Genomic DNA, 111,492 nt, shown 5'->3' with positions numbered 1-111,492 from the left:
GCGACCGACGACATCGCCAGCGACGTGCCGCTGTTCGTGCCGCCGATCACCGCTATCGCCTTGTCCTGCTCGACGAGCTTCTGCATGTTCTGCTGCGCCGACTGCGGATTCGGTTCGTCGTACCAGACGAGATCGACGCGCCGGCCGCGCGCCTGGTTGCCCGCGTCGTCGAGCGCGAGCTTGACGCCGTTCGCGATCACCTCGCCCTGTTCGGTCCACACGCCCTGCTTGGCCATCAGCAGGCCCAGCTTCAGCGGCTGCTCGCCCTGCGCGCGCACGATCGCCGGCGCGGCGAGCGCCGCCGCACCGCCCGCGAGCGCCTTGCCCGCGGTGACGAGCCACGCGCGGCGCGGCAACGCCGGGCTGTCGGGCGCGTCCGCCGGGTGGCTGGAAAGGGTGTCGTTCTGCTCGTGCTGGTCAGTCATGTGTCTGGCCTCCTGTTTCCTGGTCAAGGTCGATTCCGCGCGGTCCTTGGGCAGGCCGCGCGACACGTGTCGAATTTTTTCGTGAATTCTGGTTTGAAGTGGAATAGCATTCAACAATTAAAGGAGATTTCAATAAATCGGGGTATTCACCCGGTCGGTCCGGAATGCGAACGACTCGACGCGATGCGGACGCCCCGAACAACGGAGATGAAGCGATGGGAAGAAGACGGCTGGCAGTGATCGGTGCGGGCGCAATCGGGCGGATGCACGTGGAGCGCGCGCGCATGCACGCGCAGGTGGAAGTGGTGGCGATCGCCGATCCATCGCCGGCGGCCGAACAGTTCGCGCGTGCCGAGGGGGTACGCGGGTTCGCCGATTACGCGACGATGCTCGACGCGGTGCGCCCGGACGGCGCGATCGTCGCGACGCCGAATGCGACACATGTGGAGGTCGGCCTTGCGTGCATCGCGCGCGGCGTGCCGGCGTTGATCGAGAAGCCGGTATCGGACAGCGTCGCGGCGGCAGCCGAGCTGGGACGCGCCGCACGCGAAGCCGGCGTGCCGCTGTTGGTCGGCCACCATCGCCGCCACAATCCGATCCTGAGGCGCGCGCGAGAGATCGTGCAGTCGGGGCGGCTCGGCAAGCCGGTCGCGGCCAATGCGCTCGCGACCTTCTACAAACCCGACGCGTATTTCGAGGTCGAGTGGCGCCGTCGCGCGGGCGGCGGCCCCGTGCTGATCAACCTGATCCACGACATCGACATCATGCGGTTCCTGCTCGGCGAGATCGTCGAGGTGCAGGCCCAGGCGTCCAATCGCGTGCGCGGCTTCGACGTGGAAGACACGGCCGCCGTGCTCCTTCGCTTCGACAGCGGCGCGCTCGGCACGCTGGCCGTGTCCGATTGCGCGGCGTCGCCCTGGAACTGGGATCTCGCGGCGGGCGAGGCCTCGCACTATCCACGCCAGCAGGTGAACACGCATTTCCTCATCGGCACAGATGCCTCGCTCACGCTGCCGCAACTCGATCTGTGGGAATACCGCAGCGGGAAGGGCTGGCACGATCCGTTGACGGTCGAGCGCTGCACGCCGCATGGCGCCGATCCGTATCACGAGCAGTTGCGCCACTTCGCGGCGGTGATCGCGGGCGACGAGGCGCCGCTTTGTTCGGCCGACGACGCCGCGCGCACGCTCGCGGCGACGCTCGCCGTGCATCGTGCGGCCGCGACGCGCACGGGCGTTGTGCCCGCGGACGTCGCGGCATAGCCGCGGGGGCGTGCGCCGGCCTAGCGCTGGCGCCGGTAGAACGCCACCGTCTGCCGCAGGCCGTCGTCGAGCGCGGTCCGCGGCAGGCCGGGCAGCAGGCGCCCGAGCGCGGGGTCGTCGGGGAACGCCGTCGCGATCGGCAGCGGCGGCCCGCCGGCATCGAGGTGCGCACCCGGCACGATGGCCGCGATCCGCTCGATCAGCGTGTTCACCGGGGTGATCTCGCCCGCGAGCGTGAACGCGTGCGCGCCGTCGATCTCGGCCAGCAGCGCGGCCTCGTAGGCGGCGGCGACGTCGTCGGCGAACACGAGGCCCGTCGTGCCGGTAAACGGAATCGTGTAGCGCTCGCCGCGCGCGGCCGCCCGGCACGCCAGGCTCGGCCCCGCGCTCGATCCGGTCTCGCGCCCGGCGCCATAGACGACGAGCGGACGGAAGCCCACGCTCGCGATCCCGTGGTCGTGCCAGTACGCGCGCGCCGATCCTTCGCACGCCAGCTTGAACGCACCGTAGTGGGTTTGCGGTAGCGGCACGGCGCCGTCGTCGGGGCCGAATACGCCGGCGCTGCTCGCATAGAGCACGCGTCGCAGCCCGGACGCGCGGGCGGCCTCGAATACGTTCAGCGTGCCGACCAGGTTGACTCGCGCGCCGCGCACGGGATCGGCCGCGCAGTCCGTCGTAAGGATGCCCGCGAGATGGATCGCCGCGTCGCAGCCGTCGAATGCGCGTGCCGTGGCGGCCGCGTCGGCGATGTCGCCGGTGCGCCACTGCACGGCCGCGGCCCGCTCTGGCGCGAGCGCCTCGACGAGGCGTGGGTTCGTGCGCACGTCGAAACTCACGCATTCCATGCCGCGCGCGAGCAGCCTCCTGATGATCCATGCGCCGAGAAAACCGCTGCCACCCGTTACCAGTACTCGCATTGCGCTGCCTCCCTTTCGTTAAAGTCTTTGCTAAACCCGATTTAGTGGAATAGTATTCCACTTCGAAAGTATATTCCATAGACGTCGCGATCGGGTCGCATCCGGCGTCGGAGACACTGAACGGGCAGATTGAACATGAAGCGTGAACCGATACTCGATTGCGACGTGCTGGTACTGGGCTCCGGTGCGGGCGGCCTCGCGGCGGCGGTCACGGCGGCGGCGCAGGGCCTGCGCGTGATCGTCGCCGAGAAGGAGGCCGTGTTTGGCGGCACGACCGCGTGGTCGGGCGGATGGATGTGGATTCCACGCAATCCGCTCGCGGCGCGGGCCGGCATTCGCGAGGACATCGAGGTGCCGCGCACGTATCTGAAGAACGAACTGGGCGCGCAGTTCGATGCGGCGAAGGCCGATGCGCTGCTTGAACGCGGCCCGGAGATGGTCGAATTCTTCGAGCGGAACACGGCCGTGCGCTTCGTCGACGGCAACCGCATTCCCGATTTCCACACCACGCCGGGTGCCGGCACGGGCGGGCGCTCGGTCTGCGCGATGCCGTTCGACGGTCGCGAGCTGGGCCCGCTGATCGACCGGTTGCGCGAGCCGCTGTCGGTGACGACGCTCAAGGGGATGGCGCTCGCGTCCGGCCAGGATCTCGCGCATTTCTATCGCGCCACGCGCTCGCTGAAGTCGGCGCTGCACGTCGGCCGCCGGCTGGCCGCGTTCGGGTGGCACAAGTTGCGCTACGGGCGCTCGATGCATCTGGTGAACGGCAATGCGCTCGTCGCGCGCCTGCTGAAATCGGCGGCCGATCGCGGGGTCGACCTGCGCACGAATGCGAAGGCGATCGGCCTGGTGCGCGACGACGCACGCGTGACCGGCGCACGCGTGGCGATCGACGGCATCGTGCACGAGGTGCGCGCGGCGCGCGGCGTCGTGCTGGCTTGCGGCGGTTTCCCGCACGATCAGGCGCGGCGCGCGCAGACGTTCGCCTATACGCCGTCGGGCCGCGAACACTGGTCGGCGGCGCCGCGTTGCAATACCGGCGACGGGATCCGGCTCGGCGAATCGATCGGCGCGCATTTCGACCGGTCGCTCGATGCGCCGGCGGCGTGGGCGCCCGTCTCGCTGGTGCCGCAGCCGGGCGGCGATGCGGTCGCGTTTCCGCATCTGATCGAGCGCGCGAAGCCGGGCGTGATCGCGGTGACGTGCGCGGGCAAGCGCTTCGTGAACGAGGCGTCGTCGTATCACGACTTCATTTCCGCGCTGCTCGACACGACGCCGGCCGGTGAAGAAGTGTGCGCGTGGCTCGTTTGCGACCATCGCTTTCAGCGGCGCTACGGGCTCGGTTTCTCGAAGCCGTTTCCGTTCCCGACCGGCCCGTACCGGCGCTCCGGCTATCTCAAGCGCGGCGCGACGCTCGATGCGCTCGCGCGCGAATGCGGAATCGACGCAGCCTCGCTGGCGGACACGGTATCGGCCTACAACCAGTACGCGAAGCAAGGCTGCGATCCGGCGTTTCACAAGGGCTCGACACCGTACAACCGCGTGCAGGGCGACGCCGACCGGCAGCCGAACCCGTGTCTCGCGCCGATCGAAGCGGGGCCGTTCTATGCGGTGAAGCTGTTGCCCGGCAGCCTTGGCACGTTCGCGGGCCTGGCCACCGATCGCGATGCACGCGCGCTCGACTCAGCCGGCCGCGCCATCGCCGGCCTCTACGCGGTCGGCAACGATTCGGCCAGCATGATGGGCGGCTGCTATCCCAGCGGCGGCATCACACTCGGTCCGGCGATGACGTTCGGTTATCTCGCCGGCCTTTCTCTCGCCGACGCCGCGCCCGAACCCGCGCGTGCCGGCATCGATTCATCCTCGAGGACAATGCAATGACACTGTATGACGTAGTGACGCTCACGGTGAAGATCGGCGCGAACGCGCAGGTCTTCGAAGGGATTCAGGCCAGCGGCGATCCGCAGGGCGGCAAGCTGCTCGGCGCGTGGTATTCGGACATCGGCACGCTCGGCCAGGTGCTGGTGCTGCGCGGCTATGAATCGGAGGCCGCGCTCGTCGGCGAGCGCAAGCGGATGCTGCTCGAAGGCAACCCCTTCGGCTGCGGCGAATCCATCATCGACGTGAAGACGGCCAGCTATGCGCTGTTCCCGTTCCTGCCGCCGATCGAACCGGCCGTGCACGGCGGCATCTACGAGATGCGCGTGTACGGCACGAAGCTCGGCAGCCTGCAGCACACGATCGATGTGTGGGAACAGGCGGTGCCGGAGCGCACCCGGCGCTCGCCGCTGGTCGGCGCGATGTATGCGCTCGACGGCGATACGCCGCGCTTCCTGAACATCTGGCCGTATGCGAGCGTGGACGAGCGTTCGCGCATTCGCGCCGAGGCGGTCAAGGACGGCATCTGGCCGCCGAAGGGCGGCCCGGCCCATCTCACGACCATGGAGTCGACGATCTGCGTGCCCGCGCCGTTCTCGCCGTTGCGCTGAACCTGCCGCGTGTTACGCCATGACGCTCAAGGAGACGATATGACCCAGCCTCAATCCCGCGCGCTGTCGCTGTCGGCGCTGACCGTGCTCGAACTGAGTCCGCCGCGGATGGTGCAATGCGCCGTCGACGCGGGCTACGACTACGTCGGCCTGCGACTGCTGCCGGCCACCGACACCGAGGTTCGCCACGAGATCATCGGCGATACGCGGCTCAAGCGCGAAACGCTCGCGGTCCTGCGCGATACCGGCATGCGTGTGCTCGACGTCGAGATCGTGCGGCTGAAGCCCGATACCGACGTGACGCACTACCTGCCGATGCTCGAAACGGCGGCGGAACTCGGCGCGCGCTACGTCCTCGTGGCCGGCAACGATCCCGACGAAGCGCGCACCATCGACCGGCTCGGCCGGCTGTGCGACCTGGCCGCGCCGCTCGGCCTGTTGCCGTCGCTGGAGCCGATGCCGTGGACCGACGTGAAGGACATCGGCGCCGGGGCGCGCATCGTCGACGCGTGCGGCCGACGCAACACCGGGCTGATCGTCGACCCGATCCACTTCGATCGTGCCGGTTCGTCGCCCGACGCGTTGCGGGCGTTGCCGCACGCGTACTTCGGCTACGTGCAGTTCTGCGATGCGCCGGCCGAGCGGCCGACCGACGTCGACACGCTGCTGTTCCAGGCACGCTGCGCGCGGATGGTGCCGGGCGAGGGCGGGCTCGATCTCGCGGGCATCCTGCGCGCGCTGCCCGCTCACTTGCCAGTGAGCGTCGAGGTGCCGAACGAAGCGTGGGCGAAGACGACGCCGGCCGTCGAGCGGGCGCGCCGCTTGCGCGAGGCCACCGTTGCCGTGATCGACGCGGCGGCCGTGCCGGCCTGAGCACACGCCGGCCGCCTTCGCGACCCAACGGGCCCGATCGGCGCCAGGCATCGTGCCGGCGCGCGGATCGGGCATTCGACACGACGACAAGAACAACATTTCCGGAGACATCAGCATGACTTCCTCGCAGACGGCCCGAAAGCCGAAGCAGACTATTCAGGATCGCGAATCGAAAGACGCGCGCTCGCTCGACGTTCAACAGTTTCTCGATACGCGGCCGGTGGGCGCGTTCCAGTGGCTCGTGCTGTTGTTGTGCATGCTGATCGTGATGCTCGACGGGCTCGACACGGTGATGATCGGCTTCATCGCGCCGTCGATTTCCAGCGCGTGGTCGATTCCGCGCGACGCGCTGGGGCCGGTAATGAGCGGCGGCCTGCTCGGTCTCGCGTTCGGCGCGCTCACGGCCGGCCCGATGTCCGACCGCTTCGGCCGCAAGACGGTGATGGTCAGCGCGGTGGCGTTCTTTGGCCTCTGGAGCATTGCGTCGGCGTTTGCGACGGGCGTGGTGTCGCTGACGGTGCTGCGCTTTTTGACCGGCATCGGCCTGGGCGCGTCGATGCCGAACGCGGCCACGCTGATGGCCGAATATGCGCCGCCGCGGCGGCGCGCGCTGATGGTGACGGCCGTGTTCTGCGGCTTCACCTTCGGTGCGGCAGGCGGCGGCTTCGTGAGCGCGTGGCTGATCGAAACGTGGGGCTGGCATTCGGTTCTGCTGCTCGGCGGCGTGCTGCCGATTGCGTACGTGCCCATCCTCGTCAAATGGCTGCCGGAATCCGCGCGCTATCTCGCGCTGTCGGAGCAGCGCCGCGCACGGCTCATCGGCGTGCTGAACCGCGTGCAGCCCGGCGTTGCCGACGCGCGCACGCGCTTCGTGTCGGCCGAGCCGGTGCGCGATGCGCGCAGCCCCGTCCGCGCGATTCTGTCGCGCGAACATGCGTTCGGCACGGTGATGCTGTGGATCTGCTACTTCGCGGGCTTGCTGACCGTGTATCTGCTCGGCAACTGGTTGCCGACGCTGATCCGCGGGCTCGGGTTTTCGCTGGCCGAGGCCGCGATCGTCGGCGCGCTGTTCCAGGCGGGCGGCACGGTCGGCTCGCTGCTGATCGGGTGGCAGATGGACCGTTTCAATCCGCACGCGGCGCTTGGCGCGACCGTGCTCGCCGGCGGCGCGCTTGCCTGGTACATGGGCGTGTCGGCCCATCCGTTCACGGTGATCTGCGTACTGGCGTTCGGCATCGGCTACTGCATGAACGGTTCGAATACGGGCTTCTGCGCGCTGGCGGCCGGCTCCTATCCGACCGAGATGCGGGCCACCGGGACCAGCTGGATGCTCGGCGTCGGCCGTTTCGGCGGCATTGCGGGCGCGATGCTGGGCGCGGCCATGCTCCATGCGAACTGGAGCTTCGGCCAGGTCTTCGCGGCGCTTGCGGTGCCGGCGGCCGTGGGCGGCGCAGCGGTGCTGCTCAAGGGCGCGCGCCATCGCGGCACGTTCGTGGCCGTGAGCGGGGCGGCCGGCCATTGATGGCGGGCGCGGCGCCGCGGCCACGGTCTCGGCGCCGCGCAAATTCGCTTGAATTCCAGTATGGAATTATGTTCTTATTTGACATTCACCATACGGACGAGAAGGCGCCATGGCAGGAAATCTCGAGCGTGCGCTCGCAGTGCTGGAATTGCTGGCAAAGAACGGCGGCCGCATGCCGCTGGCCACCATTGCAGATACGCTGAACATTCCCCGCAGCGGCACGCATCGCCTGCTGTCGATGCTGATCGATGAAGGGTTCGTGCGTCAGGATGAAGAGCACGGCGAGTACATGCTGGCGCTGAAGCTGGTGTCGCTCGCGCTGATCTACCTGTCGACGAGCGGGGTGTTCGACATTTCCCAGCCGGTGCTCGATCGCCTGGCCGAGTCGTCCGGCGAACTGGCGCGGCTCGGTGTGGTCGAGGACGATCACATCACGTTCGTCGGCAAGGCGCAGGGTGCGAAATCCGGCCTGCGTTACGACCCGGACATGGGCAGCCAGCCGCCGCTGCATTGCACCGCGAGCGGCCAGGCATGGCTCGCGACGCTGCCCGACGAGCGCGCGATCGAGCTGGTGTCGAAGCAGGGCGGGCTCAGCGCGAAGACGCAGAACGTGCCGCGCGCGCCGAAGACCATCCAGCAATTCCTGAAGGACCTGAAGGGTGCGCGCGAGCGCGGCTACGGCGTGGCGATCGAGACGTACGAGATCGGTATGACGTCGATCGCGGCAGCGGTGCGTAATCCCGTGACGAACGAAGTAGTCGGCATCGTGAGCCTCGCCGGCCCGACAAGCCGCTTGCCGGAATCCCGGCTGAAAGAGCTCGCACCGCTGTTGCTCGCCTCTGCGGCTGACATGAGCGCGGCCACGCTTGGTTCGCCCTGGTTCAAGCATACGGCACTGGCGTCGACGCAAGCCTCACCGATTGCGACTGCGAAGGCGGCACCGCGCGGGCGCTCGTCGAAGCGTTAGGGGGCTTCGCAAAGCGGCGTTGCACCGGCTGCGCGCTGGTGCATGGCCGCCGCATTCGAATGTTGACCATCATCGATATGTGGAACCGGGCGTGCCGGCACATCGAGGTCGACTTCTCGCTGACGGGTGTTCGCGTGACGCGTGTGCTCGAGCAGTCGCGGCAGCGAGGACGGCGCCCCAATCTGATTCAGGTGGATAACGGCCCGGAGTTCGTCAGCAAGGCGCTCGACGCCTGGGCACACGAGCACGGCGTAAAACCGCAGGTCATTCGGCCCGGCAAACCGGTGGAGAACGCTCACATCGAGAGCTTCAACGGCCGACTGCGTGAAGAGTGTTTGAATCAGCATGCGTTCGTCAGTCTCGACGATGTACGCAGGCGAATCGAAGCGTGGCGCGCGACTACAACTCGGTGCGTCCGCATAGTGCGTTGGGGCAATTGGCGCCGGACCAATTCGGGCAATTGCATCAACCGAAAGCCGCCGAGACCATTAACTTACGAACGGTGTACTCGGCGGGGTAAGGTCACCTCGGACTCCAGGGTCACGTCGGATTTCCTCAGACTTCATTCTCCCGCTTGCCCTCGTGAAATTGTCGTGCTAATTTTTCATGAAATTTGGCGATGAAAATTTCACGGGAATCCGCATGTTCGTGCAGTCCGACCGTCACGTCGCAAGCTACTACGCCGGGACTTATCCGGCGCCGATTTCGCGGCGGCCCGAACTGGACGAACGCGTCGACGCCGACGTACTGGTGGTCGGCGCGGGCTTCAGCGGGCTGCATACGGCATTGCGCCTCGCGCTCGCGGGCAAGCGCGTGGTCGTGCTCGAAGCGAGTCGCGTCGCGTGGGCCGCATCGGGCCGCAACGGCGGACAGGCGCTGCTCGGCTGGTCGTGCGACATGCAGCCGCTCGAGGATTCGCTCGGCCGCGACGGCGCGCGCGTGCTCTGGGACAGCATGCGCTGGGCCGCGGCCGAAGTGCGCGAACTGCCCGCGCGGCACGGCTTCGACATCGACTACCGGCCCGGCAGTCTGTGGGCCGCGGTGCGGCCGCGTCGCGTCGCGATGCTCGCGCAGGCCCGCGACGAGGCAGCGCAGCGCTGGGGCTACGACCGCCTGCGCGTGATCGGGCAGGACGAGATGCCCGAGTGGATCGGCAGCGCGCGCTATCTCGCCGCGCTCCACGATCCCGAGGCCGGCCATCTGGATCCACTGAAGCTCGCCCTCGGTCTCGCGCAGACGATCGAACGGGCCGGCGGCCGCATCTTCGAGCAGAGCCGCGTGCTCGAGTATCGCGAGACCGAGGGCGGTCACGTTGCCCGCACCGCGCACGGCGAGGTGCGCGCGGACGTGCTGGTGCTCGCGTGCAACGCGTATGTCGACCGGCTCGATCCCGAACTGTCGCGCCGGTTGCTGCCGGTCGGCACCTACCAGGTCGCGACCGCGCCGCTCGCGCCGGACGTCGCACGCTCGCTGCTGCCGCGCAACAGTTGCGTGATCGACAACCAGTTCGTGCCCGACTACTTCCGCCTGAGCCCCGACAATCGCCTGCTGTTCGGCGGGGGCTGCACGTATCTCGGCGGGATTCCGGCCGACATCGCGGCTGCGACGCGCCCACACCTTGAACGCGTGTTCCCGCAACTGGCCGGCGTGTCGCTCGACTACGCGTGGGGTGGCCACATCGACATCAGCATGCGACGCACGCCGGACATCGGCCGTCGCGGCCAGCGTTTCTGGCTGCAGGGCTTCTCGGGGCACGGTGTGTTGCCGACGCTCGCCGGCGCGCGCGCGGTCGCAGACGCCGTGCTCGGCGACGATCGCCTGCTCGCGCTGTACCAGCGCATCCGCAACCCGCGCTTCCCTGGCGGCGACCGCCTCGCCGCGCCGCTGGAAGCGATCGGCAAGGCCTGGTACCGCTTGCGCGATACCGTCTGACGCACCGGAATCCATCATGAACGAGCAGGAAGAGATAGAAAGTCTGGCAATCCTGATCCGCGATCTGCGCAAGCATCGCAAGGTCACGCTCAACGATCTCGCGGAACGGATCGGCCGCTCCGTCGGCTTTCTATCGCAGGTCGAGCGCGGGCTGTCGCGCCCGACGGTCGCGGATCTCACCGCGATCGGCGAGGCGCTCGGCGTGCCGACCACGTATTTCTACAGCCTCAGCAAACCGCGCAGCGTGCCGTGGGTCACACGGCCGGACGAGCGGCGCACCGTGTATTACGCGGCCGGCATCACGGACATCCTCGTGTCGCCGAACATGCGTTCGCGCTTCTCGATCCTGGAGAGTCATCTCGCGCCCGGGGCGAGCAGCGGCGAGCGCTCCGTCGACGACAGCGACGAGCAGGGCGGCTTCGTGCTCGAAGGCGAGCTGACGATCTGGATCGACGGCGACGACACACCCATCACGCTCGGCCCGAACGACGCATTCCAGCTTCCCGCGCACAAGCGGTTCCGTTACGCGAACCTGGGCGATGCCCCGGCGCGCGTGATCTGGGTGTTCACCTGAGTTTGTCGGCCGGCGGCCCGAGGGGCCGTTTCGCCGTGTTGCCGGTTTGCAGTACTGACCGATATCGGGCATGTGACGTGCCGCATGCCGGTGAGTCCGGTTCGCCGCGTAGCGGCACCGCCATACAAGACATGGAAAGGATGAGACATGGCTGACGTCGTTCCCGTGCTGGTCGATGAAATCCGCGCATTCCGGCAGGCGCATCCCGAGATCGGTTATGTCGACCTGATCTGTCTCGACCTGCCGGGCCATTTCTACGGCAAGCGCTATCCGATCGATGCGCTCGAGAAGGTCGCGTCGGGTTCGCTGCTGAAGCTGCCGCAGAACTGCGTGCTGCTCGGCACGCAGGGCGGCCTCTACAAGATCGGCGATTACTGCTTCAACGACGGCGACCCGGACGCGCCGCGTCGCCTGATTCCCGGCACGCTGAAGCCGGTGCGCTGGGAGCGGAAGCCGCTCGCGCAGATGCTGATCAGCTCCGATGGCACGGATGCGCCGATCGAGTTCGAGCCGCGCGAAGTGCTGGCGCGCGTGCTGCGGCGGTTCGCGGCACGCGGCATCCGGCCGGTCGTCGCGTTCGAGCTCGAGTTCTATCTGTTCGCCGCGCAGCTCGCGGACGGGATGCCGCAGTATCCGCGCGATCGCTTGAGCGACGACCGCGACGACCAGCCGAACATGCACATCGAACGCCTGTCGCGGTTTTCCGACGTGCTGCACGAGATGGTCGAGGCCGCGTGCGAGCAGGGCGTCGACGCGACGGTCATCACGGCCGAGCTCGGGCCCGGCCAGTTCGAGATCAACTTCGGCCATACCGACGACGCGTTGCGCGCGGCCGACTGGTCGGCGCTGTTCTGCCGCAGCACGCGCGGCGTCGCGTTGCAGCACGGCTATCGCGCGAGCTTCATGGGCAAGCCGTATCTGCATGCGCCGGGCAGCGGGATGCATGTGCACGTGAGCCTGTACGACGACGCGGGCCGCAACCTGCTCGCCGCGGATGGGCAGCGGCCGCTACGGCATGCGGTGGCCGGCTGCCTCGAGCTGCTGCCGCACTGCATGCCGGTGTTCGCGCCGAATCACAATGCGTTCCGGCGCTATGGATCGATGGTGAACGCGGCGAGCCGTGCAAGCTGGGGCTTCGAGGATCGCGACGCGTGCATCCGGATTCCGGAATCGGATGCGCGCAATCTGCGGATCGAGCATCGGCTCGCGAGCGCGGACGCGAATCCGTACCTCGTGCTCGCGGCGATCCTCAGCGGGATGGAGCACGGGCTCGACGCACGGATCGAGCCGATCGCGCCGCTGAACGACGATCGCGGCAGCGGGATCGATTTTCCGAAGGAGATGCTGTCGGCCGTCGCGGCGATGCAGGATCACGCGGCCGTGCGTGAAGGGCTCGGCAGTGAATTCGTGATGGTGTATTGCGAGAACAAGCGGCAGGAGGAGCTGGATTTTCGCAACGAGATCGGGGCGCGGGAGTATCGGTGGTTTCTGTAGGACGCACGGGGGCAGGAATGTCCGCGTGACGATGTGTTTGATGTCGACGACGATCATGCGCGCATGACTGCCGCCGTCGAGTGACGTGTCAGGCTCTTATCGATCTCGCCCCTGCATCATCGGCAGGCCCGCTCCCCACGCGTTCGCGAGCGCTTCGATTTCGGCGATCGGATCGGCCTGTCGCGCGGCTTCGTGCATGTCGTTGCCGAACAACCGGTGAGCGAACTCGCGTGCGCGCAGCGTGATCGTCGCGGTTTTACGGCTGCGGCGCAGCGTGAACGCCACGAGTGCGGCGTCGAGGCCGCGACCGTTGCCTTTGCCATGCTCGTCGAGACATTGGGCGAGATGCCACGCGTCTTCGAGTGCCTGGCATGCGCCCTGTCCGGAGGTGGGGAGTGGCGCGTGCGCGGCATCGCCGATCAGCAGCACATTGCCGCGATGCCATACATCGACCGGATCGAGATCGTGCACGTGGATCTTCGCGATCGTGTTGGGTGGCGTTGCGCGCATCACCTCCGCGATGGGTGCCGGCCAGCCATCGAACAGACGTTCCAGTAGCGGGCCGGGATCATCCGGCGCTGCATCGTCGCCGTAGCGGCTGTCGTCGAATTCGGCCTCGGCCCGGGCCGCCGCCCAGTACATGCGATGCCGGTCCAGCGCGACGATGCCGAATCGTTCGCGCTGGCCCCAGTAGTCGAATATCGACACGTCGTCGACCAGCGGCACGTCGCCGTGCGCCACGCCGATCCAGTTGACGAATCCCTGATAGACGGGTGTGGCGTCCCCGGCCACATGGCGTCGCGCGACGGAGTTCATGCGGCCGTCCGCGCCGATCACGAGATCGGGGGCGATCGTCGCGCTGTTGTCGAAATGAACGACGGCGCGGCCGTCGGGGCCGGCGTCGATGGCTGTTGCACAGTGGCCGAAGCGGACGTCGATGTCGTGTGCCGCGACGTGTCGGGCCAGCACGGCCTGCAGGTCGCGCCGCAGTATCGCGCGCGTCGGAAAACCCATGTGTCGGTCGAGTTCGCCGATATCGACGTGCTTGAACGGAGTGCCATGCCGGTCCATGCACCGCATCGCGCGCAGGTGGCCGCTGACTTCGACGATGTCGGGCAGGAGGCCGAGCTGCTCGAGCACGAAGCAGGCATTCGGCCATAGGACGACGCCGGCGCCCATCGTCGTTTCGGACGGCCTGCGTTCGTAGACCCGTATCCGATGTCCGTGCCCGGCAAGCGCAAGCGCGGTGCTCATGCCGGCCACGCCGGCGCCGAGAATGGCGATATCCATATTGATGCTCCGGTAGGTGCGTGCGCGTGCTCGCGTCGGCGCGGATTCGTGCCGGCGGCCGCGCCTTGACTGGATCCACATCGTAATTTACGGTCACGAACGGGATAAGCCGCGAAAAACGGCGAGCTTTGATACCTGAAACGGGATAATGATGCGCAGCAAGCTGGATCTGAACGCGGTGCGCGTGTTCGTGTCGGTCGTCGACGAAGGCAGCTTTGCCGGCGCCGCACGCGTGCTGTCGATACCCGGTTCCAACGTGAGCCGCCATGTGGCGCAGCTGGAATCGAGGCTCGGCGTGCGGCTGCTGGAGCGCAGCACGCGGCACTTGCGCATGACGGAGGCCGGACGCCTGTTGCACGAGCGCGCAAAGCCGATGCTCGATGCGCTGACGCATGCTGAATTCGAACTGACCTCGCAGCAGACGGAATTACGCGGCGTGCTGAAGCTATGCGTGCCCGGCGAAATCGGGCCGCGTATGCTCGGGCCGATCGTCGCGGAATTCGCGAGCCGCCACCCGCGTGTCGAAATCGATTGCGACACGCGCCTCGCGGGCGTCCCGACGCTGCGCGACGATATCGACCTGTCGATCATCGTCAATCGCGGAAGGCTGGACGACAGCGCGTTCGTCGTCAGGCCGCTCGTCAGCTTGCCGAGCGTCGTCGTGGCTGCGCCGTCGCTGATCGAACGCACGGGCATGCCGACGCGGACGGAGCAGCTCAGGCAGTTGCCGTGCATCACGACGCTGAGCACGCTGAAAGGGCAGCCGTGGCAGTTCGCCGACGGCGACAGGCGGATTCACAAGATTCCGGTCACCAGCCGGTATCGCGTCAATAGCGGGGAAATGGCGGGTCTGGCGGCGGTGAACGGGATCGGCTTCGCGATTCTCGTCGAACGCGGATGCGCGGCCGAGCTGGCTGCCGGGCGGCTGGTGCGCGTGCCGCTGGAGATGGCGCCGGCGCCGCTCGAACTGCTGGCGGCCTATTCGAGCCGCAATTCCGTCAACGCGAAGATTCGCGCGTTGCTGCAGTTGATGCAGGCGCGGCTTGCGGTGGCGGAAGCGATGCCGTCATGACGATCGCTTCAGCAGTGCGCGCCAGTAGCGCACTTCGTCGATCGGCGCACCGTCGATCTCGAACGTCTTGATGTCGTCTTCGGCGACGAAACCCTCGCGTTCGTAGAACGCGCGGGCGCGATGGTTCTTGACCAGCACCCACAGCGACACCCATTCATGGCCCATGTCGTGCAGCGCCCGGCAGGCATGGTCGACGAGTGCCGCGCCGACGCGTTGCCCGCAATGCGACGGATGCAGGTAGATCGCTTCGATTTCACCCCAGGTGCGATCCTTGTCGGTGTCGCGCGTCGGCCCGTAGGCGATCCAGCCCGTCGGCCGATTTTGCGCGACGGCGAGCGCGACACGCGGCCGTCCTGCGCCGAGCGCGTGGCACCACGAAGCGGTACGCTTTTCGACCGACAGGCCGGCGAGGAACGACGCCGGCATGATGCCCGGGTAGGTGGCCAGCCACGATGCGACGTGAATGGCGGCGATGGCCGGGGCATCGTCGGGCGTGGCGGCGCGGATGTCGATCTTCATCGTGTTCAGATCATTGAGGACTTCAGAGCATTTAAGTCGCATCGCCGCTCCTTTCGCGGCGCCGAAGTGGCGAAACCGCAAGGGCACGACACGCCGCGCCGCAAAGCGCTTCGCGGCGCGGCATGCGAAAAAGCCCTTACTCCCCGAGCTTCGCCGTCACACACCCCGTGCTCGAGCACTCGCGCTCGCGTTCGCGCAGGAACGACAGGCGCGATTGCGTGAAGTCGATCGCGCATTGCAGGTTCACGAGATAGCCGTCGTCGCGCGTTTCGCTGCAGCGGTCGTCGCGCTGCTTCATCCACGCGAGCTGGCCCGTCTTCAGCTTGGCCTGCTGGTCGCCGCTCAACTGCTTGCGCACGCGGCCGTACTCGTCGTTCAGTTCGCGGTCGAGCTGCGAGAACTCGTTGCTGCTGCAGTACACCTGGTCGAACGCGCTGCGCGGTTTACCGCAGCCGGCCGCATGCGCGGCGAACGGCACGGCGAGCGCAAGCAGCGCGCAGGAAACGAGCAGATTCTTCTTCTTCATGGGACTCCTCCTCACTGGGTGAAAACCGTTGAAACCAACGGGCGTTACCTTTACCTGGTCGCCGTACAGACGTCGATCCCGCTCGCGATCGCGGTGGCGAGGCGCTGGATCGTTTCGCGCTGCGCGAGGCGCTTTTCCTCGTCGGGATTGACGATCACGCCGGCCTCGACCAGCACGGCCGGAACCGGCGCGGTGCGCAGCACGACGAGATCATCGAAGCGGTGGATGCCGAGTTGCGGATCGATCAGCGGACGGTTCTCGCCCTTGATCGGCTGCGCGTGATACAGCGACGGACGTTCGCCGGCCGCGACCAGCCGCTCGGCGATCGCCTTTGCGCAACGCAGGCTTTCCGCGTAGTGCGGATTGCGCTCCGACACGAACACGGCGAAACCGCGGAATTCGCGTTGCCGCCCCGCGTCGATGAACTGCTGCTGCATCGAATCGTGATGGATCGACACGAACAGGTTCGCGTCGGGCGCCTGCGTCGAGCGCTGGTCGAGCGCGATCTCGCGGCCGTCGGCCGACGTGCGCAGCACGCGATCGCCGTGCGCGGCGAGCTTCTCCGCGACGGCGGTGGACAGGTCGAGGTTGTACCGGTATTCGACGCGGCCGCTGGCGCCGGTGGCACCCGGGTGGGCCGGCGTATGGCCGGTGTCGACGACGACGTAGCGGCCGGAGGCCGGCTGCGCATCCGGGCTTGCGGCATCGGCCGCATGCAGCGCCGGCGGCACGCCCAGCAGCGGGGCGCACGCGAGCAGGCGCGCGGCGGCGCGCACGAACGGGCGAAGGCGTCGAACGGTTCGGTTTGTCATTATTGTTGTCGAGGAGGACATGCGGTGCGTCGCATGGCGCGCACCGTCGGCCTGCTCAATGCAGTCGGAATGTCGCGCGATTATAGCGGTTGCCGGCGGCGCCGCAATGACGAAATGACCACTGCCGCAGGGAGTTGCGAGCCGGCAATCAGGCGAGCATGCGCCGGGCGGCGAGCATGCCCCAGTACGACGCTTCCTCGAACAGCGACAGCCCGGACAGGTCCGCATGCGCGAACACGACGGGGCCGTCTGCCTCGCGCAGCGCGAGCAGCCCCGGCCGGCTCAGGAAACCGACGTCGGGCGTCGCCATCGCGTGGCCGCGCACGGTGATCTCGAGCGCGGTCGCATGTTTCCACAGCTCGCGTCCGTACACGGCCTGCAGGTCGATCGCCGCCTGCTCGCGCAGCGCGTCGGGTTTCGCCTGCGCGAGCCAGCGACGCGTGTCGTCCGGCGAGCGCGCGCTCAGCGCCTGATAGGCGGAGAACACCGAACGCGTCGGCGGCGACATCCGGATCAGCTGGTGCGTCGACACGACATAGCCGAGCCCCGCGCCGTCGTAGACGACGTTGTCCCATGCGAGCGGCACGCCGGCTTCCTCGGCCGGCATCCCGTCGAGCAGGAAATTGGACACGAGCCACGGCGCGCGCGGCGGCAGGTCGCGCACGGGATCGAAGCCGTATGCGTGAAGCTGCGGAAACACGCGCGCCGCGACGAACAGCGGCATCGCGCTGACGACCCGCCGCGCCTTCAGCGTGAACGTCGTCAGCGTTCCGTCGTCGGCGACGCGCGCGCACAGCACGTCGACGCCGCCGTTGCGTTCGGTCGCGCGAACGGCGAAGCCGTCCCGCGACCACGTGTTCGAGCCGGTGCGCGCGGTGATCGAGTCGCCCAGCTTCGTCGCCATCGTGTGCAGTCCGTCGGGCCAGGTCAGCACCGCGCCGTCGCCCGCATCGCTCGCGTGAGCGCCGCGCGACGAGAAGTAGTGCAGGCCGGCCCACGCGGACACGTGCTCGTAGCCCGCGCCGTAATCGTCGCGGCAGCAGTAGTTCAGGTACCAGTGCAGCGCGCTCGCGGTGTAGCGCTCGTCGAGCAGCCACTGTTTGAACGAACGCCGGTCGAGCGCGCGCCAGCGCGGGTCGCGCGACGATTCAGCGATGGGGATGCAGAACACCTTGCGGCCGTCCGCGCCGCGCGCGGTGCGCAAACTGTCGGTGTATGCGAAGAAGCGTGTTTGCTGCGCGAGCGCGGCGTCGTCGAGGCCGGTCGTCGGCACGATGCCGTCCTGCCACTGGCCGGCGATGAACAGCCGTTCGTCGGGCGCGTGCACGAGCGCGCGTTCGTCGTACGCGGGGTGCGCGGAGAACGGCGCCGATTCGATCACGCCGAGATCGGCGAGCATGTCGCGCAGATGCGCGGATTCGAGCGACGGCAGCGGCAGGTAGTGTGCGCCCTTCGGATAGCCGAGCTCGCCGAAGCGGCCGCCGGCCATATTGCCGCCGAATTCGGGGCCGGCGAGCACGACGAAGCGCGTGTGACCGGCGCGCGCAAGCTGCCACGCACACGACAGGCCGGCCGCGCCCGCGCCGAGGATCGCGACGTCGGTCTCGATCGTGCCGGACGGCGGTGGCAGCGCTGCGTGATCTCGCAGCGCGTGACCTTCGCGCATGCCGGGGTAGCCGACGCGCGGCGTCGTCTCGATCCAGCCGGTGCGGCCGCACGCGGCGAGCGACGCGGCCGCGGACGCGAGGAGGAACGTGCGGCGATCCATCAGCGCAGCACGTGCTTCCAGTCGTCGTCGAAGCGGCGCACGAGCGGCTGGTCGTTGAGTTCGTTCGGCGACATCGGCAGCGCCGGCATGTCGGCCGGGAAATGGAACATCTCGGCGGCCGTCTGCGCGTCGAGCCAGCGCGTCGGCACCGAATAGCGCGTCGGCACAGTGAAGTCGCGGCGCTTGCCCGCGATCACGAAGCCCCAGTCGCCGAACGACGGCACGTAGCAATGGTACGGCCACGTGTTGAGCCCGGCTTCGTGCAGCGTCGCGATGATCGTCCAGTACGCGTGCGGCGCGAAGTACGGCGACGTCGACTGAATCACCGCATAGCCGTTTTCCGACAGGTGGCGGGCGAGCAGCCGGAACACCGGCACCGAATACAGCCGGCCGAGCCCGAAGTTGGTCGGATCGGGGAAGTCGACGACGATCGCGTCGTAGACGTCGGCATTCGATTCGAGCCAGCGCACCGCGTCGTCGTTGATCACCTGCACGCGCGGGTCCTTCAATGCGCCCTGGTTCAGTTTCACGAGCGGCGCGGAGGTCGAGAACAGCTTCGTCATCGCGGGGTCGAGATCGACGAGCGTGATCCGTTCGAGGTTGCGGTGCTTGAGCAGTTCGCGCACCGCGAGGCCGTCGCCGCCGCCGAGCACGAGCACGCGTTTCGCCCACGGCAGCGCCTCGATCGTCGGATGGATCAGCGCCTCGTGATAGCGATGCTCGTCACGCGACGAGAACTGCAGGTTGCCGTTCAGGTACAGCCGCATGTCGTCGTGCCATTGCGTGAGCACGATGCGCTGGTATGGCGTCGTTTCGGAATAGATCGTCTCGTCGCCGTATACGCCGTGCTCGGCCCAGTGTGTGATGCGGTCCGACAGCGCGAAGCCGGCGACGAGCAGTCCGATCACGAGCGACGCGCGCATCAGCTTGCCGCGCACGTTGCGGATCTCGTCGCGGAACAGGTGCGTGGTCCACAGCGCGACGAATGCGTTCAGTAGCCCGAACAGAAAGCTCGTGCGCAACAGGCCGAGACGCGGCGCGAGCACGAGCGGGAAGATCAGCGACACGGCGAGCGAGCCGAGATAGTCGAAGGTCAGCACCTCGCTGACGGTATGGCGAAACGCCTGGCGGCGCTGCTGGAACGCGCGCATCACGAGCGGGATCTCCATCCCGATCAGCAGGCCGAGCGCGAGCACGAGCGCGTAGAGCGCCGCGCGGAACGGCGCGGCCAGCCACGCGAACACCGCGAAAAGGAGTGCTGCCGACACGCCGCCGAGCAGGCCGACGAGCAGCTCGATGTCGACGAAGCGGTCGAGCACGTCGTCGTCCTCGACGAACTTCGCGAGCCACGAGCCGATCCCCATCGCGAACAGGTAGCAGCCGATCACCGACGAGAACTGCAGGATCGAATCGCCGAGCAGGTAGCTCGACAGCGCGCTGCTGATCAGTTCGTAGCCGAGCCCGCACGACGCGAGCACGAGGATCGACAGGACGAGCGCGCGCTTATGCAGCATGGCGCGTCCGTTGTGCAGGGCTCGTCAATGTGGCTATACTGGCGCGGATTTCCGTAGGGCGGCCCGCCATGGGCCGGCCGGCGAGGGGGCGGCGAACCGAGCACAAAATCCGAGGAAAAGAATGAATAGTGCCTATCTTTATGCGGTTCATTTGCTGTCGGCGTTCGTGCTGCTTTTCGTGTTCGCGGCAGTGTACCTGAAGGTCACTCCGTTCGACGAACTGGCACTGATCCGCGACGGCAACGCGGCCGCGACGCTGTCGTTCGGCGGTGCGCTGATCGGCTTCTGTCTGACGCTCGCCTCCAGCATCGCGCACAACTCGACGCTCGGCGAAGTCATGCTGTGGGCCGTTGGCGCGATGGCCGTGCAGCTCGTCACCTATGCGATGCTGACCCGCCTGATTCCCGGCATGAACCATGCGATCGAGGATCGCAACGTCGCGATGGGCGGCCTGATGGGCACCGCGTCGCTCGTCGTCGGCATCATCAATGCCGCCTGCCTGACCTGACGCGCCCGCGCGCGAGGAGACCGACATGAGTCTGGGTTCGTTTATCCGCAAGCAGTTCATCGACGTCCTGCAATGGACGGAAGACACCGACGGCGTGCTCGCCTGGCGCTATCCGATGGAAGACCAGGAGATCCAGTACGGCGGCCAGCTGACCGTGCGCGAAACGCAGGTCGCGATCTTCGTCAATGAAGGCAAGGTCGCCGACGTGTTCCAGCCGGGCCTGTACAAGCTGGAAACGCGCACGCTGCCGGTGCTTACGTATCTGAAGAACTGGGACAAGTTCTTTCAGTCGCCTTTCAAGTCGGATGTCTACTTCTTCAGCACGCGGCTGCAGCTCGGGCGGCGCTGGGGCACCGCGCAGCCGGTGACGATCCGCGATCGCGAATTCGGCTTCGTGCAGGTGCGCGCGTTCGGCATCTACTCATACCGGATCGTCGACGCGGCCGCGTTCCACCGCGAGGTGAGCGGCACGCGCGCGCAGTACACGGTCGACGATCTCGAACAGCAGCTGCGCAACCTGGTCGTCACCGCGATGAGCACGACGTTCGGCTCGGCCGACGTGCCATTCGTCGACATGGCCGCGAACCAGACGCTGCTGTCGCAACGCGTCGCCGAGGCGCTGGTCCCGGTGTTCACGCGCTACGGCCTCGCGCTCGATGCGTTCGCGGTCGAAAGCGTATCGCTGCCGGCCGAGCTGCAGAAGGCGCTCGACCTGCGGATCGGCGCGGGGATGGCCGGCGATCTCGCCCGCGCGACGCAATACCAGACGGCACAGGCGATCCCGCTGGCCGCGCAGAACCCGGGCGGCATCGCGGGCGTCGGCGCGGGGCTCGCGGCCGGCGCGGCGATCGGGCAGGCGATGGCCGGCCAGATCGCGGGCGCCGCGCAACCGGCGCAGGCCGCACCGCCCGCGCCCGTTGCGGCACCGGTCGCCGCCGCGCAGCCGGCCGCACCGGCCGAAGGAACCGATTACGTGCAGCGTCTCGAACAACTGAAGGCGTTGCTCGACAAGGGCCTCGTGACCGAAGAGGACTATTCGCGCGCGAAGGCGGAAATCCTCGCGAAGCTCACCCGTTAAGCGTCGCGCATGTTCAGCACTTCGTGCCCCCAGTGCGGCGCGCCGGTCGAGTTTCGCTCGGCGGCGGCGGTGATGGCCGTCTGCGCGTTCTGTCGCAGCACGCTGCTCAAGCGCGGCACCGACGTCGAACGCATCGGCGAGCTGGCCACGGTGCTCGACGACGCGTCGCCGATCCAGATCGGCACGGCCGGACGCTACGGCAAGCGCGCGTTCACGGTGCTCGGCCGCCTCCAGATGACCTACGACGCCGGCGCGTGGAGCGAGTGGTACGTCGTATTCGACGACGGCGCGTTCGGCTGGCTGTCGGATGCGTCGGGCCAGTATGCGGTCACGGTGCGTGAGCCCGACGACGCATCCGGCGGCGCGTGGCCGGCGTTCGGCACGCTGGAACCGGGTATGCGGATCGACCACGGCGGCCGCGCGTTTCTCGTGTCCGACGTGCGCACCGCGCGCTGCACGGGCGGCGACGGCGAGTTGCCGTTCCGCGTCGACGCGGGCTGGGAAGCGCGCGTCGTCGACCTGCGCACCGGCAACGCGTTCGCGACCTTCGACTATTCCGACGCCGATGTGAACGGCGGGAGCCCCGCCGTCTATACGGGCGAGGCACTGGAGTTCGACGCGCTCGCGTTCACCGGGTTGCGCGATACCGAGACCGATACGCGCGAGAAGCGCGGCGCGGAGATGGTGCCGTTCGCGTGCCCGAGCTGCGGCGCGCCGCTGTCTTATGCGCCGAACGTGGCCGATTACGTCGTGTGCGGCAGTTGTCATGCTGGCGTGAAGTGTACGGCCGAGCAGCAGACCGTGTTCGCGGCGCAGCGCAAGCTCGAATCGGTGAAGGGTGCGCTGGAGCTCGGTGCAATCGGCACGTTCGACGGCGTGAAGTACACGGTGATCGGCATGATGCGATGCCGCGTGCCGGGCGACGAAGAGACGTGGGACGAATACCTGCTGCTGAACCCGAAGCGCGGCTTCCTGTGGCTCGTGCAGAGCGAAGGGCGCTGGGAACGCGTGCAGGTGCTCGACCATTGGCCGACGATCGGCGGCGAGTCCGACGTGACCGACGGCGGCAAGACCTACCGCCTGCGCGAGGCGTATGAATCGGAGGTCGTCTACGTGGTGGGCGCGTTCAACTGGCGTGTGCAGGTGGGCGATCGCACGTCGATCATCGATTACGGCTGGCAGAAGGACAAGCTGACGCGCGAGCGCAGCGCCGCGGAGATCGTGTGGTCGCGCGCGCGGCCGCTGTCGGGCAGCGCGCTGGCCGAGCGCTTCGGCACGCCGGCGCTCGCGACGGCGGCTGCGACGGGCGCCACCGCGTCGACGGGCCTGTTCGGCGGGAAACACCCGCACAGTTTCGCGCCGCTGCCGTGGGTGTTCAGCGCGCTGCTCGTGATTTTCAACATGGGCTCGCTGTTCTCGTTCAGCGGCCGCACCGTCTACGTGCTGGTCGGCCTGCTGGTGCTGTGGCTGCCTGAATGGCTGTGGAAGGGTTTCGCGTCGGACGGGGGCAACGCGTAATGCGCTACATCCTCTACGGACTTTACGGACTGGTCGTCGTCACGTTGTTCAGCTGCGCGTCGCTCGGCGGCAGCGGGTCGGGTGGCAGCGGCTGGGGCAGTTCGTCGGCGCGCAGCGGCTACTCGTCGTACGGGTCTCACAAATGACCGCGCGCGACGGTCTCGCCGCACCGCGTGCGATGCTCGGCTCGCACGTGCTGGCCGACCTGGCCGGCATCGACGCGGCGCTGCTGCGCGATGCCGCACGGCTTGAAACGATCCTGACGGAAGCGGCGCAACGGGCAGGCGCGCGCGTGATCGGTGCGCACTTTCATCATTTCGGCGGCGAGCATGGCGTGACGGGTGTCGTGCTGCTCGCCGAATCTCACATCACGATCCATACGTGGCCCGAGCATTGCTTCGCGGCCGTCGATGCGTTCATGTGCGGCGCGGCACGCGCGGCCGATGCGGTCGACGCGATCGCCGCTGCGCTCGGTACGCAGGCGCAGGTCCGGCGGCAGGTGACGCGCGGCATCGCGTGAGCGACACTCAGTGCGGCAACGCCTCCGCTTCGGCCCAGCGCTTGAACGAATCGAGACGCCGGCGCGTATGCACGAGATAGAACGCGCCGATCAGCGGTTCGAGCAGCCAGCGCAGCCAGGACGGCTGCGCGCGGAAGTGGTACGTGAATTTCACTTCGGTCGAACCCGGCGTGTGTTCGGTGAAGTTCCAGCTGCCGCTGAAGCGTTCGAGCACCTTCGGCCCTTCGACCATTTCGACGGCGGCGACCTGCGGCGGGCGGTACGAGATGTAGCGCGACACCATCGTCGCGCCCGACTGACTGCGGCAGAACGCGTCGACGCCGACGTCGGCCGTCGTTTCGTCGAGCAGATAGGCGTCGGTGAGGAAGCTGTCCCATACGAGCCGCCGCGCGTAGTCCTGCGACCACGTGAAGAGGCGTCTGCGATCGACGCCGACGGTCCGGCTGACTGAGATCCTCATGATGGATGGCGGGCGCCAGGGCGCGGATTAGGATGAAATCGAGTGTACCGCGCCGGTGCCGCGCATTTCGTCAGACTTCGTCAAGTCGAGCGCGTGCTCGATTGACCTTCTGCGGGAATTCCCCTACGATCGATTCCATGCCTTCGGGACAGACCCGAAGCGTTTCAATCTCTTGAGGGAGCCTCATGAGTACGCAACAGAACCGGCGCTTCGACGCGCTCGTTTTCATTGGTCGTTTCCAGCCCCCGCATCGTGGTCACCTGAACGTGCTGAAGTCGGCACTGAGCCGGGCCGAGCGCGTGTGCGTGCTGATCGGTTCGACCGACAAGCCCCGCACCATCAAGGATCCGTTCTCGTTCGACGAGCGCTGCCAGATGCTGGCCTCGCTGCTCGAGCCGTCAGAGCGCGAGCGCGTGACGGTCGCGCCCGTGCAGGATTCGACGTACAACGACGGCGACTGGGTGCGCTGGGTGCAGGATGCGGTGGCCGCCGCGCTCGGCGACGTCGCGCAGCGCAAGGTCGGGCTGATCGGCCACGAAAAGGACGCCACGTCGTATTACCTGCGGATGTTCCCGCAATGGGAACTCGTCGACGTCGATGCGACCGAAGATATCTCCGCCACCGAAATCCGCGACCAGTATTTCGCAGAACGCACCAACAGCTTCGTGCAATGGGCCGTGCCGGAACCCGTGTTCGGCTGGCTCGAGCATTTCCGCACGCAGCCGCAATTCGCGCAGCTGAAGGCCGAGGCCGAATTCATCGCCGCGTATCGCAAGGCATGGTCGGCCGCACCGTATCCGGTCACGTTCGTGACGGTCGACGCGGTGGTCGTGCACTCGGGCCATATCCTGCTCGTGCGCCGGCGCAGCGAACCGGGCCGCGGCCTGTGGGCGCTGCCGGGCGGGTTCGTGAACCAGGACGAACGGCTCGACGCGGCGTGTATCCGCGAATTGCGCGAGGAAACCGGCCTGAAGCTGCCGGAGCCCGTGCTGCGCGGCTCGATCAAGGATCGCCAGGTGTTCGATCATCCGGCCCGCTCGCTGCGCGGCCGCACGATCACGCACGCGTGCCTGTTCAACTTCCCGACCGGCGAGCTGCCGCGCGTGAAGGGCAGCGACGACGCCGACAAGGCGCGCTGGGTGCCGCTCAACGAATTCGCGCAGATGCGCAACGTGATGTTCGAGGATCACTTCGAGATCGCGTATCACTTCCTGGGGAAGCTGTGACGCGCTGATTCCCCGGATTCCGGTCCGTCGCGACAGACGCGGCGGCACTTCAACGGCCTAGAGGAGCTCTAGCCATGCAAAACGATCCCGGCGGCTTTGCCGCGGTTCTCGCCAATCCGATCCTCAACACGGATTCGTACAAGGCTTCCCACTTCCTGCAATATCCGCCCGACGCGCAGGCGATGTTCTCGTACGTCGAGTCGCGCGGCGGCCGCTACGACCGCACGCTGTTCTTCGGCCTGCAGATGTTGCTGAAGGAATATCTGTGCCGGCCCGTCACGCACGCGATGATCGACCAAGCCCGCGATTTCTTCGCGGTGCATGGCGAGCCGTTCAACGAGGACGGCTGGCGCCATATCGTCGAGCACTACGACGGCTACCTGCCCGTGAAGATTCGCGCGGTGCCCGAGGGTTCGATCGTGCCGGTGCACAACGTGCTGATGACCGTCGAATGCGACGACCCGAAGGTGTTCTGGCTCGCGTCGTATCTGGAGACGATGCTGCTGCGCGTGTGGTACCCGGTTACGGTCGCGACGCGCAGCTGGCACCTGCGGCAGACGATCCGACGCTTTCTCGAGAAGACCGACGACGATCTCGCGCAACTGCCGTTCAAGCTGCACGACTTCGGCGCGCGTGGCGTATCGAGCGCGGAATCGGCCGCGATCGGCGGCGCCGCGCATCTCGTGAGCTTCATGGGTTCGGACACGGTGCTCGGCGTGCTGGCCGCGAACCGCTTTTATCGCGAGCCGATGGCCGCGTATTCGGTGCCGGCGGCCGAGCACAGCACGATCACGTCCTGGGGGCGCGAGCACGAAGCCGATGCGTATCGCAACATGATCGCCCGCTTCGGTCTGCCCGGCGCGATCGTGTCAGTCGTGTCGGACTCCTACGATCTGTTCGCCGCACTCGAGATGTGGGGCGGCGAGCTTCGGCAAGCCGTGATCGATTCGGGCGCGACGCTGGTCGTGCGTCCCGATTCGGGCGACCCCGTCGCGATCGTGCTGCAGACCGTGCGCGCGCTCGACGCATCGTTCGGTTCGTCCGTGAACGGCAAGGGACGGCGCGTGTTGAACCATGTCCGCGTGATCCAGGGTGACGGCGTCGACGAGCTGTCGATCGACGTGATTCTCTCCGCGCTCGACGACGCAGGCTATGCGGCCGGCAACGTCGTGTTTGGCATGGGCGGCGCGCTGCTGCAGCAGGTGAACCGCGATACGCAGCGCTTCGCGATGAAGTGTTCGGCGATCCGTCGTGGCGACGTATGGCACGACGTCCGCAAGGATCCGGTCACCGATCAGGGCAAGCGCTCGAAGAAGGGGCGGCTCACGTTGCTGCGCAATCGGCGCACGGGCGAATACCGGACGGTGACGCTGCCGGTCGCATGGGACGATCGCGCGCTGGAAGGCGAATGGGACGAGGCGCTCGAAACGGTGTTCGATACGGGGAGAATGCTGGTCGATACGACGTTCGCCGAGGTGCGGGCGAGGGCGCACGCGGCGCAAATGTGAGGGCGGCGGCGGGGCGTTCGTGCGCTCCGCCGCCGTGGATGTTCATCGGTCGCCAGCCAGTGTGCGACCGCTGCGCTCCGCCGCACGCGTTGCCTCCATCGCCCGCGCCAGCGCATCGAACACCGCCGGCCCCTTGCAGCGCGACACGTTGAAGCGCATGAACGATGTCGCGCCGTGCGACGCACTGAACACGTTGCCGGGCGCGAGCACCACATCGTGGTCGAGTGCATGACGCGCCACGCGCGCGGCATCGAGCCCGTCGGGCAGTTCCGCCCATACGAACAGGCCGCCGCGCGGTTCGGTCCAGATCCCGAGCCCGGCGCGCGCGAGCCGCCGCATCGTTTCGCCCATCGCATCGGCCAGCTGCGCACGCAGGCCGTCGAGATGGCGCCGGTAGGTGCCGTCGATCAGCAGCCGGTGCACGATGTTCGCGCCGATCTGCGCATTGCCGAACGACGTCGCGAGCTTCAGGTCGACGAGCGCGTCGATCCATTCGGGGCGCGCCGCGACATAGCCGCAGCGGATTGCGGCCGACAGCGTCTTCGAGAAGCTGCCGATCGACACGACGCGCGACAGCCCGTCGAATGCCGCGAGGCGCGGCGCGGGCGTGCTCTCGAAATCCGCGAAGATGTCGTCCTCGACGATCAGCAGGCCGTGCTCGGCCGCCAGCGTCAGCAGGCGGTGCGCGACCGGCGGCGCGAGCGTCGCGCCGGTCGGGTTGTGCAGCGCCGCGTTGGTGATGTACAGGCGCGGCCGATGCTCGGCAAGCACCTGCTCGAAGCGTGCGAGATCGGGGCCGCTCGGCGTGTACGGCACGCTGACGATGCGCGCGCGATGCGCGCGCAGCAGCGCCTGGAAGTTGAAGTAGCACGGATCGTCGAGCACGACGGTGTCGCCCGGCTCGAGCAGCAGCCGGCACACGAGATCGAGCGCGTGCGTGCCGCCGTCGGTCAGCATGATCTGCGTGGGTTCCGCATGGACGCCGTGCTGCGCGAGCCGCCACGCCAACTGCTGGCGCAACGCGGGCAGCCCGAGCGGCGTCGCGTAGTCAGTCAGCGCGTCGGTTTCGTCGCGTGACACCGCGCGCAGCGCACGTCGCAGGCTTTCGTCCGGCAGCCACGACGACGGCAGCCAGCCGCAGCCCGGCTTCACCGAGCTCGGCGCCGCCTCGAGCGCCTGGCGCGACAGCCACAGCGGATCGAGTTCGCGATCGAGGCGCGGGCCGAGTTCGGCGAGCGCGAGCGGCGGCGCGTGCCCCGACACGTAGAAGCCGGAGCCGCGCCGCGCGACGAGCACGCCTTCGCTCGCGAGCCGCTCGTATGCGTCGACGACGGTCGATTTCGACACGTGCAGCGAGTCGGCCATCATCCGGATCGACGGCACGCGCGCGCCGGGCATCAGCGCGCGGCTCGCGATCCGTGCGCGCAGCGTGTCCATCACGGTTTCCACGCGGGTGCGCGACGGCGCGGGCGGAGCAGGGGCTTGCATGGAACGGCTCATGGCGAGAGGGAACTGTACGGACGGTTGTCCAGTACAGTTTGTCCGAATTGTATTGGGCTGTAGCTTACGCGCTTTTCACGGGCGGCGGATCATCGGTCATTCACCTTTTTCCGATCAGGATTTCCCGTGCAAAAGACGACCGACGGATGGCTCAGCGGCCTGCTGGGCGTGATCATCTTCAGTGGCTCGCTGCCCGCGACGCGCGTCGCGGTTCAGGGGCTCGATCCGCTGTTCCTCACGTTCGCGCGCGCGACGATCGCCGGCGTGCTCGGCCTGATCCTGCTCGTCGCGCTGAAACAGAAGCGGCCGACGCGGACCGAGACCGCGTCGCTCGTCGTCGTCGCGCTCGGGGTCGTGGTCGGTTTCCCGTTGCTGACGGCGCTCGCGCTCAAGCACGTGACGTCCGCGCATGCGATCGTGTTCGTCGGGTTGTTGCCGCTCGCGACCGCGCTGTTCGGTGTCTGGCGTGGCGGCGAACGGCCGCGGCTGCCATTCTGGATCTTCTCGCTGGTCGGCAGCGGGGCGGTGGCCGCGTTCGCGCTGCGCAACGGCGGAAGTGCGTCGGTGGTGGGCGATGCGCTGATGCTGGCCGCGATCGTCGCATGCGGGCTCGGTTATGCGGAAGGCGCGCGCCTGTCGCGCCAGCTCGGCGGCTGGCAGGTGATCTCGTGGGCGCTCGTGCTGTCGCTGCCGGTGATGCTGCCGCTCGCGTGGTTCACGTGGCCCGCGACGTTCGACGGCGTCGACGCTGCCGCGCTGTGGGGGCTCGCGTACGTGTCGCTGTTCAGCATGCTGATCGGCTTCGTGTTCTGGTATCGCGGCCTCGCGCTCGGCGGGATCGCGGGCGTCGGCCAGCTTCAGTTGCTGCAGCCGTTCTTCGGTTTCCTGCTCGCGGCCGGGCTGCTGCACGAGACGGTGCCGCCGTCGATGCTCGCCGTGACGGCCGTGGTTGTCGGCTGCGTCGCGGGGGCGAAGTACTTCTCGAAGATGGCGCCCGCGCAGCGCGCGGGCTGACGCGCCGGCGCGCGACGACGTGACGGGTGCCACCCGTTCGCCGTCGCGCGGGCGCGGCTTGCGGCTTACCCCATCACCACGTTCGCGAGCCGGAACTGGTACGCGGTCGCGGTGGTGCCGCCGCCGCCGCCCGTCATCACGATGTCCGCGCTCTTGATCCCCAGCAGCGACAGTTCGGTGTTGATGTCGGACAGCACGGCCGAATTCATCACCGCGCCCTGTTCGATCTGCGACGCCGTGCCGATCCACAGCGTCGGCTTGAACTCGAACACGGCCTTCTGCCCCGGCACGATGCCCGTCTTGTGCGCGAGCAGCCGGTTGTCCTTGAAGACCGACGCGGTGATCGCCCCCTGGCTCAGGTCGTTGCGCAGCTGGATCTCGCGCGACGTCGGCGCCGGGCCGGCCAACGCGAGCACGTTGCCCGACGTCGAGCGCGACACGTTGAAGACCTGTCCGTTGTCCGCGCGCTTCTGCGGCATGTAGTTGCCGTCGGCATCGCTCGCGGAGACGGTCGTCAGCATCGGGAACACGAACGGATGGTTGTCGCCGCGCCCGCAGTTGGTGATGACCTTCCACGCGATCGCGAGCTCGTCGAAGTCAGTCGACACGTTCTTCTGGAAGATCACGATCTGGCTGTTGTTGACGTCGTTCGACAGGTTGACGAAGTTGAGATTGATGTCCATGAGTCACCTTGGTTCGATTTGGATAACTGATTGAATGGGCGCCGGCCGTGCATCGCCGGCGCACGAACCGTTACGCCATCACCACGTTTTCAAGCCGGAACGTGAACGGCATCGAGCGCGGGCCGGGGCCGCCGCCGGTCATCACGATGTCGGCGCTCGCGATGCCGAGCAGCGACAGTTCCGTGTTGATGTCGGAAATCACCGCGGAATTCATCAGCGCACCCTGTTCGATCTGCGATGCGACGCCGATCCAGATCGTCGGCTTGAACTGGAACACGGCCTTCTGGCCCGGCGCGACGGACGTCTTGCGCGCAAGCGCGCTGCCGTCCTTGTAGATCGTCGCGTTGATCGCGCCGGCCGGCAGGTCGTTGCGCACCTGCACCTCGGAGCTCGCGCCCGGGTCCCCGCCGAGTTGCAGCACGTCGCCCGAGCTCGAGCGCACGACCTGGAACACCTGGCCGTTCGAGGCGACCTGCTGCGGCATGTAGTTGCCCCAGCTGTCGCTCGCGCTCACGCTCATCGTCATCGGGAACTTGAACGGATGGTTGTCGCCCTGGCCGCAATTGCGGATCACCTTCCACGCGATCGCGAGTTCGTCGAAGTCGGTCGCCACGTTCTTCTGGAAGATCACGACGCTCGAGTTGTTGGCGTCGTTCGAGCGGTTGATCAGGTTCAGTTGGATATCCACGTCGTTGCTCCTTGAGTTTGAAAAGACGGCAGTCGGTCTGCCGCACACCTTTCCCGCCGGCCCGGCCGCGAAGCCGTGCCGTCAAGCCGGTTCAATCCGTGTCTGGCGGCGCTACGCGCGCACGATGTGTTCGAGCGCGAATGCAAACGGCTGCGCGTCGGTGCCGGTGCCGCCGCCCGTCATCACGATGTCGGCCGCGGCGACGCCCGCCAGCGGCAGAAGCGTGTTCGCGCTCGATAGCACCGCCGCGTGCAGCGCGCGGCTTTCCTGTATCTGCGACGCCACGCCGATCCACAGCGTCGGCGTGAAGCGAAACACGGCCTTCTGCCCGGGTGCGACCGCTTCCTTCACCGCGATCAGCCGGCCTGCGCTGAACGCGTTGACGTTCACGGCGCCGCGCCGCAGCCGGTTGACGACCTCGATGTCGCCGCCCGGTGCGTCGGCCGGGTCGGGCACGAGCCGGCCGCGTCCCGTCGGCTGCGCGTCGACCACGAAGCGCACGCCGGCGGGCGCCGTGACGCGTGGCGAGAAGTTGCCGTGCTCGTCGCCGAGCGCGACGTCGATGTCGGTCGAGTAGTCGAACGGATGGAAGCAGTCGCGTCCGCAATAACGGATCACCTTCCACGCGATCGCGAATGCGTCGAGATCGGGGATCACGTCGCGCTGGAACAGCACGACCTCGCTGTTGCCGCAGTCGTTCGAGCGATTGACGAAGCGGAGCTTGATGTTCATGACGCCTGCTCCTGATCGGACGTGCCGCGATCGTCGCGCAGCGTGCGGTCGGCCCACTGCGCAAGCGCGGGCGCGACGCCATTCGCGAGCGACGCGACGTGCAGCGCATGTGCACGCGCCTGGGCCTGAAGATCGCCCGCGAAGCGGCCGAGCGCCATCAAGGCATCGGCGGGGCCGCGCGTGCGGCCGAGATCGTCGAGATATTGCGCGGCCGCGTCGGCCATCGCGCCCGCATGCTGCAGATGGCTCTGTGTGACGCGTGTCGCGAGATCGGCGTTCAGTGCCGCCAGCTCCTTGACCGCGGCGGCCGAACTGCCGGGCGCGAACCGTTCGAGCTGGCCGCGCCACAACGCGTCGGTCGCGGCCTGGCAGGCATCCGTGTAGCGGTGGCCGGCGAGCAGCGCGGTGTGCGCGAACGCGCGCCACGCGGGGCCGCCGGGCGTGCAGCCGGTGCCGGTCGCCTGCGCGGCGACCTTGCCGAACTGCTGGAGCGCGTCGGCGTGCGCGCGTTCCCATTGGGCGATGAACGTGGAGAACATGGCGATTCCTCGTGATGAAGGGGCGGTGACGGCGCGATGGCGGCCGATACGTGGATTACTGACGCGCGGCGCCGAGGCGCTGCACCATCCGCATCACGGCGGCCATCTGCGGCGCGTCGCGGCGGTAGAAGCCGGGGTGGAGCGGATCGGTGCTCGTATAGCCCCAGAAATCCCAGCAGCCGAGCGGATTGACGGCCGATTTTTCGACCTGTGGATAGAGCACGATCAACCGGTTCGTATCGGCGATCTCGTTGTAGCCGACGCCGCGAATCATCTTCTCGCCGACGGCAGCGACGTTCTGCACGCAGCCGTGGAACACCACGTGCACCGCGCAGGCCACGCGCTCGCAGTCGGCCGGTACGTATGCGTAGCCCGTGTCGCCGAGCGACGCGCCGCGCTGCGGATCGAACGTGCGCTGATCGAACTTCAGCAGCTTGCCGCCTGCCTGAGCGGCCGGCGGATTGAGCGGCTTGTCAGGTGTGCCGTAGATCCAGCGCACGATGTCGTGCGCCTGCTGGAAGCCGCAGTTGTCGATATACGGGCTCGCGTTCGCGCTGCATGTGTTGTCTTCGGGGCGGTTCGTGATGAACGCATGCCCGGCGTCCGGCGATTCGCGGTACTGGAGGTTCGCGGCCGGGACCTGCGCGAGCGTGTAGAAGCGCGCGGTCTGGTCGACGACGCGCGTCGACACCACCGTATCCTTCGCGCCGCTGAACACGTAGATGCGCTGGCCGCGCAGCGCGGCCGGATCGTCGATCTCGCCGCGCTGCGCGAACATGCGCGCGGCGCGCCATGCATCGGCCGCGGATGGCGCGGGGCCGATCGGCTGCATGCACAGCGTGGTGGCGGCCACCGCCGGCGGGATCAACTCGTTCACGCCCGCACAGTAGAACGGCCCGCCCGCCACGATGCCCGCGCCGATCAGCCGGCTCGAGAACGCGACGTCGAACTGCGCGGCCATGAAGCCGCCGGACGACAGCCCCGACACCGACGTGCGCTTGAGGTCGGCGCCGTATGCGGGCAGCGGATCGGCGGGGGCGGCGACGGCGTGCGGCGCGACCGTCGCCACTGCGGCAACGGCGACGCATGCGGCGCCGAGCACGCGGCGCAGCGTGCGCGAAACGGTGGAACGGGGCGGCGTCGTGCGGCCGGGCGAGCGAGTGACCTTCATGCGGGACTCCTGTCGTGACGAGTAACGAGTGGCGAATGACGGACGGCTGGAACGGATGCGGCAAGACTTCAGCGACGGTTTCAGCTTACGTGCCGCCGACTACGTGCGAAATGGCGCGAACGACATGCGCGGCGACCCGTGACGTTCGGCCGGTGCGGTGCCGCGGCGCTCACGACATGAACAGCGCGCGCTCGACCTGGCGGCGCTTGGTGAGCCCCGCGAGCGGCTTGCCGCCGGCCTTGTTCCAGACGAGGAACTGGTCGGCCGCACGCGTGCACGCGCCGGCGTTCAGGTAGCGCAGCAGCGTGGACGAACGCAGCCGTCCCGCGCCGAGATTGAAGACGAACGACATCAGCGCATCGAACTGCTGCTGCGTGACCGGCACGCGCAGCAGCTTGCGCAGGTTCAGCTCGGCGCCGCGCAGGTCGCGCCGCAACAGCGCCTCGGCTTCGGCCGGCGTGAGCGGTCGTGTGAAGCGCTCGTGCGGCAGGATCAGGTGCCCGTAGCCGATCGTCGGCTTGCCGACCGCGTCGAGATAGCGCGCGAGCCGCAGCCCCTCGAACTGCTTGATCAGCGCGATGCCTTGCTCACCGGTGTGTTCAGGCTGGTTCGCCATCGTCGTTCTCCTTGCTGCCCGGCCGTGCGCGCGGCACCAGGCGATGCGTGTATTCGTCGATCACGCGCATGATCGCTTCGGGCGGCGGCAGCGCCGCGAACTGCATTTCGATGTCGATGTGCTCGGTGTCGCGCTGTCGCGCGTTGCCCTGCGCGTCCTTCTTCCCGGAGCGCGGCGCGAACGTCACGTAGAAGCGGCCGCGCTGGTCGTCGTCGCCCGCGACACCGCCGGCCGGCAACGCCTCGGTGAAGTCGCCGCGCACCGTCAGGTGCACGATCATCCGGTCGAGCGCGAGTCCGCGCGGCGTGGCGAGCGCGACGAGCGGCACCGGCATCGTGTGCTCCGCGTCGAGCGCGACCGTGACCTCGCGTGGCGCGAGCAGGCCGTCGTCGCGCAGGTCGAAGAACTGATCGAGCACGGCCGTGTACTGGTGCGCGAGCAGTTGGTTCGCGGCGGCCGCGGCGTGCTGCATCCCGCGCGCGATTTCGTCGAGCGCGATGCCGCGTGGCGGCGGGCGCTCGTCGTCGGCCGGCGTGCCCGGCGGCGCCGGTGGGGCGGGCGGAGCGGGGGGCAGGCCGCCGGCGGACGCGCCGGGCGCCGCGGTGCCCGGTGCGTCGTGCGTGCCCGGCGCGGCCCCGGCCGGCGAGCCGGAGGCCTCGGGCGGCACGTGGGGCACCGGATCGGCGGTTACCGCCGCCGAGGCACCGGTGCCCGCGACCGTCCCGGTATTGCCGGCCGCCGCACCGGCCGGCGGCGGGTCCGTCGCGTCCGGTTCCGGTCGGGCTGTGCTGCCGCCCGGACGCGTATCCCCATCGTCGTGCCCGCCGTCCGCGCGGCGAGACCGTCTGAAGAGCCTGAACATGGCCGGCCCGCGCGCTTACGCGTGCGCCGGCTGCTGGGCATCCGAACCGGCTCCGGCAGGCGCGGCCGTGCCGCCGCCCGCCGCCGACGCATCGCCGACCAGCTTGCCGTCGGTCGGCGTCGCCGGCAGCGGCTTCACGGCCTTCGCGTTGCCTTCCGTGACGACCGGCTTGGTCGCGGCTTCGGTCAGGAAGTCGATCACGCGCATCAGCGCTTCGGGCGGCGACTGGCGCTTCACCTGCGTATGGATCGAATATTTCGCGCGCGTGTCGGTGCTGCGCGTCTGCTCCGCCTTGTGCGAGACACGCCCGGACACGCTGACGCTGATCGGCCCCCAGCCGAACTTCGCCTGGAATTCGCCGCCGGCCTCGGTCGACGACGACGACTTCTCCGATTGCGTAATTTCCATTTCGAAGTCGATCGTGCCTTCCTCGATCGCGATGATCGGATGGACGATCGCCGCGAGCAGCGGGATGCGCATCGTCTTCTGCACGACGCCCTTCGACACGCCGGCTTCGTCCACCAGCGTCTCGTCGTAGTCGAACTGGACGGCCACGGCCTTGCCGCCCTGGATGCAGACCTGCATCAGGAAATCCGCGTAGCTCTTCGCGGCCTGCGTCTGCGCGCTGATCATCGCCTTTAACGGGCCGGCGATCATTTGGTCCATGGGTAAAGCGTTAATCACTGAGCCGATGAAATTCGCGTCCATGAATAAACCCCTCTTCGTGTTGAAGACAACGGAAATTCGTTGTCTTTATTTACATTAGGAAATTGAAGACGTTTACAAAATATGACGTCGGTCACGTCCGGCGGCCATGGCCGGCCCTCGGCGGGCATCGGTACGCGCGGCGTGGATGAATTAGGCCATTCGTCACGGAGCGACGGGCCTAGTGCGCGGCGGGTAAAAGAGCGGTAAAAAAACGCCGGGTAGGGAAGCAAAAAAACCTAAACCGAGCATCCCGATTTCGAGGAAACCGCGCAATGAACGTTCTGATGATCGATAGCCCGCCGTTATTCGTCGCGGGCGTGGCGGACGTACTGTGTAAACGCGATGTCGACTGGCATGTGTGGTCGGCCCGCCGTCCCGAGGACGTCTTGCGCTTGCGCGACGCGTTGCTGCCCGGGACGGTCGAGGCGATCACGATCGAATGCGACGAGCACGCCGCGCGGCCGAGCTGGCCGAGCGTGCTGAACGAGACGTTCGCTGGCGCGCCGTGGCTGTGCGTGGTGGCCACCGTGTGCCGCCGCACGATTGCCGATGCGCTGCTGGCGGGGGCGGCCGGCATCATCGACCGGCACGCGAGCGCCGACGAGTTCGCGGACGCGCTCGGCCGGGTCGCGGCCGGTGCGATCTACGTGCCGCCGAGCGACGGCGGCGCGACGCAGGCGCGCCCGGGCGGCGTGCCGGCCGGGGACGATCGCGCATTCGAGCGCCTCACGCCGCGCCAGCGCGACGTGCTGCGGCTGCTGGCCGAAGGCAAGTCGAACAAGCAGATCTGCCGCGTGCTCAACGTCGCGGAAGGCACGATCAAGAATCACCTGTATGCGCTGTTCCGTCAGATCGGCGTGAGCAACCGGACCGAGGCCGCATTGTGGCTCGCACGCCACGTGCCGTCCGAGCCGGCGGCATTCGCGTTCGCGCCCGTCTGCAGTTCGCCCGGCTGAGGCTGGTCGCGGCGGGCCCCGGTGTGTGCCAGCATCCGGTGTCGCGTTGCATTGAAGTCCATCGGGCCGGAGGCGGGGTGCCCGGCCGGTCATCGGTAGCGGCGAGCCGCGAGGCCGAGTACGTCGCGCGCGCACGGCGACGTGCGTGCCGGAAACGGCGAACGGGCCGCGCCGGCCGCGCGCCCCGTTCGGCGGCGCCCGTCGACACCGGGCGCCGGCGTGCTTACGCGACGTGCGCGACGCCGTATTGCGAGGACAGGTAGCGCCGGATATCGGCCGGCGAATCGATGAAGCGGCGGCCGTTGTGTTCGCGAATCCCGACCGCGTCGTCCTTCGGCGCCTGCCCGTCGCCCAGGACGAGCACCGGCGCGGACTGGTTGTCCTCGCCGATCAGCGCGACGATCGGCCGGCGCGGCCGCGGCGCGTCGACGTACTCGACCGAGACGGCGTCGCGCAACTGCGGATAGAAGCTCAGCAGCCCTTCGACGGCAACCGAGTCGCCGCAGTAGAACGGACCTTCGGAGTCCTTGAAGAAACCCGGGCGGAGAATGAACAGCGTGTCTTTCATGATGGCCTCGCTATCAGTGGTAGTCGAACGTTGAAAAAAACGGGAGTGCGGGGAGATGCGTGCGACGCGCCCGATGTCAGGTTTCCGCGAGCGCGGCCGCGGCGGCACGCATTCTCGCGAAACCGGCGTCGAGGTCGGCGATCATGTCGTCGGGATGCTCGAGCCCTGCGTGGATGCGCAGCAGCGGGCCGGCTGCCAGCCATGGCGTCGCGGTACGGTGGCGCGACGGATTCGACGGGATGATCAGGCTTTCGAAGCCGCCCCAGCTGTAGCCCATGCCGAAGCACGTCATGCCGTCGAGCAGCGCGCGCACGGCATCGTCGGGCTGCGGATGCAGCACCAGGCCGAACAAGCCGCACGCGCCCGTGAAGTCGCGCTGCCACAGCGCATGGCCGGCATCGCCCGGCCGGGCCGGATACAGGATCTGCGCGACTTCCGGCTGCCGTGCGAGCCATTCGGTCAGCACGTGCGCGTTGCGCTGGTGGCGTTCGAGGCGCACCGACAACGTGCGCAGCCCGCGCAGCGCGAGATACGCATCGTCGCCGCTGACGGTCATCCCGAGCTGCCGGTAGCAGCGCGTGACCTTCTGCGCGAGCGCCTCGGTTGTCAGGATCACGCCCATCAGCACGTCGGAGTGTCCGGCGATGTACTTGGTCGCCGCGTGAATCGACACGTCTACGCCGTGCGAGAAAGAGCGGAAATTCAGCGGCGTGCCCCACGTATTGTCGAGCAGCACGACTGCATCGTGCTGGTGCGCGACGCGGCAGATCGCGGGAATGTCCTGCACCTCGAAGGTCAGCGAGCCCGGCGATTCGGTAAAGACCGCGCGCGTGTTCGGCCGCATCAGCGACGCGATGCCGGCGCCGATCGACGGATCGTAATAGGTCGTCTCGATACCGAGGCGCGCGAGCGTCTCGTCGCAGAACGAGCGGGTCGGGTCGTACACCGAGTCGGCCATCAGCAGATGGTCGCCGGGGTTCAGTACCGCGAGCAGCGCGGTCGTGATCGCGCTGAGCCCGCTCGGCGTGAGCAGCGCGGCGTGCGCGCCTTCGAGGCGTGCGAGCGCCTTTTCGAGCGCACGCGTGGTCGGGCTGCCGTGGCGTCCGTACGCGAGCGGCGTGCCGCGCACCGCGTCGAGCGCGTCGGTGCCGTGAAAGAGCAGCGTCGACTGGCGATACACGGGCGGGTTCACCGGCGAGCCGGGCTGGCCGTGCGCGCGGCCTTCGTGAGCGAGCAGGGTGTCGGTCGAGTGCGGTTGGTTCAAGATGTCGTCCTTTGAAAGTCGGTCAAATCGGAGCGAAGCCGTCGCGCGGTCAGTGCAGGATCTTGTCGAGGAAGTCGCGCGCGCGTTCGGAGCGCGGCGCGGCGAAGAATGCTTCGCTCGCCGCATCCTCGACCACCGCGCCCTGGTCCATGAAGATCACGCGATGCGCGACCTTTCTCGCGAAGCCCATCTCGTGCGTGACGCACACCATCGTCATGCCGTCGCGCGCGAGCTCGACCATCACGTCGAGCACTTCGTTGATCATCTCGGGATCGAGCGCGGAGGTCGGTTCGTCGAACAGCATCGCGACGGGGTTCATCGACAACGCGCGTGCAATCGCGACGCGTTGCTGCTGCCCGCCCGACAACTGCCCCGGATACTTGTGCGCGTGCGCCCTCAGGCCGACGCGATCGAGCAGCTTCATCGCGTTCTCGATCGCTTCGTCCTTGCGACGGCCGAGCACCTTGACCTGCGCGAGCGTCAGGTTGTCGGTGATCGACAAGTGCGGGAACAGCTCGAAATGCTGGAACACCATGCCGACGCGTGCGCGCAGTTGCGCGAGTTTCGCGGCGGGATCGCCGAGCCGCATGCCGTCGACGACGATGCTGCCTTTCTGGAACGGCTCGAGGCCGTTGATCGTCTTGATCAGCGTCGACTTGCCGGAGCCCGACGGCCCGCAGACGACGACCACTTCGCCTTTCGATACCGCCGCGCTGCATTCGGAAAGGACCTGATGCTTGCCATACCACTTGGAAACGTTGTCGAGCGTAATCATGGTTGTCCGTGATTGAGGTTCGGGTTGAACGAGGTGCGCATGCTCAATGCGTGGACGGCAGCGAGAGGCGCGTCTCGACGCGGCCCTGCAGCCGCGTGAGCAGCGTGCTCAGCACCCAGTAGATCGCGGCGGCCGCGAGGTAGAGCGGCAGCGGTTGAAACGTCGCGGCGATCACTTCCTGCGTCGAGCGCAGCAGCTCGGTGACGGTGATGACGGACACGAGCGACGTGTCCTTGATCAGGCTGATCAGCGTATTGCCGAGGCTCGGCACCGCGAGACGGAGCGCCTGAGGGCAGACGATGTAGCGCAGCGTCTGCACGTGCGTGAGGCCGAGGCTGTGCGCGGCCGCCCATTGTCCGCGGCCGATGCCGAGGATCGCGCCGCGCATGCTTTCCGACAGGTAAGCGCCGGCGTTGAGCGTCAGCGTGAAGATGCCGGCCGTCGTCGGATCGAGCGTGATGCCGAGATCGGGCAGCCCGTAGTAGACGACGAACATCTGCACGAGCAGCGGCGTGCCGCGCATCAGGCTGACGTAGCCCTGCGCGAGACCGGACGCGAGCCGGTTGCTGCCGATCCGCATGATCGCGACCACGAGCCCGACGACGAGGCCGAGGGCCATCGACGCCACCGCGAACTTCAGCGTGAGCAGCGCGCCCTTTACCATCACGGGCAGGGTTTGAATGACCAGATCGAGTGCTTCCATCGCGTGTCTCCTGATTGTGTGTCGTGTGCGCCGAGGTGGCGGCCGGCCCGCGCGCGCGTGTGCGCGGCCGCGTGACGGCTGCGTTATTGCGCGATCGGTTTCGTCGTGTCCGAGCCGAACCACTGCATCGAGATTTTCTTCAGCGTGCCGTCCTGCTGCAGCGACGCGACCGCATCGTCGATCGCCTTCGCGAACTTCGGGTTGCCCTTGCGGAACGGGATCCCCATGCGGTCCTCGCCGCCGGCGAGCACGGAGCCGGGGCGCAGCGGCAAGTGCGAGTTCTTGATCAGATAGCTCAGCATCAGGCGGTCGTTGACCGCCGCGTCGATACGCCCCGCCGCGAGGTCGCGCAGGTTTTCCGGTGTACCCGGATAGACCTGCAGATCGATCGCGGGCACGGTCTTCACGAGATCGACGTAGTTGCTGCCCATCGTCACGCCGACCTTCTTGCCCTTCAGCTCGTCGAGCGACTTGAACGCACGCGTGTCGTTCTGGCGCTGCAGCAGCTGCGCGGAGGAATACACGTACGGCATGCTGAAGTCGAGCGCCTGCTGGCGCGACGGCGTGATCGCGACCTGGTTGACGATCACGTCGAACTTGCCGGCCTGCAGCCCGGCGAGAATTCCGCTCCATTCGGTCGTGACGAACTGCGGCTTCACGCCGAGCCGTGCGGCGACGGCCTTCGCGACGTCGACGTCGAACCCTTCGAGTTGTCCTTCGGCGTTGCGGTAGTCGAACGGCGGGTAGGTGCCTTCGAGTGCGATCTTCAGCACGCCGGCCTGCTTGACGGTGTCGAGCAGGTCCGCCGCGTGCGATGCGGTGGCCGCCACGCAGAGGAGGGCGGCGGCGAGGCCTTGCTTGAGCGTCGGGGTGAAGGGCTTCATGGTTGTCTCCGGGGTGGTTGTCGAAACGTCGTTGTCGAAAATTCAGGGTGAGCGCGTCCGCGGCGACGGGCGGCGTCGCCGTGGGCGGGAAGCGGGAAACAGTGCGGCGAGAGACGGCGCGAGCCGTGTGCCGCGAGGCGTTACGGCATGCGTTCGCGCACGGTGGCGTAGCGTTGCGCGGCGAAGAATTCAAGCATCGTGTTCATGAGTGCCCGTGCGGCTTGCGAGTGGGGTAGACCGGCTGCATCGTCGATGCGTGTCCGGTGACGCAAATGCTGAACGACTGAGGGCAATCTTAGTTTTGTCAAAAAGGAAAGTGCTTCCAAAAATGCAGGGACTTTCCACGCGGCGTGGAAAGTTTTTCTCCATGCGTGAAGCACGGTGCATGCGATCTGCTGCGGTTGTACGGGGTGCGCAGCATCGGGTGCTACGGCGTGGTCGAGCGGTTGCGCCCGAAACGATTGCTGAAAAGCAGAACGGCCAGGCATGCCGGTAGTGGCAAGCCTGGCCGTTGGCGTCCGCCGCGTCGAACGCGGCGCGAAGGCGCGTTTTACTCGAACGTTTCGAGCGCAAGCAGTTCGTCGATCGTCTGCCGGCGGCGGATCAGCCGCGGCGTGCCGCGATCGACGAGCACTTCCGGCGCGAGCGGCCGGCTGTTGTAGTTCGAGGACATCGATGCGCCGTATGCGCCTGCATCGTGCAGGAACAGCAGGTCGCCGATCTGCGGCTGCGCGAGCTTGCGGTGCGTGACCACGCCGCCCGCGTCCTGCGTGAACACGTCGCCCGACTCGCACAGCGGCCCTGCGATCGCGATGTCGACGAGCGGCCGGCCGGCAGGCAGCGCGCCGTCGTGCGTGTGCACGGACACCGCGTGGTAGCTGCCGTACATCGACGGACGCATCAGGTCGTTGAAGCCCGCGTCGATCAGCACGAAGTCGTGCTTCGGCCGGTGGTTCACGGCCTGCACTTCGGTGACGAGCGTGCCGGCTTCCGCGACGAGGAAGCGGCCCGGTTCGATCTCGATGCGCACCGCGTGGCCGAGATGCCGTTCGATCCGCTTGCGCGCGGCGTCCCACTGGCTGAAGTAGTGACCGACGTCGACGCGCGGCTCGCCGTCTCGATACGGAATCGACAGCCCGCCGCCGGCGGAGATGGCTTCGATGTCGTGGCCGAGCGACGTGACGAGGTCGACCATCGCGTCGCACACCTGCGACAGATGGCCGTAGTCGACGCCCGAGCCGATATGCATGTGGATGCCGACCAGCTTCAGCCCGTACTGGCGCACGATCTCGATCGCGCGCGGCACGTCGTCGATCCAGATGCCGTGCTTGCTCTGCGGGCCGCCGGTGTTGGTCTTGTTGCTGTGGCCGTGGCCGAAGCCCGGGTTCACGCGCAGCCATACGCGGTGGCCGGGCGCATGCTCGCCGACGCGCGCGAGCATGTCGAGCGAGCCGGCGTTCACGGTCACGCCGTGCTTCAGCACGGCCGCGAGCGTCGGGCGGTCGATCAGGTCGGCCGTGAACACGACGCCTTCCGGTTCGCCCGCAGGACTGAACCCGGCCGCGAGGCTGCGCTCGATTTCGCCGAGCGACACGGCGTCGACGCACGCACCTTCGTCGCGCATCAACTTCAGGATATGCAGGTTCGAGTTCGCCTTCTGCGCATAGCGGATCACGTCGAACTGGCGCAGTTGGGCGATGCGGTCGCGGATGACGTCGGCGTCGTACACCCACAGCGGGGTGCCGTATTGCTGCGCGAGCGCCGCGAGCTGGCGGGAATCGAGGGACATGGCGGAAGAATCGGATCGAATGAACGGATAGCGTGAATGATGCGCCTGAACGTCTATACAGTAAAATGCCTGTTTTTCGAGATTCTATTCATTTTAGATATAGGCGCTCATGCTCACACACCGGCACATCGAGGTCTTCCGCGCGCTGATGGTCACCGGCAGCACGACGCGTGCGGCCGAGATGCTCTATACGTCGCAGCCGACGATCAGCCGCGAGCTCGCACGCATGGAGCAGGTGATCGGCTTCGCGCTGTTCGAGCGCTCGCACGGGCGGCTGCGGCCGACGATGGCCGCGCTCACGCTGTTCGACGACGTGCGGCTCGCGTATGTGGGGCTCGAGCGCGTCGCGGCGACGGCCGCGCGGCTGCGCGAGTTTCGCGACGGGCAGTTGTCGGTGATCGCGCTGCCGGCGTTTTCGCACGCGATCCTGCCCGGCGCCTGCCGGCGTTTCCATGACGCGCATGCGGGCGTCAGCGTGTCGGTCGCGACGCAGGAGTCACCCGTGCTCGAGGAGTGGCTGACCGCGCAGCGCTACGATCTCGGGCTGACCGAACACGACATCGCGCCGGCCGGCACGGTCCTCACGCCGTTGCTCGAAGTCGACGAGGTATGCGTGCTGCCCGACGGCCATCCGCTGCTCGCGCAACGCGCGATCGATCTCGCGGATCTCGCCGATCGCCCGTTCGTGAGCCTGTCGCTGAACGACCCGTACCGGATCCTGATCGACGAGGCGTTCGCGCAGCTCGGCGTCGCGCCGCGTTCGATCGTCGAGACGCCGTCGGCCGTGTCGGTGTGCGCATTCGTGCGGCAGGGGCTCGGCGCCGCGATCGTCAACCCGCTGACCGCGCTCGATTTCGTCGGGCGCGACCTGCACGTGCGGCCGCTCACGCGCTCGTTTCCGTACCGCGTCAGCGTGATCGTGCCCGAGCACCGGCCGAAGAGCCTGCTCGTCGACGCATTCGCCGACGCGCTGCGCGGCGAAGCGCACGCGATTCGCCAGCGGCTCGCCGCGCTGCCCGGCTGACGCCGGCCGTATGATGGGCGTTTCGCTGCGCGGCGGGTCATCCTCCGCGTCATCTTCATGGAAACGGAACCGGACATGACGGACGCATCATCTTCCCTCGAACAACCGACGCTCACCGGCGAGTGCATCGTACTGCGGCCGCTCGAGGCATCCGACCGGCAAGCGTTGCTCGATGCGGCGGCGGACGGTCGGTTGTGGAACCTGAAGGTCACGGTCGTGCCGGGCGAGGACACGGTCGACGCCTATATCGACACGGCGCTGCAAGGCCGCGCGGCCGGCACCGTGATGCCGTTCGTAATCGTCGATCGCGCGTCGGGCCGCGTGATCGGCAGCACGCGTTTCTGGAAGATCGACCGCAAGAATCGCAAGCTCGAGATCGGTCATACGTGGCTGAGCGAATCGGCGCAGCGCACGCGTGCGAATACCGAGGCGAAATGGCTGCTGCTCTCGTACGCGTTCGACACGCTGCACTGCGTGCGCGTGCAGTTCACGACCGATGAACTGAACGAGAAGTCACGCGCGGCGATTCTGCGGCTCGGCGCGAAGCAGGAAGGGATCGTGCGTCACGAGCGGATCATGCCCGACGGCCGCAAGCGCAATTCGGTGCGCTTCAGCATCATCGACGACGAATGGCCGGACGTGAGCGAGCGGTTGCGCGCGAAGCTGGCGACGTAACGCGAACCGGGGAGGCGCTGGCGTCGCGCCGCCGAAAGGGGGACGGCGACGCGACGAGCGGGGAATCGGGGAAGAGGAGCACCGCGCGCGATGCGCGGTGGGGCATCGCGTTACTGTGCCGATGCGAGGTGGTGACGCTGGGCGAGCTTCTGCGCGTCCGCGTAGTGCGCCTGCAGGATCGGCAGCGCCTGGCGTGCGACTTCCTTCAGCTTCGTGTCGCGGCCCGAAGCGATTTCGGCCTGGAATGCCGAGATCGTCTTTTGCTGGCCGGCGAGCGCGACCTGCTCGATGTATGCCTTGTCGAATTCCGCGCCGCGCAGGTTCTTGATGCCGTCCAGCACGGCCGTGTCGGGATCGTTGGCCGGCACGTCGACGCCGCGCGGGCTGGCCGCGCGCATCGCCTGGATGATCTTCTCGTCGTCGGTCGACACGCGCTGCGCGAACGCCTTCACCTGGCTGTCCGACGTGCGCGAATTGGCGATGCGTGCGGCATCGTGCTGCGTCGACACGGTTTTCGTGCCGTCGGTGATGAAAGTCTGGTCGGCTTCGTGGATGCGCGTTTGCGTGGCGGCGGCCGGTGCGGCCGGCGCCGGTTGCGCGGTTTGCGCGGTCGCCGTCACGGCGACGAGAAGCAGGCCAGCGGCAGACAATGCAAGGCGCGAGACTTGGGGAAAGCGGTTCATGGGACCTCCTTTCAATCGGGGCTCTGATTAACGGGCGGATCGGGTGATCCGCAGCTGTGCGAGAGACCGGGCGCGCCCGGGCCGGACTCGGTGGCCGCTCTGCCGCGGCGGCGTTCGAAGTGTTTCCCGGCCCGACTGATTCTAGGAGACCGCTCAGGTAGCAGGTGCAACCGCGCTGTGGTTTGTGTAACGGTTGGTAAGACGAATCGATGTGTGTGCGCGCGGGCAGGTAGAGCGTACCTGTCGCGCGCATCGTGGCGGAAATTTTTGCGTGCGCGGCGTGCATGCAATGGCTGCGATGTGTGCGCGTGTCATCGGCGTTTCATCGTCTTGCGGGCGGAGCGCGTTGGTTGCTTCGCGATCCGCCGAATCGAACGCGCGATCCGCGCTGCGTCCTCACACGCGGTCGAGCAATGCCTCGAGATGCGGCAGCAATGGCGTCGCGCAATGCGCCTGCAACGCATCGGCGGCCGTGTAACCCCACGAGACGCCCTGGAACGCGATCCGCGCGCGGCGTGCCGCTTCGGCGTCGCGGATTTCGTCGCCGACGTACAGCACGTCGGCGGGCTGCATGCCCGCTTCGCGCACGAGCGCGCGCAGCCGGCGTGCCTTGCCGAACAGCGGAATGCCGCACGCGAACGTATCGACGCATCGGCTCGCATGCGGGCCGAGCCGGTCGCGCACGATGTCCTCGCTGTTCGACGTCGCGATCGCGATGCGGATGCCGCGCGCGGCGAGCGCGTCGAAGGTCGTGTCGACACCCGGGAACAGCTTCACGTGCGCGATGCGTGGCCGCATCAGCCGTCGCATGTCGAGCGTCACGCGCGGCACTTTCCACATCGGCACCTCGAGCGCGCGGATGATCTCGCGCGCCGACATGCCGCGTAGCGCCGGGCGCAGGTCGGCCGTCGCGTCGCGAAAGCCGTGCATGCGCGACGCTTCGGTCAGCGCCGCGAGAAAGCAGTCGAGCGAATCGGCGAGCGTGCCGTCGAAGTCGAACGCGATGAGTCGATAGGGCATGAAGCGATGCTGCGAGTTCATTGAGCCGGTGACGATATCACCGAATCGAGCCGCGTGGCCCGTGCGATCGGTTGTGCCCGCGGCGAGGCGAGACGAGATGGAAGAGCAGACGCCGGAGTGCGTCGCGCGGCGTTCGGTTGCCTCGGCTGGTCGAGTCGCGCTATCGTTGCTGCTCCGCCCCCGACCCGACCGGAGAGCCGACGTGCCCGCAGCCACTCCCGCCACGCTGAGATTTTCCACCGACAAGCGCGAACTCGACATCGACGCGATCTTCGATTTCCTGCACCGGGACGCGTACTGGTCGCAGGGCATTCCGCGCGACGTCGTGGAGCGTGCGATCGACGGATCGCTGTGCTTCGGCGCGTACGTGGGCGACCGGCTCGTCGGGTTCGCGCGGCTCGTGACCGACCACGCGACGTTCGCGTACCTGTGCGACGTCTTCGTCTTGCCGGCCGACCGCGGCAACGGCTATGGCCGCGCGCTGATCGACCACGTATTCGCGCAGCCGATGGTGCGCAGCCTGCGCCGCATCATGCTCGTGACCACCGACGCGCACGAACTGTACCGGCCGGTCGGCTTCGGGCCGTCCGCGAATCCGGAGCGGCTGATGGAGATTCGCCGCCCCGACATCTACGCGAAACGCTGACGCGCGGCGAGCGCATACAATACGCGCTTTCGTTTTGCCGAAGGGAAGTAGATCATGACCGAACAGGAAGCCGAACAACTCGCCACGCATCGTCACTACAAGGGCGGGCTGTATCGCTACATCGGCGTCGCCCGTCATTCCGAAACCGAGGAATCGGTGGTGGTGTACGAGCATCTGTGGCCGCATGCACGCGGCCTGTGGGTGCGGCCTGAAGCGATGTTCAACGAGAACCTGCCGGACGGCACCCCGCGCTTTCGCAAACTGCGCGACTGAGCCGTGGCAGGTGGCGGCAGACGGGCGCGCCGCCGCGCAATCGCAAGCGGCGCGCGCGTCGCTGTTGCCCGTCGCGCGGCGCGGCTCCGCCGGCCTTACGCGCCGGCCAGCGCCTTCGACAATTCGGGCGGCGCGTGCGTGGCCGTCACCTCCGGCGTCCCGTGCCACGCCGCCAGCCGTTTCACGGCCTTCGCGACGTCGGCCGCGAGCCCCGTGCCGAACCGCACGCCCGGCTCGACATGCACCGCCTTCAATTCGAACGTGCCGAGCGCGCGATGCGCTTTCGCGTCGACACGCCCGATCAGCCGGCCGCGATGCAGCACCGGCAGGCAGAAATAGCCGTAGCGCCGCTTGTGCGCGGGCGTATAGCACTCGATCGTGTAGTCGAACCCGAATAGCGTCGACGCGCGCCGCCGGTCCCACACCACCGGATCGAACGGCGACAGCAGTGTCGTGACGGTCGAGCGCAGCGTATCGGCCGCGGCGGCCGGCAGCAGCGCTTCGAGCGAGCGATGCACGTAGGCCGGCTCCTTCCAGTCCGCGATCTCCACCGGAATCAGTTCGCCCGCATCCGCGAGCCGCTCGAGCTCCGCGCGGTACGAACGGCGCGGCAGCCGGTAGTAATCGGCCACCCAGTCCGCGCGCACGACGCCGAGCGCGCGGCACGTGTAGTCGAGCAGCGCGGGCAGCACCGCGTCGCGCGGCGGCAGGTCGCGTGCATCGTCCCAGCCGGGCAGCACGCGCTCGCGCACGTCGTAGATCCGCTGAAAGTTGCGGCGTTCGGACACCATCAGGTCGCCGGTCGTGAACAGCACCTCAAGGTGCTTTTTCTCGGGCTTGCGGTCCCACCACCCGTTGCCCTTCGCGCCGTCTTCGCGAATGAAATCCGCCGATCGCACCGGGCCTTCGTCGCGAATTCGCGCGAGCATGCGGTCGATGTCCGCGCGATTCTGCTCGTGCCATTCGGCCGCGTATTTCCAGCCCATTCCCGACGGATCGAGCATCTTGTAGCGCATCAGCCCGAATTGCTCCACCGGCAGGAAGCACGCCTCGTGCGACCAGTATTCGAACAGGCGCGCCTCGGCGAGATGTTCGTCGAGCCACTGCGGGGCGAAGTCGCCGAGGCGGCTGAACAGCACGAGATACGGGCTGCGCGCGACGACGTGAATGGTATCGATCTGCAACTGCGCCATCCGGCGGATCGTGTCGAGCACGTCGGCCTTGGTGGCCTTGCGGCGGGGCGGGGTCAGCAGGCCCTGCGCGGCAAGATGCAGCGCGCGGGCGGCGGCGGGCGAGAGCGTAAGCATCGGAACGGCGGCTGAGGGTGGCAGTCGGGCACCACTTTAGCGCGAAAGCGGCGCACGTGTGCGACGCATGCACGCGACGCTTCTGACAATGCTTGACAGATGCGCGGCGCGACTTTCCCTATAGTGCAGTCATGGCGCGACGAAATGTGCGCGCAACGATTCGGCTTCCGACGCACATATGTCCATGGCACGCAGGAAGCAGATCAGGGAATCTCAACCCCCAATGAGAGACCCGGAGCCCTGAGCGGACATCCATGCGGCTGTGCACCGGCCCCGTGTGGATGTCCGCTGATTTTTTTGTTTTCCGGTTGCTCCGCTGCCAGCCTTTTCCCGGACAGCCTGTTTATTGCCGCTTGCCGCGCGCGACTTCATCGCCGGCGCCGGGCGGCAGCCGTCGCGTGATCGGAATCGACGCGAACGAACACAGCCCGACCACGACGAACGCGGGCCAGAAATCCGACCATACCATCGTCTGATGCCCCTGCAGCCAGTGCGACACGTGCAGCACGAGGCCGGCGACCGTCACGCCGAGCCCGAGCGACATCTGCTGCACGACACTGCCCAGGCTCGTCGCGCGGCCTGCATCGGCCTGCGAAATATCCGCGTAGATCATCGAATTCAGGCTCGTGAACTGCAGCGCGGGGAAGATGCCGCCGACCAGCACGATCGTCCAGATCGCCCAGGTCGCCATGCCCGGATGGAACACGCCGTAGGCGGCGATCGCGAGCCCGGCGAATGCGGCGTTGTAGATCAGCACCGTGCGAAAACCGAAGCGGCGCAGCGTATGCGTGGCCGTCGAGCGGCTCACCGCGCCGCCGAGCGCGGATGCGCAGGTGATCAGCCCGGAGTGGAACGCGCTCATCCCGAGGCCTTCCTGGAGCGCGAGCGGCAGCAGGAACGGCACCGCGCCGAGGCCGATGCGGAACAGCGACCCGCCGACCACGCTTGCGTGATAGGTCGGGATCTTCAGGAAACTGAGGTCGAGCACCGGACGCGCCTTGCGGCGCGCGTACGGCACGTAGAGCGCGAGCATCACCGCGCCGGCCACGCACATCAGGAGCGCGTTGCCGCGCGACGTGAGCGAGCCGTCGATCAGCGTGAGGCCCATTAGCAGCAGCGCGGCGCCGCTTGCCGACAGCAGGAAGCCGAACCAGTCGAGCGGGCCGGGATCGGGCTCGTGCGTGTTCGCGATGTGCTTGCTGGCGAGGTAGATCCCGTAGATGCCGATCGGCACGTTGATGAAGAAGATCATCCGCCAGTGCAGGTAGGTCGTGATGAAGCCGCCGACGAGCGGCCCGAGCGTCGGCCCGAACAGCGCGGGAATCGCGAGGTAGTTCATCGCGCGCACGAGATCGGAGCGCGGCACCGCGCGGAAGATGATGATCCGGCCGACCGGCACCATCATCGCGCCGCCGACGCCCTGCACGAAGCGCGCGAACGTCAGCACGCCGAGCGAGTTGGAGGCCGCGCACATCAGCGAGCCGGCGACGAAGATGCCGATCGCGGTGCGGAAGACGGCGCGCGCGCTGAAGCGGTCGGCAAGCCATCCGCAGATCGGGATGAATACGCCGAGGCCGACCACGTAGGCCGTGATCGCAATGTTCAGTGTGACGGGATTGTGCCCGAAGTCCCTCGCCATCGCGGGCAGTGCGGTGACGATGATGTTCGCGTCGACGCTTTCCATGAACAACGCACAGGCAACGATGAGCGGTGCTAGAAAGACGGGCGACATGGGCAGGGCGCGCGGTAAAGACGCCATTATGCCCACAATGTGGTCGTTGCGTCACGCGAGACAATGGTTGTTCCGCATGTTGCAACAGTCGTTCCTGTTACCGCGCGTGAAAGAAGGAACGACTGCGGTGCCGGGTGCGGTTCGTGACACGGCACATGACGTGCGCTCGCGGTGGCCGCCGCGAAACTTGCGTGCGATGCGCGTTTCGTGCGACAGTCGGCACTCATCTGCGTAATACAACGACGCGCATCGATCGACGGCCATCGAGACGAGCGCACGCGCGAACGAGACCCCTGCCGAACCATTCATCATCGAAAGGAGGGGACACGTCATGACGTCACGTCGTGCCGCATCGACCGCATCGCATCCTGCCTCGCATCCGTCCGTTCCCGCGCCGCGTCTGCGCTGGGCCGCCGTCCTTGCCGTTGCTTACCTCGCCGTCACCGGTTGCGCGGCGCAGGCCGACAGCGCAAATCAAGCCTCGATGCAGGCGGCCAGCCAGTCCGCCGCACCTGCCGCGCCCGCCACGGCTACGCTCGCGAGCCCGGCTTCCGGCACGCTGCTGCCGCCACCGAGCCAGCTCTACGGCGACTTGTTCGTCGCGGTGCAGACGGCTCAAATCTATCCCGATCAGAAGACCTTCGTCGACGCGACGCCCAACACCGATCCGGCGACGATCGTACAGTTGTATCAGCAACAGAAGTCGCAGCCGGGCTTCTCGCTGAAGGCGTTCGTCGACCAGCACTTCACGCCGCCGCCGGAAGGCGGGGTCACGCCACCCGCGAACCAGACGCTGCGCCAGCACATCGACTGGCTGTGGCCGCAGCTCACGCGCACCAGCATGACGGTACCGCCGTACAGCTCGCTGATCGCGATGCCGAAGCCGTACGTGGTGCCGGGCGGCCGCTTCCGCGAAGGCTATTACTGGGATACCTATTTCACGATGCTCGGGCTGCAGGTGTCGGGGCGCGAGGATCTCGTCGACGACATGCTCGACAACTTCGCGTATCTGATCGACACGATCGGCCACATCCCGAACGGCAACCGCACGTACTACGCGAGCCGATCGCAGCCGCCGTTCTTCGCCTACATGGTCACGCTCGCCGCGCAAGCGGAAGGTGACAAGGTCTACCAGAAATACCTGCCGGCGCTGCGCAAGGAGCATGCGTACTGGATGCAGGGCGAAACCACGACGCCGCGCGGGCAGGCGGCGCGCAACGTGGTCGCGATGCCGGACGGCGCGGTGCTGAACCGCTACTGGGACGCGAGCGACACACCGCGCGACGAGTCGTATCTCGAGGACGTGACGACCGCGAAGGCGGTGCCGAATCGCCCCGCGAACGAGGTGTACCGCGACCTGCGCGCGGGCGCCGAAAGCGGCTGGGACTACAGCTCGCGCTGGTTCGGCGACGGCAAGACGCTCGCGACGATCCGCACGACGTCGATCGTGCCGGTCGACCTGAACAGCCTGATGTTCCATCTCGAGACGACGATCGTGAAGGGCTGCGCGGTCACGCGCGACATCGCGTGCGTGGCGGATTTTTCGGGACGGGCGGCGCGGCGCGCGGCGGCGATCAACCACTATCTGTGGAATCGCCGCGGTTATTACGGCGACTACGACTGGCAGTTGCGCAAGCCGCGCGACGGCGTGACGGCGGCCGCGCTGTATCCGCTGTTCGCGGGTGTCGCATGGCCCGAACGCGCGAAGGCGACCGCGCGCGAGGTGCGCAAGACGCTGCTGCAACCGGGCGGCCTCGCGACGACGACCGAGAACACCGGCCAGCAATGGGACGCGCCGAACGGCTGGGCGCCGTTGCAGTGGATCGCGATCGACGGGCTGCGCCGCTATGGCGAACCGGCGCTCGCGAAGGACATCGGCACGCGCTTCCTGGCCGACGTGAAGCATGTGTATGCGACCGAAGGCAAGCTCGTCGAGAAGTACGTGGTCGAGGGGGCCGGCGCGGGCGGTGGCGGTGGCGGCGAATATCCGTTGCAGGACGGCTTCGGCTGGACCAACGGCGTCACGCTGAAACTGCTCGGCCTGTATGGCGAGTGACGGGCCGCGTGCGTTGCACGCAGGCACGCAGGCACGTAAACGGACACGGGCCGGATCGCCGCGCGAGCGGCAGTCCGGCCCGTGTCGCATGCGCGCGTGTCAGAACGTGATCGTCGTGCGTACGCCGACCACCGTTTCGTCGCCGATGCGCGCGCCGGCCTGGTTCGGGTTCGGGATGCCGCCGCCAGGCCGGAAGAAGTGCTGCAGGTCGGCCTGCAGTTGCCACCACGGTGCGACCTGGTACTGATAGGTCGCCTCGATCACCGTTTCCGCGCGGCGCACCGGATAGCCGGGCGTCGTATACGTGCCCGTGTCGCCGTCGAGCGCACGTGCGTGCGAGCCGATCTTCGCGTAGCCGATCGCGATGCCGGCCGTATCGTCGTCGCGGCCCTTGAACGGCGCCTTGAGCGTCACGCCCGCATTCGCCGCGAAATCGACGACGTTGCGATCGCCCGGCGCGCCCATCACGCGTGCGAACACGCCGACCGAACGCGGGCTGTCCGCCGACGGCCGCCACACCATCTGATCCGCGACCGCATAGAAACCGTAGTTGCCGCGATGCGTGGCGGGGATTCCGTTGCTGGCCGGATTCGCGAGCGACAGCCCGTCGGTGCCGACGCGCGGATCGTTCGCGTGCTGCGACTGATACCAGAAGCCGACCTTGTACGTGCCCGGCAGGCCGAGTGGTTGCGGCGCCTTCGGATCGGCCGGCGGCGCGTTCAGCGCGTACTGGAGTTCGCCGATCACGAACGCGCCGCTGCGCAGGTTGAAGTTGGTGCCGTGCGCGTTCAGCACCTGTGCGTCGCCGTCGCTGCGGCCGGCCGGGTTGCCGTCGAACACGCCGACCATCGCGGTCCACGCGTCGGCCGGCTTCAAGCGCAGCCGCACGCCGAGCGACGACAGCGGATACGCGGGGCCGCCGGACGGCAGGTCGGTCGACGGCAGCACGGGCCAGCCGAACGTCGCGTTCATGAACGTCGCCGCGTACTGGCTCACCATGAATTCCTGGTCGACGCTCTGCTGGCCGACCCTCACGTCGGCCTTGCCGGCGAGGAACGCCTGCTGGTACCAGAGCTCCCACAGCCGCGTGGTCGAATTCGCTTCGATGCCGGTCGCGGTCTGCAGCGTCTGCAAATAGCGCTGCGTGAGGTTGGTGCCGTGGATCTGCAGCGCCGACACGTTGAACGTGCCGCCCGGCAATCCGATCGCCTTTTCCGTATCGACGTTGAAGCCGAATTGCGTGAGGCCCTGATAGGCACCGCCGCGTTGCGTGCCGCCTGCGGCGTTGTACAGGTATTCGCTGGTTTCCTGCAGGTTCAGCGTGATGCCGTGATCGCCGAGCACGTCGCGCAGGCCGCCCATGTTGCCGAGCAGGTTCGAGCGCTCCCAGAAACCGGTGGGCGCTGGCGCGGCAGCATCGGCAGCGGGTGCGGGGGCGGCGTCGCTGACGTCGGCCGCCGGCTCGGCCGCGGCGGACGCTGCAGCCGGCGACGACGATTGCGCGAACGCGGGCGCGGCGGCGAGCGACAGCAGCAACGCGGCGAGCGCATCGAGGCGCGGTGTACGCGGTGCGGATTCGAAGCGATTTTTCATGCGGGCTCCGTTGTTTGATTGATTAGCTTGACTGAAGAAATGGGAACGCGAAGCGATGGAGCAGGTGGGGGCAGCGACACGCAGGCATGCCGCGCGTTGCGCACCGCCGGTTACGGCAGCCAGCCGCCGATCCGCCATACGTATGCGAAGCCGAGGCGCGATGCGGCCGTGCAGAGCAGCGCGACGAGCGCGACGGCGGCGGCCATCGCACCGATCAGCACGCAGTCGAGCGTGCGCGGTGCCGCCGGCAGGTGCGCGAGGGCGCTGCCGCGCCAGTCGCCGAACGCGTGGGCGAGCGGCGAAAGGCCCGAAACCAGCAAGCGGTCGGACGCGACGTGTATGAGTCGCTTGAGTCTGGCCGCGAACGATTGAAAGAACATGACGATCCTCCGTCCGGTCCGGCGCATGCCGGACGACGTGATCGAGCGCGGGTGCATGACGCGACCTGCGATCGGCGGTTGGAACGTAAAGGAGCGTGCGACGGACGAGCCGGCTATGCCGGCATCGGGGGGAAGCGCGCTAACCCGACGAATGCGAGCTAGCGGCGAATGACATGCGTCTGGCTGCTATCTCGCGATGGCTTGGCCGGCCTGGACCGGCATCGAACTGCAACTGGAGCATGTGTCCACGAAGGGACTCCCTTGATGAATTGGGGCGGATTGTAGTCGCGAGCTTTGCTGCGGTGCAAGCAAAAAAGCAGCGGCGTTGCGCATGTTGCATCGGCAGCGCCGCAGGCAGGCCGATGCCCGGCACGCCCGCCCACCGGCGGTGGCGGCGACTGTTGCTCGCACGCATCGGCGGCGCGCGCCCTGCAACGCGTTGAAAGGTTGCGGCGCGCCATTCCGGGCGCGAATCTTTCAGTGTGTAGGGGACGGAAAAAAAATTCCCCGCGGCGCATGCCAGAGGGTTGACTTCCGTTTCGGCCGGTCCATAGAATCCGGCATCTTCACTCTTGGGGCCGCCGCCTTGGACGCCTGCAGTAGTCGATCTTCGAACGAAATTTCCGCCTGAGCGACCGACGTCCGCGCCTCATCGAAGCCGCCGTTTGTCGTCTAGGCAAACGGTGCGCGCAGCAGTATTCCGCAGCAACTCCCTACGTGCACCCTGATTCGCGCCGGTTAGCGTGATGCGTTTTCGCATGCGCCATCCGGTTTTGCCGCCGCCCGGCGCGCGGCCGCGTTCGCGCATGCGTTTCGCATGCACCCGAACGGCGGAGCGCGCCTGATGGCGGTCAACCGTGTTCTCCGGAACACCGCACAGGAGCCGCCGTGAACGACAGTGACAGTTGTCCCTTATGCCCGTTGCATCAACAGACCCTTTTGAACCCGGGTCGCAGGGACATGCCGGCCGACTAGCCTGATACGTCGTTCAGGCCCCGGACTGGCCCCGCGCCCACCAAGCGGCCGGCACGCATGCCGTTGCCGCCAGGAGCCAGACCATGAACTTCGGCCTTCTGCTGTCGAACCTCCCGCACGTCACGGAATCGCGTCCGCATTACGACGCGATGCTGACGCTCGACGCCCGTCCGCGGGTGTTCTCCCGTTTGCTGAACCAGCTGAAATCGTTGATCCGCTGAAGAAGCGCCGAGCGCGTCTCGGCATGCGCGCGCGGACCCATTCCGCGCGCGGATTCCAAGGCCACACGCTTGCCGTATAAAAAAACCAGCCGTACGGAATTCATCATGTCCACGCCATCGAACGTCTCTCCACCGATCGCCGTCGAACGCAGCGCCGTGCTCGACGAAGCCCATCTGGGCGACATCCGCGGCGCGCTCGGCACCATCGCGCATCACGACACCGCCGCGCGCGGCACGTGGTGGGCGCGCCTGCGCACGCTGCTCGCGATCATCGGCCCCGGCCTGATCGTGATGGTCGGCGACAACGACGCCGGCGCATTCGGCACCTATACGCAGGCCGGCCAGAACTACGGCACGACGCTGCTGTGGACGCTGCTGCTGCTCGTGCCGGTGCTGTACGTGAATCAGGAGATGGTGCTGCGCCTCGGCGCCGTCACCGGCGTCGGCCATGCGCGCCTGATCTTCGAGCGCTTCGGCAAGTTCTGGGGCGCGTTCAGCGTGATCGACCTGTTCCTGCTCAATGCGCTGACGATCGTCACCGAGTTCATCGGCATCACGTTCGTGCTGGCTTTCTTCGGGCTCCCGAAGGTTGCAGGCGTCTGCGTGGCGGCCGCATTGACGATGGCGGCGGTGAGTACCGGCGACTTCAGGCGCTTCGAGCGGTTCGCGATCGTGCTGTGCGTGATGAGCCTGCTGCTCGTGCCGGTGCTCGTGTCGATCCACCCGCCGGCGGCGCAGATGTCGCGCGACTTCTTCGTGCCGAACTGGCCCGCGCACGCGAAGCTGTCCGACGTGATGCTGCTCGTGATCGGCATTGTCGGCACGACGGTCGCGCCATGGCAGCTGTTCTTTCAGCAGAGCTACGTGATCGACAAGCGCATCACGCCGCGCTTCATGAAGTATGAGAAGGTCGACCTGTGGATCGGCATCGCGTTCGTGCTGATCGGCGCGGTCGCGATGATCGGCTTCAGTGCCGCGCTGTTCGGCGGCCATCCGGAAGCGGGCGGCTTCACCGACGCGGGCGGCGTGATCGCGGGCCTCGAGAAATATGCGGGCCGCACGAGCGCGACGCTGTTCGCGGTCGCGCTGCTCGACGCGTGCATCATCGGCGCGGCGGCGGTGTCGCTGTCGACTGCGTACGCGATCGGCGACGTGTTCAAGATCCGTCATTCGCTGCATCGCGGCGTGTCGGATGCGAAGGGCTTCTATCTCGTCTACTTCGGCATCGTCGCGGCGGCTGCCGCGCTCGTGCTGATTCCCGGCAGCCCGCTCGGCCTGCTGACCGAAGCGGTGCAGACGCTCGCCGGTGTGCTGCTGCCGAGCGCGACCGTGTTCCTGCTCGTGCTCTGCAACGATCGCCAGGTGCTCGGCCCGTGGGTCAACTCCACGAAGCTGAACGTGTTCACGGGCGCGGTGATCTGGGTGCTCGTGCTGCTGTCGATCATCCTGACCGCATCGGTGATGTATCCGGACATCAGCGGCGAAGCGATCGTCGACGTGCTGATCGGCGGCACCGTGCTCGCGATTGCCGGTTATCTCGCGACGGTGCTGATCCGCCGCAACAAGCGTGTCGTCGAGCCGGGCATCGACCGCACGCTGCGCGAAACATGGCGCATGCCGCCGCTTGATTCTCTCGAGCCGCAGAAGATGACGGTCGCAACGCGCGTCTGGATGGCCGTGATGCGCGGCTATCTGGTGATCGCGGTCGGCCTCGTGATCGTCAAGGTCGTGCAGATGACGCTGCTGAAGTAGCGCCTTACGGCGTCGTCGCCAGGTGTGTGCACATGCCGGCCCGCGAGGCCGGCATGTGCGTATACGCAGGTTCGTCGCGCGCGTCAGATCAGTTCGAGCTTCGACGTCAGGTACGTGAGCTGGATCCGGTTCGCGACGCCGAAGCGCTTGCGCAGCTTGCGCAGGTGATAGTCGACGTTGTGCGCGCTGGTGTCGAGGCGCCGGCCGATCTCCTTGTCCGATGCGCCTTCCGCGATGCCCAGCAGCAGTTCCTGTTCGAACGGCGTGAGCCCGTTCACCGCGCGTTCGCGCGACGTCGCGATCAGCTGCGGCGATGCGAACTTGTGCACCGACAGCCCGATCGACAGCGCCTGCTCGATCGTCGCCGGCGTGATCCACTCGCGCGTGCGGCGCGGCGCGGTGAAGCTCATGAACGCGTGCAGCCGCGTGCCGGGCACGGCCATCGAATACATGATGCCGCTGCACATGCCGTCGTCCTGCATCGTCTGCAGGAAGCCGTCGAGCGCTGCCGGCGTCACGCACGGCGCGTCGTCGCGCTCGCGGTGTTCGCGGCGCAGCTGCTGCAGGTCCCACACGATCGGCATGTTGCAGACGCGCGCGCCAAGCGTGCGCGGATCGATGTCGTGATGGTTGTACCTCACGTAGTCGCCGCGATAGGTGGTCGGCGTGAACGCCTCGTGGAGGTAGAGACTTTCGACGCGCTCTCGCGAGAATTCGAGCGCGAAATACGCGAACGTCGAGAAGCCCGTCAGGTGCAGCAGGCTTGCGACGATCCGGTTGCGCTCCGCGGTGCTCTGCGCGTTCGCGAGCGTATCGGCGACGCCAAGCTTCGGCGCGTGTGGCTGCGCGATGTCGCCGCGCTTGATGTCGTCGCACCAGACGACCTGCACCGTGCGTTCTCTCGACGCGTCGGTGCAGGCGGCCGTCCGCCGCGACGGACGGGACAACGTTGGGGCGACCGCTTCTTCTTGCAATGCAATATCGGACATGAGCCATCCCTCGGAATCGACGCGCATCGCGTGGCGGCAGCCGTATCGTGTACGGCGCTCGCGACGATGCGATCGAGCATCTTTATGATATGCGTCGATCGTCATCCTGACGAAACGCGGGGGCATTGTACAAAAATGCCTGTGTGCGCGTAATATGCCGTAATACTAATTCGGGCGAAAGGTTCATATTCGCACCGGTATAGAGAAGACCAGAAAAACATAAAGAAAAGACCAGATCGTGACGGGGCAGGTTCACATATTGGGAAAGGGTGGGCTCCTCATGACATATGCTGACGACGCGCCACGCGTCGAGTGGTTCTCGCAAGCCGATATCGCTGCTGCTGCCGCTTATTCAAAAGAAATTCATGCAATCGAGCGCGACGTTTTTACCGGCATCCAAATCGCACCCGGTAAATTCGACCTCGCTCCCGTCGATTTCGCCCAATGCCATACCCGATTGCGGCAAATCGGTTTCAGCACACTCAGTTACGGCGCATATGAAATGATCGGGCGGCGCATTCTGTGCGCGCATCTGCTGCGCGACCTCGCGCCCGCGACGTTCGTGCAGCCGTATATCGAGGGCATGCTCTACGAGAGCGACCCGCGTTTCGCGCAAGTGCGGCAAAGCGGCTTTCCGGTCGCGTGGCGGCTCGACGAGATCGAGTCGTCCGCGCAGGGCAGCGGCGACCGCAAGGTGCTCGCGCTGGCCGGCCATCTGCGTGCGCACGCGATGAACAGCGGCGTGATCTTCAGCCTGTCGGCGCCGCGGCTCGACCTGCGTGTCGCGGTGAACGTGACGTCGGAAGCGCACGGTACCGAGTGGATCGACGATCGCGTGATCGGCGGCGCGCTGGCGGTGAGCCTCGCCGTGCATCGCGTCGCGCTGCCGTTTCTCGAGGCGCGCATCGCGCGCATGCGCGGCTTCGCGCTGGGCGACGAGCAGCAGCAGGTGCTCGAGCGCCTCGTGCACGGGCTGTCCGACCAGGAGATCGCGAGCGCGCTGCGCACGTCGCTGCACAAGGTCGGTCACCATATCCGTTCGCTCGAAAAACTCTTCAACGTCCGGAATCGCGCGCAGCTCGCGTATCTCGCCGCACGCCGTCTGGAGTCCTGACCCTGTCTGCGCGCGCGGCGTCCGCCGCGCGGTGGAAGCGGTTCCGGCGATGCGCGCGAGCAGGCGCCGCCGGGTTTCGTAGTCGGATCCGATCGTCACCGGAAAACCGCCGCGCCGCTACGAGGTGCATCCCTTTTTGCGCGGTGTCGCGTCGCTACACTCGTCCCATTCAACGGTCCGCGCGACACGGGGCATGACGGCCCGTGCCCGCCGGCGACAACGACAGGACGACGGCACGATGGCAGAACCGAAGGCGCTCCCTCGCGACTGGCAGCGGATCTTTTCCGCCGCCCGCAGCGTGTCCGGGCGACGTCTCGGGGCATCGCCGCGCGCCGACCTGTTTCTCGCCGCGTTCATCGTGTCGGTGGTCGCGCTGTTCATCCTGCCGCTTCCGCAAGCCGCGCTCGACGGGATGATCTCGCTGAATCTCGCCGCCAGCGTCGTGCTGCTGACGGTGTCGACTTACGTGCCTTCCGCGGTCAGCTTCTCGTCGTTTCCCGCGCTGCTGCTGTTTACGACACTGTTCCGGCTTGCGCTGAACATCGCGTCGTGCAAGCTGATCCTGCTGCACGCGAACGCGGGCCACGTGATCGACGCGTTCGGCCGGCTCGTGGTCGGCAACAACGTCGTGGTGGGCGGCGTGGTGTTCCTCGTGATCGCCGTCGTGCAGTTCATCGTGATCGCGAAGGGCTCCGAGCGGGTCGCCGAAGTCGGTGCGCGCTTCTCGCTCGATGCGATGCCGGGCAAGCAGATGAGCATCGACGCGGACCTGCGCGCGGGGATCATCAGCGCCGACGAAGCGCGCGAGCGTCGCGAGAAGCTCGAACAGGAATCGCAGATGCACGGCGCGATGGACGGCGCGATGAAGTTCGTGAAGGGCGACGCGATCGCGGGCCTCGTGATCGCGTTCATCAACATCGTCGCGGGCATCGCGGTCGGCACGCTGATGCATGGCATGGACATCGGCGAGGCGCTGCAACGTTACGCGATCCTGACGGTCGGCGACGGGATGGCGTCGCAGATCCCGTCGCTGCTGGTGTCGATCGCGGCCGGCATCGTGACGACGCGCGTCGCGACGCGCGACACGCGGCAGCGGCAGCTCGGCGAACAACTGGGCGAGCAGCTCGGCGCGCATCCGCGCGCGCTGCTGATCGCGGCGCTGGTGCTGGCCGGCTTCCTGGTCGTGCCCGGTTTTCCGAAGTGGTCGTTCGCGCTGATCGCGTTCGGCCTCGGCGCGTTCGCATTCACGCAACTGAAGCGCAAGACGACCGCGCCGAGCTTCAACCTGATTCATATCGCGGGCCGCATCGGCGCGACCGACGACGGCCAGCCCGCGAAGGTGTCGCATGCGGCGGGCGTCACCTCGCTGATCGCGGTGTCGCTGTCGGACGACCTGCGCACGACGCTGAACCTTGCGCAGCTGCAGACCGCGCTGTCGAGCGCGAAGGCGCGCGTCGACGCGGATATCGGCACGGTATTTCCGCGCATCACGCTGAACGACGACGAGGGCGCAGCGGCCGGCACGTACCGGATCTATCTGCAGGACGTGCTCGCGGCGCATGGTGCGTTGAAGCCGGGCTGGCTGCTGTGGGACGGCGTCGCGCCGCTGCCTGAACGTGCGGAGCGCCAGCCGGCCGAGGCGTTCGGCCCGTTCGCGACCGCGCTGTGGATCAAGCCAGACGGCGCGGCGCCGGACGGCAAGTGGCTGACGAGCGAAGGCGCGCTCGCCGCGCACGTCGAACAGATCGTGCGCCAGCATGCGGACGAGCTGATCGGCATCCAGGAAACGCAAGCGCTCGTGCACCTGGTGCGCCGCGAGCATCCCGAACTCGTCGGGGAACTGACGCGGCTCGTGCCGCTGCAGCGCGTGACCGAGGTGCTGCGCCGGCTGCTTGCCGAACAGGTGCCGATCCGAAACCTGCGCGTGATTTTCGAAAGCCTCATCACGTGGGCGCCGAACGAGCCGGACGACGTGATCGCGCTGGTCGAGCTGGTGCGCGTCGACCTGCGCCGGATGATCACCGATCGTCATGCGGGCGCGACGCGGCAGCTGCGCGTCGTGCTGTTCGAGCAGAACCTGCAGGAGCGGATCGAGAACGCGGTCATGCGCACGAAGCAGGGCAATTTCCTCGCGCTGTCGAGCGCGATCAAGCAGGACATCGGCGAACAGGTGCGCGCGATCGTGCAGGCCGCGACGTCGGCGCAGGCGGCCGGCGCAGGCGGCCATGGCAACCCGCAAGGCGCCGCGCGGCTCGCGGTGATGGTCGCGCTCGGCGCGCGTCGCTACGTGAAGACGATCCTGCAGCCAGTGCTGCCCGAGCTCGCGGTGCTGTCGTACCAGGAGGTCGAGGAGGACGTGCAGCTGCATACGGTCGGCTGGGTGAAGAATCCGCCCGACGACGGCACGCTCGGCGCGGGCGCCGGCGTGCGCGCGCCGGGAGTCGCGCAATGACGAGCTCGACGATCCTCGACCTGACCCGGCAGGCGCTGATGCTGGTGCTGCTGCTGTCGCTGCCGATCGTGCTGATCGCCACCGTCACCGGCCTCGTGGTCGCGATCCTGCAAGCGGTCACGCAGGTGCAGGACGCCAATATCGGCATCGCGGTGCGGCTGATCGCCGTGATGGTCGCGCTCGTGCTGCTGTCGGGCTGGCTCGGCAGCGAGGTGTTGCGCTTCGCGCAGCAGGCGCTTGAACGCATGTTCGTTTCTTCCACAGGAGTGCTTTGATGCGCCGACGCGTCACCCCGATCCGGTTTCAACCGCGCCGCCTGCAACGGGCCGCGCTCGCCATGTGCGCGACCGCGCTGCTCACGGCATCGCTGTGCATGACGGTCGCGCAGCCGGCGCGCGCGGCGGACCTGCGCTGGCGCAACAAGCCGTTTACGATCGTCGCGAACGGCAAGAAGATCGGTGACTTCATTCGCGAGCTCGCATCGTCGCAGGGCGTGACGGCCGTGGTCGACCCGAAGGTCGACGGCGTGATCAGCGGCCGCTTCTCGGGCACGCCGCAGCAGACGCTCGACACGATCTGCTCGACCTACGGGCTCACGTGGTACTACGACGGCTCGTTTCTGTACGTCGACCCGGCCGACCAGTCGCAGACGCAGATGATCCCGATCCCGCCGAACGCGGCCGGCGAGATCGGGCGCGCGCTGCAGGCGATGCAGATTCCCGACAAGCGCTACACGCTCGTGATCAACGACCGCGCGAACAGCGTATACGTGGCCGGCCCGCGCCGCTACGTGGAGCTCGTGCGGCAGGCGGTCGGCTCGGTCGGCGATCCGTCGGCGAACGGCGCGCATGCGGACATCCGCGCTTTCCGCCTCAGGTACGGCTGGGCGTCCGACTTCACGATCAACCGCTCGGGCAAGGAAGTGACGGTGCCGGGTGTCGCGACGATCCTGCGCCGGCTGTTCGGCAGGGGCGGCGGCACGAGCGAACTGCCGTCGAGCACGCCGCTCGGGCAGGCCGCGCGTCAGGTGAAGCTCGGCTCGGGGCTGACGATCGCCGTGCCGCGGCTCGACTTCCCGGACATGTCCGGCGGCGCGCGCCAGGGCGGCTATGGCGCGGCGGACAGCAGCGCGGGCGGCTTCTCGCCGTTCTCGAGCGGCGGCGGTGGCGACACGCTGCCGCAGATCGTTGCCGATCCGGCGATCAATGCGGTGATCGTGCGCGACCTGCCGGAGAACATGTACCGCTACCAGTCGCTGATCAACCAGCTCGACGAGCGGCCGCGCATCGTCGAGATCAACGTGACGATCATCGACATCAACGAGGATTCGCTCGACAGCCTCGGGATCGACTGGCGCCTGCACACGACGCACGGCGACGTGCAGATCGGCAACGGCCAGAACCCGCTGAACGGCAACACGCAGTTCAACGGCGCCGGTAATCCGCCGCTGACGTTCGGCATCGGCACGTCGGAAACCGGGCAGACGGGCGCCTTCATGCCGACCGGGATCGCGCTGACCGCGTCGATCGGCGGCTCGTTGCGCAACTACCTGCTCACGCGCGTGAACGCGCTCGCGCAGAAGGGGCAGGCGCAGCTGCGATCGAAGCCGAAGGTGCTCGCGCTCGACAACACCGAGGCCATTCTCGAGAACCTGACGCAGTTCTACGTGCAGGTGCAGGGCTACCAGGATTCGTCGCTGTACAGCGTGACGACCGGCACGAGCATCAAGGTGACGCCGATGATCGTCGACGAGGCGATCCGCAACGCGGCCGCCGTCTCCGGCAACCCGCAGAGCGTGATGATGTCGATCGACATCCAGGACGGCAACATCGTGCCGGGGCAGGCCGTGTCGAACGTGCCCGTGATCCAGCAGCGCAACATCGTCACCAAGACGATGATCGACGAAGGCAAGAGCCTGCTGATCGCGGGCTTCAACGACGACGAGGTGAGGCTGAACAAGAGCGGCGTGCCGTGGCTGTCCGACATCCCGCTGATCGGCAACCTGTTCAAGTACACCGACAAGTCGGGCAACCACATGGAGCGGTTCTATCTGCTGACGCCGCGCGTGGTGACGACCGCGTCGATGTATGCGCCCGACGGCTCGCCGGTGAATCCGGGCGCGGACGGGCCGGCCGGTTCGAACGGCACGTCGATGTACCGCCCGCCGGACAACGACATCGCGGTGCCGCTCACGCCCGCGCCGCTGCCCGGCACGAAGTTCGGCCCGCCTGCGCTGCCGCCGCCGAAGGATTCGGCCGCGCAGCCCGTGGCGACGACCGCAGGAGCCACCACTCATGTCGACGACCATCATTGATCCGCACGGCGACGGCGCATTGCCCGGCGGCGCGGGAGGCGCCGCGTCCGGGTCGGCCGCGCTCGTGTCGCCGTGGAACCTGTGCTTCCTGAGCGGGCCGATGTACGGCCGCACGATGTCGCTCGCGCGCGGCGCGAACTGGGTCGGCACCGCGGCCGACTGCGAAGTGATCCTGCCCGATCGCGAGATCGGCGCGAAACAGGTGTGCCTGCAGGTCGGCGCGCTCGCGGTGACGGTGCAGAACCACGGCGGCGACGGCGGGGCGCCGGTGCTGTTCAACGACGAGCCGCTCGGCGCGGGCCGCCGCTCGCTGACGCCGCATGACGTCGTGACGGTCGGCTCGATCCGCCTCGGCATCGCGCGGCACGCGCAGGCGAGCGTCGCGCTGCCGGATGAAACCGGTGCGCCGGATACCGCGCGCGAGGCCGCGTGGCTCGGCTGGCTCGCAGGCGGGCTGCGCCGCCTCGGCAGCCGGCGGCTCGTGATCGCGCTGGTCGCGCTGTGGCTCGGCGTGCTGCTGGGCGCGCTCGGCTACGGCTTCGTCACCTGGTCCGGGCGCCTGCCGTGGCAGCACGAATCGGTGCTCGCGCGCACGCACCGGCTGCAGCAACTGCTGCACGCGTATCCGGAGCTGGCCGTCGCGCCGCGCGACGACGGCGTGATCGTGTCGGGCTACGTGAGCGATCCGGCCGCGCGCGAACGCGTCGCGCAGATCGTCGCGGGCGTCGACAACGCGGCGCTCGGCAACATCTACGTGGTCAGCGACCTGGTCGCGACCGCGCAGACCTATTTCAGCGACACGGCGCTGACGGTCGCGTATCTCGGCCGCGGCCGGATCGAATTGACGGGCGCGGCCGAGCGCGCGCAGATCGAGCCGCGCATCCGCAACTACATGAAGGACGCGCGTCCGGCGCTCGAGGTGGTCGACCACGTGCGCGACGCCGATGCCGCCGCGCCACGCACCGCGACGACGCTCGGCGGCGTCGCGGGGATTCCGGAGATCACGACGGTATTCGCGGGCGACGGCGACCAGCGCTACATCGAGATGGCGGACGGCAGCCGCTATTTCGAAGGCGCGCGGCTGAAGGAGGGGCCGACCGTCGTGTCGATCGGTCCGGACGCAGTCGTGTTCGAGCGCAACGGCCAGCGCATCACGATGCCGCTTGGCGGCCCGTCCGCGAGCGCGCCCGAGCGCGCGCCGGCGCCGCCCGTGCCGCCGCTCGCGAGCGGTGCGGCGGCAGGCGTCGCGCAGCCGGTGCCGGGCCCGACGCTGCTGCAGGATGCGCCGGCGGCGCCGGCCGTCGCGGCCGCTGGTGCATCGAAGGAGGCGGCGCACTAGCGTCGCGACAGGATTTGCGCATCGCGTGTCGCGCGGTGCGCGCATTACGCGACACGCCGCATGCATGCGGCGCGTCACGTCACTGGCGGGGCATGGGGCCGCCGCCGGAAAGTGGATGACGTTCTTCACGCAAAAGGAGCGAAATATGGGTGCCTCAGCAGCCGGTAGCACGGGTGGTCCGAACGACACGACCCAGGTCCAGCAGCAGGCGGACGACCTGACCAAGACGCAGCTCGAACTGACGAAGATCAACTTCCAGGTCCAGCAGTCGACCGCGACGTTCGAAACCAGCAACGCAGTGACCGCGCAGGAAGGGACGGCGAACGCCCAGGTTGCGCAACACCTGAGTTCCGCCGGCCGCGCATGACGCCGGACGCCGGCCGCGCCGCGCGACGCCACATGCCCAGGCAGCCCGTGCAGGGTGCCTGGCGGGGCGCGCGTGCGTGTCGGCCGGCTCGTTTCCGGCGCTGCCGGTCAAGGAGGACACGATCATGTCGGTAACAGGCGTAGGTGCAGCACCGCCGGGCGCGGCCGCGCTCGCGGGCGCCGTGCAGCAGGCGGGCACGGCGTCCGATCCGGTGCAGGTGCGCCAGTTCGATGCGTTGATGCAGCCGGGTGCAGCCGCGGGCTCGCCGTCGGCGTCGGGCGTCGCGATGTCGCGCGCGCCGGCCGATGCGGCGCCGGCGGTGCAGATGACGCCCGCGACACCCGCGCAGGCGAATCATGCGTCGCTGGTCGAGCGGTTGCGCACGTACGGCAACGATCTCGACACGCGGTACGCGAACATCGACAAGCATCGCACCGAGATGCTGACGTCGATGGCGGACAACCGCAGCGATCCGCTGATGACGATGGTGAAGGCGATGGATTTCCAGTGGACGGCGACGACCACGATTTCCGAATACCAGTTGAGCCTGTCGGTCGCGCAGGCGGCGAACGGCTTCACGCATACGGTGCTGAAGACGCAGGAGTGACGAAGGCCGGTGCGTGTGCCTGAAGCGGCCGCGCGCCCTGAAGCGGACAAACGATGACGACGATCGATTCGACGCCGCGCATGCACGCGTGGCGCAGCCGGGCAGCGCGTGCGCTGCTCGCGGGACTGCTCGCGCTGCTGGCCGGCTGCCAGAAGGAGCTGTACTCCGGCCTGTCGGAGCGCGACGCGAACCAGATGGTCGCCGTGCTCGGCGATGCGGGCATCAGCGCGTCGAAGGACAACGACGCGCGCGACACGTCGGATCGCAACGCATGGCAGGTGAGCGTCGCGGACGGCGACATGCAGTCGGCGCTCACCGTGCTGCAGGCGAACGGGCTGCCGAAGCCGAGCTATGCGAGCCTCGGCGAGCTGTTCCAGAAGCAGGGGCTCGTGTCGACGCCGGCCGAGGAGCGCGTGCGCTACCTGTACGGCGTGTCGCAGGACCTGTCGCGCACGCTCCAGGACATCGAGGGCGTGGTGGTCGCGCGCGTGCAGGTCGTGATTCCGGAGAACGATCCGCTCGCGGACAAGATCAAGCCGTCGTCGGCGGCCGTGTACATCCGCTACCGGCCCGGCGTGGACCTGCGCGCGATGGCGCCGATGGTCAAGGATCTCGTCGCGCACAGCATCGAAGGGCTGCAGTACGACAACGTGTCGCTGTTCCTGCAGCCGGCCGCCGCGCGCACGACGCGCGTGGACGGCATCGGCAGCGCGGTGTCGGACGTCCTGCGGCTGCGCTCGCCGCTCGGCTGGCTGGTGTTCGCGCTGATCCTGCTGACGTGCGCGGTGATCGCGCTGTCGGCCGCGCGGCGCGGGATGTTCGGCGCCCGGCTGGCCGGGCTGGTCGGCACGCCGCGCGGGGCGAACGGAACCGGCGGTGCGTCCGCGTCGTCGGGTAGCGGCCTGCGCACGCCGGACGGCGCGCGCGACGGTGCATGAGCGAACACGCTGCGCTGCCGCCGGGTGCCAGGCCCGATGCCGCGCCGCTGCCGTGGCTGCAACCGCTCGCGCCGCCGCCGCCCGCGCGGCGCGCGGCGTTTCACGCGCTCGTCTGCGAATTCAACCTGCGCCCGGACCGCTATCTGCACGTGACGCGCGTGCCGGCCGAGTGGCCCTCGCGCTATCGCTCGCCCGACGCGTTCGGCCCGGCTGGCCGCAAGCTGCTTGCTCGTCACCTGCTCGATGCGAACGGCGTGGCCGGACTCCACGACTTCGACGTCGCCAATCCGTGTGCGCGGCTCGCGCTGCTGCCCGGCGCGGCGCTCGAGCAGCTCGCGTCGTATACGGGGCTGCTGCTGCATCGCGGCTGGCTGCGCGACGCGCTGACCGTGCGCCGCATTCGTGCGGAAGTCGCGGCGAAGCTCGGCGGCGACGCGCTGGAGCTCGCGCTCGAGCGCGCGCCGGAATTCGGCGCGCTCGCGGACACGCTCGAACCGTGGCGTGCCGATCCGGCCGCGCTGCCGGTGGTGATTCGTGCGCGCGGCGGGCGACTGCTCGCGGATTTCATCGGCGTGGCCGGCGACGCGGTCGCGCGGCGCGCGCGCCTGAAATTCAACCGCGCGATCGACAACGAAGCGCCGTACTGGCTGAATCGCGCGCAGCGCGACCAGTTCGGCGAATTGCTGTTCCTGTTTCTGATTCCCGAGAGGCTTGCGTCATGGGACTGGCTTTTCTGATCACGAGCGACAACCTGCAGCTGCTGTCGGAGCGCAAGGTGCTCAAGGAGCGCGAATACGCGGCGCTGCTCGACGCCTCCGCGGTGATCGCGACCGCGCGCGACGAGGCCGCGCGCATCGTCGCCGATGCGCAGCGCGAATTCGACAAGCGCCAGGCGGCGGGCTACGACGAGGGAATGCGCCGCGCGCAGCGCGAGCATGCGGCGCAGGCATACACGCAGGCGCTGGCCGCCGCCCGGACGATGGAGTCGATGAAGGATTCGATGGCCGACATCGTCGTGAAGGCCGTGCGCGCGATCGTCGGCGAGATGGGCACGCAGAAGCTCTACGAGGCCGCGCTCGCGCGGATCGCGCCGCTCGTGCGCGACGAGGCGTTCCTGATCGTGCGGGTCGCGCCGGGCCGCGAGGACGAGATGCGCGACGCGCTCGAGCGCGCGTTCGCCGGACAGTCGAATCGTCAAAGGATCCGCATCGTCGAGGACGCACAGCTCGAACGCCACGCGTGCACGGTCGAGACGCCGTCCGGGCGCATCGACGCGAGCCTCGACCTGCAGATCGACGCGCTGCGCCAGGCGATCCGCCGCGATGCGCTGAAGGGCACGACGCGATGAACGTGCCGCTCGACGATCCGCAGTCGTTCGGCGGTGACAGCGACGACGATGCGGCGCCGTTCGATCGCGGCCGCCTCGTCGGCGACCTCGACGCGGGGCTCGCGTTCTTCTCGCCGGTGTCGGTGCAGGGCCGCGTCAATCACGCGGTCGGGCAGATCCTCAACGCGACCGGCATCCGCGCGCGGCTCGGCGAGATCTGCGAGTTGCGCACGCCGAACCAGCCGGCGCTGCTCGCCGAAGTGGTCGGCTTCTCGCGGCAGACCACGCTGCTCACGCCGCTCGGCGACGTGGCCGGGCTGTCGCCGGAGACGACCGTCGTGCCGTCCGGGCGCGAGCACGTGTTCCCGGTCGGCGAAGCGCTGTTCGGCCGCGTGCTGGACGGCCTCGGCCGCCCGCTCGACGATCGCGGGCCCGTGACGGGTGCCGCGTGGGTATCGACGCAGCAGGACCCGCCGAACCCGCTTGCGCGCAAGATGATCGACACGCCGTTTCCAACCGGCGTGCGTGTGATCGACGGCCTGATGACGCTCGGCATCGGCCAGCGCGTCGGCATCTTCGCACCGTCCGGCGTCGGCAAGAGCACGCTGCTCGGGATGATCGCGCGCGGTGCGCAAGCCGACGTGAACGTGATCGCGCTGGTCGGCGAACGCGGCCGCGAAGTGCGCGAGTTCATCGAGCACAGCCTGTCGCCCGAGGTGCGCGCGCGCTCGATCGTCGTCGTGTCGACTTCCGACCGTCCCGCGATGGAGCGCGTGAAATCCGCGCTCGTGGCGACCGCGATCGCCGAGCACTTCCGCGATGCGGGCAAGCGCGTGCTGCTGCTGGTCGATTCGCTGACGCGCTTCGCGCGCGCGCAGCGCGAGGTCGGCCTCGCGAGCGGCGAGCCGCCGACGCGGCGCAGCTTCCCGCCGTCGACGTTCGCCGTGCTGCCGCGCCTGCTCGAACGCGCGGGCCAGGGCGCGACCGGCTCGATCACAGCGTTGTACACGGTACTCGTCGAAGGCGATGAGGAATCCGATCCGATCGCCGAGGAAGTGCGCTCGATCCTCGATGGCCACATCGTGCTGTCGCGCAAGATCGCGCTCGCGAACCGCTATCCGGCGATCGACGTGCTCGCGAGCCTGTCGCGTGTGATGCCGCTCGTCGCGAGCCGCGCGCATCAGCAATCGGCCGCGCGCGTGCGCGAGCTGATCGCGAAGTACCAGGAGATCGAGCTGCTCGTGCAGATTGGCGAGTACCGCGAAGGCAGCGACCGGCTCGGCGATCTCGCGCTGCGTGCGCGCGATGCGATCGGCGCGTTCTGCGCGCAGGTTTCGCACGAGGACGTGCGTTTCGACGCGCTGCTCGCGAAGCTGACGAAACTCGCGAACGACCATGTCTGAAGCCGACGACCGTCTCGTGCTCGCGACGCTTGCGCGCCTGAAGCGCGTGCGCGAGATGCGCAGCCAGATCGCGCGCGTTGCAGCCGCGCGCCAACAGGGCATCGCCGCGCAGAGCCGCCGCGCGCTCGATGCCGCGCACGCGCAGCTCGCGCAGCAGGTCGCCGCGAAGGCCGCGATCCAGACGCGGCTCGCCGACGACCTGCGCGAGGCGCGCGCGCTGCAGAACGCCGCGGCCGACACGCGCACGTTCGATCGCCACATCGGCGTTGCGAATGCGTCGGTCAGCGAAGCCGCGCACGTGCACCGCGATCACGAGGCGACGCTCGCCGACCTGCAGCGCGCCGCGCGCAAGGCGAAGGCTGCCGAGGACAAGCTCGACAAGGCTGGCGAGAAGGCATTGCAGGCGCGTGCCGCGCGGGTCGAGCGCGACGCCGACGAAGTGGCGGATGCGCATGCGGTGCGGCGTTTCGCGACGGCGGGCGTCTGGGCGGGCGATGCGTACGCGCATGCGTCGGGGCAGCCGGAGATGGCCGCCGTATTCGATGCGCAGATGGTGTCGCGGCCGGCGGATGCGGATGCGACGGACGCGGCCGACACCTCCGACCCGACCGCCGCAGACACTGCACCCACCCCCGCCGCCGACCCGGCACCCGCCGCCGCGGACCGCCGATGCTAGACCACGCCGCGAACTTCAACGACATCGCCGGCACGCTGCGGCCGCTGCTCTACGTGATGCCGCGCCTGCTGCCGGTCATGTTCGTCGTGCCGGTGTTCAACGAGCAGATCGTCACGGGCCTCGTGCGCAACGGAATCGCGGTGGTGATCGCCGCGTTCGTCGCGCCGGTGATCGACCCGGCGCAGGTCGCCGCGCTGCCGTTCCTGATGTGGTGCCTGCTCGTCGCGAAGGAGGCGGTGGTCGGCATGCTGCTCGCGGGCGCGTTCAGCGCGGTGTTGTTCGCGATCCAGGGTGTCGGCTACCTGATCGATTTCCAGACCGGCAGCGGCAGCGCCGCGTTCTTCGATCCGATGGGCGGGCACGAGGGCGGCCCGACCTCGGGCTTCCTCAATTTCGTCGCGATCGCGCTGTTCGTCACCGCGGGCGGCCTGCAGGTGCTGGTGCAACTGTTCGCGCAGTCGTATGCGTGGTGGCCGATCGGCTCGCTCGGCCCCGATTTCTCGTCGATGCTGGAGACCTTCGTCGTGCGGCAGACCGACACGATCTTCGAATGGATGGTGAAGCTCGCCGCGCCCGTCATCATCGTGCTGGTGCTCGTCGAGCTCGGCATCGGTCTCGTCGGGCGCGCGGTGCCGCAGCTGAACATCTTCGTGTTCGCGCAGCCGGTGAAGAGCGCGCTCGCGGTGCTGATGATGGTGCTGTTCCTGCCGGTGGTGTACGCGTCGCTGCATGCGCTGCTGAGCCCCGACAGCGGGCTGATGACGCTGCTGCGCGCGCTGTTCGCCGCGCACGGCGGCGCGTGACGGCCCGCCGGAACCGGAGCGCCCATGTCCGAGAAGAACCAGCAGCCGACCGCGAAGCGCTTGCGCGAGGCGCGCCAGAAGGGCGACGTGCCGAAGAGCGCGGAGACGATCTCGTCGGCCTTCTTCGTCGGCGTGTGCGTCGCGCTCGCGGTGGGGCTCGGCACGTTGTTCGCGCGGCTGCAGGCGCTGTTCCGGCTCGTGTTCGATGCGGCCGGCGCGGCCGATCCGTCCGCGCGGCTCGCCGTGCTGATCGACGGCGCCGCGCGCGACTGGGCGCTGCTGTCCGCGCAGATCGTCGCGGCCGGGCTGCTGGCCGGCGTGCTCGCGGGCTTCGTGCAGGTGGGCGGCGTGATGGCGTGGAGCCGGCTCGTGCCGCAGCTGTCGCGGCTCAATCCGGCCGAGGGGCTGAAGAACATGTGGTCGATGCGCAACCTCGTGAACCTCGCGAAGATGCTGCTGAAGACCGTGCTGCTCGCCGCGACGCTCGGCTGGCTGATCGTCGAGTCGCTCGACCCGTCGGTGCAGGCCGGCTTCACGCGGCCGATGTCGATTCTCGCGCTGATCGTGAAGCTGCTGATGCTGCTGTTCGGCTGGGCCGCGCTGATCTACATCGTGATGGCGCTGATCGACATCGTTCACCAGCGCCATGAGTTCAACCAGAAGATGAAGATGTCGATCGACGAAGTGCGGCGCGAGCACAAGGAAGACGAGGGCGATCCGCACATCGAGGCAAAGCGCCGGCAGCTCGCGCGTGAAGCGCAGTTCTCGTCGCTGCCCGACCGGATCGGCTTCGCGTCGGTGGTCGTCTATTCGTCGAGCGTCGCGGTTGCGCTCTATTACGGCGGGATCGGGACGCTGCCGTGGGTGCTCGCGCGCGGCGAGGGCGAGGCGGCCGAACGGATCGTGCGGCTCGCGCGCGACGCGCTGCGCCCGACGCTCGCGAACGCCGGCCTCGCGCACGCGCTGTACGAGAGCACGCCCGAAAAGGGCACGATCCAGCAGCAGCATTTCCGCGAGGTCGCCCAGTTGCTGAAGTGGGCGACCGGCGCGGCATGACGAATACGATCCGTCGGGCCCGGAACGCCGGCATGCACGCGATTCGTCGATGCACCGTGATGTGGACCCGTTTCCTGCTCGCCGGGCCGATGGCACGTCGGGCTTGACGCGGTTTTTTTTCCGGATTTGTCCGACATTCACCCATGAATTATTGCTGATTTATTTCTTCGTAATATGGCTCGACCGTCAACCGGGCGGCGGGCTGCGAGATTGCGCCGCCGCTGACGGAACAGGTCAACAGGGGCAGACAAATCAATGTGCGGAATCGACGGCTTTCTGAATAGCGTCGCCTGCGATGAGGAGACAGCGCGCGGCACGCTCGCGCGAATGACGGCGAGCCTCGCGCATCGCGGGCCCGACGGGCAGGGCCTCTGGGTCGACCCGGAGGCTGGTATCGCGCTCGGGCACCGGCGGCTTGCGATTGTCGATCTGTCGGTACACGGCCGGCAGCCGATGGCATCCGCATGCGGCCGCTACGTCATGGTCTTCAACGGCGAAATCTACAACCATCGCGAGTTGCGCGCGGAGCTCGAGCGCGCGGGTCGCGCACCGGCGTGGCGCGGCCACTCCGACAGCGAGGTGCTGATCGCGGCGATCGTCGCGTGGGGCGTCGAGGCGGCGCTGCGGCGCGCGACCGGCATGTTCGCGTTCGCGCTGTGGAATCGCGCGTCGCGGGTGCTGACGCTCGCGCGCGACCGGATCGGCGAAAAGCCGCTTTACTACGGCCGGATCGGCGACGCACTCGTGTTTGCGTCGGAACTGAAGGCGCTGCGCGGGTATCCGGGCTTCGACGGCACGATCGATCGCGACGCGCTGTGCCTGTACCTGCGCCAGTCGAGCGTGCCGGCGCCGCATACGATCTATCGCGGCATCAGCAAGCTGCCGCCGGGCACCTTCATCCAGTTCGAACATGCGCGCGACACGCCGCGCCTGCGCGCGTACTGGACGCTCGAGCAGGCGATCGAAGCCGGCCGCGAGCAGCCGTTCGAGGGCAGTGCCGACGAGGCCGTCGGGCAACTCGACGCGGTCCTGCGGCAGGCCGTCGCGCGGCAGATGGAAGCCGACGTGCCGCTCGGCGCGTTCCTGTCGGGCGGTATCGATTCGTCGGCGATCGTTGCGCTGATGCAGGCGCAGTCGGCGAACCCGGTCGACACGTTCACGATCGGCTTTCACGAGGCCGGTTACGACGAAGCCGGTTACGCGAAGGCGGTTGCGCGCCATCTCGGCACGCGCCACACCGAGCTCTACGTGACGGCCGACCATGCGCTCGGCGTCGTGCCGAAGCTGCCGACGATCTACGACGAACCGTTCTCCGACGCATCCCAGATTCCGACCTTCCTCCTGTCGGAGTTGACGCGCCGGCACGTGAAGGTGAGCCTGTCCGGCGACGGCGGGGACGAACTGTTCGGCGGCTATACGCGCTACTTCCTGACGCCGCGCCTGTGGCGCAAGCTGCATCGCGTGCCGGCGGCGGTGCGCGCGCGGATCGCCGCCGCGCTGCATGCGCTGCGCCCCGATCATGCCGATCAGCTCGCGGCGGTTGCGCAGGGCGCATGGGGCGGCGTGGACGCGCGCGACTCGGCGACCCGCATCGGCGACCGGCTGCACAAGCTCGGCCACGTGATGACGGCCGAGAGCCGCATCGGGCTGTACCGGCTGCTGATGTCGTCGGTACATCATCCGGAGCGCATCGCGCTACGCGGCCAGGAGCCGCCGACGCCGCTCGACACGGTGTCCGCATGGCCCGCGAACCTGAGCTTCGCCGAGCAGGCGATGGCGATCGACACGCTCACGTACCTGCCGACCGACATTCTCGCGAAGGTCGACCGCGCGGCGATGGCGGTCAGCCTCGAGACGCGCATGCCGTTCCTCGACCATCACGTCGTCGAATTCGCGTGGCGCCTGCCTGCGTCGGTGCGGTTGCCGGAAGGGCAGTCGAAGGCGCTGTTGCGCCGGCTGCTGGACCAGTACGTGCCGTCGTCGCTGATCGACCGGCCGAAGCAGGGCTTCTGCGCGCCCGTCGATCACTGGCTGCGCGGCGCATTGCGCGACTGGGCCGAAGCGCTGCTTCAGCCGTCGCGGCTGCGCGACGAGGGCTTCTTCGATGCGGCGGCCGTCGAGCGGCTGTGGCGCCAGCACCAGACGGGCCGGATGAACTGGCAGCATCAGCTGTGGACGGTGCTGATGTTCCAGGCGTGGCTGGAACATCAGCGCGCCGCATGAAGCGGGACGACGCGGCGAGCCGCGTCACGTCATGCTGGCGTTCGGCGCTCGCTCACTGATCGAGGCACCGCACGCACAGCCGCTTCGCCTGGCTCGCCGGCAATCCGCGGCACATCATCACGACCGGTCGCGCATGGCACGACGGCGCGTCGGCGGAAGCAGCGGGCGACGCGAGCCTGCGCGCGCGTTCGGGCGGCGTGGTCGCGGCCGCGTCCATGCGCCGTTGCCGCGCGGGTGGCGGCATGTCGCGCACCACCGGAATCGGTTCGACGCCGCCTTCGCGTGCGTTGCGCTGCGCGCTCGCGACGACGCGGCTCACATAGCCGCTCGAGAACCCGGTCGTGAAGTTGCCGCTGTAATAGCACGACAGCGCCGCGCGTAGCGCGGCCTGCGCGGGGCGGCCGGTGTTCGACGAGCGCGTGAAGCATTCGGTCAGGATCGCGCCGCCTGCCCGCAGGTTGCGACACGGTTCGAACATCGTCGTGTCGTCGAGGCCGTATTTGGCGAAGTTTCGTTCGTTAACCTGAGCGAGGCCGACGCTGTAGCTGAAGCCGCGCGCGGCCAGCTCGCCTGCGGTCGCGCGCGCTTCGTCGAGCGACGCGGGCTGGCGCGTCAGGTGGCCGCCGACCACACCGATCGCATACGGATTGAAGCCGGATTCGGTGCGCACCAGCGCGGCGAGCGTGTCGGGATCGACGTTCGGTGCGCAGGCGCGCGCGAGCTGCGCGAAGCCTGCGGCGCTGCCTGCCGCCTGCGCGCCGCGCGGCTGCATGCCCGCGCCTGCGAGCACCAGCGTGAGCAGCGCGCACAGGATCGCGGCGACGCCGCGCGGGCCACGCGCGCTCATCCTGCCCCCGCCACGCGATACGACAGCACGAGCCCGTGCACGAGCAGCGACCAGCCGTCGAGCGCGACGAACAGCAGCAGCTTGAACGGCACCGAGATCGTCGTCGGCGAGATCATCTGCATGCCTAATGCAAGCAGGATGTTCGCAACCAGCAGGTCGACGACGATGAACACGATGTAGATCACGAAACCGATCTGGAATGCCTTCGTCAGCTCGGCGAGCGTGAAGCTCGGCACCAGCACGAGCAGGTCGTCGTCCTTGATGCCGTCCGCGCGGTTCTTCGGCCAGACCGACGTCGCGGTGCGCACGAAGAATTCGCGGTCGCGCTGCCGCGTATGCGACACCAGGAAATCCTTGACGGGGGGCAGCGCGGCATCGGCGAGCGCGCCGATGTCGGCGGTCGACAATTGTCCCGATGCGTCGAAGTGGCGTGCCTGCAGCGCGTCGCGGATCGACATGCCGACCGGCGCCATGATGAACAGCGACAGGATCAGCGCGATGCCGTTGAGCACGAGGTTCGGCGGCACCTGCTGGATCCCGAGCGCGGAGCGCAGCAGGCCCAGCACGACCACGAGCTTCGTGTAGCTCGTCACCATCAGCGCCGCGAACGGCGCGATGCCGAGCGCGGCGATCACCGCGATCAGCGCGACCGGATTCGGCAGGCTGCCCATCGTTCAGCGCTCGCGCGGCGCGGGCTGCGTCAGCGTGACGACGCGCACGCCGAGCTTCTGGCCGACCGCGATCAGATGGCCGGTGCCGATCAGCATCCCGTTCGCGACGAGATGGATCACGCTCTGGTTGATGCCTTGCTGCAGTTCGATCACCGCGCCGGGCTGCAGCGCGCCGAGTTCGCCGAGCGGGATCGACGTGGGCGGCAATTCGAAACGCAGGTCGACCGCGAGGCCGTCGAGCGAGCGCGGCGCATCGTCGGGCGACGCATCCTGCGCAGTCGCGGGCGGGGTGTCGGTGCGGGTCGGTTCCAAAGGCATCTCCCTGATTCGTTCGACGGTCAGCCGGTTGCCCGACGGCCGTCCGGTGATCTCCCACGCCGGCGCGGCCGGCACCCGCGCGACGCACAGCAGGTTCTGCTCGTGCGCGCGCCAGCGCTCGATCGCGATGATGTCGCCACTGACGACGTCGGCCAGCTCGGCCATCGTCAGCTCGGTCCGGCCGATCTCGAATACCAGCGGCACCGGCAGGCTTGCATACGCGGCGCGCGTGTCGGGCCGCGTGGCCGCCGGCGCCGCGAAGAACACCGCGAGCGCGTCCGGTGCATCGAACAGCAGCGCGCCGTGGCAGCGCCATGCGCCGTCGGCGCGACGCAGTTCGAAGCGCAGCGCGGCCGGCGCGCTGCGCCAAGCGGGCACGCTCGTCGGCGGCGGCAGCAGTTCCACGCGCTGCCGTGTCGCGGCCTGCAGCACGGCCGAAAGCGGTGCGACGAGGTCGGCGAGCAGCGCCGCGCGGATCACGGCCGGCACGGCCGGGTCGGCCGCGTCGTCGAGCCATGCGCTTTCCGCGACCGGATCGATCCATAGCGTGCCGGCGGCCGGGCCGATGACGAAGCGGTATGCGTGCGCGTCGGCGGCCGGTTCGGCGTCGACGCGCCAGCGTACCTCGTACGCGTGTTCGCCGAGCGTGACCGGGACCGCGCCCGTGGCACCGTACGCATGCGACAGGCCGCGCGCGGCGGCGGCGGACAGGCGCGGCAGCCAGGGCGACGCGTCGAGCGCGACCACGGCCGGCGAGGGCGGGATGGCGGGCGCCGCGGCGGGCGGGGTGGCAGCGGCGGGCGAGGCCCGGTTCGCGGCGTCGCCGGCGTCGGCATTCGTCAGGGACAGCGCAGGCACGGCGGGATCGGGGCGGATTCGGCGTTGGTTCGACGGGTTGTTGTGGCCGGCGGCGCGGGGGGCGCGCGGCTGCTGCGTCGATTGTAGGGACGGCGCCGGCCGCGTGCCGCGCCGGAATCCGTAGTCGCGCGCATGCGCCGGCCGCGCGGGCGGCGGCGAGCTACGAAGCCTGCTGCGCGGCGACGTGGCCGCATGCGGCGCGTCGCACGCACAAAGGCGGCCGCCGCCCGGAGGCGGCGGTCGTGGCGCGGCGGGCACGCGTGCCGGGCCGCGAGGCGTCGCACGTCGGACGTGCGGCGCGGTGGGGAGCCTTGCCGGCGCGCCGCGCAGTGGCGGCGCGCGGGTGCGCCGTTACGCGTAGTCGGCAGCCAGCGCCTGCTGCGGCGCGGCGCGCAGGATCGGCGCCGCGTCGTGGCGCTCGACGTGCGTCATGGCCGCGCCGAACAGCACCAGCCGATAGCCGACCGCATAGATCGGGATGATCCGCAGGTTCTTGTCGTGATCGAGCTGCAGCTTCGAACGGATGCGCGAGATGTGGGTGTCGAGCGTGCGCGACGACACGCCGAGCTCGCGGCCCCAGACCGCTTCCTGGATCGCTTGCCGCGGCACGATCTTGTTCATGTTGTCGAGCAGGAATTCGACGACGTCGAATTCACGCGGCGTGACGTCGACGACTTTGTTGTCGATTTCGATCGTGCGGCGCACGAAGTTGATTTTTATGTTGTCGATGTACAGGTATTTGCAATCCATGTTGGCCCTCGCATGTCCGTAAAGGAGTGTTTGCGAGTCATGTACCGCAACTTCCGGGCCAGGGATGGACTGTCAGGCGTCGACGGGCGGCGGGGGCGGGGCTGGAGGTGCGCCGGCCTTGAATCTAAAAGAATTTTTAACGCAGGACGCGCGGCGGGCTTCGAAAGGGTCGGAGCAACAGTGAAGGATTGTTACGTAGCATCCGGCGGGAACGTTACGGGCGTTACGGGCGGTGTTACGTGGGGGCGGGAAATTCCCGCCGATCAGGCAGCGCGCCGACCGGACGGCGAACCCTGCATCGAACGCTCCCTTGCCTGGACGGATTGCAGAGCGGAATCAATGGGTTGGGGCGGATTTTTGCCGATTTCGGACCGTACGCCGGGGCCTGCCCCAAGCGGAAAGAAAGAAAACCGGTCGCGCGACACGCCCGCCGCGCGACCGGCGTTTCACCTGCCGGTCAAGCCTTCGCGGTGTCGCCCGAATCGAACGGCAACACGTAATGGCGCTTGCCGGTCGCCGCGAAGATCGCGTTGGCGACCGCCGGGCCCACCGGCGCGACACCCGGCTCGCCGACGCCGGTCGGTGCCTCGGCCGACGGCACGATATGCACCTCGACCTTCGGCATCTCCGCCATCCGCAGCACGTGATAGCCGTCGAAGTTGCGCTGCTCGACCTGGCCGTCCTTCAGCGTGATCGCGCTGTGCAGCGCCGCACCGAGCCCGAAGCCGATGCCGCCTTCCATCTGCGCGGCGACGATGTCGGGGTTGATCGCGATCCCGCAGTCGACCGCGCACACCACGCGTTCGACCTTCACCTTGCCGTCGGCGTCGACCGACACTTCCGCGACCTGCGCGACATAGCTCTTGAATGCCTCGGCCACCGCGATCCCGCGCCCGCGTCCCTTCGGCAGCGGCTTCGCCGGATCCCAGCCGGCCTTCTGCGCGGCCAGCTCGAGCACCGCGCGCATCCGCGGCTCCTTCGCGAGCAGGTCGCGGCGGAACAGGTACGGATCCTTGCCGGCTGCGTGCGCGGCTTCGTCGATGAACGCCTCGACCGCGTACGCGGTGTGCGAGCTGCCGACCACGCGCCACCAGAGGACGGGCAGGCCGACCTTGGTGGTCGTGAGTTCGACCGACACGTTCGGCACCGCGTACGGCAGGTTCGCCGCGCCCTCGACCGATGTCGCGTCGATCCCGTTCTTGACCATGAACGCCTCGAACGGCGTGCCGGCGAGAATCGACTGGCCGACGATCCGGTGGCGCCAGCCGACCAGCTTGCCGTCCGCGGTCAACCCCGCGTCGAGCTTGTGGAAGTACATCGGGCGATAGAAGCCGCCCTGGATGTCGTCCTCGCGCGTCCACTGCAGCTTGACCGGCTGGCCGTCCGCGCCCAGCGCCTTCGCGATCGACACGGCCTCGACCACGTAGTCCGACCACGCGTTCGCGCGGCGGCCGAAGCTGCCGCCCGCGTACAGCGTGTGGATCTGCACCTGTTCGGGCTTCAGGCCCGCGACCCTGGCGGCGTTGCCCTGGTCGACCGTCTGGAACTGGTCGCCCGCCCAGATCTCGCAGCTGTTCGCGGTCAGCTTGACGACCGCGTCGAGCGGCTCCATCGGAGCGTGCGCGAGATACGGGAATTCGTACGTCGCGCTGACCCTGCGCGCGGCACCCGCGATCGCAGCGTCGGCATCGCCGTCCTTGCGCGCGGACGCGCCGGGTTTCGCGGCGAGCTGCCGGTACTCGCGCATGATCTCGGCCGAGCCGCGCTTTTCGGCGTTCGTTTCGTCCCAGTCGACCTTCAGCGCGTCGCGGCCCTGTTTCGCGGCCCAGAAGCCGGTCGCGACGACCGCGACGCCGCCCGGCACCTGCACGACCGACACCACGCCCGGCACGGCCTTCGCGGCCGTCGCGTCGAACGACTTGACCGTCGCGCCGAAGCGCGGCGGGCGCTGAAGCAGCGCGACGCGCATGCCGGGGAAGGTCGTGTCGAGCGTGAAATGCGCGGTGCCGTTCGACTTGGCTGACCCGTCGACGCGCGGAATGCGATGGCCGATCAGCTTGAAGTCGGCCGGCTGCTTCAGCGTGACCTTGTCGGGCACCGGCAGCTTCGACGCGTCGGCCACCAGCGTGCCGTAGGCGGCCGTCTTGCCGCTCTTCTCGTGCGTGACCACGCCGTTGGCGGTGGTCAGCTCGCCGGCCGGCACCTTCCAGCGCGCCGCCGCGGCCGACACGAGCATCGCGCGGGCCTTGCCGCCCGCTTCGCGCAGTTGCTGCCACGAGTTCGACATGGCCGAGCTGCCGCCCGTGCCCTGCATCGTGCCGAAGGCGAGGTTCGCATAGCGTTTCGCATCGGCCGGCGCGCTTTCGACGCGTACGCTCGACCAGTCGGCGTCGAGCTCCTCGGCGACGATCGTCGCGATGCCCGTGTAGGCACCCTGGCCCATTTCCACGTGTTTCGCGACGACGGTGACCACGCCGTCGGGCGTGATGCGCAGGAATGCGTTCGGCGCGAAATCGGCGGCGGGTGCCGTCGCGGCGAGCGCGCGGCGGCCGAGGCCGGCCCATTCGAAGCCGATCGTCAGGCTGACGGCGGCCGCGGCGCCCGCGGCTTTCAGAAACGTGCGGCGCGACGGTCGCACCGAACCGCGATTCTCGAGTTCGATCGTCATGGTCAGGCTCCCAGTGTCGCTGCCGCGTCGTGGATCGCGGCCCGGATGCGGGCGTAGGTCGCACAGCGGCAGATGTTGCCGTTCATTGCCGCGTCGATGTCTGCGTCGGTCGGCTTCGGATTCTGTTCGAGCAAGGCGGTGGCCGACATGATCTGGCCGGACTGGCAATAGCCGCACTGCGGCACCTGCAGCTTCACCCAGGCGGCCTGCACGGCCTGCGCGGGCTTGCTCTGCAGGCCTTCGATCGTCGTGACGTGCTTGCCCGCGATGCCGGCGAGCGGCAGCACGCACGAGCGCACCGGCTGGCCTTCGAGATGGACGGTGCACGCGCCGCACTGCGCCATGCCGCAGCCGAACTTCGTGCCGGTCAGCCCCGCGTGCTCGCGGATCGCCCAGAGGACGGGCATCGACGGATCGGCGTCGAGCGTAACGTTCTTGCCGTTGAGGACAAACGAGGTAGGCATGTTTGTATGTCTCCATGGGGAAAACCCGGCATGCGCCAGGTTAGCGGGCAGTGTGCGCGAGCGCGCGATTTTTGCGTCTACCCAATCCTGCAAATTTATTGAACAATCCTGCAAATCCCCGGCGCGACGGCAAGCGATTCGCTATGCTCGCGCGGTTCAGGGAAACGAAGCGAGGAACCCGTCATGGACATGACCGAAATCGCGGCGTCGCGCGAATCCGGGCGGCGCGAACTGGCATCGCTGATTGCCCGCTTCGCGCCGACGGACGGCTCCCACTCGACGGCCGTGCCCGCGCTGATGCTGCATCGGCACGGGCATCCGGTCGATCTCGGCTGCGGCGTGTCGCGCGCCGCGCTCGTGATCGCCGCGCAGGGCGCGAAGCGTGTGATCGTGGGCGGCCAGGCTTACGAATACGACACGCGGAACTGCCTGATCGCGTCGATCGACTTGCCGATTCTCTCGCGCGTCACGCAGGCGTCGCCGGACGCGCCTTACCTGTGCCTGTCGCTCACGCTCGATCCGCAACGCATCGTCGAGCTCGCGGCCGAGATGCGGCTGCCGGAGCCGGATGCCGGCCCCGAAGGCGAGGGCATCGCACTTGCCGAGCTGACGCCGCCGCTGCTCGATGCCGCACTGCGGCTGTTGCGGCTGCTCGAAACGCCGGCCGACATTCCGGTGGTCGCGCCGCTGATCGAAAAGGAGCTGCTGTACCGGCTGATGACGAGTGGGCAGGGCACGCGGCTGCGGCACATGGCCGTCGCCGGCAGCCAGACGCACCGGATCGCACGCGCGATCGAATGGATCCGCGATCACTACGCGGAGCCGATGCGCGTCGACACGCTCGCGCAGGCGGTCAACATGAGCGTGTCGTCGCTACACCACCACTTCAAGCACGTGACCACGCTGAGCCCGCTGCAGTATCAGAAGCAGCTGCGGCTGCACGAGGCGCGGCGGCTATTGCTGCGGCAGGGCGGCGACGTCGGGTCCGTGGCCGCGACCGTCGGCTATGAAAGCGCGTCGCAGTTCAGCCGCGAATACAGCCGGCTGTTCGGCGCGCCGCCGATGCGCGACGTCGTGCATCTGCGCAAGAAGGAATTGCTCGGCACATAGCGGGCGCGCGGTTCATTTCGATTGCATCGCGCCTGGCTTCGTCGCGCGATGCGCGGTCTGCCGAATCGGGACGACATACAATCGGCGTGCCAGGGTTGCTGCGTGAGGATGCGAGGGAGCGGCGGACAGCGCTGCCGCGCCGCGCGCGAACTTCTGTTTCACGCATGCATCCCTGGATTGCGCGAACCGGTGCGACACTTGCCGGCAGCACACGAATCGACCGATCGAAACGCGCAAAAAAGTCGCGCCGTCACGAATTTTCTGCATGAATCGTGCTTTGCACGAACATGTTTCAGCAATGAGATTCGCGCCGATATCGCATCGGAAATGTTTCTCGCGCGCATCGTGTGTCGCCATCCAGCGATTGGAGCACGACGGTTATTGACATTGAATGTCGCCGAATCGAATGACGCCAGTAAAAATGAATAAAGGGTGTTGAAGGGTTCGTGCGGCACACGCCGTCATTTTTTCCGATATGCAGGTGGCGTGAAGGGCATGTCGGCCAGCATCGCAATTGCCGTTTTTTTGCCGCACGTTCGCATTGTCGGTCGAGAACTGATCCCGTCGGTATTTTCACGGATGAATCAATCGCGTTTCGCGGCGGCAGGTGTGCACATCCGGAAGCGTGCCGATATCGGCCGTGCAGGCTCCGCTGCACCGGGCGCCGCGTATTTCGATTCGTCGTTTTTCGGGCCTGCGAACGCCGTCGAACGGGCTGCAGCAGGCGGTCTGGCAGGGCCGATGTGCAGATCGGCCGCAATGTACGACCGCGCACTTCTCAAGTATGAAACACCCGTTCGCCACGCCCTTGCGGGAGGCCCCGCGGGCCGCATTCGTCCGCCTTTTTCAGCCTTGCTTCGCGGCATTCAATGATCGGCGCAAGCTGCCTACGGTTGTCGCGATACATTCCTGAAACGAAAAAAGCGATTCCTGGCGATATCGCCGCGCGTCGCGGACGGTAAGCGTCGTGCAACCGTCGGTGGAATCACGCATGGCATGCCGCTTGCAACATTGGGCGTACCGGCGAGCGGTCGACCTGATGCGACAAAGATGGGGGGCGACGTGTTCGTCAATAAGCAGTCGGGGAAACAGCGATGAAGACCAGAAGCAGTCATTCTTTCCGCGCATTCCTTGCGCATCCGTGGGGTAGTCGGACAGCTCGGAGTACGGCTCGCGATGCAGTGCCAGCCTCGCGGGTTCATTGCCGGTTTCCCGGCATCCGCGTGTTGCACGTGCTGGAACGCCTGTCGTTCCGCATGACAACCGGCCGACAGCGGTGCTCCCCTTCTTCCATCACGTCCGGGTGGACCGGGCTGTTCGTGCCGGACAGTTCGACCCCGACCCGACTTCTACCGTGCACGGCCGTATCGAGTGCGCCGTGCATATGCCGGCGCTGGCCGGACTAGCTCGAATACCCGTTGGCCGGATTGCCCGGAATATCGTTGATCGGTAACTCAGGGAGAAGCGATGCCGACTGACCGTAATGCAGGCCCGTTATCGCCACGATGACGTGCATGTTTTCGCTGGCGCTGCATTTTCGGTAGTTAACCATTTTCACGCATTTTCGATCGCTGACGCGAATGCCGTGTGCTGGTATGTCGCGGGTGTGAATTTCGAAAAAACCAGTCCCGAATGCTGAATTCCTGCATTCGGGTGCGTGAGGCAATTTGTTTTCTGATTTTTGAAAATCGATATTCAATATCGAAAATTTTCATAAAAATTCGGAAAACTAAAAATACGAGCCTGAAGTTGGCTTGGCCAAAAGTTACGTGGTCTCGGATTCGAGATGAATCGTTTTTTTTGTGATTGGATAGTGATCCTTATTTTTAGGGATTGCTCGAGGCAGGGAAGTTGAAGGCGTGCAGCTTTCCTCGCTTGTTCCGTCCACGCCGTTATGGAGTCGACCATGAAGAAGCTTCTGATTGCAGTAGCAGTTATGGCGGTTTCGGGTGCAGCGTTCGCAGCGAGCGGCACGGTTTCGACCAGCAATTCGTCGAGCGGTGGCCAGACGATGGCCGGTGTCGTCGGGTTCGGTTCGTTCACTGCCATGGATTCCGGCGCGGCGCTCGGCGCTGCCGGTGCAACGGCCGGTGGCGGCGCGAGCAGCTCGATCTCGTACACGAACCACACCAACACATCGACGGTGAGCGGCTTCGGCTTCGGCGGCGCACAAGCTGGTGGTTCCAGCGGCGCGAATGCCGGATCGACCGGCTGGACGATGTATCACTACTAAGCCGCGGCGCATAGCGTTCGTCATGGATAGGTGACAGGGATGCCGGGTTTCGTCCCGCGAGGGCGGACCCGGCGACCTGGCCACCGAATTTCCTCACAGCAAGGAATTGCTATGAAAGCCAACGTCATTTTAGCGACAGCGCTCACCGCCCTATCGTCAGTCGTGCTGGCGGCAGGTCCGACGACATTCAACCAGACGCAATCCGTCGCGGCAGGCGTCTCCGGTTCGGTGTTGGTCGGTACCGGCAGCTACACGAGCAACTCGACTTCGGTCGCGGGCGCGAACGCCGGAAGCACCGTGACACCCGCCGGATCCACCGGCACGGCATCCGCCTATCACGACTCGACTTCGACGGCCAGCGGCTGGGGCACGAACGGAGGCGCGTTCGCGGCAGGCGGCGGTATCGGTGCCGCAGGCTCGTTCGGTGGAACCGGCAACACGAGCGAGAACGCCAATGCGCTGTCGGGAGGGGTGACCGCCACGATCGTACTCGGCTCGAACCACTACACGGCAACCGGCGCGAACGACAACGGTATTGCCAACGCGGGGGCCGCTGGCATGGCGGGCAGTGGGTGGTCGGGAACGGTCGCGGGCTCGAACCACTACAACTCGTCGACGGTATGGGGCACGGGTCCGGCCGGATCGCCGTTCGCATCGGGCGGCAGTCAGGGCAGCTCCGGCGCGACCGCCGGCAGTCCCTGATTCGCGTGTCGGGGGGCCAGCTTCCCAACGACGCTGGTCTCTCTTTCCTCGCCTTGTTGTCACCGTAAGGAGTTGGCATGAAGCAGAAACTGATTGCCGCCGCTCTGATGCTCGCGTCCCTGACGGCGTATGGCGCTGACCGTGCTGCCGACGACGTGCAATCGAATGTGCAAACGTCAAGCAATCCTGACCAGACGACCAAACCGTCACAACAACACACGCTTTCGTCGGGCAGCGCCATCGGTGCATCGGCGGCCCCGCAATGGCCGGGCATGTCGGGCGGTTCATGGTCCCAGCTGGGCAGCGGCTGGAAGCAGTTCGGGGAAGCAGGCAAAGCTGAAGGAATTCAGGGGAATTAATACGGTTGCCTGGGTGGGAGGTCAAACCACGTCCGGAGATTGAAATGAACAGCAACAAGATCAGGGTGGCATGTGCGGCAATGTTCGCGATGGCCACGATCGGTGCCCAAGCGCAGACCGCCGACTCGACTTCAAGCGCGCAGTCCTCGACGTCGTCGACGGCAGTCAGCCTTGGCGGCGGCGCGAGCATGAACACGAACAACACGACCGGCGGCAATGCCACGAGCAGCAGCGGCGTTCGGAGCAGCGGCAATTCGAGCGTGCAGGTGAACTTGAACTTGCCGTCTTCCACGAGTGGCGGCTCGAACGTGACGCCGCAGAGCACGAGCTCGCTCGCGGCCGGCTCGCCCGGCACCAGCCCGTACAACACCCAGGCGGCGGAAAACGTCAACTACTCGGGCACCCAGACGATCAAGACGAACCCGGCGATCCAGGCGCCAGGTCTCACGACCACGCTGTCCGATACCTGCATGGGCTCGGTGAGCGTCGGCGTGTCGTTTCCGGGCTTCGGCGCGACGGGCGGCACGACCCTGGTCGACCAGGCATGCGTGCGTCGTCTCGACGCGCGTGAATTCCGCGCGATGGGGCTGACCGACGTCGCGCTCGCGCTGCTTTGCCAGAGCGACGCGAACCGGCGCGCGGTGGAAGCGACCGGGCACCTGTGCCCGGGCACGACCGCGCCGCTTGCGCGCTCGAACGTGGCGCCCTCCGCCGAAGCGACCGTGGCCGACGACGTGAAGTATCGCGATCCGCTCGTGCGCAACCGCATGGGCCTGCCGCCGCTCGATGCCGCCGCGCCCGTGCAGACGCGCCCGGTGGCGACGACCGCGGTCCAGGCGGCGCCGATCCCGGCGCCGGTGCCCGCGCCGTCGATCGCCGCGTCGGCGGCCAGCGCGGTGCCTGCTGCAGCACAGGCGGCCGCCGTGAAGGCGACGCAAGCGGCTGCCCTCGTGCCTGCCGCCGTTGCCGCACCGGTTGCCGCGGCCGCACCGGCAGTGAGCGCCGCGCCTGCGGCTGCACCGGCCGCGGTGAGCGCGGTGCCGGCTGCGGCCATCGTTGCGGCGCCGGCGGTCGACACGAAGACGAAGGAACCCGTGCCGGTGGTTGCCGACAAGGCTCCGGAACTCACGCCGGCCTCGACCGGCACCACGGCGCAAGCCACGGCGGCGCCTTCGGTCGACACGAAGACGAAGGAACCCGTGCCGGTGGTTGCCAGCAAGGCTCCGGAACTCACGCCGGCTGCAACGGACACCACGGCGCAAGCCGCGGCGACTCCTCCGGTCGAGACGAAGACGAAGGAACCCGTGCCGGTGGTTGCCAGCAAGGCCTCGGCACCCGCGCCGGCTGCAACCGACACCATGGCGCAAGCCACGGCTGCGCCTGCGGTCGATACGAAGGCGCCGGAACAACCCGCGCCGGCGGTCGCCGACAAGGCACCGGAACCTGCACCGGCTGCGACCGACACCGCCGCGCAAGCCGCGGCAGCGCCGGCCGCCGTCACGGAGACGCCGGATATCGCGCAATCCGGACCGGCCGCGACCGACGCCGCACCGCGGACCCAGGACGCTGCAATGTCCGCGCCCGCGATCGATGCGAAGGCTGCCGAACCGGCCACGCAGGCGGCAGCCGAAGCACCTGCGCCGGAAGCCGCGCAGCCCGCCGCAGCGGCTGCGTTTGCCGACACGCCGGCCGCCGACGCGAAGGCGACGGAAGCCGTCGAATCCGCTGCCGCGCCCGCACCGTCCGCCGACATGCCGGCCGCATCCGATCCGGCGCCGGCCACGGTTGACCAGCAGGCCGCCCCGGCCGCGCCGATGATGCCGGCGCCGACCGTCATCTCGACGAGCACGTCGTCGTAATCATGCGGACAGGGCGCCCGTGCGACCGGCATGCCGATCGCACGGGCGCCGCCGGGATCCGCGGCGCGACGCAGGTCGCAAGTTTGACGGGTGTTGGTCCCTCCCCGAGGTCAACACCTCTTTTTGCCTGACGAGGGTACAAGGAGGCCTCAATCATGAGGATCTTTTTGGTCGCGCTGCTGCTGGTCGGCACACAAGCCGCCGCGCAGTCGGTTTTTCAGAACCCTGCGGTCTTTGTCATCCTGAGCGAGCAGACCCTCGCGAATGCCGCGAGCGTCCAGCAGGCGCTGACGACGCTCGGCCGCGCGGACAACACGGCATGCGTGCCGATGATGATGGTCGGCGATCCGCAGATGATCTACATGATGCCGGCGGAAGGACACGCACCGTCGTGGCAATCGCCGGTGTACGGTCGTGGCGCGCCGTTCGAAGCGCAGACCGGGCCGACGCCGACCGGCAAGACGATCGGCGCGATGCAGCACGCGGAGGACATGCAGACGCAGCCGTGGAGCGACAGCAGCGCGATCACGCAGAAGATCGCTGGCGAGTCGAGCCTGTCCGCGTCGGCGCGAGTCAGCGACTGGCAGCGCAAGGGGCTGAACACGATCGAGACGGCGCCTGCGACGGAAGTGACGGTGAACGGCAAGACCTACCGTGCTTATCGCGACGATCTCAACCAGGCCGCGCGGCCCGTCGTCGAACCGCAGATCTACCTGCAGCGTGTCGTGTTCTGCCGATGACGAAACTTTCCCGAGCGGACATGCCGGCAGCGTCGCGCGTGGGCAGGGAGGCCTGCCGCGCACCGTTTCGCGCCGTCCGTTCCGCCAGACAACCCCATGCGGCGAGGCCATCGTGAACCAATGCTGCCCAATCAGACTGTCAGGCCCGCAGGAGGATGAACGGGCCCCGTGCACGCCGCAGTTCGTCGCGGTCCCGCGTCTCCATAGCGTGCCATCACGCCCGCTCGTGTATCTGTCGCAGCGTCCCGATGCGGGGCTCGTCGACTGTCTCGCGTCGCGCGGCTGGGACATGTGGCGCGCGAAATCCGTTGCGGACGCACTCAATCTCGTGAAGGCGAATCGCCTGCATGCGGGCATCGTCGATTTCGACGACCTCGCGTCGCCCGACGTCGCGTCGTTCGAGGCGCTGCTGCGCGATCCGCGGATCGGCTGGGTCGCGCTCGCCGACGACGAGCGACTGCGCGATGCCACAATCGCGCGCCTGATCCGTCAGTGCTGCTTCGGCTACGTGCGCAATGCGACGGCCTATACGACGATCGGTTATCTCGTCGGCCATGCGTACGGGATGCTGAAACTGGAGGAAGGCGATCCGGCCGCCGATGCCGCGCCGCCCGGCGGTACGATGATCGGCGCGTGCGACGCGATGCGCCGTCTGTTCGCGACGATCCGCAAGGTCGCGAACACCGAGGCCACCGTGTTCATCGCCGGCGAATCCGGCACCGGCAAGGAGTTGACCGCGTCGGCGATCCACCAGCATTCTTCGCGCGCCGACGCGCCGTTCGTCGCCGTGAATTGCGCGGCGATTCCGGCGACGCTGTTGCAGGCCGAGCTGTTCGGCCATGAACGCGGCGCGTTCACCGGCGCGCATCAGCGCAAGATCGGCCGCATCGAGTCCGCGCATGGCGGCACGCTGTTCCTCGATGAAATCGGCGACATGCCGTTCGAGAGCCAGGCGAGCCTGCTGCGGTTCCTGCAGGAGGGCAAGATCGAGCGGCTCGGCGGGTATGCGTCGATTCCGGTGGATGTGCGGATTGTATCCGCGACCCACGTCGATCTCGAGGCCGCGATGCACGCGGGCCGGTTCCGTGCGGACCTGTACTACCGGCTGTGCGTGTTGCGTATCGACGAGCCGCCGCTGCGCGCGCGTGGCCGCGACATCATGCTGCTTGCCGACCACATATTGCGGCGCTATCGCGGCGACAGCGCGCACCGGATTCGCGGCTTCATGCCGTGCGCGATCGAGGCGATCCACGACTATGCATGGCCCGGCAACGTGCGCGAACTGATCAACCGGATCCGCTTCGCGGTCGTGATGACGAATGGCCCGCTGATCTCGGCCGTCGATCTAGAACTGAGCCAGTACACGTCGCACCGGCCGCCGACGCTCGTGGAATCGCGCCGCCAGGCCGAGCGGCGCACGATCGAGGAAACGCTGTTGCGGCATCGGCGCCAGCATGCCGACGTCGCGGCGGAACTCGGCGTCTCGCGCGCGACGCTGTACCGCCTGATGACCGCGCACGGCCTGCACGGCTGACGCCGGTTGCGCCCGTGCGGCATGCGGCCCGGGCCCGCGCGGGCGCCGGCCCGTGGCGTCAGGCCGGCCGTTCGAAGCCCGATTCGACCCAGCGTGCGGCACTGGCCTTGTTGAGCTTGAACCCGGCGGAGACCTTCGCGTCGGCCAGCAGCTCGCCGTACGGGTCGAACGCCTTCAGTTGCGCATACGGCTCGAACTCGTCCGGCACGATGTCGAGCGTGACCGACACATCCTGTCCGTCGTCGTCCTGCACCGTCACTTCCTTGTGCAGCATCGCACGGCGTTGCTGCTCGTGTCGCATCAGCACCTCGGTCGCGGTCTTCACCAGCGTGCGGAACGCATTCGCGTCCATCGGCTTCGGATTCTTCTTGTCGCGACCCATCGTCCACGGGCCGACGAGCGCGGGCTCGGCTTCGCCGTCCTTGATCATCTCGACGGCCCAGCCGTCGTCGTCCTCGTTCTTGATGATGCGGGCCGTCCAGCCGTTGTCGCGCCAGAGGCCGTCTTCGTGAATGGTGGTGTCGTCGGGTTGCAGATCGGATTCGGTCATGGGGGAAGCGGGGAGTACGGGTAGCCGGCGAACGGGCGGGCGCGCGGCCGGCAATGGCGCGCTGCCCCTGGCCGGTCGCCCGGAGTGGCATGCAAAGGCCGCAATTTTACCCCGCGGGCCGTCCGTGCGGCCCGCGCGACCCGCAACGTCGGCCGTCCGGCCGACCCCGGCTGCCGCCGGACGAGCCGACCGGCGCCGATATCAAACTCGTATCACGCCTGCACGGATCAATTCAGACGGCGCCCCATATCCCGGCCGCGCGTTGCTGCCTAGAATGATGTTCGGGATAAAAATATCCTGAACGTCGATTCAATGCCGATCCGGCCGCGCACGCATTCCGCGTCGTGCGGCCCGGCGAACCTTCTGGAACTGCGCATGGGGAAATTCAGAATTCGCACTGTTTTCGCGTACGACTCGCCGCTGACGCTCGCTGGCATGGAGCACATTGCCGGCGACGCGTGCGCAATCGATCTCGTCGGCGTCTCCCGGACCCCGGGCGATCTGATCGAGGTGCTCGGCCGCCTCGACTGCGACATCGTGCTGGTCGACTATCCGATTCGCGGCGACGTGCAGCTGGACGGTCTCGCACTGTTCGACTGGCTGCACAGCACGCGCCCGAACGTCGGAGTCGTCGCGCTCGTCGGGAACGAGAATCCGGTGATCTTCCGCTCGATTCTCGCGAAAGGCGGCACGAGCCTCGTCAGCAAGTTCGACGAAGTCGGTCACATCGTCACCGCGATCCATTCGAGCTACAGCGGCGGGCGCTATCAGTCGCCGCTCGTCCGGCGCGCGCTCGATGCGGTCGCCGAGCACGACCAGGCGCCGGTGAAACTGTCGACGCGCGAGATCGAGGTGATGCGCCTTTATCTGGCCGGCCTGCCGATCAAGACGATCGCGCAGCGGTTGAACAAGGGCAAGCAGACTGTCAGCGCGCAGAAGATCAGCGCGATGAAGAAACTCGGCGTGACCAACGACATCGAGCTGGTCCAGCGGGCGGCCGGGATCGGGTTCGGCGGTGTCAAGGCCATGAGCCGGCCGGGCGGAGCGGGGTAAGCGTGGAAGAAGCGCGCAAGTAGCGCGAGAGGGGCCTGGGTCGTGCAGGGGCCGGGCGCGCATTGCCGGCCGGTCAGGCGAAATCCGTCGGCATCCGGCGGGATGCCGACGGATGGAGCGACGTCAGGCCGGCAACGCGAATCGCGTGACGGCGTCGCGCAGCGCTTCGGCCTGGTCGCGCAGCGAATGCGCGGCGGCCGCGGCTTGCTCGACGAGTGCCGCGTTCTGCTGCGTGACCTGGTCCATCTCGCCCACCGCGCGGTTGACCTGCTCGATCCCCGCGCTCTGCTCGCGCGACGCATGGCTGATCTCGTCGAGGATCTCGTTCACGCGCCGCACCGACTGCACGATCTCGGCCATCGTCTCGCCCGCGTGCGTGACGAGCGACGCGCCGTGCTCGACGGTTTCGTTCGACGACACGATCAGTGACTTGATCTCCTTCGCGGCCGTCGCCGAGCGTTGCGCGAGCGAGCGCACCTCGGCCGCGACCACCGCGAAGCCGCGGCCCTGTTCGCCCGCGCGCGCCGCTTCGACGGCCGCGTTCAGCGCGAGGATGTTGGTCTGGAACGCGATCCCGTCGATCACGCCGATGATGTCGCCGATCTTGTGCGAGCGGTCGGTGATCTCGTTCATCGTGCGCACCACATCGTCGACCACCTCGCTGCCGCGCGTCGCGACCTGCGCGGCCTGGCCCGCGAGCGTCGCGGCCTGGGCGGCGCTGTCCGCGTTCTGCTTCACGTTCGCGGTCATCTGGTCCATGCTCGATGCGGTCTGCACGAGCGCGGCCGCCTGTTCCTCGGTGCGCTGCGACAGATCGGTGTTGCCCGACGCGATCTCGCTCGCGCCGACGTTGATGTTCTCCGTGCCCGCGCGCACGCGCGACACCATGTCGATCAGCCCGCTCTGCATCGTGTGCAGTGCATGCAGCAGGCTGCCGCGGTCGTCGTGCTTCACGCTCACGCGCCCGGTCAGGTCGCCCTGCGCGATGCGCTGCGCGGCGTCGAGCGCCACTTCGAGCTCGCCGCCGAGGTTCGCGCGCACGCTTTTCAGCACGAGCACCATCACGATGGTCGAGATCGCGCCGAGCACGGTCGTTATCGCGAGCCAGCGGCCGACGCTCGCGAGCACGGCCGAACGCACGTCGTCCGTGTACATGCCCGTCACGAGATACCAGTCCCACGGCGCGAAGCGCTGCACCGCGCTGGTCTTGTCCTGCGGCTTGTCGGCACCCGGCTTCGGCCACAGATATTCGACGAAACCCTTGCCGCCCTCCACGTTGCCGGCCTTCACGATCTCGACGAACAGGTGCTTGCCGTTCGGATCCGTGAAATTCGACACGTCCTTGCCGTTGAGCTCGGTCTTGATCGGATGCATCACGATCGCCGGCTTCGAATCGTTGATCGAGACGTAGCCGTCGGTGCCGTAGCGCATCGCGGCGATCGCCTCGAGCGCCTTCTGCTTCGCGTCCGATTCCGGCAATGCGTTCTGTTGCGACAGCTTGTAGTAGTGGTCGGCGACGTTCGTCGCCTGCGCGACCAGCGACGCAAGCTGGTCGCGGCGGTCCGTGATCATCGATGCGCGCGTCTGCCACGCGCCGACGCCGGCGATCACGAGCAGGCCGAGCCACAGGATGACGATCATCGAGGCGAGTTTCTGGTTCAGGGAAAGGGTGCGCATGGGTAGTGAGGTCGGTCGGTCGAACAAGCGCGCCGGAACGGCGTGACGGGATAATTCTTTGACGGCATGAAGCGGACGTTGCCGTAGGCGGGAAATCCCTTAGAAACGGCAGCGGCGCGATACCGTCGCGCGCGGTACGGGTATCTATGCATATACATACTCGTCGCCGCTATACTGTCGGGCGATGGCGGCTGCGCGTCGTGCCCCGACGGTCGGGTGAACGGCGGCGGCGTCGAACGAACCCGAAAGGAGGCAACGATGCGAATTCTGGTGGTGGGAGCCGGCGCGGTCGGCGGATACTTCGGCGGCCGGCTCGCGGCGGCGGGGCGCGATGTGACGTTCCTCGTGCGCGATGGCCGAGCGGCCGCGCTCGCGCGCGACGGGCTCCTGATTCGCAGCCCGCGCGGCGACCTGACGCTCGCGAACGTGCAGACGCTGCGCGCGAGCGACGCGGCCGCGCCGTTCGACCTGGTGCTGTTGAGCTGCAAGGCCTACAGCCTCGACGATGCGATCGCATCGTTCGCGCCGTTCGTCGGGCCGACGACGCTTATCCTGCCGATGCTCAACGGGATGCGCCATCTCGACGTGCTGCGCGACCGGTTCGATGCCGCGCAGGTGCTCGGCGGCCTGTGCGTGATCGCGGCGACGCTCGATCGCGAGCAGCGGATCGTGCAACTGAACGACACGGCGGGGCTGTCGTTCGGCGAGCTCGCCGGAGGCGAATCGGCGCGCGTGCGCGCGGTGGCCGAGGTGCTCGGCGGCGCGGGTTTCGATGCGACGCTCAGCGACGACATCGCCGCGCGGATGTGGGACAAGTGGGTGTTCCTCGCGACGCTCGCGGCGAGCACGTCGCTGTTTCGCGGTTCGATCGGCGACATTCTCGCCGCGCCGGACGGCCGCCGCCTGCTCGAGACGATGCTCGACGAATGCAGCGCGATCGCCGCGCATAACGGTTACAGGCCCGATCCCGCCGCGGTCGAGCGGATGCAGCGGATGGTGCTGACGCCGTCGCCGCTGACCGCATCGATGCTGCGCGACGTCGAAAACCGCGCACGGGTCGAAGCCGATCACGTGATCGGCGACCTGCTTGCCCGCCGTGACCCGCGGGCGGCGGATGCGTTGTCGTTGCTGCGGATCGCGCACAACCACCTGAAGGCGTACGAGGTGCGTGTCGCGCGGGAAAGCGCGGCGGCGTAGCCGAGGCAGCGGCCGTCGTCGATCCGCATGGCGGCCGCTCACCGGCGCGCGCGTACTTCCCGCCGGCGTTCGGTCGGCGGGGTGCCGCACTGCACAATTTTGCGTTTCGTGTCCGTTTCCACCCGCAACCTGCAAAAAAGTATCGAAAATCAGGCGTAAAGTTGGTGGAGCCGCGCACGCGATCGACCTACATTGCTTCCCATGCGACCGGTCGCGTTGCCGCACGACTCACGCGGCGAACGAGGCGAACCGCCGAACGGCCCGGCCAGCGAGACATGGGAATGGAGACGCCAGGATGATGCATCCCGATCTGGAAGTGGTCGACGTGCGACGCGACGAGTCGTTCAAGGTCTGGTCGCACGGCTATCCGTACCGCACGATCCGCTGGCATTTCCATCCCGAATTCGAACTGCACCTGATCGTCGCGACGAGCGGCAAGTATTTCGTCGGCGACCACATCGGCTCATTCGGCCCCGGCCACCTCGTGTTGCTCGGCCCGAACCTGCCGCACAACTGGGTCAGCGACATGGCGGAAGGGGAAACCGTCGAGCGCCGTAACCTGGTGATCCAGTTCGATCCGTCATTCGTGCGGCGCTGCATGGACGCGTTTCCCGAATGCCGCGACGCGCAGGCGCTGCTCGACGACGCGCGGCGCGGCGTCGGCTTCGACGACGACACGAGCGCCGCGATCGCACCGCTGTTCGATGAACTGCTGAACGCGCGCGGGATGCGTCGCATCGCGCTGTTCATGACGATTCTCGAACGGCTGTGCGGCGCGGCCGAACGCACGCTGCTCGCGAGTCCCGCGTACGACCAGGCTCACGTGACGCCGACGCGGCTCAGCCACGCGCTGTCGTACATCGGCAAGAACCTCGCATCCGAGCTGCGCGAATCCGATCTCGCGCAATTGACCGGACAGAGCGTCAGCGCATTCTCGCGCGCGTTCCATCGCCATACCGGGTTGCCGTTCGTCCAGTACGTGAACCGGCTGCGGATCGAATCCGCATGCCAGATGCTGCTCGCCGACGACGCGAACATCACCGACATCTGTTTCCAGGCCGGCTTCAACAACGTGTCCAACTTCAACCGCCAGTTCCGCGCGGTGAAGGGGATGGCACCGTCCGAATTCCGCGCGCTGCAGCGGTTGAACGCACGCAGCCGCGAGCTCGCGCTGCACGCCGCGCCCACCGGCAATCCGATGCCGCCGCGCGTGGTCGCGTCCGGTGCGCTCGGGCTCGTACCGCAGCCCGGATGATCGACGGGCATTCGCCCGCCTGACTTTCCTTGCCGTTTCACCCAGCCGATCGCGCCGTTCGCGTCGCGAGGGGCTCGCTTACCCACGAAAAAACCGCACATAACCGGAGACACCGTCATGACGCACGCATCGCTCGCTTCATCCCGCCGCCGCGCCGCCCGCATCGCGACCGTTGCCGCGGCAGCTGTCGCAACCTGGTTCCCGATGGTCACGCATGCGGCGCCGCTGCGGATCGGCATGACTTTCCAGGAGCTGAACAACCCGTATTTCGTGACGATGCAGAAGGCGTTGAACGACGCGGCCGCGTCGATCGGCGCACAGGTCGTCGTGACGGACGCGCATCACGACGTCAGCAAGCAGGTGAGCGACGTCGAGGACATGCTGCAGAAGAAGATCGACATCCTGCTTGTGAATCCGACCGATTCGACCGGCATCCAGTCGGCAATCACGCAGGCGAAGAAGGCCGGCGCGGTGGTCGTGGCCGTCGACGCGAACGCGAACGGCCCGGTCGATTCGTTCGTCGGCTCGAAGAATTACGACGCGGGCGTGATGTCGTGCGAATACCTCGCGAAGGCGATCGGCGGCAGCGGCGAGGTGGCGATCCTCGACGGCATTCCGGTCGTGCCGATTCTCGAACGCGTGCGCGGATGCAAGGCCGGCCTTGCGAAATTCCCGAACGTGAAGCTGGTCGACACGCAGAACGGCAAGCAGGAGCGCGCGACCGCTTTGTCGGTGACGGAGAACATGATCTCCGCGCATCCGAACCTGAAGGGCATCTTCAGCGTGAACGACGGCGGGTCGATGGGCGCGCTCGCCGCGATCGAGGGATCGGGCAAGGACATCAGGCTGACCAGCGTCGACGGCGCCCCCGAGGCGATCGCGGCGATCCAGAAACCGAACTCGAAGTTCATCGAGACGACCGCGCAGTTCCCGGCCGACCAGGTGCGCATCGCGCTCGGCATCGCGATCGCGCGCAAGTGGGGCGCGACGGTGCCGAAGGCGATTCCGGTCGACGTGAAGGTCGTCGATCGCGGCAATGCCAAGGGATTCAGCTGGTGAGCGACGCGCAACGCGACGTGGAGGGCGGCGGCCCGGCCGACGCCCTTCGCACGGAGAAGCCGATGGACACGATACTGACGCTCGATCACATCACGAAAAGCTTTCCGGGCGTGAAGGCGCTGTCGGACATTCACCTCGAAATCGCGCGCGGCGAGATTCATGCGCTGCTCGGCGAGAACGGGGCCGGCAAGTCGACGCTGATGAAGATCCTCTGCGGGATCCAGCAGCCGGATGCCGGCACGATCGAGATCGACGGCAGCGCGCGGCATTTCGCGAGTTATCACGACGCGGTCGCGGCCGGAGTCGGCATCGTGTTCCAGGAATTCAGCCTGATTCCGCACCTCGATGCCGTCGACAACCTGTTCCTCGGCCGCGAGCTGCGCACCCGCTGGGGTGTGCGCGATCGTGCGCGGATGCGGTGCGTCGCGGCCGGCATCTTCGCGCGGCTCGGCGTGACGATCGATCTCGACGCGCCATTGCGCACGCTGTCGGTCGCGCAGCAGCAGTTCGTCGAGATCGGCAAGGCACTGTCGCTCGACGCGCGCATCCTGATTCTCGACGAACCGACCGCCACGCTCACGCCGGCCGAGGCCGAACGCCTGTTCTCGATCATGCGCGAGCTGAAGCGGCAGGGTGTCGCGATGATCTTCATCTCGCATCATCTCGACGAGATTTTCGCGGTGTGCGATCGCATCACGGTGCTGCGCGACGGTCAGTATGTCGCGACCACCGACGTCGCGCGCACGGACGTCGAGCAACTGGTGCGGATGATGGTCGGACGCCGGCTCGAAAGCAGCTTCCCGCCGAAGCCGGCGCGCGCCGCCGATGCGCCCGCCGTGCTCGAAGTCGACGCGCTGCAGATCGAGCGCGACGGCCCGGTCAACCGCTTCGCGCTGCATGCGGGCGAGATTCTGGGCTTCGCGGGGCTCGTCGGTTCCGGCCGTACCGAGACCGCGCTCGCGATCATCGGCGCGACGCGCGCGCACCGCAAGGACGTGCGCGTGCGCGGCGCGGCGGCGAAGCTCGCCGATCCGGCCGATGCGTTGCGCGCAGGCATCGGCCTTCTGCCGGAGAGCCGCAAGACGGAAGGGCTCGTCACGTCGTTCTCGATTCGCGACAACATCTCGCTGAACAACCTCGGCAAGTACCGGTCGATGCGCTGGCTGATCGATCGCCGCGGTGAAGCGCGTACGACGAACGACGTGATGCGGCGTGTCGGCGTCAAGGCGCCGTCGATCCATACCGAGGTCGCGACGCTGTCGGGCGGCAACCAGCAGAAGGTCGTGATCGCGCGGTGGCTGAATCACCACGCGACGGTGCTGATCTTCGACGAGCCGACGCGCGGCATCGACGTCGGCGCGAAAGCAGAAATCTACGGGCTGATGCGCGAACTCACCGCGCGCGGCTACGCCATCATCATGATCTCGTCCGAGCTGCCGGAGATCGTCGGCATGTGCGATCGCGTCGCCGTGTTCCGGCAGGGCCGCATCGAGGCGACGCTCGAAGGTGACGAGATCGATCCCGACACGGTCATGACCCATGCCACGGGCGGCACGCGAGGAGCGACCCATGAACTTGCCTGATTCTTCTTCCCCGGCTTCCCCGACACTCGCGGCCGCGGCCGGCGAGATGCCGCCGCCGCGCGCGATGTGGACGCAACTGCGGCACTCGACGCTGTTCTATCCGCTCGTCGGGCTGATCGTCGTGTGCATCGCGATGATGATCGCGAGCCCGAGCTTCCTGTCCGCCGCGAACCTGGAGAACGTGCTGCGGCAAGTGTCGATCAACGCGATCATCGCGGTCGGCATGACCTGCGTGATCCTGACCGGCGGGATCGACCTGTCGGTCGGCTCGGTCATGGCGCTGTCCGGCACGCTGGCGGCCGGGTTGATGGTGGCCGGCGTGAATGCGGTCGCCGCGCTCGCGATCGGCATCGCGGTGGGTTTCGGGTTCGGCTTCCTGAATGGCGTGTTCGTTGCGTTCGCGGGGATGCCGCCGATCATCGTCACGCTCGCGACGATGGGCATCGCGCGCGGCCTCGCGCTGATCTATACGGGCGGCTATCCGATCGACGGGCTGCCCGACTGGGTCGCGTTCTTCGGCAGCGGCAAGGTGCTCGGCATCCAGGCGCCGGTGCTGATCATGCTGGTCGTCTACGCGATCGCATGGCTGCTGCTCGATCGGATGCCGTTCGGCCGCTACGTGTATGCGATCGGCGGCAACGAGCAGGCGACGCGGCTCACCGGCGTGCGCGTGGCGCGCGTGAAGCTGATCGTCTACACGCTGGCCGGGCTCACGTCGGCGCTTGCCGCGATCGTGCTGACCGGGCGCCTGATGAGCGGGCAGCCGAACGCCGGCGTCGGTTTCGAGCTCGACGCGATCGCGGCCGTCGTGATGGGTGGCACGTCGATCTCCGGCGGGCGCGGCGCGATCCTCGGCACGCTCGTCGGTGCGTTGCTGCTCGGTGTGCTCAACAACGGGCTGAACATGATCGGCGTGAACCCGTATGTGCAGAACGTGATCAAGGGCGGAATCATCCTGCTCGCGATCTACATAAGCCGCGAACGGTCGCGGTAACGATTCATTCATCAGACATCCGAAACATCAACGGAAGAGAAAACTCATGACGACACCCGAAGCCCAGCCGCGCATGACCGCGGTGGTTTGCCACGGCCCCGAGGATTACCGCGTCGAGCAGGTCGCGAAGCCGCGCGCGGGCGCGAACGAGCTCGTGATCCGCATCGCCGCGTGCGGGATCTGCGCGAGCGATTGCAAATGCTACACGGGCGCGAAAATGTTCTGGGGTGGCCCGAGCCCATGGGTAAAGGCGCCCGTGATTCCCGGCCACGAATTCTTCGGCTACGTGGAAGCGCTCGGCGACGGCGCGGCCGAGCATTTCGGCGTCGCACTGGGCGACCGCGTGATCGCCGAGCAGATCGTGCCATGCGGGAAGTGCCGCTACTGCAAGTCGGGCCAATACTGGATGTGCGAGGTGCACAACATCTTCGGCTTCCAGCGCGAGGTCGCCGACGGCGGGATGGCCGAGTACATGCGCATTCCGCCGACGGCGATCGTGCACAGGATTCCGCTGGGTGTGTCGCTCGAGGATGCGGCGATCATCGAGCCGCTGTCGTGCGCGATCCATACCGTGAATCGTGGCGACCTTCAGCTCGACGACGTCGTGGTGATCGCGGGCGCGGGCCCGCTCGGCCTGATGATGACGCAGGTCGCGCACCTGAAGACGCCGAAGAAGCTCGTCGTGATCGACCTGATCGACGAGCGGCTCGAACTCGCGCGGCAATACGGCGCGGACGTGACGATCAATCCGACGCGCGACGATGCGCGCGAGATCGTCCGCGTGCTGACCGACGGCTACGGATGCGACGTGTACATCGAGACGACCGGCGCGCCGGTCGGCGTGAACCAGGGGCTGGAACTGATCCGCAAGCTCGGCCGGTTCGTCGAGTTCAGCGTGTTCGGCGAGGACACGACCGCCGACTGGTCGATCATCGGCGATCGCAAGGAGCTCGACGTGCGCGGTGCGCATCTGGGGCCATATTGCTATCCGGTCGCGATCGACCTGCTCGCGCGCGGACTCGTCACGTCGAAAGGCATCGTCACGCACGGCTTCGCGCTGGAGGACTGGGACGAAGCGATCCGCGTCGCGAAGTCGCCCGAATCGATCAAGGTGCTGCTGAAGCCGGCGCGTTGAACGACGGCTCGTGCGATCCCTCACCGGAGACACCATGGAATACGTGATAGGCGTCGACATCGGCACGCAGAGCACCAAGGCGCTGCTCGTCGACCGGCATGGCACGATCGTCGCGCGCCGTTCGGCCGGCTACCAGCCCGACACGCCGCGCCCGCTGTGGGCCGAGCAGTGGCCGCAGGTGTGGTTCGATGCGGTGCTCGACTGCATCGCGGGCTGCGTGAGCGACGCGCGCGCGCACGGCGTGCCGGCCGACGCGATCCGCGCCATGTGCGTGAGCAGCCTGTACGGCGGCTCCGGCATTCCGGTCGACAGCGACATGCGGCCGCTGCACCCGTGCCTGATCTGGATGGACCGGCGCGCGACCGCGGAGGTCGACTGGGTGAACGAGAACGTGAACGTCGAGCGGCTGCGCGTGATCACAGGCAACGGCGTCGACAGCTACTACGGGTTCACCAAGATGCTGTGGCTGCGCGAGCAGCGCCCTGATGTGTGGGCAAATGTGCGTTATTTCCTGCCGCCGAACGCGTACGTGATCTATCTGTTGACCGGCGAAGTCGCGGTCGACCACAGTTCGGCCGGCAACATCGGCGGCGTGTACGACGTCGCGCGCCGCGAGTGGTCCGACGATGCACTCGACATGCTCGGCATCCCCGCGACCATGATGCCCGAGCGGCTCGTCGAATCGACCGACGTCGTCGGCGGGCTGCTGTCGCAATGGACGGAACGGCTCGGCCTGCCGGCCGGCACGCCGGTCGTCGCGGGCGGCGTGGATGCGGCCGTCGCGACCTTCGCGGCCGGTGCGACGCGCGCCGGCCAGCATGTCGCGATGATCGGCACCAGCATGTGCTGGGGCTACGTGAACCAGCACGTCGATGCGCGGCACGGGCTCGTCAGCATGCCGCACGTGTTCAACGGTCAGCGCGACCTGTACGTGTTCGGCGGCGCGATCACGGCCGGTGCATCGGTCGCGTGGTTCCGGGAACAGTTCTGTCATGCGGAGATCGATGCGGCGCGATTGCTGCCGCACGGCGACCCGCACGTGCTGCTCGAGGAAGCGGCCGAAAGCGTGCCGCCCGGCGCGGACGGCGTGCTGTTCCTGCCGTACCTGATGGGCGAACGCAGCCCGGTGTGGGACGCGAAGGCGAGCGGCGCATTCGTCGGACTGAGCCTCGCGCACACGCGCGCGCACCTGTATCGCGCGGTGCTCGAAGGCGTCGCGTTCGCGCTGCGGCACAACATCGAGGCCGGCCGGCGCGGCGCGGTGGCGCTGGACGACCGGTTGATCGTCGTCGGCGGCGCCGCGCATTCGGCGCTGTGGATGCAGATCATCGCGGATGTGACCGGTTTTCCGGTATGGACGATCGAGCAGGACGTCGAAGCCGCGATGGGCGCCGCGTTGCTCGCGGGCGTCGGCGCGGGGCTGGTGTCGCACGGCGACGCGCAGGGCGGCTGGGTCACGCTCGTCGAACGCGCGCGTCCCGATGCCGCGCGCGCGAATGCGTATGCGGCGTGCTTCGCGCTTTATACGGCGTTGTATCCGGCACTCAAGCCGATCATGCACGAACTGCGCGCGTCATCATGAAGGCACGATTCGATTTCAGCGGTGCGCGAGTGCTCGTCACCGGTGCGTCGAGCGGGATCGGGCGCGCTTGCGCGGTTGCGCTGGCCCATGCAGGCGCGCGGGTCGTCGCGGCGGGGCGCGATGTGGCCGCGCTCGATTCGCTTGCGGGCGAGATCGCATGCGAAACCTTGCGCATCGATATCGGCGGCGACGAACACGCGATCGATGCGGCGCTCGCCGTGCATGATGCGTTCGACGGGCTCGTCAATTGCGCGGGGATCGCGTCGCTCGAACCGGCGCTCGAGGTGAGTGCGGCGCACTTCGATCGCGTGATGGCCGTCAATGCGCGCGGCGCGGCGCTGGTTGCGCGGGCCGTCGCGCGGAAGATGATCGAACGCGCGGGGCGCGGCGCGGCATGCGCGCGGGGCAGTATCGTCAACGTATCGAGCCAGGCCGCGCTCGTCGGCCTGCCGGCGCATCTGAGCTATTGCGCATCGAAGGCGGCGCTCGATGCGGTGACGCGTGTGCTCTGCATCGAACTCGGCGCGCACGGAATCCGCGTGAACAGCGTGAACCCGACCGTTACGCTCACGCCGATGGCGCAGTTCGCGTGGAGCGAGCCGGAGAAGCGCGCGCCGATGCTCGCGGCGATTCCGCTCGGGCGATTCGCGGAACCGGACGAGGTGGTTGAGCCGATCCTGTTCCTGCTCAGCGACGCGGCGTCGATGATCAGCGGCGTGTCGCTGGCGATCGACGGCGGGTATACGGCGCGGTAGCGGGCGCAAGCGGCGGCACTCGCACGGCAGGTGGCCGTGCGCTTGTCGGGGCGAATGCCTGAGCAGGTCCGATGGCACGGGCGGACGCCGGCTAGACCGGGTCCTTGCTCGGCGGTCCGTCGGGTTGCTGCGGGTTGTCGTGAGGATGCCCCGGTGGCGGTGGCGACAACGGATCGTCTTCCGGATCGCGGTTCGGGTCGGCCGGGGGCTCGGGCATCGGGGTCGTGTGGTCCATGGGAAACTCGCGTAATGCGTGGCGGCGGTGGCGCGGCGGGCGTGCCTCGTCTCCGTTATAGGCAATCGGGCGGGTGTTTGCAGCGGGATTCTCGCAGCGGCATGCGGATTGCCGGCGATATGCGAGCCTCTGCAGGTATCGCGCCGGATCGCGCGAAGGCCGGCATCCACGATGTGCGGCGCGGCCGGGGCGTTCCGATGTCAGCGCAGATCCGCAGGCGTGTCGACGTCGCGAAGGATGCCGGGATCGTCGACGTCGAGCAGGTTCACCGACGCGCTGGCGAATAGCGCGCGGGCGCCCGTATCGCCGTCGAGCGCGGCGAGCGCATCGTAATGGTGCGCGGCGAAGCCGACCGGATGACCGCGTACGCCGCGATGGATGGGGGCGACGATCGACGCGTCATCGGCGTCGAGCGCGCGCGTGAGCATTTCGTAGGTAGATGCCGCGATCCACGGCATGTCGCCGAGCGCGACCAGCCAGCTGGTTGCTTCCGGCGTCGCACGGACACCGGCCGCGAGGCTCGCGCCCATGCCGCGCATCGCGTCGGGCGCGTAGACGACCTGGCAGCCGGCTTCGTTCAGCAGAATCGCGAGTTTCTCCGCGCCGGGGCGCACGACGGCGATCACGTCGGCCGTGGCCCCGGCGAGGCGACGGGCAGCCGCGACCGCAACCGGCGTGCCGTCGGGAAGCAGCGCGAGCAGCTTGCTGTGCAGACCGCTTGGGTCGAAGCGTTGACCGAGACCGCCGGCGAGCAGGACGCCGGTGGCGAGTGACGCATAGGACATCGGCGCGGGGGGAGGAAGGCAGGTGGGCCGATTGTGCGGGAGTGGGCGGGGATCGGCAAGTGCGGATGTTACCGATGCGTGCGCATTGCCGCCGGAAAGAATGTCCGCGGGCAGCTTCGTCGAGCAGAGTGTGCTCGACGGGGCTGGATATGGCGAGCGATTCGCTTTGCATCACGAGGCAATCGCGGTCGTAGCGCTGCCAATGCCACTATTCGCGTGGTAATGCGTGAAACCGGTATGGGGCGGTGCGTTGATCGATAGCGGACGGTTTCGCAAGAGCGTCGCCATCGGTTCGGTCAGACGAATCGCCTGTCGACCGAAGTCCGGCTCCGTCGGTGCGTGATTTGGCCGACGGGTAGATGACGGTCACCAAAGCGTCTTCACGTGCGCATACGCACGAATCTTTTCGTCGCGCGTGACGAGCGGCGCGCCGAGCCGCCGCGCGGTGGCGACGATCATGCGATCGGCCGGATCCTTGTGGAACGTGCCGGGCAGGGCGGTGGACTTCGCGGCGATGTCGGCGTCGACCGGCACGAAGCGCATGCCGTCGATTTGCGCGACCGTCGCGAGCCACGCATCGACGTCCATCGTCAGCGCGAGGCGTTCGTTGCGCACCAGCATCGCGATTTCCCATGCGGAGATCGCGGACGCGGCGAGCGTGCCTTCGCCGCGCGCGCGATCGATTGCGCTGCGGGCCTTCTTGCTGAGCGACGGATCGCCCGCTACCCACCACACCAATGCATGCGTATCCAGCACGATCACCGCGACGCCTCCCAATCATCTTCCGCAATCGGATCGAGAGGATTGTCGTAGCGCATGACCGAGCCGCGCAATATGTCCAATGGCTGGGCTTCGCTCGCGTGATACGGCCGGATTTCCAGCGTCGGCTTGCCGTGGTCGGTAACGATGAGGCTTTCGCCCGACGCCTCGACGAGCCGGAAGTATTCGAGTGCGCGGGCCTTGAATTCGGATTTCGATACGGGAGCGTGCGGCATCATGATATGAGCATGGTCATTTGACGATGGTCATTTTAGATCGGCGTGGCGACCTGATGCAAGCGACGAGCGGGACGGTCTCGGCCGACGTTTTCCGTCGTGGCACGGCTTTACCGGAGATCGCCGACGGGCGATGCAGCAAGCGGTCGGTCGCGCGACCGGCAACGCAGTGCCTGATTGTCCAGGTTGCATGCGCACGAGCTTTCGGAGGCTCGGGGAGATGCGGCGCGATCGGGACGCGCTCGACAGGGCAAGCAGAGCCCGTCAGAACAAGGCGCTGCCCGACCTGGATACGGTGAGTCGCGGCGAACGCCAGGAATTCCGACGCCGCTATCGCGGTGCTCACCCGAACCCGACGTGCCACAGGGGAAATGGCGGAACTTCGCGCGATTGTGCAGGCAGGTTGGAACGAATGAGTGGATGGATCGCATTGAGTGGCGCTCCCTCACCGCGGTGAAGAATGAGCGCCACAGAATGAACCGCAGTCCGTCAACTAGTCGTGATTGATATATTGCACTGGTAGTAACCGGTCTGTCGGCCTTCGCGCCCAACAATTACGAAGCGAATCCCGCATGTGGCTTGTCCTTTGCGGCCTGCGGTAGATTTCCAGTGCCATAGTTTTATATTGTTATTCACGGTTGGCTCACTCGGGTTTTCTGGGTTCGGGGTGAGCGTTGTTCCGTTAAGCGACTCTAATTGTGGCTGGGTGATTACTTCGTCAGTGCCGACGAAATCATAAATTTCGCATGGGTCACCAAGACCAATTGCAGAGGCCCGCCAATAGACCGGATCCGGTGAATTGAAAGAAAGGTTGTTATCCTTGGCACTCTGGCCGCTTCCGGCAATGGAAACATGCGAGGGGTCCACCGTAGAAGGATTGGAAGCGCTATTGTTGAATCCAACCGATTTTACGATCGCCTCCGTGTCGATTGCTAACAAAACGTCGATCACATCCGTGTGCATAATCGTCTCCTTAAAATGGATGCGCCGAAATCGCCAGGCAGGATTTCGGCATCATGCAATTTCCACCGATTGGCGCTAATTCTTAATGTCTAATTGTCATACCATAAGAACATAGCTCAAATTCGGAGGGCATGCTATCTCGATTTTGTAACGTCGGATATGTAATCGATTACGCTGCCAACGCTCGGGCGCTACTCGCGTGCATGCGCATTAATTTCTACCGAAAAGCCACCCTAAGCATCCGCCCACTTCCTCAACAGGTTGTGATAAATCCCCGTCAGTGAAATGACCATCGGATCCTTCGCGCCTTTTTCCGCCGACAACGTCTGAATCTGCGTATCGAGCTGGAACAGCAGCGTGCGATCGCCGTCGTCGCGCACCATGCTCTGGATCCAGAAGAACGACGCGACACGTTCGCCGCGCGTTACGGGCGTCACCCGATGCAGGCTCGACGCCGGATACAGCACGAGATCGCCCGCCGGCAGCTTCGCGCGATGCACGCCATATGTATCTTCCACGCACAGCTCGCCGCCGTCATACGCGTGCGGTTCCTCGAGAAACAACGTCGCCGACAGGTCGCTGCGCACGCGAAAATCCGTACCGCGCAGCAGCCGGATCGCGTTGTCGACATGCGTGCCGAATGCCTCGCCGCCTTCGTAGCGATTGAACAGCGGCGGAAACACCTTGAGCGGCAGCGCCGCCGAAAAGAACAGCGGATGCCGGGCCAGCGCATCCTGGATCGCATCGCCGACCGCGCGCGCGACCGGCGAACCTTCCGGCAACTGCCGGTTGCGTTTCGCGAGCGCCGACTGCGTGCCGGACGTTGCGTTGCCGTCGACCCAGTCGACGGCATCGAGCATTTCGCGGCATTGCGCGACCTGCGCCTTGGTCAGCACGCCGGGGATCTGAAGCATCATGATTCGGACTCCATGTCATGAGACGGCAGCTGCAGCGCCGCCGCGCGCAACGCATCGAGCGGCGACGACGCGAGATACGCGCGCATCTTCGCGACGAATGCGGGGGTGGCGGTGGCCGGCACGCGCGCGAGCCAGACGCGGGCTTCGTCAACGCGCCCGCGATCGGCGAGCAGCCGTGCGTAGTTGAACTGGCCGCGAAAATCACCGGCCTCGGCGGCGCGGCGATAGTGGTCGAACGCGGCGTCGACATCGACGGCCACGACCCAGCCGTCCTCGTAGAAGCCGCCGATCAGGTTGATCGATTTCGCATGGCCGAGCGCAGCGGCGCGGCGAAACCAGTCGAGCGCGGCGGCGCGATCCTCGGCGATGCCGTTGCCGAGCGCGAGCGCCGTCGCATGGTTGTACATGCCCCAGTCGAGGCCGGCCTGCGCGGCGAGCCGGTACCAGTACACGGCCACCGGTGCGCATGCGGCCGTACCCCAGCCGAACTCGTAGCAGCGGCCGAGCATGTTCATCGCCATCGGGTGACCGGCTCGTGCCGCATGCCGGAACCAGCCGAATGCGGCGGCCGGATCGCGCGCGACGCCGCGCCCGTCGAGCAGGTACTGGCCGTAGACGGCTTGCGCGTCGACGATCCCGTTTTCGGCGGCTGCCGCGACCCACGCCGCGGCGCGCTCGGGCGGCCCCGCCAGGATGTCGGCGAACGCGCGCGGCGACACCGACGCGAGCGCCTTCAGCGAGACGGTCTCCATCGATCAGTAGCGCGCGTTCAGCGTGACGAACGCGGAGCGGCCCGGCGCGATCGACGCATAGTGCGCCGGATACGCCTGATCGAAATACGTGCGGTTGAACAGGTTGTTCACGTTCAGTTGCAGATCGAGCTTCTTGTTGATCCGGTATTGCGCCATCGCGTCGAAGCGCCAGTACGACGGCACCGCACGCAGGTTCGCGGGATCGCCGAACACTTCCGACATGTAGAACGCGCCGCCGCCGACGGTGAACTTCGGCGTCACGTCGTAGTTCGACCACATCGTCAGGCTGTGCTTCGGCGTATTGGGGAACCGGTGGCCGTTGTTCGCGGCATCCTTGCCGTTGTCGCGCAGCTCGCTCTTCATGTACGTATAGCCGCCGAACACCTGCCACTGCTTCGTGATCTGGCCCGCGACACCGAGTTCGAGACCCTGCACGCGCTTGTTGCCGACCATCGCGTACTGGTTGTTCGGCAGCGTCACGCGCGCGTTCGTCGTGTCGATCTGGAACAGCGCGGCGGTCAGCGACAGCTTGTCGTCGAGCACGTTCCACTTCGTGCCGAGTTCGATGCTGCGGTTCTTCTCGGGCGACAGCTGATCGGCGTTCGCCCCGACGCCGCCGCGACCGGGTGTGAGCGACTGCGTTTCGCTGCCTTCGCCGAGCAGCATGCCGGCCGGCGTCGACGACGTCGCATACGACGCGTAGACGCTGCCGTTCCGCGCGGGCTTGAACACGACGCCGGCCTGCCAGTTCACGAGCGTGTCGTCGCGCGTGTAGGTCTTGCCGCCGTTCGCCCTGGTGTCGGTGAAGCGGGTCGAGTAGTCGTCGACGCGCACGCCGGCGTTCACTTGCCAGCGCGGCGTGAGCTCGATCGTGTCGAAGCCGTAGATCGACTTGGTCGTGGTTCGCGCATGCGCATAGTCGTTGTTGCGCGTGACGGAACCGGCCCACGGATCGTTCGGGTTCGGCGACCACAGGCTCGTGCAGTTGTAGCCGGACGGCGCGCCGATGCCTTTCTGACAGATCGTGCCCTTGTCGGTCGCGACCGTGTACGAATCGCGCTTGCCCCATTCGCGCGACAGCTCGATGCCGGTCGTGAAGCTGTGCTTGAACGGGCCGGTGCGGAATTCGCCGAACAGTTCGGTCAGGTTCGCGAGGCTGTTGATCGAGCTGTTGCGGTTGTTGTTGCGGCGCCAGACCTTGCCGTTGACCACGTTGCCCTGGCTGTCGTCGGGCTGCGTCCAGATGTAGTCCTGCGTCGATTCCGTGTAGCGCGTGGTGTTGCGCATCGTCAGGTTCGGCGTGATGTCGTGCTCGATCCTGATCGTGCTGATGTCCGACGTGGTCTTGCGGAAGTCGCGGTCGATCAGGCCGTAGAAGTTGTGGCGGTCGACGGGCGCCGGATGGATCGTGTCGACGTTCGCGGGCTTGTTCGCCGTCGTGTAGAAGTACGGAATGCCGCCGTCGGGCAGGTCGTCGGTCGACAGGTGGTAGTAGCTCGCGGTCACGCGCGTCGGCGTGCCGAGACCGAACGCGATCGACGGCGCAACACCCCAGCGCTCGTTGTTGACGGCGTCGCGGCCGGCGACGTCGTTGTTGTGGCTCATCAGGTTCAGGCGGAACGCCGCGTGATCGGCGAACTGCCAGTTGCCGTCGGCGGTGAAGCGGCGGTAGCGGTCGGTGCCGAGGCCGGCGCTCGCGGCAGCCGTCGTCCCGAGGTGCGGCGCTTTCGTGATCAGGTTGATGCTGCCGCCCGCGCCGCCGCGGCCGCCGTATGCGCCGTCGGAGCCCTTGGTGATCTCGACGCGCTCGGTGTTGAAGATCTCGCGCGTGGTCGCGCCCGTGTCGCGCAGCCCGTCGACGAACATGCTGCCTTGCGTGTCGTAGCCGCGGATGAACGGACGATCGCCGAGCGGGTTGCCGCCTTCGCCGGCGCCGAACGTGATGCCCGGCACGGTGCGCAGCGCTTCGGTCAGCGTCGCCGCACCGCTGTTCTGGATCAGCTCTTGCGGGATCACGGTCACGGACTTCGGCGTGTCGACGAGCGGTGCGGTGAATTTCGTGGATGCGGAGAAGTCGGCCTTGTAGCTGTGCTCGGTCTTGCCCTGGACCTCGATCGGCGCGAGATGGCCTTCGGTGCTGACCGGTGCGGGCGGCGGCGTGCCGTCGGCGAACGCCGGGCTCGCGGCGAGCACGCTGCACAGGGTGGTGAATTTGCCGAGCTTCAGCTCTTCAGGACGGGACTTCATGATGCGCTTCGACCTCGCGGTGTGGCCCCCGGAACGACGCGCCACGGGAATGTGCACGCCGTCGGGAATTATTACGATTTGGTTTCAGGCGGCATTCTATGTAATTTCTAAGTAAATGAGAAGCGTTCTTGTTTGCATTTGTGATGAGAGTGTTGACGAATGTTGCAGAGGGTTTGAACGCTTGCGGGGCGGGCAGGATGGTCGAATCGGTCTCGCAGAAATGCGATTCGCCGTGGCGGCGTGGTGGTGTTGCCGGAAGGGCGGAGGCGGGACTGGCTGCACCAGAGCATCGAGGAGCGCATCGTGCCGCTGTTTCGCGGCCTGGTCCTGGCGTTCGCTGATGCAGCCAGCAAAGCATATGCGAGCCTTCGTGCGAAGGCTCGTGCGACGGGCAACGCGCTGGCATCGGCCAATAGCTTTATCGCCACGACGGCCGCAGCGAACGGCTTGATCGTGGCCACACGCGACGTCGCGACGTCGCGCCGTTCGCAGCGGCGGGCTTGTGCGTGATCGACCCCGCGGGCCAGCTGACGCGGGGGCCGGCCGCTCCCGCATTATCCGCATCGAAAATGAAAAACGCGCCGTGCAAGGCGGCGCGTCGTATGCGTTACTTCTGTGCGCGGCCCTTGAGCCGAAGCAGTCTCAGGACCGGACGGGCGCGACACTGGATGCGGGTCAATCGATCCCGTGAAACACCGCATCCTCCGGCCCGAGGTACGCCGGTGGGCGCCACGTCGCGTCGCGCATCGAGTGTTGAACCAGATTCTCAACGCCGAGCAGCACCGCGAAGATCGCCATTCGCACCGGAATGCCGTTGTCGGTTTGCCGGAAGATCGCGAGGCGCGGATCGCGGTTCAGGTCGACCGACAGGTCGTTCGCGCCGGGCCGGCTGTCGCGCGGCAGCGGGTGCATGATCAGCGTGTCGGGTTTGCAGACGGAGTCGACGAGCGCCTGGTTGATCTGGAAATCCGGCGTGTAGCCTTCGAACGACTCGTCGGTGAAACGCTCCTTCTGGATCCGCGTCGCGTAGACGACGTCCGCACCGCGCAGCCCGGCCGCGAGGTCGTTCGTCTGCTCGATCACGTGGCCGTTCGTCGCGATCTGGTCGATGATGTACGCGGGCATTTCGAGCGTCGGCGGCGACACGAGCGTGAACTTCAGCCCGCGGTACAGTGCGAGCAGCTTGACGAGCGAGTGCACGGTGCGGCCGTATTTCAGGTCGCCGACGAGCGCGATATGCGCGCCGTCGACGATCTTGCCGAGCCGCGAGAACTCGCGCTGGATCGTATAGAGATCGAGGAGCGCCTGGCTCGGGTGCTCGCCCGGGCCGTCGCCGCCGTTGATCACCGGCAGGTTGGTCGCGCGCGCGAACTCCGCAACCGAGCCTTTCTCCGGGTGGCGGATCACGAGCGCGTCGACGTAGCCGGCCATCACGCGGCTCGTGTCATAGATCGATTCGCCCTTGGCCATCGACGAGAACGTGAAGCCGGTCGTGTCGCATACCGAGCCGCCGAGCCGGCAGAATGCTGCGCCGAACGACACGCGGGTGCGCGTGCTGGCCTCGAAGAACAGGTTGCCGAGCACGGCGCCTTCGAGCACGCGGGAGATCTTGTGGCGGCGCGCGATCGGCTGCATCACGTCGGCGACGCGGAACAGCGCCTCGACCGAATCGCGGGAGAACTGGTCCACGGAAATCAGCTGCGGCTTGCCTTCGAACAGGAATTGCTTCGCGAGCCCCTGCTTTTCTACGCTTTGCGTATAGTCCCCGCCATCCGGTGCCGGGCGTTCGACGATTTCCGACACGAATCGCTCGACGATCTCGGGCATGCCGCGCGATTCCTGCGAATCGTCGGGCAACAGCCACGTGTCCAGCGCACGGCGGCTGACGCCGATGCGGTTCGCGAACGCTTCGCGGGTCATGTTGAGGCGGCGCATCGCGTCGCGCAGGAAGGCTTGCTGGGGAACGGTCATCGGCGGCACCTGATGAGAAATATACGCGGTGCGTATATTAGTTCGAGGCCGGCCGAAGTCAAGGAAAATCTGCGCGAGGGCCCGTGTGGCCTGCGTCACGCCGGCCCGGCGAACACTGGCGCGCGGCGGCTGTCTCCGTATAATCAGGTCAGGCCCCGTGTCCTGCGAGCCGCAGGGCATCACGCCGCATACGATTCGCCCGGTCGGGCATGTTGACTCCAAGGAGAATGAGAATGACGCGTACGATTGCTGCAGTGCTGCTGGTCGTGACCGCCGCGCTCGCTGGTTGCAATACCGTTGCAGGCGTGGGACAGGACATTTCGAAGGGTGGCCAGGCAATTAGCGATACCGCCGAGAAGGCGAAGTAAGCCACCGGGTTCCGGAATGTAGAAGGCGCCGGGCCGTCCCGCGATCGCGGGGCGGCCCGGCGCCTTTTTCATGGCGCGCGGTGGGCGGCGTCAGGCGCTTTCCACGAACGCGTAACGGCCCTCGACCTTGCGCGG

At 67.6% G+C, this 111,492-nt stretch carries 110 protein-coding genes and 1 pseudogene (2 of these 111 running past the window's edge); 61 read left to right on the top strand and 50 right to left on the bottom strand.

Annotated features, from left to right (window positions below):
- Positions 1–425 carry the 5' portion of an ABC transporter substrate-binding protein gene (locus tag LGM71_RS08730; RefSeq protein ID WP_226114633.1) on the bottom strand. 874 nt of this gene lie to the left of the window's left edge, so the window shows 425 of its 1,299 coding nt (coding positions 1–425); the start codon lies at positions 423–425; the stop codon falls past the left edge of the window.
- A 215-nt stretch (positions 426–640) separates the two neighbouring features.
- Here LGM71_RS08730 and LGM71_RS08725 point away from each other — a divergent pair, with 215 nt between their 5' ends.
- Positions 641–1,687 carry a Gfo/Idh/MocA family oxidoreductase gene (locus tag LGM71_RS08725; RefSeq protein WP_226114632.1) on the top strand — a complete coding sequence of 349 codons (1,047 nt, stop codon included), beginning with the start codon at positions 641–643 and terminating at the stop codon, positions 1,685–1,687.
- A gap of 20 nt (positions 1,688–1,707) precedes the next feature.
- On the opposite strand, the gene LGM71_RS08720 is transcribed toward LGM71_RS08725, so the two are convergent.
- A complete protein-coding gene (locus LGM71_RS08720) occupies positions 1,708–2,604 on the bottom strand; it encodes an NAD-dependent epimerase/dehydratase family protein (protein ID WP_059600131.1) in 897 nt (298 codons plus the stop codon).
- Positions 2,605–2,739: 135 nt separating this feature from the next.
- Here LGM71_RS08720 and LGM71_RS08715 point away from each other — a divergent pair, with 135 nt between their 5' ends.
- From LGM71_RS08715 to LGM71_RS08675, 9 genes are all read left to right on the top strand, one after another.
- On the top strand, positions 2,740–4,485 hold the full coding sequence (locus LGM71_RS08715; protein WP_059685905.1) for an FAD-dependent oxidoreductase: 1,746 nt from the start codon (positions 2,740–2,742) through the stop codon (positions 4,483–4,485).
- On the top strand, positions 4,482–5,093 hold the full coding sequence (locus tag LGM71_RS08710) for an NIPSNAP family protein (RefSeq protein ID WP_059600129.1): 612 nt from the start codon (positions 4,482–4,484) through the stop codon (positions 5,091–5,093). The genes LGM71_RS08715 and LGM71_RS08710 overlap by 4 nt, the downstream gene beginning before the upstream one ends.
- 39 nt (positions 5,094–5,132) lie before the next feature.
- Entirely contained in the window at positions 5,133–5,966 is an 834-nt protein-coding gene (locus tag LGM71_RS08705) for a sugar phosphate isomerase/epimerase family protein (RefSeq protein ID WP_059600128.1), read from the top strand.
- A 115-nt stretch (positions 5,967–6,081) separates the two neighbouring features.
- On the top strand, positions 6,082–7,488 hold the full coding sequence (locus LGM71_RS08700; RefSeq protein WP_082728884.1) for an MFS transporter: 1,407 nt from the start codon (positions 6,082–6,084) through the stop codon (positions 7,486–7,488).
- 109 nt (positions 7,489–7,597) lie between these two features.
- Entirely contained in the window at positions 7,598–8,455 is an 858-nt protein-coding gene (locus LGM71_RS08695; protein ID WP_226114631.1) for an IclR family transcriptional regulator, read from the top strand.
- 59 nt (positions 8,456–8,514) lie between these two features.
- Entirely contained in the window at positions 8,515–9,078 is a 564-nt protein-coding gene (locus tag LGM71_RS33370) for an integrase core domain-containing protein (protein ID WP_413226856.1), read from the top strand.
- A gap of 19 nt (positions 9,079–9,097) precedes the next feature.
- Complete coding sequence (locus tag LGM71_RS08685) at positions 9,098–10,387, top strand: NAD(P)/FAD-dependent oxidoreductase (RefSeq protein WP_226114629.1); 1,290 nt, start codon at positions 9,098–9,100, stop codon at positions 10,385–10,387.
- Positions 10,388–10,403: 16 nt separating this feature from the next.
- Positions 10,404–10,961 (top strand): helix-turn-helix domain-containing protein, encoded by a 558-nt coding sequence (locus tag LGM71_RS08680; RefSeq protein WP_059600125.1) that lies wholly within the window; start codon positions 10,404–10,406, stop codon positions 10,959–10,961.
- Between the two features lie 147 nt (positions 10,962–11,108).
- On the top strand, positions 11,109–12,455 hold the full coding sequence (locus tag LGM71_RS08675; RefSeq protein ID WP_124901223.1) for a glutamine synthetase family protein: 1,347 nt from the start codon (positions 11,109–11,111) through the stop codon (positions 12,453–12,455).
- A 96-nt stretch (positions 12,456–12,551) separates the two neighbouring features.
- Here the strand turns inward: LGM71_RS08675 and LGM71_RS08670 are convergent, their stop codons facing one another.
- Entirely contained in the window at positions 12,552–13,745 is a 1,194-nt protein-coding gene (locus LGM71_RS08670) for an FAD-dependent oxidoreductase (RefSeq protein WP_226114628.1), read from the bottom strand.
- A 151-nt stretch (positions 13,746–13,896) separates the two neighbouring features.
- Between LGM71_RS08670 and LGM71_RS08665 the strand changes: the two genes are divergently transcribed.
- Positions 13,897–14,817 (top strand): LysR family transcriptional regulator, encoded by a 921-nt coding sequence (locus tag LGM71_RS08665; protein ID WP_226114768.1) that lies wholly within the window; start codon positions 13,897–13,899, stop codon positions 14,815–14,817.
- On the opposite strand, the gene LGM71_RS08660 is transcribed toward LGM71_RS08665, so the two are convergent.
- The 5 genes from LGM71_RS08660 to LGM71_RS08640 form a co-directional block, all read right to left on the bottom strand.
- The gene (locus tag LGM71_RS08660; protein WP_226114627.1) at positions 14,812–15,336 is read right to left on the bottom strand and encodes a GNAT family N-acetyltransferase; all 525 of its coding nucleotides are present in this window, start codon (positions 15,334–15,336) and stop codon (positions 14,812–14,814) included. The genes LGM71_RS08665 and LGM71_RS08660 overlap by 6 nt on opposite strands.
- Positions 15,337–15,472: 136 nt before the next feature.
- Entirely contained in the window at positions 15,473–15,862 is a 390-nt protein-coding gene (locus tag LGM71_RS08655; RefSeq protein WP_124629632.1) for a lysozyme inhibitor LprI family protein, read from the bottom strand.
- A 50-nt stretch (positions 15,863–15,912) separates the two neighbouring features.
- The gene (locus LGM71_RS08650; RefSeq protein WP_226114626.1) at positions 15,913–16,674 is read right to left on the bottom strand and encodes an N-acetylmuramoyl-L-alanine amidase family protein; all 762 of its coding nucleotides are present in this window, start codon (positions 16,672–16,674) and stop codon (positions 15,913–15,915) included.
- 148 nt (positions 16,675–16,822) lie between these two features.
- Complete coding sequence (locus LGM71_RS08645) at positions 16,823–18,442, bottom strand: NAD(P)-binding protein (RefSeq protein WP_226114625.1); 1,620 nt, start codon at positions 18,440–18,442, stop codon at positions 16,823–16,825.
- The gene (locus tag LGM71_RS08640) at positions 18,442–19,956 is read right to left on the bottom strand and encodes a polyamine aminopropyltransferase (protein ID WP_151051684.1); all 1,515 of its coding nucleotides are present in this window, start codon (positions 19,954–19,956) and stop codon (positions 18,442–18,444) included. The genes LGM71_RS08645 and LGM71_RS08640 overlap by 1 nt, the downstream gene beginning before the upstream one ends.
- 121 nt (positions 19,957–20,077) lie before the next feature.
- Between LGM71_RS08640 and LGM71_RS08635 the strand changes: the two genes are divergently transcribed.
- The 5 genes from LGM71_RS08635 to speD are packed head-to-tail and all read left to right on the top strand — an operon-like array spanning position 20,078 to position 23,580.
- A complete protein-coding gene (locus tag LGM71_RS08635; RefSeq protein WP_226114624.1) occupies positions 20,078–20,464 on the top strand; it encodes a DUF350 domain-containing protein in 387 nt (128 codons plus the stop codon).
- A 25-nt stretch (positions 20,465–20,489) separates the two neighbouring features.
- A complete protein-coding gene (locus LGM71_RS08630) occupies positions 20,490–21,542 on the top strand; it encodes an SPFH domain-containing protein (protein ID WP_226114623.1) in 1,053 nt (350 codons plus the stop codon).
- 9 nt (positions 21,543–21,551) lie between these two features.
- Entirely contained in the window at positions 21,552–23,060 is a 1,509-nt protein-coding gene (locus tag LGM71_RS08625; RefSeq protein WP_226114622.1) for a DUF4178 domain-containing protein, read from the top strand.
- A complete protein-coding gene (locus LGM71_RS08620; RefSeq protein ID WP_014898738.1) occupies positions 23,060–23,206 on the top strand; it encodes a hypothetical protein in 147 nt (48 codons plus the stop codon). The genes LGM71_RS08625 and LGM71_RS08620 overlap by 1 nt, the downstream gene beginning before the upstream one ends.
- Positions 23,203–23,580: an adenosylmethionine decarboxylase gene (speD, locus tag LGM71_RS08615; RefSeq protein ID WP_226114621.1), complete on the top strand. Its 378-nt coding sequence runs from the start codon at positions 23,203–23,205 to the stop codon at positions 23,578–23,580. Before LGM71_RS08620 ends, speD begins: the two co-directional genes overlap by 4 nt.
- 7 nt (positions 23,581–23,587) lie before the next feature.
- On the opposite strand, the gene LGM71_RS08610 is transcribed toward speD, so the two are convergent.
- A complete protein-coding gene (locus LGM71_RS08610; RefSeq protein ID WP_226114620.1) occupies positions 23,588–24,040 on the bottom strand; it encodes a type II toxin-antitoxin system RatA family toxin in 453 nt (150 codons plus the stop codon).
- A 185-nt stretch (positions 24,041–24,225) separates the two neighbouring features.
- On the opposite strand from LGM71_RS08610, the gene LGM71_RS08605 reads away from it, so the two are divergent.
- Both LGM71_RS08605 and LGM71_RS08600 read left to right on the top strand, forming a co-directional pair.
- Positions 24,226–25,266 carry a bifunctional nicotinamide-nucleotide adenylyltransferase/Nudix hydroxylase gene (locus LGM71_RS08605; protein WP_059685934.1) on the top strand — a complete coding sequence of 347 codons (1,041 nt, stop codon included), beginning with the start codon at positions 24,226–24,228 and terminating at the stop codon, positions 25,264–25,266.
- A gap of 74 nt (positions 25,267–25,340) precedes the next feature.
- Complete coding sequence (locus LGM71_RS08600) at positions 25,341–26,774, top strand: nicotinate phosphoribosyltransferase (RefSeq protein ID WP_226114619.1); 1,434 nt, start codon at positions 25,341–25,343, stop codon at positions 26,772–26,774.
- Positions 26,775–26,816: 42 nt separating this feature from the next.
- Here LGM71_RS08600 and LGM71_RS08595 read toward each other — a convergent pair whose 3' ends face one another.
- The gene (locus tag LGM71_RS08595; RefSeq protein WP_226114618.1) at positions 26,817–28,274 is read right to left on the bottom strand and encodes a PLP-dependent aminotransferase family protein; all 1,458 of its coding nucleotides are present in this window, start codon (positions 28,272–28,274) and stop codon (positions 26,817–26,819) included.
- 126 nt (positions 28,275–28,400) lie between these two features.
- Here LGM71_RS08595 and LGM71_RS08590 point away from each other — a divergent pair, with 126 nt between their 5' ends.
- Positions 28,401–29,288 carry a DMT family transporter gene (locus LGM71_RS08590; protein WP_226114617.1) on the top strand — a complete coding sequence of 296 codons (888 nt, stop codon included), beginning with the start codon at positions 28,401–28,403 and terminating at the stop codon, positions 29,286–29,288.
- 65 nt (positions 29,289–29,353) lie between these two features.
- Here LGM71_RS08590 and LGM71_RS08585 read toward each other — a convergent pair whose 3' ends face one another.
- The 8 genes from LGM71_RS08585 to LGM71_RS08550 form a co-directional block, all read right to left on the bottom strand.
- Positions 29,354–29,971 carry a hypothetical protein gene (locus LGM71_RS08585; RefSeq protein WP_059600109.1) on the bottom strand — a complete coding sequence of 206 codons (618 nt, stop codon included), beginning with the start codon at positions 29,969–29,971 and terminating at the stop codon, positions 29,354–29,356.
- Between the two features lie 70 nt (positions 29,972–30,041).
- Entirely contained in the window at positions 30,042–30,659 is a 618-nt protein-coding gene (locus LGM71_RS08580) for a hypothetical protein (protein ID WP_059600108.1), read from the bottom strand.
- A 111-nt stretch (positions 30,660–30,770) separates the two neighbouring features.
- Complete coding sequence (locus LGM71_RS08575) at positions 30,771–31,391, bottom strand: hypothetical protein (RefSeq protein WP_124901235.1); 621 nt, start codon at positions 31,389–31,391, stop codon at positions 30,771–30,773.
- Positions 31,388–31,930 carry a hypothetical protein gene (locus LGM71_RS08570; protein WP_124628093.1) on the bottom strand — a complete coding sequence of 181 codons (543 nt, stop codon included), beginning with the start codon at positions 31,928–31,930 and terminating at the stop codon, positions 31,388–31,390. The genes LGM71_RS08575 and LGM71_RS08570 overlap by 4 nt, the downstream gene beginning before the upstream one ends.
- A gap of 55 nt (positions 31,931–31,985) precedes the next feature.
- Positions 31,986–33,101 (bottom strand): poly(3-hydroxybutyrate) depolymerase, encoded by a 1,116-nt coding sequence (locus tag LGM71_RS08565; protein WP_226114616.1) that lies wholly within the window; start codon positions 33,099–33,101, stop codon positions 31,986–31,988.
- A 169-nt stretch (positions 33,102–33,270) separates the two neighbouring features.
- On the bottom strand, positions 33,271–33,717 hold the full coding sequence (locus LGM71_RS08560) for a lysozyme (protein WP_226114615.1): 447 nt from the start codon (positions 33,715–33,717) through the stop codon (positions 33,271–33,273).
- On the bottom strand, positions 33,701–34,384 hold the full coding sequence (locus LGM71_RS08555) for a DUF2589 domain-containing protein (protein ID WP_226114614.1): 684 nt from the start codon (positions 34,382–34,384) through the stop codon (positions 33,701–33,703). The genes LGM71_RS08560 and LGM71_RS08555 overlap by 17 nt, the downstream gene beginning before the upstream one ends.
- A 210-nt stretch (positions 34,385–34,594) precedes the next feature.
- Complete coding sequence (locus LGM71_RS08550) at positions 34,595–35,287, bottom strand: DUF2589 domain-containing protein (protein WP_059685956.1); 693 nt, start codon at positions 35,285–35,287, stop codon at positions 34,595–34,597.
- 272 nt (positions 35,288–35,559) lie between these two features.
- Here LGM71_RS08550 and LGM71_RS08545 point away from each other — a divergent pair, with 272 nt between their 5' ends.
- The gene (locus LGM71_RS08545; RefSeq protein ID WP_151049369.1) at positions 35,560–36,243 is read left to right on the top strand and encodes a helix-turn-helix transcriptional regulator; all 684 of its coding nucleotides are present in this window, start codon (positions 35,560–35,562) and stop codon (positions 36,241–36,243) included.
- Between the two features lie 223 nt (positions 36,244–36,466).
- On the opposite strand, the gene LGM71_RS08540 is transcribed toward LGM71_RS08545, so the two are convergent.
- The 6 genes from LGM71_RS08540 to lysA form a co-directional block, all read right to left on the bottom strand.
- Complete coding sequence (locus tag LGM71_RS08540) at positions 36,467–36,811, bottom strand: DUF3088 domain-containing protein (RefSeq protein ID WP_124628100.1); 345 nt, start codon at positions 36,809–36,811, stop codon at positions 36,467–36,469.
- A gap of 76 nt (positions 36,812–36,887) precedes the next feature.
- On the bottom strand, positions 36,888–38,075 hold the full coding sequence (gene metC / locus LGM71_RS08535; protein WP_226114612.1) for a cystathionine beta-lyase: 1,188 nt from the start codon (positions 38,073–38,075) through the stop codon (positions 36,888–36,890).
- A gap of 49 nt (positions 38,076–38,124) precedes the next feature.
- Entirely contained in the window at positions 38,125–38,850 is a 726-nt protein-coding gene (locus LGM71_RS08530; RefSeq protein ID WP_059468348.1) for an amino acid ABC transporter ATP-binding protein, read from the bottom strand.
- Between the two features lie 43 nt (positions 38,851–38,893).
- Positions 38,894–39,553, bottom strand: coding sequence for an amino acid ABC transporter permease (locus LGM71_RS08525; RefSeq protein WP_059600099.1), 660 nt, complete (start codon positions 39,551–39,553; stop codon positions 38,894–38,896).
- A gap of 83 nt (positions 39,554–39,636) precedes the next feature.
- The gene (locus tag LGM71_RS08520; RefSeq protein WP_124628104.1) at positions 39,637–40,437 is read right to left on the bottom strand and encodes a transporter substrate-binding domain-containing protein; all 801 of its coding nucleotides are present in this window, start codon (positions 40,435–40,437) and stop codon (positions 39,637–39,639) included.
- Positions 40,438–40,987: 550 nt separating this feature from the next.
- Positions 40,988–42,226: a diaminopimelate decarboxylase gene (gene lysA, locus LGM71_RS08515; RefSeq protein ID WP_059600097.1), complete on the bottom strand. Its 1,239-nt coding sequence runs from the start codon at positions 42,224–42,226 to the stop codon at positions 40,988–40,990.
- Between the two features lie 109 nt (positions 42,227–42,335).
- On the opposite strand from lysA, the gene LGM71_RS08510 reads away from it, so the two are divergent.
- Both LGM71_RS08510 and LGM71_RS08505 read left to right on the top strand, forming a co-directional pair.
- Positions 42,336–43,250 (top strand): LysR family transcriptional regulator, encoded by a 915-nt coding sequence (locus LGM71_RS08510; RefSeq protein WP_059600096.1) that lies wholly within the window; start codon positions 42,336–42,338, stop codon positions 43,248–43,250.
- Between the two features lie 75 nt (positions 43,251–43,325).
- Positions 43,326–43,925, top strand: a complete 600-nt coding sequence (locus LGM71_RS08505; protein ID WP_124628108.1) for a GNAT family N-acetyltransferase — start codon at positions 43,326–43,328, stop codon at positions 43,923–43,925.
- Between the two features lie 110 nt (positions 43,926–44,035).
- Here LGM71_RS08505 and LGM71_RS08500 read toward each other — a convergent pair whose 3' ends face one another.
- The gene (locus LGM71_RS08500) at positions 44,036–44,608 is read right to left on the bottom strand and encodes a DUF4142 domain-containing protein (RefSeq protein ID WP_124628110.1); all 573 of its coding nucleotides are present in this window, start codon (positions 44,606–44,608) and stop codon (positions 44,036–44,038) included.
- 396 nt (positions 44,609–45,004) lie between these two features.
- Complete coding sequence (locus LGM71_RS08495; RefSeq protein ID WP_226114611.1) at positions 45,005–45,628, bottom strand: HAD hydrolase-like protein; 624 nt, start codon at positions 45,626–45,628, stop codon at positions 45,005–45,007.
- A 202-nt stretch (positions 45,629–45,830) separates the two neighbouring features.
- Here LGM71_RS08495 and LGM71_RS08490 point away from each other — a divergent pair, with 202 nt between their 5' ends.
- Positions 45,831–46,274, top strand: coding sequence for a GNAT family N-acetyltransferase (locus LGM71_RS08490; RefSeq protein WP_059685971.1), 444 nt, complete (start codon positions 45,831–45,833; stop codon positions 46,272–46,274).
- 54 nt (positions 46,275–46,328) lie between these two features.
- Positions 46,329–46,547 carry a DUF1653 domain-containing protein gene (locus tag LGM71_RS08485; protein ID WP_006751720.1) on the top strand — a complete coding sequence of 73 codons (219 nt, stop codon included), beginning with the start codon at positions 46,329–46,331 and terminating at the stop codon, positions 46,545–46,547.
- A gap of 95 nt (positions 46,548–46,642) precedes the next feature.
- Here the strand turns inward: LGM71_RS08485 and LGM71_RS08480 are convergent, their stop codons facing one another.
- The gene (locus tag LGM71_RS08480; protein ID WP_226114610.1) at positions 46,643–47,854 is read right to left on the bottom strand and encodes a winged helix-turn-helix domain-containing protein; all 1,212 of its coding nucleotides are present in this window, start codon (positions 47,852–47,854) and stop codon (positions 46,643–46,645) included.
- 343 nt (positions 47,855–48,197) lie between these two features.
- Positions 48,198–49,586, bottom strand: a complete 1,389-nt coding sequence (locus tag LGM71_RS08475) for an MFS transporter (protein WP_124628116.1) — start codon at positions 49,584–49,586, stop codon at positions 48,198–48,200.
- Between the two features lie 331 nt (positions 49,587–49,917).
- Here LGM71_RS08475 and treA point away from each other — a divergent pair, with 331 nt between their 5' ends.
- Complete coding sequence (gene treA, locus LGM71_RS08470) at positions 49,918–51,642, top strand: alpha,alpha-trehalase TreA (RefSeq protein ID WP_226114609.1); 1,725 nt, start codon at positions 49,918–49,920, stop codon at positions 51,640–51,642.
- A gap of 99 nt (positions 51,643–51,741) precedes the next feature.
- Here treA and LGM71_RS08465 read toward each other — a convergent pair whose 3' ends face one another.
- Together LGM71_RS08465 and LGM71_RS08460 are read right to left on the bottom strand one after the other, a co-directional pair.
- Positions 51,742–53,235, bottom strand: a complete 1,494-nt coding sequence (locus LGM71_RS08465) for a carbohydrate porin (RefSeq protein ID WP_226114608.1) — start codon at positions 53,233–53,235, stop codon at positions 51,742–51,744.
- Positions 53,236–53,345: 110 nt separating this feature from the next.
- Positions 53,346–53,615 carry a hypothetical protein gene (locus LGM71_RS08460; RefSeq protein ID WP_226114607.1) on the bottom strand — a complete coding sequence of 90 codons (270 nt, stop codon included), beginning with the start codon at positions 53,613–53,615 and terminating at the stop codon, positions 53,346–53,348.
- Positions 53,616–54,673: 1,058 nt separating this feature from the next.
- Between LGM71_RS08460 and LGM71_RS08455 the strand changes: the two genes are divergently transcribed.
- Entirely contained in the window at positions 54,674–54,811 is a 138-nt protein-coding gene (locus LGM71_RS08455; protein WP_170296434.1) for a hypothetical protein, read from the top strand.
- Positions 54,812–54,916: 105 nt separating this feature from the next.
- On the top strand, positions 54,917–56,563 hold the full coding sequence (locus LGM71_RS08450) for an NRAMP family divalent metal transporter (RefSeq protein ID WP_226114606.1): 1,647 nt from the start codon (positions 54,917–54,919) through the stop codon (positions 56,561–56,563).
- An 83-nt stretch (positions 56,564–56,646) separates the two neighbouring features.
- Here the strand turns inward: LGM71_RS08450 and LGM71_RS08445 are convergent, their stop codons facing one another.
- The gene (locus tag LGM71_RS08445) at positions 56,647–57,552 is read right to left on the bottom strand and encodes a helix-turn-helix transcriptional regulator (RefSeq protein WP_226114605.1); all 906 of its coding nucleotides are present in this window, start codon (positions 57,550–57,552) and stop codon (positions 56,647–56,649) included.
- Positions 57,553–57,832: 280 nt separating this feature from the next.
- Between LGM71_RS08445 and LGM71_RS08440 the strand changes: the two genes are divergently transcribed.
- The 15 genes from LGM71_RS08440 to asnB all read left to right on the top strand — a co-directional run bounded on the left by LGM71_RS08440 (position 57,833) and on the right by asnB (position 74,171).
- Entirely contained in the window at positions 57,833–58,666 is an 834-nt protein-coding gene (locus tag LGM71_RS08440) for a helix-turn-helix transcriptional regulator (protein WP_226114604.1), read from the top strand.
- A gap of 238 nt (positions 58,667–58,904) precedes the next feature.
- Positions 58,905–61,118 carry a type III secretion system export apparatus subunit SctV gene (gene sctV / locus LGM71_RS08435; protein ID WP_124628131.1) on the top strand — a complete coding sequence of 738 codons (2,214 nt, stop codon included), beginning with the start codon at positions 58,905–58,907 and terminating at the stop codon, positions 61,116–61,118.
- On the top strand, positions 61,115–61,393 hold the full coding sequence (gene sctS / locus LGM71_RS08430; RefSeq protein ID WP_006751731.1) for a type III secretion system export apparatus subunit SctS: 279 nt from the start codon (positions 61,115–61,117) through the stop codon (positions 61,391–61,393). The genes sctV and sctS overlap by 4 nt, the downstream gene beginning before the upstream one ends.
- Positions 61,393–63,432, top strand: a complete 2,040-nt coding sequence (gene sctC / locus LGM71_RS08425) for a type III secretion system outer membrane ring subunit SctC (RefSeq protein ID WP_226114603.1) — start codon at positions 61,393–61,395, stop codon at positions 63,430–63,432. Before sctS ends, sctC begins: the two co-directional genes overlap by 1 nt.
- On the top strand, positions 63,413–64,771 hold the full coding sequence (sctD, locus tag LGM71_RS08420; protein ID WP_059600086.1) for a type III secretion system inner membrane ring subunit SctD: 1,359 nt from the start codon (positions 63,413–63,415) through the stop codon (positions 64,769–64,771). Before sctC ends, sctD begins: the two co-directional genes overlap by 20 nt.
- A gap of 145 nt (positions 64,772–64,916) precedes the next feature.
- Positions 64,917–65,138, top strand: a complete 222-nt coding sequence (locus LGM71_RS08415) for a hypothetical protein (protein WP_040141234.1) — start codon at positions 64,917–64,919, stop codon at positions 65,136–65,138.
- Positions 65,139–65,262: 124 nt separating this feature from the next.
- Positions 65,263–65,745 (top strand): hypothetical protein, encoded by a 483-nt coding sequence (locus tag LGM71_RS08410; RefSeq protein ID WP_124628137.1) that lies wholly within the window; start codon positions 65,263–65,265, stop codon positions 65,743–65,745.
- A gap of 53 nt (positions 65,746–65,798) precedes the next feature.
- The gene (gene sctJ / locus LGM71_RS08405; protein ID WP_226114602.1) at positions 65,799–66,683 is read left to right on the top strand and encodes a type III secretion system inner membrane ring lipoprotein SctJ; all 885 of its coding nucleotides are present in this window, start codon (positions 65,799–65,801) and stop codon (positions 66,681–66,683) included.
- Entirely contained in the window at positions 66,680–67,420 is a 741-nt protein-coding gene (locus LGM71_RS08400) for a SctK family type III secretion system sorting platform protein (protein ID WP_124628141.1), read from the top strand. Before sctJ ends, LGM71_RS08400 begins: the two co-directional genes overlap by 4 nt.
- Positions 67,402–68,031 carry a type III secretion system stator protein SctL gene (gene sctL, locus LGM71_RS08395; protein ID WP_124610256.1) on the top strand — a complete coding sequence of 210 codons (630 nt, stop codon included), beginning with the start codon at positions 67,402–67,404 and terminating at the stop codon, positions 68,029–68,031. Before LGM71_RS08400 ends, sctL begins: the two co-directional genes overlap by 19 nt.
- Complete coding sequence (sctN, locus tag LGM71_RS08390) at positions 68,028–69,413, top strand: type III secretion system ATPase SctN (protein WP_226114601.1); 1,386 nt, start codon at positions 68,028–68,030, stop codon at positions 69,411–69,413. Before sctL ends, sctN begins: the two co-directional genes overlap by 4 nt.
- On the top strand, positions 69,406–70,089 hold the full coding sequence (locus LGM71_RS08385) for a hypothetical protein (RefSeq protein WP_226114600.1): 684 nt from the start codon (positions 69,406–69,408) through the stop codon (positions 70,087–70,089). The genes sctN and LGM71_RS08385 overlap by 8 nt, the downstream gene beginning before the upstream one ends.
- On the top strand, positions 70,083–70,892 hold the full coding sequence (gene sctT / locus LGM71_RS08380; RefSeq protein ID WP_226114599.1) for a type III secretion system export apparatus subunit SctT: 810 nt from the start codon (positions 70,083–70,085) through the stop codon (positions 70,890–70,892). The genes LGM71_RS08385 and sctT overlap by 7 nt, the downstream gene beginning before the upstream one ends.
- A 24-nt stretch (positions 70,893–70,916) precedes the next feature.
- Positions 70,917–71,948, top strand: coding sequence for an EscU/YscU/HrcU family type III secretion system export apparatus switch protein (locus tag LGM71_RS08375; protein WP_124628147.1), 1,032 nt, complete (start codon positions 70,917–70,919; stop codon positions 71,946–71,948).
- A gap of 255 nt (positions 71,949–72,203) precedes the next feature.
- Positions 72,204–74,171: an asparagine synthase (glutamine-hydrolyzing) gene (gene asnB / locus LGM71_RS08370; RefSeq protein WP_226114598.1), complete on the top strand. Its 1,968-nt coding sequence runs from the start codon at positions 72,204–72,206 to the stop codon at positions 74,169–74,171.
- Positions 74,172–74,223: 52 nt separating this feature from the next.
- Here asnB and LGM71_RS08365 read toward each other — a convergent pair whose 3' ends face one another.
- The 6 genes from LGM71_RS08365 to LGM71_RS08340 all read right to left on the bottom strand — a co-directional run bounded on the left by LGM71_RS08365 (position 74,224) and on the right by LGM71_RS08340 (position 80,747).
- Positions 74,224–75,018: a lytic transglycosylase domain-containing protein gene (locus LGM71_RS08365; RefSeq protein ID WP_226114597.1), complete on the bottom strand. Its 795-nt coding sequence runs from the start codon at positions 75,016–75,018 to the stop codon at positions 74,224–74,226.
- Positions 75,015–75,689 carry a type III secretion system export apparatus subunit SctR gene (gene sctR, locus LGM71_RS08360; protein ID WP_044847619.1) on the bottom strand — a complete coding sequence of 225 codons (675 nt, stop codon included), beginning with the start codon at positions 75,687–75,689 and terminating at the stop codon, positions 75,015–75,017. Before sctR ends, LGM71_RS08365 begins: the two co-directional genes overlap by 4 nt.
- 3 nt (positions 75,690–75,692) lie before the next feature.
- The gene (gene sctQ, locus LGM71_RS08355; RefSeq protein ID WP_124628153.1) at positions 75,693–76,865 is read right to left on the bottom strand and encodes a type III secretion system cytoplasmic ring protein SctQ; all 1,173 of its coding nucleotides are present in this window, start codon (positions 76,863–76,865) and stop codon (positions 75,693–75,695) included.
- Positions 76,866–77,216: 351 nt separating this feature from the next.
- On the bottom strand, positions 77,217–77,615 hold the full coding sequence (locus LGM71_RS08350; RefSeq protein WP_059526731.1) for a winged helix-turn-helix domain-containing protein: 399 nt from the start codon (positions 77,613–77,615) through the stop codon (positions 77,217–77,219).
- Positions 77,616–78,072: 457 nt separating this feature from the next.
- On the bottom strand, positions 78,073–80,283 hold the full coding sequence (locus tag LGM71_RS08345; RefSeq protein WP_226114596.1) for a xanthine dehydrogenase family protein molybdopterin-binding subunit: 2,211 nt from the start codon (positions 80,281–80,283) through the stop codon (positions 78,073–78,075).
- A gap of 2 nt (positions 80,284–80,285) precedes the next feature.
- Positions 80,286–80,747 (bottom strand): (2Fe-2S)-binding protein, encoded by a 462-nt coding sequence (locus LGM71_RS08340; protein ID WP_124628157.1) that lies wholly within the window; start codon positions 80,745–80,747, stop codon positions 80,286–80,288.
- A gap of 183 nt (positions 80,748–80,930) precedes the next feature.
- Between LGM71_RS08340 and LGM71_RS08335 the strand changes: the two genes are divergently transcribed.
- The gene (locus LGM71_RS08335) at positions 80,931–81,857 is read left to right on the top strand and encodes an AraC family transcriptional regulator (RefSeq protein WP_124628159.1); all 927 of its coding nucleotides are present in this window, start codon (positions 80,931–80,933) and stop codon (positions 81,855–81,857) included.
- A gap of 495 nt (positions 81,858–82,352) precedes the next feature.
- Entirely contained in the window at positions 82,353–82,730 is a 378-nt protein-coding gene (locus LGM71_RS08330) for a hypothetical protein (protein ID WP_226114595.1), read from the top strand.
- Between the two features lie 529 nt (positions 82,731–83,259).
- On the opposite strand, the gene LGM71_RS08325 is transcribed toward LGM71_RS08330, so the two are convergent.
- The gene (locus LGM71_RS08325) at positions 83,260–83,556 is read right to left on the bottom strand and encodes a hypothetical protein (RefSeq protein WP_226114594.1); all 297 of its coding nucleotides are present in this window, start codon (positions 83,554–83,556) and stop codon (positions 83,260–83,262) included.
- A 207-nt stretch (positions 83,557–83,763) separates the two neighbouring features.
- Here LGM71_RS08325 and LGM71_RS08320 point away from each other — a divergent pair, with 207 nt between their 5' ends.
- From LGM71_RS08320 to LGM71_RS08295, 6 genes are all read left to right on the top strand, one after another.
- Entirely contained in the window at positions 83,764–84,090 is a 327-nt protein-coding gene (locus tag LGM71_RS08320; protein ID WP_124901259.1) for a hypothetical protein, read from the top strand.
- A gap of 111 nt (positions 84,091–84,201) precedes the next feature.
- Entirely contained in the window at positions 84,202–84,792 is a 591-nt protein-coding gene (locus tag LGM71_RS08315; RefSeq protein WP_226114593.1) for a hypothetical protein, read from the top strand.
- A gap of 77 nt (positions 84,793–84,869) precedes the next feature.
- A complete protein-coding gene (locus tag LGM71_RS08310) occupies positions 84,870–85,151 on the top strand; it encodes a hypothetical protein (RefSeq protein WP_124901261.1) in 282 nt (93 codons plus the stop codon).
- A 44-nt stretch (positions 85,152–85,195) separates the two neighbouring features.
- Complete coding sequence (locus LGM71_RS08305) at positions 85,196–87,010, top strand: chemotaxis protein CheA (protein WP_226114592.1); 1,815 nt, start codon at positions 85,196–85,198, stop codon at positions 87,008–87,010.
- 155 nt (positions 87,011–87,165) lie between these two features.
- Complete coding sequence (locus LGM71_RS08300) at positions 87,166–87,750, top strand: hypothetical protein (RefSeq protein WP_124901263.1); 585 nt, start codon at positions 87,166–87,168, stop codon at positions 87,748–87,750.
- A 112-nt stretch (positions 87,751–87,862) separates the two neighbouring features.
- Positions 87,863–89,284 carry a sigma-54 dependent transcriptional regulator gene (locus LGM71_RS08295; RefSeq protein ID WP_124901264.1) on the top strand — a complete coding sequence of 474 codons (1,422 nt, stop codon included), beginning with the start codon at positions 87,863–87,865 and terminating at the stop codon, positions 89,282–89,284.
- 58 nt (positions 89,285–89,342) lie between these two features.
- On the opposite strand, the gene LGM71_RS08290 is transcribed toward LGM71_RS08295, so the two are convergent.
- Complete coding sequence (locus LGM71_RS08290; protein WP_124628176.1) at positions 89,343–89,834, bottom strand: hypothetical protein; 492 nt, start codon at positions 89,832–89,834, stop codon at positions 89,343–89,345.
- A 375-nt stretch (positions 89,835–90,209) separates the two neighbouring features.
- Here LGM71_RS08290 and LGM71_RS08285 point away from each other — a divergent pair, with 375 nt between their 5' ends.
- Positions 90,210–90,887 (top strand): response regulator transcription factor, encoded by a 678-nt coding sequence (locus tag LGM71_RS08285; protein ID WP_124901265.1) that lies wholly within the window; start codon positions 90,210–90,212, stop codon positions 90,885–90,887.
- 123 nt (positions 90,888–91,010) lie between these two features.
- Here the strand turns inward: LGM71_RS08285 and LGM71_RS08280 are convergent, their stop codons facing one another.
- Complete coding sequence (locus LGM71_RS08280) at positions 91,011–92,564, bottom strand: methyl-accepting chemotaxis protein (protein WP_226114591.1); 1,554 nt, start codon at positions 92,562–92,564, stop codon at positions 91,011–91,013.
- Positions 92,565–92,822: 258 nt separating this feature from the next.
- Between LGM71_RS08280 and panE the strand changes: the two genes are divergently transcribed.
- The 8 genes from panE (at position 92,823) to LGM71_RS08240 (ending at position 102,124) form a co-directional block, all read left to right on the top strand.
- Positions 92,823–93,761 (top strand): 2-dehydropantoate 2-reductase, encoded by a 939-nt coding sequence (gene panE / locus LGM71_RS08275; RefSeq protein ID WP_226114590.1) that lies wholly within the window; start codon positions 92,823–92,825, stop codon positions 93,759–93,761.
- A 295-nt stretch (positions 93,762–94,056) separates the two neighbouring features.
- Complete coding sequence (locus LGM71_RS08270; RefSeq protein ID WP_059600066.1) at positions 94,057–95,016, top strand: AraC family transcriptional regulator; 960 nt, start codon at positions 94,057–94,059, stop codon at positions 95,014–95,016.
- Positions 95,017–95,133: 117 nt separating this feature from the next.
- Positions 95,134–96,075: a substrate-binding domain-containing protein gene (locus tag LGM71_RS08265; RefSeq protein ID WP_124901267.1), complete on the top strand. Its 942-nt coding sequence runs from the start codon at positions 95,134–95,136 to the stop codon at positions 96,073–96,075.
- A gap of 62 nt (positions 96,076–96,137) precedes the next feature.
- Positions 96,138–97,658: a sugar ABC transporter ATP-binding protein gene (locus tag LGM71_RS08260; RefSeq protein WP_226114589.1), complete on the top strand. Its 1,521-nt coding sequence runs from the start codon at positions 96,138–96,140 to the stop codon at positions 97,656–97,658.
- On the top strand, positions 97,645–98,652 hold the full coding sequence (locus LGM71_RS08255; protein ID WP_124628186.1) for an ABC transporter permease: 1,008 nt from the start codon (positions 97,645–97,647) through the stop codon (positions 98,650–98,652). The genes LGM71_RS08260 and LGM71_RS08255 overlap by 14 nt, the downstream gene beginning before the upstream one ends.
- A gap of 46 nt (positions 98,653–98,698) precedes the next feature.
- Complete coding sequence (locus LGM71_RS08250) at positions 98,699–99,787, top strand: alcohol dehydrogenase catalytic domain-containing protein (protein WP_226114588.1); 1,089 nt, start codon at positions 98,699–98,701, stop codon at positions 99,785–99,787.
- A 34-nt stretch (positions 99,788–99,821) separates the two neighbouring features.
- A complete protein-coding gene (locus LGM71_RS08245; RefSeq protein WP_226114587.1) occupies positions 99,822–101,369 on the top strand; it encodes an FGGY-family carbohydrate kinase in 1,548 nt (515 codons plus the stop codon).
- Positions 101,366–102,124 (top strand): SDR family oxidoreductase, encoded by a 759-nt coding sequence (locus LGM71_RS08240; RefSeq protein ID WP_124901271.1) that lies wholly within the window; start codon positions 101,366–101,368, stop codon positions 102,122–102,124. The genes LGM71_RS08245 and LGM71_RS08240 overlap by 4 nt, the downstream gene beginning before the upstream one ends.
- Before the next feature lie 91 nt (positions 102,125–102,215).
- On the opposite strand, the gene LGM71_RS08235 is transcribed toward LGM71_RS08240, so the two are convergent.
- The 8 genes from LGM71_RS08235 to LGM71_RS08200 form a co-directional block, all read right to left on the bottom strand.
- Complete coding sequence (locus LGM71_RS08235) at positions 102,216–102,359, bottom strand: hypothetical protein (protein WP_006752960.1); 144 nt, start codon at positions 102,357–102,359, stop codon at positions 102,216–102,218.
- Positions 102,360–102,559: 200 nt separating this feature from the next.
- Positions 102,560–103,144 carry an NTP transferase domain-containing protein gene (locus LGM71_RS08230; RefSeq protein ID WP_226114586.1) on the bottom strand — a complete coding sequence of 195 codons (585 nt, stop codon included), beginning with the start codon at positions 103,142–103,144 and terminating at the stop codon, positions 102,560–102,562.
- Between the two features lie 366 nt (positions 103,145–103,510).
- Positions 103,511–103,906 carry a type II toxin-antitoxin system VapC family toxin gene (locus LGM71_RS08225; RefSeq protein ID WP_006759143.1) on the bottom strand — a complete coding sequence of 132 codons (396 nt, stop codon included), beginning with the start codon at positions 103,904–103,906 and terminating at the stop codon, positions 103,511–103,513.
- Positions 103,903–104,142 carry a type II toxin-antitoxin system Phd/YefM family antitoxin gene (locus LGM71_RS08220; RefSeq protein WP_124628195.1) on the bottom strand — a complete coding sequence of 80 codons (240 nt, stop codon included), beginning with the start codon at positions 104,140–104,142 and terminating at the stop codon, positions 103,903–103,905. Before LGM71_RS08220 ends, LGM71_RS08225 begins: the two co-directional genes overlap by 4 nt.
- Before the next feature lie 486 nt (positions 104,143–104,628).
- Positions 104,629–105,102 carry an AidA/PixA family protein gene (locus LGM71_RS08215; protein ID WP_226114585.1) on the bottom strand — a complete coding sequence of 158 codons (474 nt, stop codon included), beginning with the start codon at positions 105,100–105,102 and terminating at the stop codon, positions 104,629–104,631.
- A gap of 233 nt (positions 105,103–105,335) precedes the next feature.
- Positions 105,336–106,019: a Fe2+-dependent dioxygenase gene (locus tag LGM71_RS08210; RefSeq protein ID WP_124628199.1), complete on the bottom strand. Its 684-nt coding sequence runs from the start codon at positions 106,017–106,019 to the stop codon at positions 105,336–105,338.
- Positions 106,016–106,771, bottom strand: a complete 756-nt coding sequence (locus LGM71_RS08205; protein ID WP_226114584.1) for a tetratricopeptide repeat protein — start codon at positions 106,769–106,771, stop codon at positions 106,016–106,018. The genes LGM71_RS08210 and LGM71_RS08205 overlap by 4 nt, the downstream gene beginning before the upstream one ends.
- Positions 106,772–106,774: 3 nt before the next feature.
- On the bottom strand, positions 106,775–109,018 hold the full coding sequence (locus LGM71_RS08200; RefSeq protein ID WP_059600057.1) for a TonB-dependent receptor: 2,244 nt from the start codon (positions 109,016–109,018) through the stop codon (positions 106,775–106,777).
- A gap of 231 nt (positions 109,019–109,249) precedes the next feature.
- Here LGM71_RS08200 and LGM71_RS08195 point away from each other — a divergent pair.
- Positions 109,250–109,536, top strand: a pseudogene (locus LGM71_RS08195) (VapC toxin family PIN domain ribonuclease); the annotation flags it as partial.
- A gap of 157 nt (positions 109,537–109,693) precedes the next feature.
- On the opposite strand, the gene LGM71_RS08190 reads toward LGM71_RS08195, so the two are convergent.
- The gene (locus tag LGM71_RS08190) at positions 109,694–110,989 is read right to left on the bottom strand and encodes an aspartate carbamoyltransferase (protein WP_059526663.1); all 1,296 of its coding nucleotides are present in this window, start codon (positions 110,987–110,989) and stop codon (positions 109,694–109,696) included.
- A gap of 233 nt (positions 110,990–111,222) precedes the next feature.
- Between LGM71_RS08190 and LGM71_RS08185 the strand changes: the two genes are divergently transcribed.
- Positions 111,223–111,357, top strand: coding sequence for an entericidin A/B family lipoprotein (locus LGM71_RS08185; protein WP_006752948.1), 135 nt, complete (start codon positions 111,223–111,225; stop codon positions 111,355–111,357).
- 90 nt (positions 111,358–111,447) lie between these two features.
- On the opposite strand, the gene LGM71_RS08180 is transcribed toward LGM71_RS08185, so the two are convergent.
- A protein-coding gene (locus tag LGM71_RS08180; RefSeq protein WP_226114582.1) for a permease crosses the window boundary here: on the bottom strand, positions 111,448–111,492 show its 3' end. Its footprint extends 504 nt past the window's final position; 45 of the gene's 549 nt are visible here — the last part of the coding sequence; the start codon falls outside the window, past its right edge; its stop codon occupies positions 111,448–111,450.

It is taken from the genome of Burkholderia sp. AU33545 (genome assembly GCF_020419685.1).
GTDB lineage: Bacteria > Pseudomonadota > Gammaproteobacteria > Burkholderiales > Burkholderiaceae > Burkholderia > Burkholderia diffusa.
This window is presented reverse-complemented; position numbering and strand designations above follow the sequence as displayed.

What these genes read in the sequence shown, in the direction of transcription:
- LGM71_RS08665 (WP_226114768.1), top strand. Translation starts at nt 13,897, where the DNA reads ATGCGCAGCAAGCTGGATCTGAACGCGGTGCGCGTGTTCGTGTCGGTC.
- LGM71_RS08525 (WP_059600099.1), bottom strand. Translation starts at nt 39,553, where the DNA reads ATGGAAGCACTCGATCTGGTCATTCAAACCCTGCCCGTGATGGTAAAG.
- LGM71_RS08305 (WP_226114592.1), top strand. Translation starts at nt 85,196, where the DNA reads ATGAACAGCAACAAGATCAGGGTGGCATGTGCGGCAATGTTCGCGATG.
- sctJ (WP_226114602.1), top strand. Translation starts at nt 65,799, where the DNA reads ATGACGACGATCGATTCGACGCCGCGCATGCACGCGTGGCGCAGCCGG.
- asnB (WP_226114598.1), top strand. Translation starts at nt 72,204, where the DNA reads ATGTGCGGAATCGACGGCTTTCTGAATAGCGTCGCCTGCGATGAGGAG.
- LGM71_RS08210 (WP_124628199.1), bottom strand. Translation starts at nt 106,019, where the DNA reads ATGATGCTTCAGATCCCCGGCGTGCTGACCAAGGCGCAGGTCGCGCAA.
- LGM71_RS08245 (WP_226114587.1), top strand. Translation starts at nt 99,822, where the DNA reads ATGGAATACGTGATAGGCGTCGACATCGGCACGCAGAGCACCAAGGCG.
- LGM71_RS08500 (WP_124628110.1), bottom strand. Translation starts at nt 44,608, where the DNA reads ATGAACCGCTTTCCCCAAGTCTCGCGCCTTGCATTGTCTGCCGCTGGC.
- LGM71_RS08340 (WP_124628157.1), bottom strand. Translation starts at nt 80,747, where the DNA reads ATGCCTACCTCGTTTGTCCTCAACGGCAAGAACGTTACGCTCGACGCC.
- LGM71_RS08545 (WP_151049369.1), top strand. Translation starts at nt 35,560, where the DNA reads ATGAACGTTCTGATGATCGATAGCCCGCCGTTATTCGTCGCGGGCGTG.
- sctV (WP_124628131.1), top strand. Translation starts at nt 58,905, where the DNA reads ATGGCAGAACCGAAGGCGCTCCCTCGCGACTGGCAGCGGATCTTTTCC.
- LGM71_RS08335 (WP_124628159.1), top strand. Translation starts at nt 80,931, where the DNA reads ATGGACATGACCGAAATCGCGGCGTCGCGCGAATCCGGGCGGCGCGAA.
- LGM71_RS08710 (WP_059600129.1), top strand. Translation starts at nt 4,482, where the DNA reads ATGACACTGTATGACGTAGTGACGCTCACGGTGAAGATCGGCGCGAAC.
- LGM71_RS08450 (WP_226114606.1), top strand. Translation starts at nt 54,917, where the DNA reads ATGTCCACGCCATCGAACGTCTCTCCACCGATCGCCGTCGAACGCAGC.
- LGM71_RS08270 (WP_059600066.1), top strand. Translation starts at nt 94,057, where the DNA reads ATGATGCATCCCGATCTGGAAGTGGTCGACGTGCGACGCGACGAGTCG.
- LGM71_RS08290 (WP_124628176.1), bottom strand. Translation starts at nt 89,834, where the DNA reads ATGACCGAATCCGATCTGCAACCCGACGACACCACCATTCACGAAGAC.
- LGM71_RS08605 (WP_059685934.1), top strand. Translation starts at nt 24,226, where the DNA reads ATGAGTACGCAACAGAACCGGCGCTTCGACGCGCTCGTTTTCATTGGT.
- LGM71_RS08565 (WP_226114616.1), bottom strand. Translation starts at nt 33,101, where the DNA reads ATGAAGGTCACTCGCTCGCCCGGCCGCACGACGCCGCCCCGTTCCACC.
- LGM71_RS08720 (WP_059600131.1), bottom strand. Translation starts at nt 2,604, where the DNA reads ATGCGAGTACTGGTAACGGGTGGCAGCGGTTTTCTCGGCGCATGGATC.
- LGM71_RS08485 (WP_006751720.1), top strand. Translation starts at nt 46,329, where the DNA reads ATGACCGAACAGGAAGCCGAACAACTCGCCACGCATCGTCACTACAAG.
- LGM71_RS08300 (WP_124901263.1), top strand. Translation starts at nt 87,166, where the DNA reads ATGAGGATCTTTTTGGTCGCGCTGCTGCTGGTCGGCACACAAGCCGCC.
- LGM71_RS08635 (WP_226114624.1), top strand. Translation starts at nt 20,078, where the DNA reads ATGAATAGTGCCTATCTTTATGCGGTTCATTTGCTGTCGGCGTTCGTG.
- LGM71_RS08725 (WP_226114632.1), top strand. Translation starts at nt 641, where the DNA reads ATGGGAAGAAGACGGCTGGCAGTGATCGGTGCGGGCGCAATCGGGCGG.
- LGM71_RS08265 (WP_124901267.1), top strand. Translation starts at nt 95,134, where the DNA reads ATGACGCACGCATCGCTCGCTTCATCCCGCCGCCGCGCCGCCCGCATC.
- LGM71_RS08320 (WP_124901259.1), top strand. Translation starts at nt 83,764, where the DNA reads ATGAAGAAGCTTCTGATTGCAGTAGCAGTTATGGCGGTTTCGGGTGCA.
- LGM71_RS08280 (WP_226114591.1), bottom strand. Translation starts at nt 92,564, where the DNA reads ATGCGCACCCTTTCCCTGAACCAGAAACTCGCCTCGATGATCGTCATC.
- LGM71_RS08285 (WP_124901265.1), top strand. Translation starts at nt 90,210, where the DNA reads ATGGGGAAATTCAGAATTCGCACTGTTTTCGCGTACGACTCGCCGCTG.
- LGM71_RS08185 (WP_006752948.1), top strand. Translation starts at nt 111,223, where the DNA reads ATGACGCGTACGATTGCTGCAGTGCTGCTGGTCGTGACCGCCGCGCTC.
- sctC (WP_226114603.1), top strand. Translation starts at nt 61,393, where the DNA reads ATGCGCCGACGCGTCACCCCGATCCGGTTTCAACCGCGCCGCCTGCAA.
- LGM71_RS08455 (WP_170296434.1), top strand. Translation starts at nt 54,674, where the DNA reads ATGAACTTCGGCCTTCTGCTGTCGAACCTCCCGCACGTCACGGAATCG.
- LGM71_RS08630 (WP_226114623.1), top strand. Translation starts at nt 20,490, where the DNA reads ATGAGTCTGGGTTCGTTTATCCGCAAGCAGTTCATCGACGTCCTGCAA.
- sctN (WP_226114601.1), top strand. Translation starts at nt 68,028, where the DNA reads ATGAACGTGCCGCTCGACGATCCGCAGTCGTTCGGCGGTGACAGCGAC.
- LGM71_RS08460 (WP_226114607.1), bottom strand. Translation starts at nt 53,615, where the DNA reads ATGTTCTTTCAATCGTTCGCGGCCAGACTCAAGCGACTCATACACGTC.
- LGM71_RS08480 (WP_226114610.1), bottom strand. Translation starts at nt 47,854, where the DNA reads ATGCTTACGCTCTCGCCCGCCGCCGCCCGCGCGCTGCATCTTGCCGCG.
- LGM71_RS08230 (WP_226114586.1), bottom strand. Translation starts at nt 103,144, where the DNA reads ATGTCCTATGCGTCACTCGCCACCGGCGTCCTGCTCGCCGGCGGTCTC.
- LGM71_RS08385 (WP_226114600.1), top strand. Translation starts at nt 69,406, where the DNA reads ATGTCTGAAGCCGACGACCGTCTCGTGCTCGCGACGCTTGCGCGCCTG.
- LGM71_RS08695 (WP_226114631.1), top strand. Translation starts at nt 7,598, where the DNA reads ATGGCAGGAAATCTCGAGCGTGCGCTCGCAGTGCTGGAATTGCTGGCA.
- LGM71_RS08660 (WP_226114627.1), bottom strand. Translation starts at nt 15,336, where the DNA reads ATGAAGATCGACATCCGCGCCGCCACGCCCGACGATGCCCCGGCCATC.
- LGM71_RS08700 (WP_082728884.1), top strand. Translation starts at nt 6,082, where the DNA reads ATGACTTCCTCGCAGACGGCCCGAAAGCCGAAGCAGACTATTCAGGAT.
- treA (WP_226114609.1), top strand. Translation starts at nt 49,918, where the DNA reads ATGACGTCACGTCGTGCCGCATCGACCGCATCGCATCCTGCCTCGCAT.
- LGM71_RS08400 (WP_124628141.1), top strand. Translation starts at nt 66,680, where the DNA reads ATGAGCGAACACGCTGCGCTGCCGCCGGGTGCCAGGCCCGATGCCGCG.
- LGM71_RS08310 (WP_124901261.1), top strand. Translation starts at nt 84,870, where the DNA reads ATGAAGCAGAAACTGATTGCCGCCGCTCTGATGCTCGCGTCCCTGACG.
- sctL (WP_124610256.1), top strand. Translation starts at nt 67,402, where the DNA reads ATGGGACTGGCTTTTCTGATCACGAGCGACAACCTGCAGCTGCTGTCG.
- LGM71_RS08620 (WP_014898738.1), top strand. Translation starts at nt 23,060, where the DNA reads ATGCGCTACATCCTCTACGGACTTTACGGACTGGTCGTCGTCACGTTG.
- LGM71_RS08680 (WP_059600125.1), top strand. Translation starts at nt 10,404, where the DNA reads ATGAACGAGCAGGAAGAGATAGAAAGTCTGGCAATCCTGATCCGCGAT.
- LGM71_RS08595 (WP_226114618.1), bottom strand. Translation starts at nt 28,274, where the DNA reads ATGAGCCGTTCCATGCAAGCCCCTGCTCCGCCCGCGCCGTCGCGCACC.
- LGM71_RS08350 (WP_059526731.1), bottom strand. Translation starts at nt 77,615, where the DNA reads ATGGATTGCAAATACCTGTACATCGACAACATAAAAATCAACTTCGTG.
- sctR (WP_044847619.1), bottom strand. Translation starts at nt 75,689, where the DNA reads ATGGGCAGCCTGCCGAATCCGGTCGCGCTGATCGCGGTGATCGCCGCG.
- LGM71_RS33370 (WP_413226856.1), top strand. Translation starts at nt 8,515, where the DNA reads ATGTTGACCATCATCGATATGTGGAACCGGGCGTGCCGGCACATCGAG.
- LGM71_RS08670 (WP_226114628.1), bottom strand. Translation starts at nt 13,745, where the DNA reads ATGGATATCGCCATTCTCGGCGCCGGCGTGGCCGGCATGAGCACCGCG.
- LGM71_RS08510 (WP_059600096.1), top strand. Translation starts at nt 42,336, where the DNA reads ATGCTCACACACCGGCACATCGAGGTCTTCCGCGCGCTGATGGTCACC.
- LGM71_RS08415 (WP_040141234.1), top strand. Translation starts at nt 64,917, where the DNA reads ATGGGTGCCTCAGCAGCCGGTAGCACGGGTGGTCCGAACGACACGACC.
- LGM71_RS08330 (WP_226114595.1), top strand. Translation starts at nt 82,353, where the DNA reads ATGTCGGCCAGCATCGCAATTGCCGTTTTTTTGCCGCACGTTCGCATT.
- LGM71_RS08255 (WP_124628186.1), top strand. Translation starts at nt 97,645, where the DNA reads ATGAACTTGCCTGATTCTTCTTCCCCGGCTTCCCCGACACTCGCGGCC.
- LGM71_RS08345 (WP_226114596.1), bottom strand. Translation starts at nt 80,283, where the DNA reads ATGACGATCGAACTCGAGAATCGCGGTTCGGTGCGACCGTCGCGCCGC.
- LGM71_RS08645 (WP_226114625.1), bottom strand. Translation starts at nt 18,442, where the DNA reads ATGGATCGCCGCACGTTCCTCCTCGCGTCCGCGGCCGCGTCGCTCGCC.
- LGM71_RS08575 (WP_124901235.1), bottom strand. Translation starts at nt 31,391, where the DNA reads ATGAACATCAAGCTCCGCTTCGTCAATCGCTCGAACGACTGCGGCAAC.
- LGM71_RS08235 (WP_006752960.1), bottom strand. Translation starts at nt 102,359, where the DNA reads ATGGACCACACGACCCCGATGCCCGAGCCCCCGGCCGACCCGAACCGC.
- LGM71_RS08520 (WP_124628104.1), bottom strand. Translation starts at nt 40,437, where the DNA reads ATGAAGCCCTTCACCCCGACGCTCAAGCAAGGCCTCGCCGCCGCCCTC.
- LGM71_RS08600 (WP_226114619.1), top strand. Translation starts at nt 25,341, where the DNA reads ATGCAAAACGATCCCGGCGGCTTTGCCGCGGTTCTCGCCAATCCGATC.
- LGM71_RS08495 (WP_226114611.1), bottom strand. Translation starts at nt 45,628, where the DNA reads ATGCCCTATCGACTCATCGCGTTCGACTTCGACGGCACGCTCGCCGAT.
- LGM71_RS08715 (WP_059685905.1), top strand. Translation starts at nt 2,740, where the DNA reads ATGAAGCGTGAACCGATACTCGATTGCGACGTGCTGGTACTGGGCTCC.
- LGM71_RS08685 (WP_226114629.1), top strand. Translation starts at nt 9,098, where the DNA reads ATGTTCGTGCAGTCCGACCGTCACGTCGCAAGCTACTACGCCGGGACT.
- lysA (WP_059600097.1), bottom strand. Translation starts at nt 42,226, where the DNA reads ATGTCCCTCGATTCCCGCCAGCTCGCGGCGCTCGCGCAGCAATACGGC.
- LGM71_RS08640 (WP_151051684.1), bottom strand. Translation starts at nt 19,956, where the DNA reads ATGCTGCATAAGCGCGCGCTCGTCCTGTCGATCCTCGTGCTCGCGTCG.
- LGM71_RS08540 (WP_124628100.1), bottom strand. Translation starts at nt 36,811, where the DNA reads ATGAAAGACACGCTGTTCATTCTCCGCCCGGGTTTCTTCAAGGACTCC.
- LGM71_RS08610 (WP_226114620.1), bottom strand. Translation starts at nt 24,040, where the DNA reads ATGAGGATCTCAGTCAGCCGGACCGTCGGCGTCGATCGCAGACGCCTC.
- LGM71_RS08220 (WP_124628195.1), bottom strand. Translation starts at nt 104,142, where the DNA reads ATGATGCCGCACGCTCCCGTATCGAAATCCGAATTCAAGGCCCGCGCA.
- panE (WP_226114590.1), top strand. Translation starts at nt 92,823, where the DNA reads ATGCGAATTCTGGTGGTGGGAGCCGGCGCGGTCGGCGGATACTTCGGC.
- LGM71_RS08655 (WP_124629632.1), bottom strand. Translation starts at nt 15,862, where the DNA reads ATGAAGAAGAAGAATCTGCTCGTTTCCTGCGCGCTGCTTGCGCTCGCC.
- LGM71_RS08465 (WP_226114608.1), bottom strand. Translation starts at nt 53,235, where the DNA reads ATGAAAAATCGCTTCGAATCCGCACCGCGTACACCGCGCCTCGATGCG.
- sctD (WP_059600086.1), top strand. Translation starts at nt 63,413, where the DNA reads ATGTCGACGACCATCATTGATCCGCACGGCGACGGCGCATTGCCCGGC.
- LGM71_RS08675 (WP_124901223.1), top strand. Translation starts at nt 11,109, where the DNA reads ATGGCTGACGTCGTTCCCGTGCTGGTCGATGAAATCCGCGCATTCCGG.
- LGM71_RS08410 (WP_124628137.1), top strand. Translation starts at nt 65,263, where the DNA reads ATGTCGGTAACAGGCGTAGGTGCAGCACCGCCGGGCGCGGCCGCGCTC.
- LGM71_RS08200 (WP_059600057.1), bottom strand. Translation starts at nt 109,018, where the DNA reads ATGAAGTCCCGTCCTGAAGAGCTGAAGCTCGGCAAATTCACCACCCTG.
- LGM71_RS08250 (WP_226114588.1), top strand. Translation starts at nt 98,699, where the DNA reads ATGACGACACCCGAAGCCCAGCCGCGCATGACCGCGGTGGTTTGCCAC.
- LGM71_RS08570 (WP_124628093.1), bottom strand. Translation starts at nt 31,930, where the DNA reads ATGTTCTCCACGTTCATCGCCCAATGGGAACGCGCGCACGCCGACGCG.
- sctT (WP_226114599.1), top strand. Translation starts at nt 70,083, where the DNA reads ATGCTAGACCACGCCGCGAACTTCAACGACATCGCCGGCACGCTGCGG.
- sctS (WP_006751731.1), top strand. Translation starts at nt 61,115, where the DNA reads ATGACGAGCTCGACGATCCTCGACCTGACCCGGCAGGCGCTGATGCTG.
- LGM71_RS08650 (WP_226114626.1), bottom strand. Translation starts at nt 16,674, where the DNA reads ATGACAAACCGAACCGTTCGACGCCTTCGCCCGTTCGTGCGCGCCGCC.
- LGM71_RS08365 (WP_226114597.1), bottom strand. Translation starts at nt 75,018, where the DNA reads ATGAGCGCGCGTGGCCCGCGCGGCGTCGCCGCGATCCTGTGCGCGCTG.
- LGM71_RS08315 (WP_226114593.1), top strand. Translation starts at nt 84,202, where the DNA reads ATGAAAGCCAACGTCATTTTAGCGACAGCGCTCACCGCCCTATCGTCA.
- LGM71_RS08550 (WP_059685956.1), bottom strand. Translation starts at nt 35,287, where the DNA reads ATGGACGCGAATTTCATCGGCTCAGTGATTAACGCTTTACCCATGGAC.
- LGM71_RS08190 (WP_059526663.1), bottom strand. Translation starts at nt 110,989, where the DNA reads ATGACCGTTCCCCAGCAAGCCTTCCTGCGCGACGCGATGCGCCGCCTC.
- LGM71_RS08705 (WP_059600128.1), top strand. Translation starts at nt 5,133, where the DNA reads ATGACCCAGCCTCAATCCCGCGCGCTGTCGCTGTCGGCGCTGACCGTG.
- LGM71_RS08505 (WP_124628108.1), top strand. Translation starts at nt 43,326, where the DNA reads ATGACGGACGCATCATCTTCCCTCGAACAACCGACGCTCACCGGCGAG.
- LGM71_RS08530 (WP_059468348.1), bottom strand. Translation starts at nt 38,850, where the DNA reads ATGATTACGCTCGACAACGTTTCCAAGTGGTATGGCAAGCATCAGGTC.
- LGM71_RS08440 (WP_226114604.1), top strand. Translation starts at nt 57,833, where the DNA reads ATGACATATGCTGACGACGCGCCACGCGTCGAGTGGTTCTCGCAAGCC.
- LGM71_RS08205 (WP_226114584.1), bottom strand. Translation starts at nt 106,771, where the DNA reads ATGGAGACCGTCTCGCTGAAGGCGCTCGCGTCGGTGTCGCCGCGCGCG.
- LGM71_RS08625 (WP_226114622.1), top strand. Translation starts at nt 21,552, where the DNA reads ATGTTCAGCACTTCGTGCCCCCAGTGCGGCGCGCCGGTCGAGTTTCGC.
- LGM71_RS08215 (WP_226114585.1), bottom strand. Translation starts at nt 105,102, where the DNA reads ATGCACACGGATGTGATCGACGTTTTGTTAGCAATCGACACGGAGGCG.
- LGM71_RS08260 (WP_226114589.1), top strand. Translation starts at nt 96,138, where the DNA reads ATGGACACGATACTGACGCTCGATCACATCACGAAAAGCTTTCCGGGC.
- LGM71_RS08475 (WP_124628116.1), bottom strand. Translation starts at nt 49,586, where the DNA reads ATGTCGCCCGTCTTTCTAGCACCGCTCATCGTTGCCTGTGCGTTGTTC.
- LGM71_RS08375 (WP_124628147.1), top strand. Translation starts at nt 70,917, where the DNA reads ATGTCCGAGAAGAACCAGCAGCCGACCGCGAAGCGCTTGCGCGAGGCG.
- speD (WP_226114621.1), top strand. Translation starts at nt 23,203, where the DNA reads ATGACCGCGCGCGACGGTCTCGCCGCACCGCGTGCGATGCTCGGCTCG.
- LGM71_RS08445 (WP_226114605.1), bottom strand. Translation starts at nt 57,552, where the DNA reads ATGTCCGATATTGCATTGCAAGAAGAAGCGGTCGCCCCAACGTTGTCC.
- LGM71_RS08240 (WP_124901271.1), top strand. Translation starts at nt 101,366, where the DNA reads ATGAAGGCACGATTCGATTTCAGCGGTGCGCGAGTGCTCGTCACCGGT.
- LGM71_RS08560 (WP_226114615.1), bottom strand. Translation starts at nt 33,717, where the DNA reads ATGGCGAACCAGCCTGAACACACCGGTGAGCAAGGCATCGCGCTGATC.
- LGM71_RS08585 (WP_059600109.1), bottom strand. Translation starts at nt 29,971, where the DNA reads ATGGACATCAATCTCAACTTCGTCAACCTGTCGAACGACGTCAACAAC.